The sequence below is a fragment of the Saccharicrinis sp. 156 genome (assembly GCF_050589685.1).
Classification (GTDB): Bacteria; Bacteroidota; Bacteroidia; order Bacteroidales; family Marinilabiliaceae; genus Saccharicrinis.
Window position 1 is genome coordinate 1 of sequence record NZ_JBNGOS010000021.1, and the last position, 115,343, is coordinate 115,343.

91 protein-coding genes and 1 tRNA gene are annotated in these 115,343 nt (G+C 39.0%); 30 read left to right on the forward strand and 62 right to left on the reverse strand.

Features of this window, described 5'->3' with window-relative positions; genetic code table 11:
- Positions 1-105: 105 nt before the first annotated feature.
- From ACRD64_RS13965 to ACRD64_RS13985, 5 genes are all read left to right on the forward strand, one after another.
- Complete coding sequence (locus ACRD64_RS13965) at positions 106-1,380, forward strand: AAA family ATPase (protein WP_430934021.1); 1,275 nt, start codon at positions 106-108, stop codon at positions 1,378-1,380.
- A 4-nt stretch (positions 1,381-1,384) separates the two neighbouring features.
- On the forward strand, positions 1,385-1,993 hold the full coding sequence (locus tag ACRD64_RS13970; RefSeq protein ID WP_430934022.1) for an RloB domain-containing protein: 609 nt from the start codon (positions 1,385-1,387) through the stop codon (positions 1,991-1,993).
- A gap of 195 nt (positions 1,994-2,188) precedes the next feature.
- The gene (locus ACRD64_RS13975; protein ID WP_430934024.1) at positions 2,189-2,332 is read left to right on the forward strand and encodes a hypothetical protein; all 144 of its coding nucleotides are present in this window, start codon (positions 2,189-2,191) and stop codon (positions 2,330-2,332) included.
- Positions 2,333-2,762: 430 nt separating this feature from the next.
- The gene (locus ACRD64_RS13980) at positions 2,763-3,218 is read left to right on the forward strand and encodes a hypothetical protein (protein WP_430934025.1); all 456 of its coding nucleotides are present in this window, start codon (positions 2,763-2,765) and stop codon (positions 3,216-3,218) included.
- Positions 3,219-3,509: 291 nt separating this feature from the next.
- Positions 3,510-4,253, forward strand: a complete 744-nt coding sequence (locus ACRD64_RS13985; RefSeq protein ID WP_430934026.1) for a DUF6794 domain-containing protein — start codon at positions 3,510-3,512, stop codon at positions 4,251-4,253.
- 446 nt (positions 4,254-4,699) lie between these two features.
- On the opposite strand, the gene ACRD64_RS13990 is transcribed toward ACRD64_RS13985, so the two are convergent.
- The 5 genes from ACRD64_RS13990 to ACRD64_RS14010 form a co-directional block, all read right to left on the reverse strand.
- Positions 4,700-5,035 (reverse strand): MGMT family protein, encoded by a 336-nt coding sequence (locus tag ACRD64_RS13990; protein WP_430934027.1) that lies wholly within the window; start codon positions 5,033-5,035, stop codon positions 4,700-4,702.
- Between the two features lie 22 nt (positions 5,036-5,057).
- On the reverse strand, positions 5,058-5,816 hold the full coding sequence (gene trmB / locus ACRD64_RS13995) for a tRNA (guanosine(46)-N7)-methyltransferase TrmB (RefSeq protein ID WP_430934028.1): 759 nt from the start codon (positions 5,814-5,816) through the stop codon (positions 5,058-5,060).
- A gap of 91 nt (positions 5,817-5,907) precedes the next feature.
- Positions 5,908-6,390: a gliding motility lipoprotein GldH gene (locus ACRD64_RS14000; protein ID WP_430934030.1), complete on the reverse strand. Its 483-nt coding sequence runs from the start codon at positions 6,388-6,390 to the stop codon at positions 5,908-5,910.
- Positions 6,377-7,516, reverse strand: coding sequence for a PSP1 domain-containing protein (locus ACRD64_RS14005; protein ID WP_430934031.1), 1,140 nt, complete (start codon positions 7,514-7,516; stop codon positions 6,377-6,379). Before ACRD64_RS14005 ends, ACRD64_RS14000 begins: the two co-directional genes overlap by 14 nt.
- Before the next feature lie 119 nt (positions 7,517-7,635).
- Positions 7,636-8,772 (reverse strand): ATP-binding protein, encoded by a 1,137-nt coding sequence (locus tag ACRD64_RS14010; protein ID WP_430934032.1) that lies wholly within the window; start codon positions 8,770-8,772, stop codon positions 7,636-7,638.
- A 319-nt stretch (positions 8,773-9,091) separates the two neighbouring features.
- Here ACRD64_RS14010 and ACRD64_RS14015 point away from each other — a divergent pair, with 319 nt between their 5' ends.
- The 4 genes from ACRD64_RS14015 to ACRD64_RS14030 all read left to right on the forward strand — a co-directional run bounded on the left by ACRD64_RS14015 (position 9,092) and on the right by ACRD64_RS14030 (position 12,980).
- Positions 9,092-9,871: a radical SAM protein gene (locus ACRD64_RS14015; RefSeq protein ID WP_430934033.1), complete on the forward strand. Its 780-nt coding sequence runs from the start codon at positions 9,092-9,094 to the stop codon at positions 9,869-9,871.
- A gap of 63 nt (positions 9,872-9,934) precedes the next feature.
- Positions 9,935-10,894, forward strand: coding sequence for a glycosyltransferase (locus ACRD64_RS14020; protein WP_430934034.1), 960 nt, complete (start codon positions 9,935-9,937; stop codon positions 10,892-10,894).
- Positions 10,895-11,041: 147 nt separating this feature from the next.
- Entirely contained in the window at positions 11,042-11,509 is a 468-nt protein-coding gene (locus ACRD64_RS14025) for a hypothetical protein (protein WP_430934035.1), read from the forward strand.
- Between the two features lie 538 nt (positions 11,510-12,047).
- Positions 12,048-12,980: a lysostaphin resistance A-like protein gene (locus ACRD64_RS14030; RefSeq protein WP_430934036.1), complete on the forward strand. Its 933-nt coding sequence runs from the start codon at positions 12,048-12,050 to the stop codon at positions 12,978-12,980.
- Here ACRD64_RS14030 and ACRD64_RS14035 read toward each other — a convergent pair.
- The 4 genes from ACRD64_RS14035 to ACRD64_RS14050 all read right to left on the reverse strand — a co-directional run bounded on the left by ACRD64_RS14035 (position 12,972) and on the right by ACRD64_RS14050 (position 17,377).
- Positions 12,972-13,673 carry a hypothetical protein gene (locus ACRD64_RS14035; protein ID WP_430934037.1) on the reverse strand — a complete coding sequence of 234 codons (702 nt, stop codon included), beginning with the start codon at positions 13,671-13,673 and terminating at the stop codon, positions 12,972-12,974. The genes ACRD64_RS14030 and ACRD64_RS14035 overlap by 9 nt on opposite strands.
- A gap of 272 nt (positions 13,674-13,945) precedes the next feature.
- Entirely contained in the window at positions 13,946-14,701 is a 756-nt protein-coding gene (locus tag ACRD64_RS14040; protein WP_430934038.1) for a succinate dehydrogenase/fumarate reductase iron-sulfur subunit, read from the reverse strand.
- A 42-nt stretch (positions 14,702-14,743) separates the two neighbouring features.
- Positions 14,744-16,681 (reverse strand): fumarate reductase/succinate dehydrogenase flavoprotein subunit, encoded by a 1,938-nt coding sequence (locus ACRD64_RS14045; RefSeq protein WP_430934039.1) that lies wholly within the window; start codon positions 16,679-16,681, stop codon positions 14,744-14,746.
- A gap of 18 nt (positions 16,682-16,699) precedes the next feature.
- Complete coding sequence (locus tag ACRD64_RS14050) at positions 16,700-17,377, reverse strand: succinate dehydrogenase cytochrome b subunit (protein ID WP_430934041.1); 678 nt, start codon at positions 17,375-17,377, stop codon at positions 16,700-16,702.
- A 375-nt stretch (positions 17,378-17,752) separates the two neighbouring features.
- Here ACRD64_RS14050 and ACRD64_RS14055 point away from each other — a divergent pair, with 375 nt between their 5' ends.
- Positions 17,753-18,493 (forward strand): glycosyltransferase family 2 protein, encoded by a 741-nt coding sequence (locus ACRD64_RS14055; protein ID WP_430934042.1) that lies wholly within the window; start codon positions 17,753-17,755, stop codon positions 18,491-18,493.
- 1,450 nt (positions 18,494-19,943) lie between these two features.
- The gene (gene frr, locus ACRD64_RS14060; protein ID WP_430934043.1) at positions 19,944-20,507 is read left to right on the forward strand and encodes a ribosome recycling factor; all 564 of its coding nucleotides are present in this window, start codon (positions 19,944-19,946) and stop codon (positions 20,505-20,507) included.
- A gap of 53 nt (positions 20,508-20,560) precedes the next feature.
- On the opposite strand, the gene ACRD64_RS14065 is transcribed toward frr, so the two are convergent.
- The 3 genes from ACRD64_RS14065 to ACRD64_RS14075 all read right to left on the reverse strand — a co-directional run bounded on the left by ACRD64_RS14065 (position 20,561) and on the right by ACRD64_RS14075 (position 24,657).
- Positions 20,561-22,381: a hybrid sensor histidine kinase/response regulator gene (locus ACRD64_RS14065; protein ID WP_430934044.1), complete on the reverse strand. Its 1,821-nt coding sequence runs from the start codon at positions 22,379-22,381 to the stop codon at positions 20,561-20,563.
- Positions 22,382-22,625: 244 nt separating this feature from the next.
- The gene (locus tag ACRD64_RS14070; protein ID WP_430934045.1) at positions 22,626-23,549 is read right to left on the reverse strand and encodes a radical SAM/SPASM domain-containing protein; all 924 of its coding nucleotides are present in this window, start codon (positions 23,547-23,549) and stop codon (positions 22,626-22,628) included.
- A gap of 94 nt (positions 23,550-23,643) precedes the next feature.
- The gene (locus tag ACRD64_RS14075; RefSeq protein ID WP_430934047.1) at positions 23,644-24,657 is read right to left on the reverse strand and encodes an OmpA family protein; all 1,014 of its coding nucleotides are present in this window, start codon (positions 24,655-24,657) and stop codon (positions 23,644-23,646) included.
- 303 nt (positions 24,658-24,960) lie between these two features.
- Here ACRD64_RS14075 and dxs point away from each other — a divergent pair, with 303 nt between their 5' ends.
- The 4 genes from dxs (at position 24,961) to ACRD64_RS14095 (ending at position 32,508) form a co-directional block, all read left to right on the forward strand.
- Positions 24,961-26,862, forward strand: a complete 1,902-nt coding sequence (gene dxs / locus ACRD64_RS14080) for a 1-deoxy-D-xylulose-5-phosphate synthase (protein ID WP_430934048.1) — start codon at positions 24,961-24,963, stop codon at positions 26,860-26,862.
- Positions 26,863-26,975: 113 nt separating this feature from the next.
- The gene (locus tag ACRD64_RS14085) at positions 26,976-29,285 is read left to right on the forward strand and encodes a TonB-dependent receptor plug domain-containing protein (RefSeq protein WP_430934049.1); all 2,310 of its coding nucleotides are present in this window, start codon (positions 26,976-26,978) and stop codon (positions 29,283-29,285) included.
- A 134-nt stretch (positions 29,286-29,419) separates the two neighbouring features.
- Positions 29,420-30,832 (forward strand): aminopeptidase C, encoded by a 1,413-nt coding sequence (locus ACRD64_RS14090; protein ID WP_430934050.1) that lies wholly within the window; start codon positions 29,420-29,422, stop codon positions 30,830-30,832.
- A 1,049-nt stretch (positions 30,833-31,881) separates the two neighbouring features.
- Entirely contained in the window at positions 31,882-32,508 is a 627-nt protein-coding gene (locus ACRD64_RS14095) for a hypothetical protein (RefSeq protein WP_430934051.1), read from the forward strand.
- 461 nt (positions 32,509-32,969) lie between these two features.
- Here the strand turns inward: ACRD64_RS14095 and ACRD64_RS14100 are convergent, their stop codons facing one another.
- Complete coding sequence (locus ACRD64_RS14100; protein WP_430934052.1) at positions 32,970-36,416, reverse strand: PAS domain S-box protein; 3,447 nt, start codon at positions 36,414-36,416, stop codon at positions 32,970-32,972.
- A gap of 176 nt (positions 36,417-36,592) precedes the next feature.
- Positions 36,593-39,664, reverse strand: coding sequence for a cytochrome c biogenesis protein CcsA (ccsA, locus tag ACRD64_RS14105; protein WP_430934053.1), 3,072 nt, complete (start codon positions 39,662-39,664; stop codon positions 36,593-36,595).
- Positions 39,665-39,963: 299 nt separating this feature from the next.
- Here ccsA and ACRD64_RS14110 point away from each other — a divergent pair, with 299 nt between their 5' ends.
- The 3 genes from ACRD64_RS14110 to ACRD64_RS14120 all read left to right on the forward strand — a co-directional run bounded on the left by ACRD64_RS14110 (position 39,964) and on the right by ACRD64_RS14120 (position 42,021).
- Positions 39,964-41,226 carry a DcaP family trimeric outer membrane transporter gene (locus ACRD64_RS14110; protein ID WP_430934054.1) on the forward strand — a complete coding sequence of 421 codons (1,263 nt, stop codon included), beginning with the start codon at positions 39,964-39,966 and terminating at the stop codon, positions 41,224-41,226.
- Positions 41,227-41,296: 70 nt separating this feature from the next.
- Positions 41,297-41,467 carry a hypothetical protein gene (locus ACRD64_RS14115; RefSeq protein ID WP_430934055.1) on the forward strand — a complete coding sequence of 57 codons (171 nt, stop codon included), beginning with the start codon at positions 41,297-41,299 and terminating at the stop codon, positions 41,465-41,467.
- Positions 41,468-41,553: 86 nt separating this feature from the next.
- Complete coding sequence (locus tag ACRD64_RS14120; protein WP_430934056.1) at positions 41,554-42,021, forward strand: DUF4268 domain-containing protein; 468 nt, start codon at positions 41,554-41,556, stop codon at positions 42,019-42,021.
- A 98-nt stretch (positions 42,022-42,119) separates the two neighbouring features.
- Here ACRD64_RS14120 and ACRD64_RS14125 read toward each other — a convergent pair whose 3' ends face one another.
- Both ACRD64_RS14125 and ACRD64_RS14130 read right to left on the reverse strand, forming a co-directional pair.
- Positions 42,120-44,690, reverse strand: coding sequence for a phosphoenolpyruvate carboxylase (locus ACRD64_RS14125; RefSeq protein WP_430934057.1), 2,571 nt, complete (start codon positions 44,688-44,690; stop codon positions 42,120-42,122).
- Positions 44,691-44,996: 306 nt separating this feature from the next.
- Positions 44,997-46,706: a glutamine--tRNA ligase/YqeY domain fusion protein gene (locus tag ACRD64_RS14130; RefSeq protein WP_430934058.1), complete on the reverse strand. Its 1,710-nt coding sequence runs from the start codon at positions 46,704-46,706 to the stop codon at positions 44,997-44,999.
- A gap of 229 nt (positions 46,707-46,935) precedes the next feature.
- Here ACRD64_RS14130 and folB point away from each other — a divergent pair, with 229 nt between their 5' ends.
- A complete protein-coding gene (gene folB, locus ACRD64_RS14135; RefSeq protein WP_430934059.1) occupies positions 46,936-47,292 on the forward strand; it encodes a dihydroneopterin aldolase in 357 nt (118 codons plus the stop codon).
- Positions 47,293-47,531: 239 nt separating this feature from the next.
- Positions 47,532-47,603, forward strand: a tRNA-Cys gene (locus tag ACRD64_RS14140).
- Between the two features lie 43 nt (positions 47,604-47,646).
- Here the strand turns inward: ACRD64_RS14140 and ACRD64_RS14145 are convergent.
- Entirely contained in the window at positions 47,647-47,931 is a 285-nt protein-coding gene (locus ACRD64_RS14145; protein WP_430934060.1) for a hypothetical protein, read from the reverse strand.
- Between the two features lie 516 nt (positions 47,932-48,447).
- Between ACRD64_RS14145 and ACRD64_RS14150 the strand changes: the two genes are divergently transcribed.
- Positions 48,448-48,642 carry a YwbE family protein gene (locus ACRD64_RS14150; RefSeq protein ID WP_430934062.1) on the forward strand — a complete coding sequence of 65 codons (195 nt, stop codon included), beginning with the start codon at positions 48,448-48,450 and terminating at the stop codon, positions 48,640-48,642.
- A 61-nt stretch (positions 48,643-48,703) separates the two neighbouring features.
- Here ACRD64_RS14150 and ACRD64_RS14155 read toward each other — a convergent pair whose 3' ends face one another.
- Positions 48,704-49,141 carry an ArsC/Spx/MgsR family protein gene (locus ACRD64_RS14155; protein WP_430934063.1) on the reverse strand — a complete coding sequence of 146 codons (438 nt, stop codon included), beginning with the start codon at positions 49,139-49,141 and terminating at the stop codon, positions 48,704-48,706.
- A 433-nt stretch (positions 49,142-49,574) separates the two neighbouring features.
- On the opposite strand from ACRD64_RS14155, the gene ACRD64_RS14160 reads away from it, so the two are divergent.
- The 3 genes from ACRD64_RS14160 to ACRD64_RS14170 are packed head-to-tail and all read left to right on the forward strand — an operon-like array spanning position 49,575 to position 52,279.
- A complete protein-coding gene (locus ACRD64_RS14160; RefSeq protein ID WP_430934064.1) occupies positions 49,575-50,579 on the forward strand; it encodes a hypothetical protein in 1,005 nt (334 codons plus the stop codon).
- A 16-nt stretch (positions 50,580-50,595) separates the two neighbouring features.
- The gene (locus tag ACRD64_RS14165; RefSeq protein WP_430934065.1) at positions 50,596-51,273 is read left to right on the forward strand and encodes a CPBP family intramembrane glutamic endopeptidase; all 678 of its coding nucleotides are present in this window, start codon (positions 50,596-50,598) and stop codon (positions 51,271-51,273) included.
- A gap of 10 nt (positions 51,274-51,283) precedes the next feature.
- The gene (locus ACRD64_RS14170) at positions 51,284-52,279 is read left to right on the forward strand and encodes an NAD-dependent epimerase/dehydratase family protein (RefSeq protein WP_430934066.1); all 996 of its coding nucleotides are present in this window, start codon (positions 51,284-51,286) and stop codon (positions 52,277-52,279) included.
- Here ACRD64_RS14170 and ACRD64_RS14175 read toward each other — a convergent pair.
- The 18 genes from ACRD64_RS14175 to ACRD64_RS14260 form a co-directional block, all read right to left on the reverse strand.
- On the reverse strand, positions 52,276-53,082 hold the full coding sequence (locus ACRD64_RS14175; protein WP_430934068.1) for an SDR family NAD(P)-dependent oxidoreductase: 807 nt from the start codon (positions 53,080-53,082) through the stop codon (positions 52,276-52,278). The two genes, ACRD64_RS14170 and ACRD64_RS14175, sit on opposite strands and share 4 nt — an antisense overlap.
- Positions 53,083-53,097: 15 nt before the next feature.
- Positions 53,098-53,907, reverse strand: a complete 810-nt coding sequence (locus ACRD64_RS14180) for an SDR family NAD(P)-dependent oxidoreductase (protein ID WP_430934070.1) — start codon at positions 53,905-53,907, stop codon at positions 53,098-53,100.
- A gap of 11 nt (positions 53,908-53,918) precedes the next feature.
- Complete coding sequence (locus ACRD64_RS14185; RefSeq protein WP_430934071.1) at positions 53,919-54,572, reverse strand: hypothetical protein; 654 nt, start codon at positions 54,570-54,572, stop codon at positions 53,919-53,921.
- Between the two features lie 646 nt (positions 54,573-55,218).
- A complete protein-coding gene (selD, locus tag ACRD64_RS14190) occupies positions 55,219-56,256 on the reverse strand; it encodes a selenide, water dikinase SelD (protein WP_430934148.1) in 1,038 nt (345 codons plus the stop codon).
- A 76-nt stretch (positions 56,257-56,332) separates the two neighbouring features.
- Positions 56,333-57,355, reverse strand: a complete 1,023-nt coding sequence (gene mnmH / locus ACRD64_RS14195; protein ID WP_430934072.1) for a tRNA 2-selenouridine(34) synthase MnmH — start codon at positions 57,353-57,355, stop codon at positions 56,333-56,335.
- A 1,001-nt stretch (positions 57,356-58,356) separates the two neighbouring features.
- Positions 58,357-59,643 (reverse strand): efflux RND transporter periplasmic adaptor subunit, encoded by a 1,287-nt coding sequence (locus tag ACRD64_RS14200; protein ID WP_430934073.1) that lies wholly within the window; start codon positions 59,641-59,643, stop codon positions 58,357-58,359.
- A 240-nt stretch (positions 59,644-59,883) separates the two neighbouring features.
- Positions 59,884-61,221: a TolC family protein gene (locus tag ACRD64_RS14205; RefSeq protein ID WP_430934075.1), complete on the reverse strand. Its 1,338-nt coding sequence runs from the start codon at positions 61,219-61,221 to the stop codon at positions 59,884-59,886.
- Positions 61,222-61,288: 67 nt separating this feature from the next.
- Positions 61,289-62,371: an efflux RND transporter periplasmic adaptor subunit gene (locus ACRD64_RS14210; protein WP_430934076.1), complete on the reverse strand. Its 1,083-nt coding sequence runs from the start codon at positions 62,369-62,371 to the stop codon at positions 61,289-61,291.
- Between the two features lie 32 nt (positions 62,372-62,403).
- Positions 62,404-63,669 (reverse strand): ABC transporter permease, encoded by a 1,266-nt coding sequence (locus ACRD64_RS14215; RefSeq protein ID WP_430934077.1) that lies wholly within the window; start codon positions 63,667-63,669, stop codon positions 62,404-62,406.
- An 11-nt stretch (positions 63,670-63,680) separates the two neighbouring features.
- Positions 63,681-64,904: an ABC transporter permease gene (locus ACRD64_RS14220; protein WP_430934078.1), complete on the reverse strand. Its 1,224-nt coding sequence runs from the start codon at positions 64,902-64,904 to the stop codon at positions 63,681-63,683.
- Entirely contained in the window at positions 64,897-65,601 is a 705-nt protein-coding gene (locus tag ACRD64_RS14225) for an ABC transporter ATP-binding protein (RefSeq protein WP_430934079.1), read from the reverse strand. Before ACRD64_RS14225 ends, ACRD64_RS14220 begins: the two co-directional genes overlap by 8 nt.
- 443 nt (positions 65,602-66,044) lie before the next feature.
- Entirely contained in the window at positions 66,045-66,278 is a 234-nt protein-coding gene (locus ACRD64_RS14230) for a hypothetical protein (protein WP_430934080.1), read from the reverse strand.
- 366 nt (positions 66,279-66,644) lie between these two features.
- Positions 66,645-67,805 carry a hypothetical protein gene (locus tag ACRD64_RS14235; protein ID WP_430934081.1) on the reverse strand — a complete coding sequence of 387 codons (1,161 nt, stop codon included), beginning with the start codon at positions 67,803-67,805 and terminating at the stop codon, positions 66,645-66,647.
- Positions 67,789-68,475: an ABC transporter ATP-binding protein gene (locus ACRD64_RS14240; RefSeq protein WP_430934082.1), complete on the reverse strand. Its 687-nt coding sequence runs from the start codon at positions 68,473-68,475 to the stop codon at positions 67,789-67,791. The genes ACRD64_RS14235 and ACRD64_RS14240 overlap by 17 nt, the downstream gene beginning before the upstream one ends.
- 16 nt (positions 68,476-68,491) lie before the next feature.
- The gene (locus ACRD64_RS14245) at positions 68,492-69,709 is read right to left on the reverse strand and encodes an ABC transporter permease (RefSeq protein WP_430934083.1); all 1,218 of its coding nucleotides are present in this window, start codon (positions 69,707-69,709) and stop codon (positions 68,492-68,494) included.
- 3 nt (positions 69,710-69,712) lie between these two features.
- The gene (locus tag ACRD64_RS14250; RefSeq protein WP_430934084.1) at positions 69,713-70,930 is read right to left on the reverse strand and encodes an ABC transporter permease; all 1,218 of its coding nucleotides are present in this window, start codon (positions 70,928-70,930) and stop codon (positions 69,713-69,715) included.
- A gap of 46 nt (positions 70,931-70,976) precedes the next feature.
- Positions 70,977-71,744, reverse strand: coding sequence for an outer membrane lipoprotein-sorting protein (locus ACRD64_RS14255; RefSeq protein WP_430934085.1), 768 nt, complete (start codon positions 71,742-71,744; stop codon positions 70,977-70,979).
- A gap of 154 nt (positions 71,745-71,898) precedes the next feature.
- The gene (locus ACRD64_RS14260) at positions 71,899-72,480 is read right to left on the reverse strand and encodes a TetR/AcrR family transcriptional regulator (protein WP_430934086.1); all 582 of its coding nucleotides are present in this window, start codon (positions 72,478-72,480) and stop codon (positions 71,899-71,901) included.
- A gap of 303 nt (positions 72,481-72,783) precedes the next feature.
- Between ACRD64_RS14260 and rsgA the strand changes: the two genes are divergently transcribed.
- The 6 genes from rsgA to ACRD64_RS14290 all read left to right on the forward strand — a co-directional run bounded on the left by rsgA (position 72,784) and on the right by ACRD64_RS14290 (position 80,088).
- Positions 72,784-73,710 carry a ribosome small subunit-dependent GTPase A gene (gene rsgA, locus ACRD64_RS14265; protein WP_430934087.1) on the forward strand — a complete coding sequence of 309 codons (927 nt, stop codon included), beginning with the start codon at positions 72,784-72,786 and terminating at the stop codon, positions 73,708-73,710.
- 51 nt (positions 73,711-73,761) lie between these two features.
- Entirely contained in the window at positions 73,762-76,548 is a 2,787-nt protein-coding gene (locus tag ACRD64_RS14270) for a response regulator (protein WP_430934088.1), read from the forward strand.
- A gap of 159 nt (positions 76,549-76,707) precedes the next feature.
- Positions 76,708-77,847: a sensor histidine kinase gene (locus tag ACRD64_RS14275; RefSeq protein WP_430934089.1), complete on the forward strand. Its 1,140-nt coding sequence runs from the start codon at positions 76,708-76,710 to the stop codon at positions 77,845-77,847.
- A 159-nt stretch (positions 77,848-78,006) separates the two neighbouring features.
- The gene (locus ACRD64_RS14280) at positions 78,007-78,549 is read left to right on the forward strand and encodes a YceD family protein (protein WP_430934091.1); all 543 of its coding nucleotides are present in this window, start codon (positions 78,007-78,009) and stop codon (positions 78,547-78,549) included.
- A 12-nt stretch (positions 78,550-78,561) separates the two neighbouring features.
- A complete protein-coding gene (gene rpmF, locus ACRD64_RS14285; RefSeq protein ID WP_081736061.1) occupies positions 78,562-78,747 on the forward strand; it encodes a 50S ribosomal protein L32 in 186 nt (61 codons plus the stop codon).
- Between the two features lie 339 nt (positions 78,748-79,086).
- The gene (locus ACRD64_RS14290; RefSeq protein ID WP_430934092.1) at positions 79,087-80,088 is read left to right on the forward strand and encodes a beta-ketoacyl-ACP synthase III; all 1,002 of its coding nucleotides are present in this window, start codon (positions 79,087-79,089) and stop codon (positions 80,086-80,088) included.
- Positions 80,089-80,349: 261 nt separating this feature from the next.
- Here the strand turns inward: ACRD64_RS14290 and gltX are convergent, their stop codons facing one another.
- The 26 genes from gltX to ileS all read right to left on the reverse strand — a co-directional run bounded on the left by gltX (position 80,350) and on the right by ileS (position 115,200).
- Positions 80,350-81,885, reverse strand: coding sequence for a glutamate--tRNA ligase (gltX, locus tag ACRD64_RS14295; RefSeq protein WP_430934094.1), 1,536 nt, complete (start codon positions 81,883-81,885; stop codon positions 80,350-80,352).
- A gap of 159 nt (positions 81,886-82,044) precedes the next feature.
- Positions 82,045-84,603, reverse strand: coding sequence for an adenosylcobalamin-dependent ribonucleoside-diphosphate reductase (locus tag ACRD64_RS14300; RefSeq protein ID WP_430934095.1), 2,559 nt, complete (start codon positions 84,601-84,603; stop codon positions 82,045-82,047).
- Between the two features lie 432 nt (positions 84,604-85,035).
- A complete protein-coding gene (locus tag ACRD64_RS14305) occupies positions 85,036-86,262 on the reverse strand; it encodes a 3-deoxy-D-manno-octulosonic acid transferase (RefSeq protein ID WP_430934096.1) in 1,227 nt (408 codons plus the stop codon).
- A gap of 152 nt (positions 86,263-86,414) precedes the next feature.
- Entirely contained in the window at positions 86,415-87,590 is a 1,176-nt protein-coding gene (locus ACRD64_RS14310) for a phosphoglycerate kinase (RefSeq protein ID WP_430934098.1), read from the reverse strand.
- Between the two features lie 391 nt (positions 87,591-87,981).
- Entirely contained in the window at positions 87,982-88,836 is an 855-nt protein-coding gene (gene cysQ, locus ACRD64_RS14315; protein WP_430934100.1) for a 3'(2'),5'-bisphosphate nucleotidase CysQ, read from the reverse strand.
- Complete coding sequence (locus ACRD64_RS14320) at positions 88,836-89,399, reverse strand: hypothetical protein (RefSeq protein ID WP_430934102.1); 564 nt, start codon at positions 89,397-89,399, stop codon at positions 88,836-88,838. Before ACRD64_RS14320 ends, cysQ begins: the two co-directional genes overlap by 1 nt.
- Complete coding sequence (locus ACRD64_RS14325) at positions 89,396-90,232, reverse strand: DUF4296 domain-containing protein (RefSeq protein WP_430934104.1); 837 nt, start codon at positions 90,230-90,232, stop codon at positions 89,396-89,398. The genes ACRD64_RS14320 and ACRD64_RS14325 overlap by 4 nt, the downstream gene beginning before the upstream one ends.
- Before the next feature lie 34 nt (positions 90,233-90,266).
- Positions 90,267-91,661 carry a sugar transferase gene (locus tag ACRD64_RS14330; RefSeq protein ID WP_430934106.1) on the reverse strand — a complete coding sequence of 465 codons (1,395 nt, stop codon included), beginning with the start codon at positions 91,659-91,661 and terminating at the stop codon, positions 90,267-90,269.
- 118 nt (positions 91,662-91,779) lie between these two features.
- Positions 91,780-93,396: a hypothetical protein gene (locus ACRD64_RS14335; RefSeq protein ID WP_430934108.1), complete on the reverse strand. Its 1,617-nt coding sequence runs from the start codon at positions 93,394-93,396 to the stop codon at positions 91,780-91,782.
- 336 nt (positions 93,397-93,732) lie between these two features.
- Positions 93,733-94,281 (reverse strand): dTDP-4-dehydrorhamnose 3,5-epimerase, encoded by a 549-nt coding sequence (gene rfbC, locus ACRD64_RS14340; RefSeq protein ID WP_430934110.1) that lies wholly within the window; start codon positions 94,279-94,281, stop codon positions 93,733-93,735.
- A gap of 2 nt (positions 94,282-94,283) precedes the next feature.
- On the reverse strand, positions 94,284-95,159 hold the full coding sequence (rfbA, locus tag ACRD64_RS14345) for a glucose-1-phosphate thymidylyltransferase RfbA (protein WP_430934112.1): 876 nt from the start codon (positions 95,157-95,159) through the stop codon (positions 94,284-94,286).
- 18 nt (positions 95,160-95,177) lie between these two features.
- Entirely contained in the window at positions 95,178-96,269 is a 1,092-nt protein-coding gene (locus ACRD64_RS14350) for a DUF1972 domain-containing protein (protein WP_430934114.1), read from the reverse strand.
- A gap of 14 nt (positions 96,270-96,283) precedes the next feature.
- Positions 96,284-97,252 (reverse strand): capsular polysaccharide synthesis protein, encoded by a 969-nt coding sequence (locus tag ACRD64_RS14355; RefSeq protein WP_430934116.1) that lies wholly within the window; start codon positions 97,250-97,252, stop codon positions 96,284-96,286.
- 4 nt (positions 97,253-97,256) lie between these two features.
- Complete coding sequence (locus ACRD64_RS14360) at positions 97,257-97,979, reverse strand: SDR family NAD(P)-dependent oxidoreductase (protein WP_430934118.1); 723 nt, start codon at positions 97,977-97,979, stop codon at positions 97,257-97,259.
- Between the two features lie 5 nt (positions 97,980-97,984).
- The gene (locus ACRD64_RS14365) at positions 97,985-99,334 is read right to left on the reverse strand and encodes a Gfo/Idh/MocA family oxidoreductase (RefSeq protein ID WP_430934120.1); all 1,350 of its coding nucleotides are present in this window, start codon (positions 99,332-99,334) and stop codon (positions 97,985-97,987) included.
- 38 nt (positions 99,335-99,372) lie between these two features.
- Entirely contained in the window at positions 99,373-100,212 is an 840-nt protein-coding gene (locus tag ACRD64_RS14370; protein WP_430934122.1) for a LicD family protein, read from the reverse strand.
- 237 nt (positions 100,213-100,449) lie between these two features.
- Positions 100,450-101,505, reverse strand: coding sequence for an EpsG family protein (locus ACRD64_RS14375; protein WP_430934124.1), 1,056 nt, complete (start codon positions 101,503-101,505; stop codon positions 100,450-100,452).
- The gene (locus tag ACRD64_RS14380) at positions 101,505-102,290 is read right to left on the reverse strand and encodes a glycosyltransferase family 2 protein (protein WP_430934126.1); all 786 of its coding nucleotides are present in this window, start codon (positions 102,288-102,290) and stop codon (positions 101,505-101,507) included. Before ACRD64_RS14380 ends, ACRD64_RS14375 begins: the two co-directional genes overlap by 1 nt.
- A 137-nt stretch (positions 102,291-102,427) precedes the next feature.
- Positions 102,428-103,582, reverse strand: a complete 1,155-nt coding sequence (locus ACRD64_RS14385) for a polysaccharide pyruvyl transferase family protein (RefSeq protein WP_430934128.1) — start codon at positions 103,580-103,582, stop codon at positions 102,428-102,430.
- Positions 103,582-104,982: a Coenzyme F420 hydrogenase/dehydrogenase, beta subunit C-terminal domain gene (locus tag ACRD64_RS14390; RefSeq protein WP_430934130.1), complete on the reverse strand. Its 1,401-nt coding sequence runs from the start codon at positions 104,980-104,982 to the stop codon at positions 103,582-103,584. The genes ACRD64_RS14385 and ACRD64_RS14390 overlap by 1 nt, the downstream gene beginning before the upstream one ends.
- Positions 104,983-104,991: 9 nt before the next feature.
- Positions 104,992-106,458 carry a lipopolysaccharide biosynthesis protein gene (locus tag ACRD64_RS14395; RefSeq protein ID WP_430934132.1) on the reverse strand — a complete coding sequence of 489 codons (1,467 nt, stop codon included), beginning with the start codon at positions 106,456-106,458 and terminating at the stop codon, positions 104,992-104,994.
- Positions 106,459-106,739: 281 nt separating this feature from the next.
- Complete coding sequence (locus tag ACRD64_RS14400; protein ID WP_430934134.1) at positions 106,740-107,852, reverse strand: Wzz/FepE/Etk N-terminal domain-containing protein; 1,113 nt, start codon at positions 107,850-107,852, stop codon at positions 106,740-106,742.
- 26 nt (positions 107,853-107,878) lie between these two features.
- Entirely contained in the window at positions 107,879-110,275 is a 2,397-nt protein-coding gene (locus ACRD64_RS14405) for an SLBB domain-containing protein (protein WP_430934136.1), read from the reverse strand.
- Positions 110,276-110,591: 316 nt separating this feature from the next.
- Positions 110,592-111,194: a lipoprotein signal peptidase gene (locus ACRD64_RS14410; RefSeq protein WP_430934138.1), complete on the reverse strand. Its 603-nt coding sequence runs from the start codon at positions 111,192-111,194 to the stop codon at positions 110,592-110,594.
- Positions 111,195-111,358: 164 nt separating this feature from the next.
- Positions 111,359-111,736, reverse strand: a complete 378-nt coding sequence (locus tag ACRD64_RS14415) for a TraR/DksA family transcriptional regulator (RefSeq protein WP_430934140.1) — start codon at positions 111,734-111,736, stop codon at positions 111,359-111,361.
- Positions 111,737-111,753: 17 nt separating this feature from the next.
- Positions 111,754-115,200: an isoleucine--tRNA ligase gene (ileS, locus tag ACRD64_RS14420; protein ID WP_430934142.1), complete on the reverse strand. Its 3,447-nt coding sequence runs from the start codon at positions 115,198-115,200 to the stop codon at positions 111,754-111,756.
- Between the last annotated feature and the right edge of the window lie 143 nt (positions 115,201-115,343).

The following is a 115,343-nucleotide window of genomic DNA, read 5'->3' on the forward strand; positions in this document are numbered from 1 at the left end:
GTTTTTATTAATAATGCAATAATATTACATTATTGTACAATACACTTGTTTTCTATTTTTCTTTTTTTGATATTTGTAAGTAAAATGCAATAAACACAAAAAGAGATGATACAAGAGCTAAGAATAAAGAATTTCCTATCGTTTAAAGACGAGGTTCTATTCAGTTTTGAGGCTACAGCAGATAAAACTCTTGAAGATTATTACGTAGCAGAACAGGCAGATGGAACACGCCTTTTGAAAATGGCAATGATATATGGGGCAAATGCTTCCGGGAAAAGTAATTTGATTAATGCTTTTCAGTTTCTTAATGATTTTACCCATAGCATCAAGGAAGAGAAAAGCTCAGGAACACCTTTTGTTCCCTTTATGTTTGATGAAACCAGAAATGAACCTGGAGAATTTGAATTGGTTTTTTATGCCAACGACATAAAACACAAATATCAATTACTTATAAATGAAAGTGTTGTTCTTGAGGAGAAACTATCTTTTTACCCAGGTACACAACCTGCTATTCTTTTCAACAGAATCTACGATGAAGAAAAGAAGATATCGGTAATAGAATTTGGATCTAAGATTAAAATATCGGAACAAGCAGTAGAGGCTATTCAGCTTAAAACATTAAAAAACAGCTCAGCTATTGCTGCTTACCGACAAGTTAATATTTCTATTCCTGAATTAGAACTGGTTAATGATTGGCTTGAAAATCAATATCTGGATTCTATCAATCCATATACAGACTTAACTGACTTTTCTGATGATGCAGTTAAGAATGATGAAAATGTTAAAGCTCATACATTAAAGTTTTTAAAAGAAGCAGACTTTAATATTACTGATGTATTTTTTAAGGATAGATTAAGAAAGGTACCCGATATTATTTTAGAAGCATTAGATAATGCCCCATTTTCAGAAGAAGAAAAGGCTAAGATCCGCAAGGAAAAAGCTATTCATTATGACGAGACCTTGTTTACACATAGGGTAGTAAGAGGAGAAAAGGAAGAGTATTATTCCCTACCAGATTCAAGACAATCAAAAGGTACTCTAAGGTATTATGGTCTTTCTGCTCCATTTTACCATACTATCGAAAATAATGCTTTTATGCCGATAGATGAAATCGGCTCGGCTTTGCATCCATTGTTAGTAATACATTTCTTGAAAGAGTTTTTAAACCGATCAGGTAAAGCTCAATTATTATTTACAACACATAACATGTCGCTCCTAAACGAAAAAGACATATTAAGAAAGGATGCTATCTGGTTTACTGAGAAACTAGAAAATGGGTCATCGGATCTGTTCTCATTGTCAGATTTCAATTTTAGAAAAGAGCTATCCTATTTCAACGCCTACAAAATAGGCAAGTTTGGAGGAGTACCTGAATTATAATACTATGGGAAGGATTAGAAGAGAGAGACGTTTTAATTTAAAATATGCCGTTCTTGGAGAGGGCATAACGGAGCAGTGGTATTTAAGTCATTTAAAAAAACATAAAGGGTATCGCTTTAGCATTCGACCTTCGTTGTTTGCAGATATTGGAATAGAAAATGCTGAAGGGATAATAGATGAACTCCTTTCCGGAGGTTGCGACCACATTACTTTCCTTACAGATTATGACACCATAGTCAATCAAGGTAAAAAGGTAGAATTCGAAAGGTTTGTGTCTAAGTATAAAGATGTTGAAGAAGTGCTCATCTGTGATAGTATGCCAAGTATAGAATACTGGTTTTTATTACACTTCAATTACACAACAAAGGAGTTTGTTAACTGCGATGAAGTTGTTAAAGATCTAAAGACACATATAGTAGATTATTCAAAGAAGAAAACATTTCTTAAAAAAGATAAGTGGTTCAAACAGCTTATTAATGAAGAAGGTTTGAATAATGCTATTGGCAATGCTTCTAAAGGATTAAAGAAATATAACAAAGGGGGTGTTGGAGAGTATTTCCCTTTTTCTAAGATGCACCTGGCTATTGAGGAGTTTGAAAAACAAATCGAATAGCCAAAAAGCAAAATGTGTAAAGCAGAATTTGAAATGGAATCAATAGAAGAAAACGTTGGGCAAGAGACTAGAGAACGAGGTCGAGTAGGTGGGAAAAAGAATGTGTTATCTAAAGTTGCTTAACAAAAGCAGAAGTCATTTACTTAATGCAATAGAGGTAATAATGAATAAAGAGGTAATATTAAAAACTAATCAATGAAAAAAATAGATTTACACATACATACTGTTTCGACAATTAGTGATTCTTATTTTGAATTTGATATACTTAAGCTTAAAGAGTATGTACAAAAACTATCGCTTGATTGTATTGCCATTACAAATCATAACGTATTTGCCTAGAGCAATTTTTCTTAATAAAAGAAGAATTAGATATAACAGTTCTTCCCGGTGTTGAAATAAATTTAGAAGGAGGACATCTTTTACTAATTTCAGATATAGATGATGCATCGGACTTGAATAATAAGTGTACTTATCTTAGTAATCATATAAAATCGGATAAGGATTTCATTTCCATAACAACGTTTAAAGAATTATTTCCAAATTTTAAAAGGGGATATATTAGGCTTTACCTGTAAATTGATTTAATGAATAATTATTCAGTTATAAATGAATAATATACAAAAGCCATGTCGCTAAAAGATGTGGCTTTTGCTTTTTTATAGTTCATATTTAAAATTCAGGGAATGATTTTAACTCAAAAACATTCCATAACTATACTTCGAGTTGGTTCAAATATATTTTTATCTTTAATCAATTAAAACCTTTAAACATGAAGCAAATACTAACTATCCTTGTTTTTACAGTATTATTCACTCCGAAACTTTTATTTTCCCAGGATGCACCTAAAAAAGCAAATGGAATTATTGTAAAAACAGATAAATCCCATCTTGATTTATATAAGTCAACACTACCTTTTCTAGTTGACGAAGGTTATGAGTTTCAGTTGCTAGAAAAAGATGCTGGTATAATACAAACAAAACCTCATAGCATCAACGGGGGGCAGATAAAACTCATGTGCTCCATCAGACAGAAAGATTCCACAACAATAATAAAGATTACAGGACTTTGTACAATTGGCACCATATCGCTTGGAGGTATTTCCGACGACTCATGGAGCAAAGTTACTAATAGAGGAATGAAAGGTTCTTTGTTTAAAAATGCTTGGATTCATATGGAAAGCATTGCAAAAAAAATAGATGGAACTATTGAATATCAGATCAAGTAAATATTCACCTTAGTTCCACAAAACGCATATGAGAGATAACTAAATTATCTTGACGGATTGAAAGAACTATTAGTTATTTTTATAGTGTCAGACGTTTATAATCTAATGATAAATAGACTTTATACATGAAATATCGTGTGGAAATATAATAGAAATTATAAATCAGATTAAAATTCATGCATGAATACTCTGAAGATACTTTTTATATTCTTAAGCCTAACTATAACAAATTATTGTTATTCACAGGTTGTAATAATCATATGGGGATCAGACGCATTAGGACCAAACTCTATGGAACAAGCCATTAATGACCTAGATAGCGTTTATTTTCAAAAACAATTTGAAGAGCTGAACCCTGTTAGTGAAAGTGAGTTCATTGAACAACACGAATTTGAAGTAGGTAGATATATTCGAAGAAAGTGGGGAGTTCTTGGAGGGCCTTCTTTATTCGAGAAGATTCCTCAAGATTCTATCCACAGCCCCAGGTTTCTTACCCATTTAGTACTCAGTTCATTCTATCGAAATTTTTATGGTAACAAACTAGGGAGTCAAGTATCTCTACAAGAAATTGAATCAGTTCCGAGACGAAAGAAGTATCAGATGCGGTTTAAGATTAGAGACGGTATCAATGTACCAAACGCTAAATTTAGAATCACTCAAATATTTATCAAAGATCACCTCAATACTAGTTTAGGAACCTTATATCCAACAGGGAAAAAAGTTGGTGATTTGGTAGTGAAGAAACCTTTAAAAGCATATTTAGATGAGTTGTTGATTCAAAAGTTTTCAAAGACGACTAACCTAGATATCACAATCACAGTTAGAGACTTTTACTCGGAGATTGCTGCAAGAACTTGGGGCACTGAAATGGCAGTTTATTTATCTATTAACATATCGTCATCTGAGATTACAAGGAGCTACAATTTAACTGAGTTTTATGAACCCAAAGCGGTTTATACTGGTACTAACGTTAATAAAGCTTTTGAAGACTTGATTGAAAAAGCTCTAATTGAGTTTAACAAAGACCTAAGGTAAAAAAGTCTCAGCAATCGCAGAACCATGAGGGTCAAGACTTAGTTACAGTAAAAGAGAATATTTACTAATCGGAAATTTTGAACAGCGTTACCTAAGCCACCAGAGGCTTTCGGTTAGGTAAAAGAAATTTTGAACAGCGTTAATTGAAATAAGAAAGGTCGAGACTTACTTACTAAATAAGTCAACATAGAGGTAAATGCATATAAAGAATTAACGATTTAACGAATTCGTTAATTAACGAAAACAAACGCCCAATAGGAAAACAAGCAAAAGATAAGATTTTAGTCAAATTGGGTGTTTTTGTCAGTCAAAGCTTAAATATCCGATATAAATTAAAGTCCCATAAAACGCAGGTTATATAGAACTTGTGGTCCATAGAAAAGCATTTTTCTATCAGTCTTAGATAAATTGTTTACTTTTTTGTAGCAACGCCAATTGGCTGATGGCTATAATTCCTTATCCAGCTCCATCGGATCCCAAAAGTGCTTTTTAAAATCTTTGACTTTATCGTCAACTACTATTATACCTTCGCTTTCCAAAAGTTCCTGCATGACATTATCCCCGCGAAAAGCAGCTTTACCCGTTAACATACCGTTTCTGTTTAAAACCCGATGCGCGGGAATATACTCACCACTCGAACCGCAATTATTTAAAGCCCACCCCACTATTCTGCTGGCACGGGCTGTACCCAGATACCTGGCAATCGCTCCATACGAAGTTACCCTACCATGTGGGATAAGCTTAACCACTTGAAATACCTGTTGATAAAAATCCGCTTCCATGAAAATATAATTAAATCAACAATTATGATCTAGTATTTTCCGGCATTTTAGCACCCCGATTATAACTTCGGTATTCATCAAACTCAATTTCAATATCCGGTTCTATCAATTCAACATCTTGAGGAATGGTGAATTTGATATATTTGATTGGAATGCCTTGTTCGTAGAATTGTGATTCGTAATATGTTTTAATAGCTAAAACCTTATCTACCACTTGGCTATTGTATAAATCGAATGTATTTATTGCCGTGGGTAGTTTGTTTTCCTTAACCACTGCATCGGTATAGGTATATAAAAAGTTACTGTCCGTTTTTAAATGCAGAATTCCGTCCGGCTTTAATATTTTGCGATAAAAATCGAGGAAACGGGTTGATGTTAACCGTTTTCTGGTTTTTTTCATTTGTGGATCGGGAAAAGTAATCCAAACCTCATCTACTTCCCCTTCTGCAAAAAAAGATGTTATTAATTCAATCTTTGCACGAATAAAGGCTACGTTGTTCATTTCCTTTTGCAAAGCCTGGGTGGCACCCGTATAGATCCTGGCCCCTTTAATATCCATACCTATGAAATTCTTTTCGGGATACAATTCTCCCAGCCCAACGGTATATTCACCTTTACCGCAACCTAACTCCAAAACCAATGGATTCTCATTCTTGAAGAATTCTTGCTTCCACTTGCCTTTCATGTGGAAGTCTTCTCTGGTAGGCTCATCAAACGAAGCCTGAAAAACATGATGATAAGTCTCCAATTTGGCAAACTTATATAACTTATTTTTACCCACTGTTATTTATTCTACTGTCAGCAGCTCACGGTCAGCAGTTCGCTATCATTCAGCCAAAGGACCGAGGAATGCCAACTGTTGACTGCCGACTTTAATTCGCTTCTATTATTTTAATTCCAACACTAGTAATACCCGTCAGCAACGTGTCCCGCATTCCCTGAACCACATAATATTTGTATGTACCTTTTTCAGGAAATCGAATATTTAGTTTATAGGGGTGTACACTTTTGAAAGCATCACTTCCCCAATTGCTCTTACCGAACCAGTCTCCGGTATCATTTGCCAATCTGCAATCTAAAGTATCGCGTTGCACGTAACCTCCGGGAGAAACGGCATCCACAAAAAACCAAATATTATTATAACTGTATGTATCTGTATTTTCAACCTCCAATAGTAGGTGGCAGGTCTCTTCCAGGTTTGCCACCTCACTCCTGAAAACGGCTACTGTATCTTTATGCCAGCCATTTTGAGGCACCTCCACAGCACCTTTGTAAACCACAATGGGACCGCAGGCAACCAGAACAACAGCCAAGACGAAAACACAAACGATTACAAAAACTCTATTTTTTAGCATTACCTCCCGAATTACCTCTGTTTGTTGGTTTTCTTCTTCTTTTTTTCCGGTTTCTGTTTCCGCTTTGTTTTTTGGGATCATCGAAACGCGATATACTATCCTCCCCAACCACATTCTGATAATCCAGTGCTACGGCTTCATGTTTGGCAACCGCTTTTTCATCTACCAACACGGCTGCTTTTTTACCAGTACGGTTTAGTCGAATCACCTCTTTAACCCGATCCACAGACAATTCTACTAAATTTGCCGGGATATGTTTATCGGTGGAATAGGTCATAGCCCGCTTAAATATATCCGTTTTAAAATGGTAGTAAGTATTATCCTGTGTTTCAAGTGGCACATTTGTTTTCGGGAAATCTTTCTGTGCATCGATATAGGCATCCAACTCAAAATTCAAGCAGCACTTTAGCTTACCGCATTGGCCTGCCAATTTCTGCGGGTTTAGCGAAATCTCCTGATAACGAGCTGCATTTGTTGTTACGGAGACAAAGTTGGTAATCCACGAAGAACAACAAAGCTCACGGCCGCAAGGCCCGATACCGCCTATCCTTCCGGCTTCCTGACGTGCGCCAATTTGCCTCATCTCAATCCTCACCTTAAACCTATCGGCCAGCACCTTGATTAACTGACGGAAATCTACCCGTTCGTCGGCTATATAATAAAATATCGCTTTAGTTTTGTCGCCCTGATATTCAACATCACCAATTTTCATATTCAGATTCAGATCCAAAGAAATCCTGCGGCTTTCGATCATGGTTTCATGCTCCAGCTTTTTGGCCTCTTCCCATTTCTCAAAATCAATGGGTTTTGCATGTCGGTATACACGCTTAAAATCGTAATCCTTAATGTTCAAACGATTCTTCTTCATCTGCATCACGGCAATTTCACCTGTACAGGAAACTGTTCCAATATCGTGACCCGGCGATGCTTCTACCGCAACTACATCGCCTTTGGCCAATCGCAGTCCGTTGGTATTTTTAAAGTAACTTTTTCGGGTATTCTTAAATTGAATTTCAACTATATCTGAAACGTTGCAACTTTCGGGTATATCGGCCAACCAATCAAACACATCGAGTTTGCCGCACCGGTCAGAGCAACTACTGCACTTTGACTGTACTTCTTCCATTATTTACTTTTTATAAGGCCTAAGCCTTGAATATATATTAATTACCGGAAAGTTCATCATCTGTTACGACGAATCCCTTTGGTACTCTTTGCTTTGCATGCTCAAAAATAGAACATCACCTAATTTCCTTCTTTTATAGAAATAATCAGTTTCAATCCTAAATCGAACAACACGACTTTGCTGTTTCCGTTTTGTCCGATGTGCGAATCGGCCAAGGCAAAATCCCCGGCTATGGTCATCGCATTTTTATCGTTGATGAAAGGCGAAAACTTTTTTGACCACTCCATTTGCTTTGGCGTGAGATAAACAATATCGCCCTGTTTAAAGTTCATGATATAATTTTCGCGAATCATATTAATGGCGTAATTTAAAAAATTACGCTGCATTTCTCTTGGGTGACGGCTCATTTCTTCGACCCACTTTAATAAATCACCCACTTTTCGAGCATAGCTATGTCGCATCATCTGAATAAACCGATCAAAGAAGAACTCGTTCTCTTCACTCATCCTCACCTGCTCCTCCCCAAAAATCAGATTACCGTTGGCCACTTTAGCGGCTCCCTCGGCTTCATCCCCGCTTATGTTGAATCGTTCAATAAGATGTCCTTCGATTTCCTTTTGCGAATAGGCCGGTATTTTTAACTGCTGGGTACGAGACAAAATGGTAGATATCATTTCGTCAGGATTATTTGACACTAGTATAAACACTGTGCTTTGCGAAGGCTCCTCTAGAATCTTGAGTAATTTATTGGCCGTTGACTCGTTCATCTTCTCGGGCATCCATATGATCATCACCTTATGCTTACCTTCAAAAGTTTTAAGGCTCAGTTTTTTTATAATCTCCGAACTCTCCGATGTAAAGATAGCTCCCTGTTTATTGTCTCCTTCTTTACGTATTTGCCCCAGCCATGTTGTCAGACTAAAGTACGGCGTTTCGTTGACCAAAGCCCGCCACTCCGAAATAAAGTTATCGCTAACCGGACTGCTTGTTGTATTGCTTTTGATAACGGGAAATACAAAATGCAAATCGGGATGTACTAACTTGGCATACTTCTTACAGGAAGTACATTCGCCGCACGAGTCGCTCTCATTTGGATTTAAACAATTTAGATATTGCGCAAAGGCTATGGCCATAGCGAGCTTTCCATTTCCTTCCGGCCCGGTAAAAAGCAATGCATGACTAACACGGTTATCATTAACCATGCGCACTAACCTGGATTTAATATCCTCCTGACCTACCACTTGTTTAAACAACATGAATATTCTGCGTTAATTTTGCAATCTGCCAAAGATAACAATTTCGGGAAAAGAATTGAAGCGAAGCCTCAAAGAACTAAGAACGCAACCACCAAATAGTTTTCTCCCTGAATGATGGTTTCAGGTAAATTGCCCTCAAAACATAAATGTCATCAAAACAGGAATAGCTGGTCAATTAAATCCGTGCAGAACTTAAAACAATTACTGTGAACCGGTTTTTATTGGCAATGTTAGAATCCATCGACCCAATTATGCGATGTGTTACTCTGATTTTTATTCTTTTTTCAAGTACATTTGTAACCTAAAACAAAACAATTAAATGGGAACATTTCTTTTCGATAAAATAATATTCGGCCCTGTTCAAAGCCGACGACTCGGCATTTCGTTAGGTATTAACCTACTCCCGGTAAATAAAAAAATTTGCACTTTCGACTGCATTTATTGCGAGTGTGGTTTTAACGGTGACAATGCATCGGCGACAACCCAAATGCCATCGCGCTTACAGGTAAAAACCGAGCTTGAAACAGTACTGAAACAAATGCAAAGCAAAGGGCAGGCTCCCCATGTAATTACATTTGCAGGAAACGGTGAACCAACCATTCACAAGGATTTTGAAGGTATTATTAATGACACCATTGTACTACGCAATGCTTATTTTCCTGAAGCCAGAATTGCCGTTTTATCCAATGCTACATTAATTCATAAAACCAGTGTTTATGATGCGCTAATAAAAGTTGACGATAATATACTCAAGCTTGATTCCGGGCTGGAGGAAACTATTCAGGTATTGGATCAGCCCAACCCCGGATTTTCGTTAAACGAATTGATTGACAACCTGATGAAATTCAATGGACAACTGATCATTCAAACTATGTTTGTTAGGGGCACGTATAAAGGCAACCAAATAGACAACACCACTGATGCTGATATCGATTCATGGCTTAAACTGGTAAAAAAAGCATCACCAAAAAGTGTTATGATATATACGATTGAAAGGGATACACCAGTTGATGGCTTGGTTAAAATACCTTTGGTTGAGCTAAAGAAAATTGCCCGCAGAGTGGAAGATATGGGGATTTCAACTCAAGTTTCGGGATAATTGTGTAACCCGCCAACATATTTAGTTTGCCCTTTAAATTGGGGCCTGGGACATGCCAGTAGAATGATTCCCATTGTTCATGATTTATTGCAAAAAAGCAATAAAGTGATTCTTGGTGGAGATGGGGATGCCCTTCAACTTATTTCCGACGAATTTCCCGAGCTCGATACTATTCGGATTCCGGATATTCAGGTTCGCTTCTCCAAAAACAAAATGACCTTAAACCTGATTCGACTAATTCCTAAAATTCTTATATCATCCGTAAGAGAACATTATTTTTTAAAAAAGCTTGCGAACACCAATACAATAGATGTTATTATTTCGGACAACAGATACGGTTTGTGGAATAAGAATATTAAATCCATCTTGGTGACCCACCAACTTATGGTAAAGCTCCCTGCACCTTTTAGTTTGTTAGAGGGCATGTTACATCAAGTGATAAAATTGATCATCAACCTATTCAACGAATGCTGGATACCTGATTATGCTGATCATGGGATAGCTTTAAGCGGTGATTTGAGTCATAAGCATAACGTTACGTTCCCGTCCAAATTCATAGGGCCCTTAAGCAGGTTCAGTTGTATAAACGAGCTGGCCACTGAATATATTTACGATATAGTGGCAGTGCTTTCCGGCCCGGAACCAACGCGTACACAACTTGAGGAAGAATTAAAAAAAATACTTCTTGCAACTGAACGTGCTGCAATTATCATCCAGGGGAAACCCAGGGAAGAAGCAATTTTAAAGCAACACAAAAATTTACATGTTATCCCCCACCTACGGGCATCGCAATTAAAATACGTCTTGTTAAAATCCAAGCTATGCCTTTGCAGGTCGGGCTATAGCTCCATAATGGACATCGCATACCTAAACCTGAATGCCATTTTAATTCCAACACCAGGCCAAACCGAGCAGGAATATCTGGCCCATCATCTAAAAGACCGTTTCAAGGTTGTTCCTCAAAAAAAAATCGGCTCCCATCTGCTTGGTATGATTGGCAAATCGTTTGGTGCAAACAAATAACAAATGTTAAACCAGCTTTAACTGTAACTTTTCAATCGTTAGTTTCGTTTCAGATGATGTTAGTCAATAATAAATAACATTTAACCACCAAACTGGTACAAGCAATCAGTTGAGACCGGAGAGGACATTTAATTCAATACTAAAGAAATGATTTATATAGTTATCGCATTGGTAATCGTAATTGCTAGCACGATTGTACTAACCCAAAAATCTATAATAAGGGTGATCGCCGAGAAAAGAGCTCTTCCTATAATTGAAGACATTTTATTTCCGCAGGGCGAACAAAATAAAGCACAAATTATCCAAGATATTCACCAGCTAACCAACAATAGGCTTAGCGACGAATTAGTAATGGATTACTTTTACAAGATTAAGGGATTGCAGGTTTTAAATATAAACCGCCCTATGAATTTTTGGGTAAAGATGTATTTAACAACACCTACAAAGGTAAAATTAAATTATTTTGAGCAAGTAAAGTTTTACGAAACATTTTTAAACTACCCAAAGATCCATAGCGACATAGGCAGCGATAATCGTGTAAATCCAGGGAATCAAATTGAGAAGAAAATAAAAGCCCAACTTGTTGGTAAGCTTATCCCACAAAAATTCGCATAATTCTAGAACTAAATACATACACAATTAAGGACCTAACCAGAGATTTCTGGTTGGGTTTTTATTTATCCCAGGTTTATATCTGCTGCCTTTCAACCCGCAATATGCATTAGAAATTCTATTACACCTTGAAATTACTTTAAAACAAGACACTTCGTTGCATCACTTCAACTCACCAGAACGATGCTCCCGAAAGTAATCGGGACAAGTGATGCCACGTTTCAGTAATGCCTTGTTTTATTGCACTTGCAATGCTCATGACGAACCCCCAATACATAATCCGGGTTCAACTAACTATATCGGAATAACAAAATAAAAAAAAGATCCCCCAATTTCGGACAATACCCTAATGTCGAAAAATGCGAAAAGGCAAAATATAGCAGTGAGGCAAAAACGATACTCTGTGAACAATAACAGATTCCGTAAATCTTTTTTGATCCTAAATGCTTCAGCATCTCTAAATGCAAGCGAAAACCAATGCATATTCTGTTTGATACATTAAAAATTGACGTTATATTGCCGGCATAAATCTAGATTTAACGTGAAACAGTTATTTAAGCATACGCCACCGGTACAACAACTTCTTTTATTGGTTATTGTAACGTTTTCTTGCTGGTTTGTGATATCTTTTGCCGGCACAATTGTTGCCATGCTTTTTTGGGGACATGAAGCCATTACAAATACGAGTGAATTACTCAACAACATAGCTTTTCTAAAGTACTTTCAGGTAGTTCAAAGTATTGGGCTATTTATTATTCCCCCAATATTGTTCGAATTTCTTACATGCGGCAATATAGCACTTAATCACTTCCGCAAAATCAGGATTTCATACACGCTCTTGGCTTTGGCCATTCTTGCCGTTATTGCAGCGCAACCTTTCATCAGCCTATTAGGTGTATTTAATAATGGAATTGAATTTCCAGACTTTTTTGTGCATATTGAAGAGTGGATGCGAGACAAAGAAGCAGATGCCCAAAGAGCGACAGAAGTATTTCTTTCTGCTTCGGACTGGCCCCATACCCTATTAAACGCAATAATTATAGCCGTCATTCCTGCTATCGGGGAAGAATTAATGTTTAGAGGTTCTCTTCAACGTGTTTTTCAAACCATATTTAAAAACAAACATCTGGCAGTAATCATTACCGCCGTGCTATTCAGCGCTATTCATGTTCAGTTTTTTGGATTTCTGCCCCGTTTTGTGCTTGGAGTTATTTTTGGTTACCTGATGGTATACGGAAAAAATATCTGGCTTCCTATAATTGCACATTTCACCAATAATTTTATGGCTTTTATTATATATCAGAGTTATACAAACGATAACATAACCAAATCCAACCCGCTTGATGCAGGACATGAATATCCTGATATAATTTGGGTAATATTCAGCCTATTGGGAACAATAGCGATTCTATACCTGTGCCATTGGATAGTTGAAAAAAAACACACCAGCAACAGCTCTGCCAACTTATTCTGAGGTAGATTTTTCGTCCTTGCGGTGCATATAAACCACCCCGTATTCAGCACAAGCGCTCCGTTTCTCGTCACCTGGCAAATGCTGATAGTTTTCCTCAATCCCATTCCATATGTTTACTATCAGGCTATCTATCCTATCTCGCATCTCAAGTACCTTCCGGTGCATTTTATGTGTAGTGTTTTGCAGGTTTTTATGGGTATTATAATACTCCAAATATTTTTCGAACTTGATTTTTACCATGGCGATGGATGGATTGTATATCCTTGATCCTCCTGTCATCATTCTTCGCTCCTCGCCTTCCAAGACTTTCTTGCCCCATTTTATTAAAAGCTGCTCGGTACCGAGGTCAGGAACTGATTTGTCATCCACATCCAACCCGAAAAGCTTCCTGGCGTCCGGTTTAATCTCCTTGCGTATGATACAAAAATTCAACACCTGAATAAAATGTGAAACATAAATTCGGGCTTCCTTAAATTGGTCGGTCAATAGCTTGCCATATTTTGCCTGACGATCCTTACTAAAACTGTACTGGGAAACCGCTTGTTCAAATTGAGGCAAAACACCCTGAATATTGTGATATAATTGTTGGGAATATGCCAAATCGTAGGGATAGTTTTGCCTGCCTTTTTCTAAAGCAGCTTTTAATGCACGTAACCGAGCCTGGTCAGTATTGGGCAATCGTCTGTAGGGCATCAATAAAAGTTTTTTGGTGAAGCATTCGCATCTAAATTAAAAAAAATTATAAGTAACTACAAACCAACTGTTAACATTCTTTCAGTATATCCAATGATTTTATTTTCAATCCATTCACTATCTTTTATTATACAACTGACTTTGTGATGTTTACAGGTTGAAAATAATGAAATTATTTTATACTTTTTTTTTACGCAAAGACGAATTTTTCAAAAAAGAAACGGCCACCCTGAATAACAAGGCAGCCGTTTTAAACATTATCTTTTTAGGCCTTAGTCCTGTAGTTTAGCACATAGGAACTCACGGTTTAAACGGGCAATATTCGAAATTGAGATTCCTTTAGGGCACTCAACCTCACAAGCACCTGTGTTGGTACAGTTACCAAAACCTAGCTCATCCATTTTACCAACCATTGCTTTGGCACGACGAGCCGCCTCAACTTTACCTTGCGGCAACAATGCCAGGTGACTAACTTTTGCAGAAACGAATAACATCGCCGATCCGTTTTTACATGTAGCCACACAAGCCCCACAGCCAATACAAGAAGCGGCATCCATGGCTTCGTCTGCATCGGGCTTAGGAATTGGAATTGCGTTAGCATCAGGCACACCGCCGGTACTAACAGAAGTATAACCTCCTGCTGCAATAATCTGATCAAAAGCGGAACGGTTTACAATTAAATCTTTGATCACTGGGAATCCAGCAGAACGCCAAGGCTCAATAGTGATTGTTTCACCATTTTTGAACTTACGCATATGTAGCTGACAAGTTGTAACATCATCGTCAGGTCCATGTGGACGTCCATTGATGTACAATGAACACATCCCGCAAATACCTTCCCGACAATCGTGATCAAATGCCACTGGCTCTTTTCCTTCCCCGATCAACTGTTCATTCAAAATGTCCATCATTTCAAGGAATGAGCTATCGGTAGATACTGCCTCTAGTTTGTATGTTTCAAAACGACCCTTGTCTTTTGCATCGTTCTGACGCCAAACTTTTAGAGTCAAACTTATATTATTTTCCATCTTTCTCTGTTTAACTATTGAACATTAAATTAACCTACCTGATTATTTGTAGTTACGTTGTGCCACTTTAACCACTTCGAACGTAAGGTCTTCTTTATGCATTACTGGTGCTTTATCTTCACCTTGATACTCCCAACAAGCCGCATAAGCAAACTTGTCATCCTGACGAAGCGCTTCCCCTTCTTCTGTTTGGTACTCTTCGCGGAAATGACCACCACACGATTCTTCACGGCTCAGGGCATCACGTGCCATTAAATCTCCCGTTGTAATAAAGTCAGCTAAACGAGAAGCTTTTTCAAGTTCTACGTTCATTCCCTTATCCGATCCAGGAATTTTAACGTTAGTCCAGAATTCTTTTTTGATAGCCGCGATTTTCTCGATGGCTTCTTCAAGACCTTTCTTGTTACGTGCCATTCCTACGAAATCCCACATTACCAAACCAAGTTCTTTGTGCAAACTATCTACAGAACGCTCACCTTTGATGGCCAATAATTTTTCGAATTTCGCTTTAGCTGCTTTTTCTGCTTCCACAAATTCTTTTTCTTCACCCGTCATACGCGGTGTCCGAATATCATCAGCCAAATAATTCTGAATCGTATAAGGAAGAACAAAATACCCATCGGCCAGTCCTTGCATCAAAGCAGAAGCTCCAAGACGGTTAGCACCGTGATCGGAAAAATTAGCTTCACCTGCCGCAAATAAACCAGGAACTGTAGTTTGCAATTCGTAATCAACCCAAATACCACCCATTGTATAGTGAATAGCCGGATAAATCATCATTGGTTCTTGATATGGATTGTCATCTACAATCTTTTCATACATCTGGAATAGGTTTCCGTAACGGGCACGGATCGTATCTTCGCCTAAACGCTCTATTGACGTTTTAAAATCAAGATAAACAGCTAAACCAGTAGCGCCAACACCAAAACCTGCATCACATCTTTCTTTAGCAGCACGTGAAGCAACGTCACGAGGCACCAGGTTACCAAAAGCAGGATACCTTCTTTCTAAGTAATAATCGCGTTCGTCTTCCGAAAGATCTGTTGCTTTCTTTTTACCTGCACGAATAGCCTCAGCATCTTCTTTCTTTTTAGGAACCCAAATACGTCCATCGTTACGTAACGACTCCGACATCAAAGTAAGTTTTGACTGGAACTCACCATGCACCGGAATACAGGTTGGGTGAATCTGAGCATAACAAGGGTTAGCAAAAGCAGCTCCCTTTTCGTATGCCTTAATTGCAGCAGAACCATTAGATCCCATTGCATTTGTTGACAGGAAGAATGTGTTTCCATAACCTCCTGTAGCCATTACAACAGCATGACCGAAGTGACGGGAGAACTCACCGGTTACAAGGTCCCGGGCAATAACACCACGGGCTTTACCATCAACAATCACATAATCAACAATCTCTGTACGCGTGTACATATCAACAGTACCCGCATTTACCTGACGCATTAACGCCTGGTAAGCACCAATTAATAACTGCTGACCTGTTTGTCCTTTGGCATAAAAAGTACGACTAACCTGCGCACCACCAAAAGAACGATTATCTAATAAACCACCATACTCACGCGCAAAAGGTACACCTTGAGCAACGCACTGGTCGATAATATCATTACTTACAGAAGCTAAACGATAAACGTTAGCCTCACGAGCACGGTAATCACCGCCTTTTACTGTATCATAAAATAAACGATGAACTGAATCACCATCGTTTGGATAGTTTTTTGCAGCATTAATACCTCCCTGAGCCGCAATAGAGTGCGCACGACGTGGAGAATCTTGAATAGTAAAGTTTTTCACTTTAAAACCCATTTCACCAAAAGAAGCGGCAGCAGAAGCGCCGGCTAATCCGGTACCAATAACAATAATATCCAGGTTTCTTTTATTTGCAGGGTTAACCAACTTTTGGCCAGCTTTATAATTGTCCCATTTCTGAGCCAATGGCCCTTCAGGTATCTTTGAATCTAACTTCATTTCTTAAGAATTAAAAGATTAAGAAAATAACATAAAATAAACTGCGATCACAATAAAACCAAGGTTTATTACCCAAGCAAACACAGTTCCAATAACAGTCCAACGTTTACGCCAGATTGTGTTGCTGGCACCTAAAGTTTGAAATGCCGACCAGAAACCATGCGTTAAGTGCAACGCCAATCCTAAAGAACCGATAATGTAAAGAATTGCTTTAACAGGATTCTGCAAATTTGCTTTCACCAAAGCATAGGTGTCGTGCATCTCTACACCTCCAATTGTTACCGATTCTGCACCGTGAGTAATTTGAAGAGGCACCCAGTAATCGATGATGTGTACTGTTAAAAAAGCAAGGATTGTAAGACCTAAAATCCACATATTTTTAGATGCCCACATTACTTCTTTGGTATTGTTACCTGAAGCATACTTGCCGCTTCCACGAGCTTTGTTGTTTTGTGCAGTTAACAAACCTCCATAAAAGATGTGCACAATAAATCCCAACGCTAAAACAGGTTGAAGACCAAATTTAATTAGCGGTAAAGCCATAAAATTTGCCGCAAGGTTAAAAGTATCACCAGTATCATCTACCAATAAAGTTAAATTAATGGCGAGATGGACTATCAGGAAGATAATCAAGAAAAGCCCTGACAAACTCATCAAAAGCTTTTTTCCAATTGAGGAACAAAATAAATTACTCATACAGTTAAAATATTAAAATCTCTAAATTATATTATAATTCTTGTATTTGCGAGTGCAAAGGTAGTTTGTTGGCACTTTATATCAATGGAAATAAAGAAATAAATCTTTATTTAAAATCTGTCTAAGCACTTATTATAAATATACTATTTATTAAGCAGTTAGCCACCTACAGCGCCCAGCAAAGCCGATTAAAACACAATGCGGTAACATTATTTAACATCTGGTCTGGTCTGTATTATGCCACGCAGCTCTTCTCAATCATTCTATCCCTCAAAGAAAGAAACTCATCCATTAAACTAATTATTTACGCTTCTAAATTAATTTTGAAATGCTATTTTTAGCGTCTTGTAAAACCTGTGGCAAATTAAATTATTTATGATCAAAAACAAGATTGTTACTGTTGTTCTTCCCGCTTACAATGCAGAAAGCACCCTGGAACAAACCTATAACGAAATTCCATTTAACATTGTTGACAATGTTATTTTAGTTGACGATCACAGCACGGACAAAACTATTCAAGTAGCTAAAAAATTAGGTATCAAGTTTATTGTCGAACATGATACAAACAAAGGCTATGGAGGAAATCAAAAATCATGTTACCAACAAGCTTTGGAATTAAATTCTGACATAATCGTCATGTTACATCCTGACTACCAGTACACTCCAAAACTCATGGACTCCATGTGTTATTTAATTGCCAATAATTTGTACCATGTGGTTCTTGGATCTCGCATACTGGGCCGAGGAGCACTAAAGGGGGGAATGCCGACATATAAATATATAGCCAATCGTATACTAACCTTGTCTCAAAACATTCTGATGAATCAAAAATTATCTGAATACCATACAGGATACAGAGCCTTCTCATCGGAAGTTTTGAAGAACATTAATTTCATGGTGAATTCTGACGATTTTGTTTTTGACAATCAAATGCTGGCCCAAATATGCCATAAAGGATACGATATAGCAGAAATAACTTGCCCCACCAAATACTTCAAAGAAGCTTCTTCCATTAATTTTAAAAGAAGTTGTATATATGGCCTTGGCGTGCTGCATACATCATTCCTTTACTTTTTTTCAAAAACGTTTAATATTAATTCTAAGATATTTAACTAATGAATAAACACAAAACCAGCATTTCCCTATTGCTCATAATCTTTGTTAATTTCGTTTTTGGTTATAAATATCTCTCCAGAATAACGGATTTTGCTCTTACGATAACGATTTTAGTTTGTGCAGTTCAATACTTATCTTTCTATTTTATACCCAAGTTAAATCTGCATCTGACATACATTAAGCTACTAACCTTTTCACTCATAACCTTTATATTTTTATTGAATGCAATAGCTATCTTTAATATTCCGGTTACATCGCTAAATGTGGATAGGTGGAGTATCATTTCGTCTTTTTTAACAGAGCTATTTAAAGGTAATTATCCATACCTTGCTGAATCAAACGTAGGAAATCCTCCAGGACCTATGCCTATATATTTTCTAATAGCATTGCCGTTTTATTTGGTTGGGGAACTGAGTCTATTAAGCTCTTTGGGTTACTTAATACTAACATTCATCATTTTAAAACAACTTAAAAACAATAAAACCGACCTGAGTTATTTCCCTGTTATTTATCTTGTTTCCTTTTTTATGATTTGGGAAATAACTACCCGTAGCAATATTTTTTCATATAGCATACTTGCACTGCTAGCTCTTTACCATTATCAAACAGTTGACAGAAACAAAGCCGTGCAATTTTATTTATCCGCAGTGATAACCGGACTTGCTTTATCCACAAGGAGTGTTTACGTTCTAGCGTATATCATCTTTTTTCTGCCCGATTTAATTAGTAAGCAAAACAGTACCAAACAATTAATTACTTTTTTAAGTGTAGCAGGGCTTGCCTTTATTTCAACCTTTATTCCTTTATTAATTGCCTTTAGCGAAGAGTTCTGGATAATGAATCCCTTTATAGTACAATCTTCATTTCTTGTTCCTACCCATTATATCATGATTTTCATATCCTTTTCCTTGGGCTGTTCCTTACTCGTAAAAAACACAAACGACAAATACTTTTTCAGCGGCATAAGTCTCTTCTTCGCAATTTTAACATATTCCATCTACCACATTTTCAAATATGGCTTTATCGAATCATACATTAACAGTAAAATAGATATTTCATATTTCATTTTCTGTTTACCTTTTTTCACCTTCTATTTATTAAAAAACTCAATTTTAAACAACAAGCAGACACATCAGACAATTTGAGCTTTGGCGCAGACAGCATCAAGTCGAGCACACAACACAGGCTTGTGTCTAAAAGTTTGAAAATTATTCTAAGCGTTTTGCTACTTCAATACAGCTCAATTGCATTATAAATTTTGAACACATAGATTACAAATCATATTGAGCCCTAAAAAGAACGAATAGATGGGTTAAGGCATGAATATCGTAAAAAGCACTTTTTAAATTCACCCAAAGTTTTATATTTTTGCATGAGCAAGTGAGCATTATCCGCAAACTTTGTTGATATTGCATAACGGAAACTTTTATACGGTAAATTATTTTAGGCTATGACAGAAGAAATTGAAATATTGATGGAAATGGCCAAGGACAAGATGGACAAAGCCATCTCCCACCTTGAGCACGAACTTGTAAAAATTAGAGCGGGTAAAGCCAGCCCTGGCATGCTAGAAGGAATCATGGTAAATTATTACGGATCGATGACACCACTTCAACAAGTGGCCAACGTGAACACACCCGATCCAAGAACCATAGCCGTGCAGCCCTGGGAAAAATCGATGATCGAACCTATTGAAAAGGCTATTATGTTGGCCAACTTAGGTTTGAACCCTGAAAACAATGGAGAAATGATTCGCATCAATGTTCCTGCCTTAACGGAAGAGCGTCGTAGAGACCTGGTAAAACAAGTGAAAAAAGAAGCCGAGGATGCAAAAATAAGCTTAAGAAACGTAAGAAAAGAATGTAACGACGAACTTAAAAAGATGCAAAAGGACGGTCTTTCCGAAGATATGGAAAAAGATGCAGAGGCTGATGTTCAAAAGCTGACCGATCAGTATTCAAAGGTAATAGATCAACATATAGACAAGAAGGAAAAGGATATACTTACGATATAACCTCCTTTTATAAAATATCTACAAAGGGTCGGTTATCACTAGCTGACCTTTTTCTACTCATCACTTCCCGGAACATATTTGTTTATCGTACTCAATAAATCCTCGTAACCTATCGGCTTAGCAATATAATCATCGCATCCCGCCACGATAGACTTTTCACGCTCCTCTGACATAGCATAGGCCGTTTGGGCAATAACAGGCACATTAGGGTTTTGCTTCTTGATTGCACGCGTAGCGTCATAACCATCCATTTCCGGCATTTTAATATCCATCAACACCAAATCGATATTATCGATTCGCTTAAAGATATCAACAGCTTCGACTCCCGTACGTGCCCATATTAAACTGGCATTGGAAATGGACAAGGCCACTTCGAGATATCTAAAATTATCTTCCTCATCTTCGGCAATCAAGAAGGTTTTTCCTTCCCAATTGAATATATTGGTATTCTTTTGAGCCTTGTATTTTGCGTTAGCATTATTCACCTTGTGGTACGGTATGGTAAAGTAAAACGTGGTTCCTACTTTCGGTTCCGATTCAATCCATATTTTACCGCCCATTAAGTCAAGCAAGTCTTTTACCAGCGACAAGCCGATACCTGTCCCCCCGTACAACATTTGTCGTCCTGCGGAGAATTTATAAAAACGTTCAAATATTCTATCTTCCTTACCTACAGGCAAACCTATCCCGGTATCCTTTACGTAAAACTGAAGCACTTCCTCATGTTTAAGTTCATACCCGAATTCCACAAAACCACGGTCGGTAAACTTAATACCATTCCCCACCAGATTTGCGAGCACTTGCTTTAGCCTTGCCCCATCGGTTAATATCATCGTATTTTTATCGGAGATACCCTCTTTCAAATACAATTTAATATTCATTTGCCCCCTACGCTGAATATCATTCGAAAAATTATTGTAAACATCCTCTAATACATCGTGCAAACAGATGGTGGTGTTACGTATTTGCAGCTGGCCGCTGTCTATTTTGGAAATATCAATTAGGTCCTCTACAATAGTTAACAGGTTTTTTACATTTAGGTTAATCAGATTTACAAACTCTTCTTTCTCAGGATTGCTTATTTCTTTGTGTGATAACAGATTACTGAAGCCAAGTATGGCGTTCATGGGTGTGCGTATTTCATGCGACATGTTGGATAAAAAAGAATTTTTCAGCACATCCGACTCTTCTGCTTTAACAATAGCACGCATCAACTTTTCACGTTCCTTACTTAAGATGTTCTGATACCTAAGTTCCTTCTCAAAACTAAAGCTCATTCCATTGATAAACGAAACCAAAGGGAATAGAGTAGCGATATTCACAAAAACAAACAGAACACACAAATTAGCATAAATTGCAAGGCTAATCTGTTGCAACAGTTTAACCTCAAAAATATTTGCATAATGCACAAATCCTGCAGCCAAAAACAATGCACAATTAAGAAATATAGAATTGATAGCCCCCTTTCTCCCAAGCATCATGCCTGCCAACATAGAGTACGAAAGCAACAACACAAGACCCAATGAAGCAGGACCGTTTTCAACAAACAAAAATCCTCCCAAGAGATAGACTGATGCCGATATCCAGATCACCCTAATGCGAAAAGGGATCGTTCGCACCACGGCTGCAAAAAGCGAACTTAAGAAAATAACAGTACTGAAAATTGCTGAGGGATAGTTACCGTTTTGCAAAAACGAAACAGTGTAGTATAAATATGCAATTAGCCCTATGGCTATCAGCGCCAGGGTAAAATAGTGGAACACTCTCTCTCTCCAATAGTGAAAACCTCCCCCTGAAGGAACAGTTGTTGGACCCAACTTCCTTTTAACCCAAACATTTATCCGTCGTATGGTTTTACTTCTTTCTTTAGTCATAAAAAAAAAGCAGGGTGTTTAAAACATAACCTGCGCTCTAAAATCTTTCCTCCCCAAATTGAGCTATAAAGGTAGAACTTTCAACTTTATATCAAATTTATATTCATCAAAAATAATCATTTATTTGTACAAAAAAATAACGCTATTAAACTTAACCTTGATCTATATTCAATTGCCCGCCAAACGAATTGAACGATCCTTTGCTACAATTATTCTAAACAATTGATATTCAATACCGAGAATGTCATTTTCGACTTAACGGACAATTATTGCAAATATCAATATTATGCTGATTACTAATCACTTTTTGCCTAAACTCGTTATAACCGTGCGCCTTCCACAGCTCCCCAATGGTTTTCTCTTGTATATTGCCCATTATGTACGTGGCATCCTTATCGAAACAGCATGGCACAAGATCCCCCTCCCAGGTAGCTACAGCAGAACTCCAATGTTTCCAACACTTATTCTTAAATTTTCCTTTAATATCAACAGATCCGTCATTGTTTATCCGGTATCGTGACAAACCCGTTTCCGTTGGTAACATATGTTTCTTCCTTTGCACATTATAAAACTGGGCTTTTTTCACCTCAACCATATCCGCTCCTAACGCCCAAGCCATTCCCTCAAACTCTTTTATTTGATGTTGGTTGTGCCTAAATGCCAGAAATTGCGCCCGAATAATTGGTTTGTCTGATCCCACCTCTTTTTTCGCTTTTACTAAATTTATTATTCCATTTGTAACTTTTGACAATTCGCCGCCTATCCGATATTTTTCATATGCGCTTTGCGTTATGCCATCAAACGAAACCACTAAAACATCCAGGCCACTTTGCACTGTTCTTAACGCTTTTGGGTATGATAAAAACTGCCCGTTCGTGGATGTTTCAACAATCAGTCTCGCTTTTTTAGCCTGTTCCACCAAGGTAAAGAAATCAGGATGCATATACGGCTCCCCTTGAAAGTACAGATTTATATGCCACACCGCTTTCCCCAAATTCCCCAGCATCGTTCGGTATGTACCTACGGTCAGCATACCTTTATGTCTGCTGAGCATCCTCATTCCCGTTGGGCATTCGGGACATTGCAGGTTGCAAATATTAAGCGGCTCTATACTTACAGCCCAAGCTGTACCCCAAATATAAGCCCGTTTTAGTATGGCACTATACACATACGACAATTTCAGTTTAGCTAGGTTTATTAGCCGAACCAAACTCATTGTTCGCAGGTACAGCCATGCCAGGGTGCATGCTACCTTTAGTTTTTTAATTTGTTTCGAGGAGATCAAATACTTGATTAAGGTTAGGTGATAATATTATTTCCGTTCTTCGGTTTTTCCTCCGTGCCTCCGACGTCTTTGCCGAATCAACAGGCACAAACTCACTTCTGCCGGCTGCCGTTATCCGTGATGACTGAATATTTGCGTTTTCGAGCAGTATCCGGGTAACCGAAGTGGCTCTTTTTACACTTAAGTCCCAATTATCCAACAACACGGCACTTTTATAAGGTACATCATCGGTATGTCCTTCCACCAGCACATTTATGTCCGGTTTCTGTTCCAACACGCCCGTAATCTTCTTCAAGGCATCTATTCCTATTGAACTTACCTGGTAACTTCCCGAACCAAACAATAGCTTTTCCTCCATAGAAACGTATACCTTACCGTTTTTGATGTGCACCTCAAGTTCATCGCTACCAAAATCAGTTAAAGCATTGGCCACAGTATTTTTCAAAGCATTCATCATTGAATCTTTTTCGGTAAGGGCGCGCTCCAGTTTAAAAAGACGCTTATTTCTCAACTCCAGTTCCCCTTCCATCGAATTTAATTCAGACGAGGCAGCTTCCAGGTTATGTTGTTTCTCGGCCAATTCTTTTTCTGCATCCAATAAAGCATCTTCTCTTTTTTGCAGTTGCTCATGTAAGGATTGTAAATGCGACAACAGTTCTGCTGATTCAGTTGAGGCATTCTTCATAGATGAATTCTCCAAAAATTCGTTGTATCGTACCAGCAACTCTTTATTCCGATTTTTTAAAGACCAATTTTGTTTAGCCAGTCGTATGGTATCTTTTTCTAACATAGCAACAACCTTTTCCTTTCGCTTCATATCCGCAATAAGCTCGTTGTTATCTACTTCCAAATCCTGAAACGCAGCCTCAAGTCGCCTAAGTTCTTCCTTGTTGTCCATTTCGCTTTGTTGCAACTCTTGAAATTGCTTTAGCGGAACACAAGAAGACAGCCCTAACATGGCTATAATCAGTACTATAAAGTTGATTTTCATGCGCGTTTTATTTTTGCCTTATTTCTTTGGTTCAAATATGACCATAATTTTTGAAAGATTAAAAATCCTTGATTGATGAGCGCATCGAAATCTATTAATAAAGGTTCATGCAAAATGCAAGCATTCGACATGTATTAATTCACCCCAAAGTATTATATTTGTGGCCAACAAATTTTTACCCAATAACAGAGATTGAAACCGGCATGGCCGCCTGTTTACCAAAAGCAGGGAGCAAATAATCACGCAGCATAAACACGCAATAAAACGTTGAGCCGATTATCTGGATATTACAAATAGATGCGAATGAAAAAAGGGAACAGCAAGCTTCAGCAGATTAATACCCCTGATGATTTGAAGAAATTCAGCGAAAAAGATCTCGGCCAAATCTGTGTTGAGTTAAGGGATTATATTATTGATGCTGTCTCTTGTAACCCGGGTCACTTTGGTGCCAGCCTGGGGGTGGTCGAACTGACGGTTGCGTTACATTACGTTTTTAATACACCTTTTGATAAAATAATATGGGATGTTGGTCATCAAGCATATGGGCACAAAATTCTCACTGCTCGCAAAGACCGTTTTCATACCAATAGAAAATACAAAGGCTTAAGTGGATTTCCGAACATTACAGAGAGCGAATACGATGCTTTTGGGGTTGGCCACTCTTCTACATCTATATCCGCGGCTCTTGGGATGGCCATTGCTGCACAAAGAAACAACGAAAAAGACAAACAAGTAGTAGCTGTTATTGGCGACGGCAGTATGACCGCAGGTCAGGCCTTTGAAGGCCTGAACAACTTAAGCAGTTTTAAGTCAAACATGTTGATTATTTTGAATGATAACAACATGGCTATTGACCCGAACACGGGAGGCTTAAGTGATTATTTAGTGGATATTTCCACCTCTCACACCTACAATAAAATAAGGCAGGAAGTAATCAGGGGGCTCGAAAAGCTGAAGATTACCGGTCCAAATTCCAGGGATAAAATTGTTGCCATCAATAATAGTATTAAATCTTTATTGACCAAGCAAACCAATATTTTCGAAGGCTTAAATATTCGGTATTTCGGTCCTGTTGACGGGCATGACATCAACCATCTGGTAAAAGTTTTACAGGATCTAAAAAACATTCCGGGCCCCAAGGTTTTGCATTGCAAGACAATAAAAGGAAAAGGTTTTAAACTAGCTGAAGAAAACCAAACAGCATGGCATGCAACAGGTGCCAAGTTTGATAAAAATACCGGTGCAAGATTAGACAGCGCTCCTACAAAGCCCAAGCCTCCCAGATACCAGGAAGTTTTTGGGCATACGATTGTGGAGTTGGCCGAAAAAAACGAAAAAATCGTGGGTATCACTCCCGCTATGCCCTCCGGATGTTCTTTAAACATCATGATGAAGAAAATGCCCGACAGAGCTTTTGACGTGGGTATTGCAGAGCAACATGCGGTCACTTTTTCTGCCGGCCTTGCTATAGAAGGAATGGTTCCGTTTTGCAACATATATTCGTCGTTTATGCAAAGGGCCTACGACCAGGTGATACACGACGTTGCCCTGCAAAACCTAAATGTGGTTTTTTGTCTGGATAGAGGGGGACTTGTTGGCGCCGATGGGGCAACCCATCACGGTGTGTACGACCTGGCCTTTTTCCGACCCGTTCCTAACCTGGTTATTTCTTCCCCCCGAAACGAAGAAGAATTGCGTAACCTCATGTTCACAGCCCAATTGCCCGATATGGGACCATTTGCCATCCGTTACCCCAGAGGCATTGGCACAACTACCGAATGGGAAACTCCCTTTAAAAAGATTGAGATTGGTACAGGCGAAAAATTAAAAGACGGCGAAGATGTGGCCTTCCTCACCATTGGACCATTGGCCAATAAAGCATTGCAGGCTTGCTTGAAGCTGGATACGGAAGGTATTTCCGCCGGATTATACGACCTTAGATTTGCCAAACCTTTGGACGAGGATCTCCTGCACGAAGTGTTTAATAAATTTAAAAAAGTAATAACTGTTGAAGATGGAACGATTATTGGAGGTATAGGTAGCGCTGTAATTGACTTCATGGTTGAAAACGGATATTCGGCACAAGTTAAAAAACTAGGTGTTCCCGATAGGTTTGTTGAGCATGGAACACAAACAGAATTACAGCATGAATGCGGTTTTGACAAACAAGGAATGATAGAAACCGCAAAAAGCATGTTTCAATAACTGTAATTTCAACAATGTACCAACTATATAAACACGGCTTACTGCTTATCTCAATATTCATATTCACCACTTCTTTTTCCCAAAAAATAAAAGTATTTGATTCGGAAACACACATGCCGATTCCAAATGTTATTGTTTTTGACGAATCGGAAAGCATCATTGCCGGAACCAACGATAACGGCCTAGTCAATATCTCCATTTTCGAAGAAGATGCCGCCCTCTGGTTCAAACACCCTGCTTACGAACTGTTTTTTCTTTCCAGAAAGAACCCACTGCCCCAAGCCATATCACTCTGTCCCAAAGTGTTTACACTGGACGAATTTGTTGTTTCCGCATCGCGAACGCGAGAAAACAAAAAAAATATACCCTATTTTTTAGAGACGATCAAACCGCGCTCTATCGAATTTAATAACGCACCAACAGGAGCCGATATTTTAACCGGAAGTGGTTATGTTGCGGTTCAGAAAAGCCAGGGCGGCGGTGGCAGCCCTATTTTGCGCGGGTTTGAAGCCAACCGCGTATTGTTGGTGATGGATGGCGTTAGGATGAACAATGCCATTTACAGAAGCGGCCACCTACAGAACAGCATCACGATAGATCCGAATATACTTGACAAAACGGAAATACTTTTTGGGCCTTCGTCGGTGATGTACGGTAGCGATGCCCTGGGGGGTGTTGTCAGTTACTTTAGCAAAGATCCTGTTCTTTCAAATGATTCCATGGCAGTTATGGCTATTGAGTCTTCGATTCAAAGCATGAGCGCCTCCAGTTCCAACAAGGTAAACATTAACGTAAATGCCGGATTTAAACATTGGGCCTCACTTACCAGTTTTACCTACAGCGACTTCGGCAATATAAAAATGGGAGAAAACCGGGCAAGTAATGTTCCGGAAGATTGGGGTAAAGTTTTTCATTATGCAAAAAGAATAAATGGAAAGGATAGCATGATGGTGAATGCTGATCCTTACACACAACCCAATACCGGATATCAACAATACGACTTGTTGCAGAAATTTAAGTTTACCCCATCGCACAAGCACTCATTGCTATTTAACTTTCAGTATTCAACAACATCAAACATAAACCGTTTCGATGCGCTAAACGATTATAAGGATGATTTGCTCAAGTATGCGCAGTATTATTATGGTCCGCAAGAAAGACTATTTGCTTCGGTCAACAGCCGTTACAAAAAAGAAACCAAGTTGTTTTCATCCGTAAATACTATTGTAGCCTACCAAAACATAAAAGAATCGAGATTTAGTAGAAAGTTCAACAGCGATAATAAACTATCTCAAGAAGAATATTTGGATATTTACAGCTTAAATTTGGATTTGGCCAAAGAATTCAACCCATCATCCAAAATTAACTATGGAATAGAAATCCTTTATAATGACATGGCTTCTCACGGAAAATATACAAACATAGAAACCAGAGAATTATCAACTGCTACAAGCAGGTATCCCAATGGCGGAAGTTTTTTTCAGGCTTATTCCGCATACTTTAATTACCATACAAAGTTTAACAAAAGGTTCAGCGCAAACTTCGGGGCGCGTTTTGGATATTTCCGTTTTAACTCAAAGTTTATGGAGGATGAATTGTTTAAACCAATCGTAACCGACTTGATTATGAGCAACAAAGCCCCATCGGCTAGCGTTGGTCTCGTATACATACCTGCAGATACCTGGAAGTTTTCAAGCGTTTTATCTTCAGGCTACCGTGTCCCCAACGTAGATGACTACGGAAAGATCAGGGCTAAAAATGATGAGATCAGTATGCCTAATCCTTTCCTGAAACCCGAATATGCATTTAACGCTGAATTATCAGCCACAAAAAGCTTTTACAACGAAAACCTACTTATCAATATTACCCTGTACAATACTTGGTTGCACGATGCCATTGTCCGCGAATATTATACCTATCAAGGAAGTGATTCCATAGAATATGATGGCGATACGTACCGCATGTACATAAACAGCAATCAGCAAAAAGCAATCGTAAAAGGGCTCTCTGCCGGAATGCATGCCCAACCGTTTCATAACTTATCCGTTAATGCCACTATCAATTACACGCACGGGCAGGTGAGCTATACCAATGAACCCATGGGGCACATTACGCCCGTATTTGGTAAAGCAGCCGTCAATTACAGACACAAAGAATTCAGAGTGGAGTTTTATATGAATTATCAGGGCGAAAAAAAATATGAAGATATGTCGCCGTATGGAGAAGATAACGAAGACGAGGGAACAGAAGATGGCTTTCCCGCCTGGCAAACCTACAATATGGCTATACAATATCAGTTATTTAACACCCTTACCCTTCAGGCTTCGGTTGAAAACATCCTGGACAGACACTACAAGACTTTTGCTTCAGGCATTAGTGCTCCCGGCAGAAACTTGATCCTGTCGTTGACGGGAAGGTTTTAAAACAGCCAGCAGTTCCCCGTTGACAGTAGCAAAGCCATATAAATTGACCATCGGTTTTTGCGGGTTAAAACTGACCTTTATCTTAGAATAACTCCTTTTCTCTTTATATTTTAGCATCCTAAAACAACTTTTACATGAAGAAAACAATCATATCCGTTCTTTTATTGTCGGTCTGGGGTCTGAAAGCCCAGAACATCACTACCGATATGTTGCGGTCCTTTGACCAGGAAGTAGGACATACTGCTACAGACAAAGCTTTAATTAATGCCATTACAGGTTCCGACCTAAAAACCCTGGCTTTAAACCGAAATAATATTGCCACCAACGACCATGCCTTTAAATATAAAGTGGATGTGAATGGTATTACCAACCAAAAAAGCTCGGGCCGCTGCTGGATGTTTACCAGCTTAAACATTTTACGCCCTAAAGTAATGGAGAAATATAATTTGTCGAGCTTTGAGTTTTCGACCAACTACCTTTATTTCTATGATTTATTGGAAAAATCGAATTTGTTTTACGAGCAGGTTATATTGACTCGCAAAATAAAAATGAACGAGGACATTGGTCCTTATGTAGCTAAAATGGGTAAAAAGGAAAGTGGTCAAACGGTTACTTACCTTTTCAAGAACCCGATTGGTGACGGTGGCGTATGGAACAGCTTTGTAAACCTGGCCGAAAAATATGGCGTAGTGCCCAAAAAAGTCATGCCCGAAACTTTCCATAGCGAAAAAACATCGGATTTGAACAAACTTTTGCGCAGAAAGCTCAGAGAAGATGGCTTGAGGCTACGCGAGGCTGATAACGACAAAGCTGCCAGAGAGTTAAAACAGGACATGCTAAAAAACATCTATCGAATCCTCACGCTTACATTGGGTCAGCCGCCTAAATCATTCGATTGGCGCTATACCGATAAAGAAGGCAATCTTAGTGAGAATAAGAATTACACGCCCGTTGAATTTTACAACGAAGTTGTAGGTGTTGAGCTCGACGATTATATCATGCTAATGAACGACCCTTCCCGCCCTTATTATATCCATTACGAAATTTCGTACGACCGTAATGTAATGGAAGGAAGAAACTGGAAATACGTCAACCTCCCGGCAGAAGAGGTAAAGAAGATTGCCCTGGCATCCATAAAAGCCAATGAAGCCTTATATGCTTCCTGCGATGTGGGCAAGCAACTCAACAACAAAGAAGGACTTTGCGCTCTGGACAATTATCAATACGGACAATTATTAGGTGTTACATTTGGGATGGACAAAAAAGAACGTATCATGACTGGCGAAAGTGGCTCGTCGCACGGTATGGCCTTAATAGCGGTTGATGTTGATAAAAACGAAGAAACCACCATGTGGCAATTCGAAAACAGCTGGGGAACAGAAGCCGGACATAACGGTTACCTGACCTTTACTGATGATTGGTTTACAGAATACATGTTCAGGGTTGTTCCGCATAAAAAGTTTATTAGTGAGGATATCTTAAAAATATTAGATACCGAAGCAACTTTATTGCCACCTTGGGATCCAATGTTTCAAATGGATGAATAATTTCACCGTCGTATTATAACGCTCAGCACTCGCTTTATTAAGGTCACAGAATACATCGAATTGGCTTTAGCTATGATTACCTTAGGCTAAAATAGTCTGTACTTTTCAAATCATGGCTAAAGCCCAATCTCATATTCCCTCAACAGGCCGTATCAAAAGCATTTTACTTTAAAGAAAACTTACAAATCGTAAGCTATCAACTTATTCACCTCCATCTCCATTTTTTTGACATTGAACTCTACTCCAACTGCTCCAAAGCTTATGGGATTACTTGTTCACACAACTGAGGAAAGCTATTGCCTCGGGATGAAAGGCCTGTCCGCCGGGCAGATAGTGTAGACCCCTTAGCCCTAATTCCTACGAACCGTTATTTGATTTAAACCCGCAATATACATTAGAAATCCTTTTACGCAATTAAACTACTCAAAGCAAGGTGTTTCACTGAGTTGCTTCAATTCACCAGAGCGGTGCTCCCGAAAGTAATCGTGACAAGTTATGCTTCGTTTCAGCAACCCCTTGTTTTATGGTATTTTTAATGCTGATTACATACCTTTAATAAATAATCCGGGTTTAATTATTTTTTCAACAAAAAAGAAATCCCTTTTACCGAAGTATTCGGCATAATTAATCCATCGTTGGTATCTCCGGACAAAATATTGAATTTGTTCATTATGTTTATTACCTATAAAAAAAGAGCTACTACTCTGAAATATTGTTGTTTATCAGCAAATACGTCTGGTTTCGTCTCTAACACTCCTTAACAAACGATAAAAACTTCCTGTGTTTTTTAACATAGGGGTGGACAAATATTGACAAATTGTTAAAACAAAGGCTTAATGTTAACTACTGTTTGTAATGTTAACACAATGTTATCCGAATCTTTATTTTTCGTTAGATACCCCCTTTTTTAGAACCATCTCTTAAATATATTTAAAATGAAACGTTCAACACCCCCTATTTTTGCAATCACCTCAAAAGAAGTACATACTTTTACAATGTCAACAAGAAACAACATTGACACATGTATTAATTAATTAAAACCAAAAAGTATGAAAACAACAAAAATGATGAAAAGATGGGTATTGGGAGTGATGCTTGTCTTTGTAACCACAGCAACATTTGCAGGAGAAGGCGGTAAAGCTGCCGGAAACGTATCGATCCTTCCTTATTTGGATACAGACTATTCGATTGTTTCGTTATCGAACCAAGCCGACAAAGCTGCCATTTTTAGTATTAAAGATGCAGAAGGTGAAACAGTATACAAAGAGTGGGTAAACAAAGCAGGCTTTGCTCAAAAGATTCTTGATTTTTCTAACCTGGAAGATGGCAAGTACACCGCGATATTAAAAGCCAGAGGTTCAGAAGAAATTTCCGAGACTTTTTCTATAGAAAACCACAAATTGGTAAGCCAAAAAGAGGAAATAGTTTCGGAAGAAGAGCTAAGAGCTTTCTTTAACCTGGTTGACAACACGCTTTTCGTAAGTCACATTTCTTTTGGAAGCAACACATTTGGTATCTCGATTTCAGATGCTCTTGGTGACGAAGTTTTTGAAAAGGGATTTGACGGAAATTCAACTTATTCCGGTAAGTTTGATATTTCAGCATTACCAAATGGTGAGTATAAAGTAAGTATTAACTCAGGGAATAAAGAGTACAGTTATGCTTTCAGAAAATAGTGACCAGAACGACCCAGGCGAACTTGTACTTTCGCCGAGCACCTCATTTTATAAATGTGTATCTCAAATGTTTTAGAGATACACATTTTTTTTTGTCTGAGATTTTTAGGCCAAACTCCACCTAATATGTTTAACCCGCAATATGCATTAGAAATTCTATTACACATTGAAATTACTTTAAAACAAGACCCTTCGTTGCATCACTTCAACTCACCAGAACGATGCTCCCGAAAGTAATCGGGACAAGTGATGCCTCGTTTCAGTAATGCCTTGTTTTATTGTACTTGCAATGCTCATGACGAACCCCCAATACATAATCCGGGTTTAACTATTGCATCCCTAACAATTTGGCGCCGCTCAATATTTAGCACGAAAAAAACATGGCCACGTTTCGAAGTATATTTTATGTACCTGGAAGTTTTCCTTTTAATGACTAATGAACTCCGGCTGATGCTCAAGATCTACCCCTGTGCCTCTACCAAAAACTGATCCATCAGGGCAAGTAGCTCATCTTTTTCGGCAGGTTTGGCAATACAGGCGTCAAAACCGCTCTCTGACACATGTAAATCCTGACCATTAATCGCATCTGAAGTATGTGCGATTACAGGTATATTTTTATTCAGGCGCTTGATAATTTTAACCAATTCATATCCATCTGAATCGGGGAAAGACATATCCATTAATACCAGATGAATATCGGTACGGTTCATTAACAATTTACTTGCTCCGGCAGCCGTCCTTGCAGACACTAAAGTAATTCCAGTTTTTTCGATATACTTGCGCATTTGCAAATGAGCACTGCTGTTCTGATCCACCAGCAGCATCATTTTATTCGTCCAGCTATAATTTTTTCGCAATATCGGGCTCAGTATATGCTTGGTCAATGTGGCTTTAGTTTTATCCGCTATATCAAAACCCATTGGATGCGTAAAATAAAATTCGGAACCTTTTGCTTTCTCAGAAATCAAACCTATTTCTCCGCCAAGCGCGCTGATCAGTTTCTCACAAATGGCCAATCCAATGCCTGTTCCACGATACAATCTATCCGCATCTTCCTCATGTCCTTTACGGAAAGGCTGGAAGATAATTTTTTGTTTTGCCTCAGATATTCCGATACCGGTATCTTTTACATAAATCCTAACCCTATTGTTTTCAATGGCAAACCCAAACTCAATAAAACCTTTTATGGTGAATTTCATGGCATTGCCTAACAAATTTACCAGTATTTGCCGCAAACGTATAGAGTCCGTCATTATTTTTACCCTGGCCTCTTCCGGTTTAGAGTAGTATAATTTCACCCGCCCCTTATGCTCTACTTCAACCCTCGGCACAAAGTCATCATAGATACTTTGCAACAAATCATCGAGTATTACATTATCTTTAACAACGGAGATTTTACCCCTTTCGATTTTGGCCACATCAATAATATTGTTGATCAGGTTCATTAAGCTATCCGAGTTTTTATGGATCACATCCACATACTCATCTACTTCATTGGGTTTTATGTGACTTCCTCGCAACAAAGAGGAAAACCCTACAATGGCATTTAGAGGAGTACGCAACTCATGACTAATATTGGCCAGAAATTCCGATTTGAGCTTATCCGACTCTTCGGCCTTTTCCTTGGCCAAGACCAGCTGTTTCTCTGTATTTTTATGGGTGGCCAGGTTACGACCAACGGCCAAAACCGTTTCTATTGTTCCGTTTTCATTCGTCTCCGGGGTGAGTCTCCAATCTACATATAACTCCTTCACCGCATGGCCAAAGCCGTGTTCCAAAGACACAGTTTCGCCAACTGCAAACACATCTTTGATCTTGGCGAGCCACGCCTCCATAACCACCTCATCAAGCACCTCGAGGTTTTGCAGAGTATTGCCTAAAACATTATCGGCATTCGAAACATTAAACCTATTGATGAATGCCTGGTTGAAGAATTTAATTTCGCCGGCTTCGTTCAAACGCAGTATAATATCCGGCGAATTTTGGGCCAGCGTGCGGAATTTTCTCTCACTATCGCTTAGTGCCTTTTCATTTTTCTTTCGGTTTGATATATCATGAACCGTAAAATAACAATACGATTGATTATCCATATAAATTAAAGTGCCCGCCAACTCCACCTCAACCTCAGCTCCGGCCTTTGTGCACATGACCAGATCGCCTTTATATCCCTCGCCAACACCAATCGCATGAACGGCCTCCTCAAAGGCTTTTAAAGACTTTTTATGAACAATATCGCTAGCGGACAATAAGGCCAACTCATCAAAATCCCGCTCTACAATAGAACAAGTAGCTTTGTTCACATAGCGGATAGCGTGGTTGACATCAATAATCAGTGCCCCGTCAAATGAAGACTCCGTTATTGTTTTGTATCGCTCATTACTGGTTTTTATTTTTTCCTGCTCTTGATAAGCCTCTGTAATATCCTGTGCATATATGAGGTAACTTTCCTCATTTCCGTCCACACCTTTGAAACCATAGATGCTAAAGCGTTTTTTATCTCCGTTTTTACAAGGTAGCTCAATCTCATCCTTTTTATATCCTGCGCTATTGATACCTTGATAAAAACCTTTTATTTTATCTTCAAGCTCACGACTACTTCCATAAAACTCCGTGGTATTTCTACCTACAATCTCTCGCTCCGAATATCCTGACAACTCGGTAACCTGCTTGTTAACAAACTTAATTTTACCTTTCTCAACAATCAATACAGCCAATGGGGAATCATCAAGCACTTTCTCCAAAAGAATTTCCTTGATAACAAGGTCACGGTTTTGTTCCAACAATTCAGAATAACGATCATTATGCTCCAGCTCTCTATTGGTATTACCCATAATATCGGATAAGGTAATTGCAATTGAGTCCCAAAACTGAATCAATTCTTGCGAAATATAGTGGGTATAATTGGTAAATTCTCCAATTAGCCAACCTCCAAATTCACTTTGCAAAACAACCCTGTTGATTAATAAAAACGAAGTCCCCTGTACCAGGTCAATCCCTGCAGATTTTATGGTTTTAGCATCAAAATATCGACCTGTGTTTTCCTCGCAATTTAAATCCAGCTTTTCAAGATCCTGATTTGAGAGCAGCTCTTCCTCGTGCTCTGCCGTTTGGGTCCACGACAGTTCGTGCCCATTTGAAAAACTTGATTTGTCCACAAAGTAAACACTTCTCAGACCTAACTCGATACCAATTGTTTTTAAAGCTTCGTTAAGGGATTTCTTCGTACGCTTGCCTCTCTTAATCTTATGTAGAATCTGATTTCGGAGCGTGTTTAAATACCAAAGCCTGGCAGCATTGCTTTTATGCCATAAAGCATCGATCCGGGCAGCCATCAACGAAACTTCCCGTTCTATCTCCTTCACTTCAAAATGGTACCACTCCCTTTTAAAAGCACATGATTCCATTACCAGCATCGCTTTTTTATACTGCGAAAAATTAACCGGAACAATCAGTAGCGACTGAACCCCGAATATTTCAAACTTATCGGTAAGCGACCTGCTTATTTCATCTTTAAATTCGGAACTGGCAAAGCAATTCCCTATGTTGGTGTTGGTAAGAGGATTTTCTTCCGAGGCAATGGTTAAGTCAGCGGGGTGGTACTCTTGCACACTGCTATTAACCCATTGTTTTTGCGCCACATAAGCGTCCTGCCCTTCGTTGTAAGCAAAAACAGAAACACGATCAACACTGTAGTTGTTGCCCAGGACTCGTAGACACGATGACATAGCGATATCAAAATCACTTGCATCAGTAAGTATTTTTTCAATTTGATTTGAAACCAACGACGCAACATCCTCACTTCCCTCCTTTTTGGAGGACACATACCTATTAAGCATACTTTTCAGATGCCTGTTCTCCGCCTCTAACGACTGAAGCCCGGATGTATTCTCCAAACTATCGCTTGCCATTCTTTTTCACTACCAATTTTAAATAATGACTATACCTGGTATCTTTCACAAATAATATGCTATGCACGAGATACATCTTCCCCGATTTCAAAAATACATATATATGTTTTTAGGAAAAATGTTTTAAACTTAATATTATCAACATATCATAAACACACCATTACCAAAATTGGAAATTATGTATTAAACTTTTTCAACCTATTGGAATTATAGACGGCATACACAGCCACAACAAACACAGTCACAACGGTATAATACACAAAATCAGGCACCGGAACCGGGTCTCCTTTAGCATAGGAATGCATTCCTGCCAGATAGTAATTAACACCTAAATAAGTCATTATTACAGAAAAGAACCCAATAACAGACACTACGTTAAAGGCCACCACACTTTTTAACCCTGGAATAAAACGCATATGTAAAATAAAAGCGTAAATCATAACCGTAACCAGCGACCATGTTTCTTTGGGGTCCCACCCCCAATATCTACCCCAAGACTCATTCGCCCATACGCCACCTAAGAAGGCTCCAATGGTTATCATGTACAAGCCAATAGTTAGCGACATTTCCATTATACTGCTTAACTCAACAATAGAGAGGTCTAATTTCTTTTCGTTGGAATCCTTTTTAAGTCCAATCAATATTAAATTAAAAAAGCCCATCAATGCACTTAAACCCAAAAAGCCATAACTGGCCACGATAACTGCAACATGAATGGTTAACCAATACGATTTAAGCACGGGCACCAAATTGGTAATTTCAGGATTCATCCAGCTCAAGTGAGCCACCATCAATACAATTCCGGCAAATACCCCGGCTACGGAAAGGGCTATAGGCGACTTTTTGCTAAAAACAAGTCCGGCCAAGTGGATAGACCAACCAATAAACAACATAGATTCGTAACCGTTACTCCAGGGGGCATGGCCTGAAATATACCAACGCAAAGCCATCCCTGCCGTATAAACCACGAAAAACAAACCCAACAAAGCCACACCTCCGCGATTCACATATTTGGGTGATTTTTTGGGTAAAAACAAATAGACAAACTGAAAGATAAGCAGTAAAAAACCCAACACAAACAAAACGGGAGCCATCAATAAAAATATATTTGTGTTGTTATACATAATCTCTAATTTACGAACTCCATCGGAAGGTAATATTTCGTTACCGAACTTAGCCTGAAACTTAGAAACAGCATCCAGATATGTACCGGCTTGCTCGTAATTCCCTTCTTTTAACGCTTGCAGATATACCGAAAACACATTCTTAACGAATAGACTATCGCCTTCGTTTAAGGAAGACACATTTTCCCCCGGCCTTAACCACGTGGCATTTACATCTCCCGGTATGGGAAACATCTTTAACAATTGCCCCGATTGCACCAGGTAGAAAACATTTACTTGTTCATCCACCTTAATTACTTCGTTTTGGAATTTAGTGCGATAGGCCGGCTTTGTCCGGTAGGCTTCTTCTACCTGATTATGCAATTTATAATTTCCCGTCGCCCCGAAAAAATCGGAAAAAGAAGCTTTCTTTCCTGTATTGCCCACAATCCCTTTCATGGGTTGCTTTTTTACGGTAATGAGAGGAACATTTTTCCATGCTTCGGTATTGCTTAAAATACTCAACACCACTCTATCGGCAGAATACCCTTTAAAACTGTTATGCTTTACCAGTTTTCTTAATACTTCGCCATTCATAGAGTTCATTGGCTTAATGCGTCCACCATTATCCTGCACCCAGAGTTTCCCAAATTGCTCCGCCTGCTGTTGCGTAACATTAATATATGCATCAATATCCTGCGCTTGCATCCCGGTCGAAAGTCCAACAACTAAAGCAAATGACAAGGCCTTTTTCTGCTTTCCTATCTCAGCAATCTGCCTGCCCAATTGACGGAATCTGCTTTTTGAAGTTATCAGGGATAAGATCATAGAAAGGGTCATCAGAAAATACCCCAAATAGGTGATCAGCGTCCCCCACAAATCATTATTTACCGACAGCACCGTACCTAACTCATCGGTATCGTAAGATGACTGATAAAAACGATATCCCTTATAATTTAGAATGTTGTTCATGAAGATCCGGAAATCTTTCACCACTCCATTCCTTTGGTCTTCCAACGTTACCTCACTTGCAAACGAAGAAGGACTTTCCGATCCCGGATATCTTTCCAATTGAAAATCGTTTAGCTTTATTTTAAATGGCGCGGTTAATATCTTCGATCCGTACCTGAGAGTTATTGTAACATCCCCTATTTCAACCGTTTTATCTTCCCCCACTAAATCGCCACGTCCTTGCAAGGTCACCTCCTTTTGCCATCCGTCCGCATCGACGCGTACGACTACAGCTTCCAAACCACTGCCTTGCTCTCCTTCTTTGGCAGGTACGGCGTTCAACACTGCACTGTCCATGTAGTTGGTCTGAACCATAAAAAAACTCCCCGTTCCATATAACACATTGGAATAAAACGGTTTCGGCTCCGACAAATCCACTTCTGTTTTCTCTTGAGTCCCCATATTGGTGATAAACACATTATGTTTGGCCGTAAAATACAACTGATCATCGCTTGGGTAGATATTAAAATCACACCCCACTTCGGTATCAAAACCTATGGAATACTGCCCCACTTGTATATGTTCGCCTTTAAATAGGGTTAGGTTATTTCTTCCCCCCCCCGCCGAAACCACCATAGACAGCATGGGTCTGCCATTGGGATCCTCTACAGGAACCAGATTCGTGTTTTTTATGAACGAAACACTTTGTAGCTTTACTCGACTCCCGTCTATACTCACCGTTTCCTTAAAATAATCTTCACTTTTTTCCGACATCAACACAGCCTGTTCAAAGCTGACTTCATTTCCTCCCTTTTCTACTGTTCCTGAAATATAGTTTTTCGACGATCGAAATTGGTTGGTAGCCTGTCCTTCTCGAATATGCATCATCCCTTCATAACCGATATACCGGGTGAGTGCGGCCCCAATAACGATTATCAGAAACGACATATGAAATAAGAGAATCGGCAGCTTCCCCTTTGTCCATAAAAATGGCTTGGCCAGATTTAACAACATATTAATACCCAACAATACAAATATCCCTTCAAACCACCAGGCATCATAATACAGGGCTTTAGCGGCATTGGTTCCAAAGTCATTTTCAACAAATGTAGCTACCCCCATGGAGGCTGCCAATACTAAAAACAAGGTACCCATTAAATACGGCGCGGACAAAAACGCAACTATCTTCTTCATAATATGTTCGTTACACAAAAACCAATACAACTTGGCTTTCCCAATTATATTTAAATATTAAATTATGTGAATGTAATAATTATTTACTATGTTTTCGAAACTATCATTTATATTTGCGCCCGAATAAAAAAGCAAAACGAATTTTATCCACCACTGCAATCACAAATCTTTTTCATATTGGGTTAATGCGGTTACACGACTACATAACCCAGTGGAATTACTTGCGTATACAACATATATAATTAAATATTGTTTTTTAGCAACAAAAACACAGCAAAAACAGAAATCCTATAATCACGATGAAGAAATTAATTTTAAGCCTTTTGGCCTTTGGCTCATTATTGACCAACGCCCAGGAAACCGAAAAAAAAATCACCGTAAAAACATATGGCTTTATTGGCTTTGACGCCTTTGTTGACTCGCGTGCCAGCCTAAACGTGCGAGGGTCGGGTTTGATTTACCCTTTGGGCCCCGAAATGGACGACAATGGTAATGATATTAACAACCGGTCGAAATTCGATTTTACCGCAAGTATTACCCGTATTGGCTTTGCCATAAAAGGCCCGGATGCTTTTGGCGCTGCAACCTCCGCAAAAATCGAAGCCGACTTTGCAGGAACCTCTGGTAATAACAGGGATTTCGCAGTACGCCTTAGACAAGCATTTTTCAATTTAGATTGGGGAAAATCATCTCTGTTGGCCGGACAAACCTGGCATCCTATGTTCATTCCGGAAAACTTCCCGGCTACGGTAAACTTTGTGGTAGGCGTTCCTTTTCACCCGTTAAGCCGTGCTCCTCAGTTGCGATATACAGTTAAACCCGCAGATAATTTTTCGATTGCGTTATTTGCCCTATCCCAAGGTGATTTTATCAACAAAGGTATCATGGAACAAGTTGAAATGTCGGACTTTCCGGAACTTACTGCTCAATTAAAATACGGTTCCACAAAGGATTTCTGGATAGGGGCTACATTAGGCATCAAACAGGTTCAGCCAACCCCATTAAATGACAATATGGTAGTTACCAAGAACAAACTCACCTCCATGCATGGTAACCTCTCATTAAGATACACCACTTCCGCGGTAACTTTTAAGGCAGAGGGGGTGTATGGTGGTAACATGACCAACATGGTTATGATAGGTGGACTGGCACGAAAAACCAGGAATGGGAATCCGGTTAATGCGGAATATGAGGCTATCAGGACATCCTCCATTTGGACCGACATCCATACCAACGGCAAGAATGTTCAGTTCGGGGTATTCGCGGCAATTTCCAACAACCATGGAACGGAAGGCGAATCCGTAATCTACAAGGCTGACACTGATCCCTCAACTCCCGGATATGAAATTGACGAATCAATTTACACATTGGGTGGCAATATTGAAAAACTTTACATTATTTCCCCAAGAATTACCTTTACTTCCGGTCCGTTAAAACTAGGACTGGAAATCAACCGTACAGTAGCATCTTACGGCAGCGGATACAATGAAAAATCAAAGCCTATCAACACAAAAGATTATGGCAACACACGTTTGGTGCTAGGTTTTAGGTACTATTTTTAAAAGCTCGACAAAAAATATAATTTTGAAGCCTGTAAGAAAATCTTGCGGGCTTTTTATTTATACACAAATCATGAAAAAAACATTTGGCATTACAGCTGCGCTATTTATCGTACTTGGATTTGGAATGATTCATGGCTCGTATAAAAATGCGGAGATATTTGGAGGCAGTTTAATTGGGCTGGGAAGTCTGACACTAATGTATCTATTATACGCTTCGGGCAAGAATAAAAATAAGGGTTAATACCGATCAGCATATACTTAAACCTCAAACATTACATAAAGCAAATTTTTAATGTTTGAGAATTTAAGATTTTAAATCTTATCAGAATGTATTCAAAAGAGGAAGAGAAAGAGCTTAAATTAGCGTTTTGGAGCAAACTTGGAAACCGCACCAGAAAAATCCCGGGCCAACGAGGGAAAGTGAAAACATGGATTGGCGACCGAACCAACATTAAAGGTGTAGACCTCAGGTTTGATGTGGGCAGAAAGAAGATTGCTGTTGCCTTGGAAATAAATGTAAAGTACGAAACCAGAAGGTTGGCTTTGTACGAAAAACTGGAGGCCACAAAAAAAATTTTCGAAAATGAATTCGGCGAAGAACTTATTTGGGATTTTGCCTACGAAAAAGAATATGGAGAAGAGGTATGCCGGGTTTACAAAGAAATGGATGGGGATTACCTGGCGCAGGAGCAATGGCCTGCCATCTTTAGTTTTATGATAGACAAAATGCTCAGAATGGAAAAAGCTTTTCTGGAAGTAAAGGATTTTTTAAAGTATGATGAACTGGGACAGTGATTCAGTTTTCAGGCTTCAGTACAATGGTTTCAGTCAGCAGTCTCCGGCCATCGGCCTATTTTCTTGGCTGGAGACCACGGACTGCCGACTGTTAACTGTTACGCTGAATTCCTGCTGGCATTGATATTACCGAACATGGCACGTATGACCATTTTTTCATATACCTCAACCGGAACGTTTCCGTTTCCCGCCTTGGCATCCTGAATTTTCATCAAGGCATATTGCTGAATCAACAACAAGGGCAACACAACTCGCTCCCTTAGCCTAATGCTCATTTTGCTTCGTGGATTATCGGTAAGAAGCTCAGGTAAACCGGAAACTTTCAACAACATTTCCTTAGTCAGCTCATACTCTTTATACAACATCTTCCAGAACTCGCCAAAACGCTCATTCTTTTCGAGATAACGGGTCAGTTCAAAGTTGGTTTTGCTCATACTCTGCATACTATTGGACAGCAAAGTCTTAAAAAAGATAGAATCATTATATAAATCTATACAGGCCTGCAGGTTTCCTTTTTCTTCTTGTTCCTTTAAGGCAGTGCCCAAACCAAAAAATCCGGGAACGTTTTGTTTTAGCTGGCTCCAGGCACCTACAAAAGGAATGGCTCGTAAATCTTCGAAATTGATTTTATCCCCGCCTCCTCGCTTGCTCGGTCGACTTCCAATATTGGCTTTGCCATAATATTTTAAAGTACTAATTTCTTCCAAATAAGGAACAAACAAAGGATGCTCTTTTAACGACAAGTACTTTTGATAACTGCTTTCCGCCATTTCTTCAATAAAATCGTGTTGCGTTTCCTGCAATTGGTTTTGTGGCTTGCTAAACAACTTATTGGACAGGCCTGCCGACAACAGGTATCCCATATTATGAACAGCAGCTTCTTCTATACCATAGTGCGAACTAATGGTTTGTCCTTGCACAGTCATCTGAATCTGACGGCTATCGATATTTTTACCCATGGCAGCATAAAAACGGTGTGCGTTTCCACCCCCTCGTGCCGGTGGTCCTCCACGGCCATCAAAGAATACCACTTCCACATCGCTCTCGCGCGATTTGAGCGTGATGTTTTCCTTCGCCGAAAAAATAGCCCAGTTGGCCATTAAGTAACCACCGTCCTTGGTTCCATCCGAAAAACCAAGCATCACGGTTTGTCGGTCTGCCCTGTTTTTAAGATGTTTCCGGTAAGTCGGGTTCGAATATAATGTTCGCATGGCCTCACCTGCCAATTTAAGGTCGTCGATGGTTTCAAACAACGGCACTATATCCACCGTAAGCTCATCATATCCCCAACCACAAATCCTAAACATGGCCAACACCCTGGCCACATCAATGGGGCCACGGCAATTGCTGATAATGTAACGGTGTGCACCCCGCTCCCCATTCATTCGCTGAATATCTTTGATAACCCCAAAGGAAGCGACGGTATCCTTCACAACATCATCTTCAAAAATATTCGCATCGGCTGCGCCTCTGGCATTCATCAACAACTGCATCTGCTCCTTCTCTTCCATGTCAAAAATATTCGCCGGAAGAATTTCGGGATACGCCTTTATTACTTCCTTTAATGCCTTTGCAATCACCCTGCTATCCTGACGGATATCGATTGATGCCAGGTAGAATCCGAATAGCTGAACCTTACGTTTCAACGACTGCAATTTCTCAACAAACAAGCCCTGGTGCTCATCAATAATCAAAGTCTCTATATCGTCGATGCGTGCTAAAAACTCTTTTAAATCAACATTTGATTTTCCCGAAGCATTTCCAAGCTCAGCTTTCAGCAATGCCTCCAACTCCACCACCTTATCATGAACACCTGCAAAGGTGATTCTGCGCTTTAACACTCTAACGTCTCTATAGTAACAATTGGTTACTGTATTCCGAAGCCGGGCCGCCACCTCTTTGGTTGTATCTACCGTTACAAATGGGTTTCCATCGCGGTCGCCCCCGGGCCAAAAGCCCAGTGAGATAAACTGGTTGTTTTGCTCCAAGGCATCTTTGTAATCCTCTGCAGTCTTATCCAGCAGTTGACCGATAGCGGGATAAAAAGTGTCGCGCAAATAAAAAGTAAGGCGGTTGGCCTCATCTAATGGTGTAGGCTTAATTTTTTGGAAGAACGGGGTTTTGCCTAATTGCTGCAGCAGGTCTCTAACCCGGGCTACCTCCCCGTTTTTGATGGCCATCATTAAATCGGTAATTATCGCCAATACAGGCCCGGGATAAAACTGGGTTGGGTGAGCTGTGAGTACTACGCGCACGCCAAACTCTTTTACCGCTTCGGCCATTTTATCTTTCAGGTTGGCCTTTTGCACCCTGTCGCTCATCGAAGCATACGAGTTCTCTCCTTTTACACGGTGTATTTTATTATAGGCAGCATCTTCCAAGGCGTCGATCAGCACTATCTGACGTTCGATATACTGAATCACTTTAAACAGAAAATCGTTCTGATCTTCGGGCGAGAGTTCCGATTTATGGTTCTTAAAAAACTTTTGAAGAATGGTAATCGGATCCTTACCGTTTTCCAGGCCGGTGTTACAAGCCTCGTATAACAAAGGAATCAGGTTACCTGCCTTTTCTACCGCTTCGAGCTGCAACGATAAAAACAGACTGTTGTACAATTGGTATTTTAGTTCAATCTCCTCCTGGTATGATTTTACAATTTGACTATCCATGGTGTTTTTCTATTATAGACTTTTACAATTTAGATAAGTGAATCAATGCCCTGTACTTTAACCCCAATTATTAACCAATAAATACTGCTTTCAGCAGCAGCTAGGAGGCACATCCCCTTTTGACAACCCCCAATTGGGTTTCTCTAATTCGGGTTAATTTATATTTTGGGAAATATATGAATTATGCAGGTTAAGATACAAATTAAAACAACTAAATTCCGAATCTGTTCTCTGCTAAGAGAAAATATATATGACAAAGGGCACTATTAAAAGCGCCCTTCGATCATTTTTTTTGCAATCTATTTATTACTTTTTCTTTGTCCAGCTATCTTTCAAGGCAACAGTGCGGTTAAAGATTAGTTTGTTGTCGGTTGTATCTTTATCAACACAGAAATAACCTACACGCTGAAATTGGAACTTATCCAATGCCTTCGCATCTTTTAGCGATGGTTCCACCTTAGCTACAACCACTTTTAGCGATTCAGGGTTGATATAATCAAGATGATCTTTATCCTTTTGAGCCGCCGGTGCTTCGTGATTGTACAATCTATCGTACATTCTTACCTCTGCGTCCAGTGCATTATTGGCTTCTACCCAATGCAGTATTCCCTTTATTTTACGCGTTACCGTTGTGGCACCACTTTTGGTTTCCGGATCGTACGTACAGTATATCTCCTCAATTTCCCCGGCCTCATTCTTTTTATAATCCGTACAAGTTACCGCATAAGCTCCTTTCAGACGGACCTCGCGTCCGGGCCCCAATCGGAAAAATTTCTTAGGAGGTTCTTCCATAAAGTCATTTCGTTCGATATATACCTCCCGGGCAAATGGCATTTGACGGCTACCCATTGCCTCATCCTCAGGGTTATTGATGACCTCAACCATCTCCTGTTGTTCTTCGGGATAATTGGTGATGATTAATTTAATGGGATCCACAACAGCGTTTACGCGAGCCACACGTTTGTTCAAATCATCACGGACACAACTCTCAAGCAATGCCACATCGATCACACCATCTCGCCTGGCCACTCCCACCCTATCTGCAAAGGCACGGATAGACTCCGGCGTATATCCTCTCCTGCGCAATGCCGAAACGGTGGGCATACGCGGATCGTCCCATCCCGAAACGATACCTTTTTGCACTAGCTCTAATAATTTTCGCTTGCTCATTACGGTATAATTCAGGTTCAAACGTGCAAATTCAATCTGTCGCGGACGAACGTTCTTTTGCACTTTAGTATCCACAGCCATTATCTGATCTAAGAACCAATCATATAACGGACGGTGTACTTCAAATTCCAGCGTACAAATGGAGTGCGTAACCCCTTCAATAAAATCTTCCTGCCCATGCGCAAAGTCGTACATGGGGTAAATACACCATTTGTCGCCTGTACGGTGATGCGATTGGTGAATAATACGATACATCAAGGGGTCGCGCATATGCATATTGGGCGAAGCCATATCGATTTTTGCCCGCAGTACTTTTTCGCCCGCTGCAAATTCGCCCTTCTTCATTCTCTCGAACAGATCCAGGTTTTCTTCTGCCGAGCGGTTTCTAAATGGACTTTCTGTTCCCGGCTCGGTTGGCGTCCCTTTTTGCTTAGCAATCTCCTCGGCACTTTGATCATCGACATATGCCTTGCCATTTTTAATGAGCTTGACGGCCCATTCGTATAATTGCCCAAAATAATCGGAGGCATATTTCACATCACCTTCCCAATCAAAACCCAACCACTTAACATCTTCCTGAATACTGTCGACATACTCCACATCTTCCTTCACAGGATTGGTATCATCGAAACGCAGGTTACAACCGCCACCATACTTTTGGGCCAGGCTAAAATTTAAACAGATGGATTTGGCATGACCAATATGTAAGTAACCGTTTGGTTCCGGAGGGAAACGTGTTAAGACAGCTCCCCCGTTTTTATTTTCGGCTAAATCTCTGTCAATCTCCAGATGGATAAAATTTGATTTTACTTCCTCTGCAGTATTTTCTTTATTGTTTTTGTTCATAGGTGCTTTCTAAACAATTAGATCGTACATAAGAGACACCTACTTTCCGAACTTGATTCGGGAGATAATACCTCTACGTACATTTCGATTTGAAACCCACAAAAATAAAGGTTTTGTGTTAACCGAACCACTTTTTCAGTTCTAATCTGAACATTTAAACAAAAACTTTTTCCTTTTGTCTTATTTCTTTTGTCTAAACCTTAAATTTACGCACTTTAATTATACAAATATGCAAAAAGGAATTATTGAGCTGGAAGAAATGGAGTTTTATGCCTACCATGGTTGCTTTAAAGAGGAGCAAGTGGTGGGAAATAGATTTATGGTCAGCATTGCCATTCAGGTGGATGTGGAAAAACCCAGCCAATCAGACAATATTAATGATGCCTTAAATTATGTAAGCGTTTATGAACTTACCCGGCAGGAGATTCAACAGAACGCTCACCTAGTTGAACATTTGACGGAACGAATTCTGCATGCCATCCACCAGAAATTTAACTACGTGGATTGGGTAAAAGTTAAGGTATCAAAAATGAATCCCCCTATGGGTGGACAAATGAAGGCCGTAAGCGTGACGATGAAACGGTAAATTAGTCAGCAGTTATCGGTCAATATCCATCTTACAAATGGCGAATGACTTCCCGTCGTAATAAAACGGTAGGGATCGGGATTTTGCTTTGTGCAAAACAACCCATGACCCGTAATTGATAAATAAATTTACTAATCGGGCAAGGCTTACATCTCTCACGATTAAAAAATCACATTTAATGCCTATTTTTTTTTGCGAGTGAGAGAATTATTTGCTTATTTTGCATCCCGAAACAGAAAGGTTCCTTGGCCGAGTGGCTTAGGCACTGGTCTGCAAAACCAGGTACGGCGGTTCGAATCCGCCAGGAACCTCTCAGAACAAAACTCAAGCGAGTGATTTTTAAGACCTTAAGAATCATTCGCTTTTCTTTTTAATCTCCCCGGCTTTTCTCAACGAATATTTGGTCATAACAGGACCCAGTAGTTCATTAATTATCGTTGTCCCCATACCTATACCCAACAGCAGTTCGGCTATATCCCCAAAAGCCTCCATCTTATAAACATTGAGCACCAAACCAATGACTATACCGGCCTGAGGAATTAAACCTCCGTCCATATGTTTTACAATCGAGCTATCAGCCTTTGCTATTTTTGCCCCCCAATAAGCGCCCAGGTATTTACCTGCAATCCTGAATAACACAAACAATATAATGAACGGAAGGGCCTGTGGTATTGTAGATACATTCAAATGCAGTCCGCTGAGCAGAAAAAAGAACAGGAACGCCAGATCTTCCGTATATCGTTCTATAATCTTAAATATCTTCCTATGGTAAGCAACAAACCCAGCTCTAACAATATATTCATTTGCACAAGTGACTAACTATTGCACAGTTCCTCTTATACAAATTATGGAATTTAGTTAAATCTATATCCATATTTTAATTTATTTTTTTTCAATACCCTCTGGCAAAGCAACATGCAACCATCCATAAAATACGTTTGGAAGTTTTAACACATTTGTTAAATAAGTATTAAATCAAAATTATTTTTGTATTTTATCCGCTATTACAATATATTTGTAGCCCATTTTCGTAAAAAAAGAGGTTAACCAAAAGATTACTGACGAAATTTGAGTATTATTTTCAGCCACATCAAAACCCTATCTTGATCATCTAATATTTTAACACGGAACGATGTATTATATAAGTGATAAGTAATGGACGGAAGAGAAAGAAAACACATTAAAAAGGGAACAAAAGTTGCAATTTTGCAAAAACAAGACGAACGTTCGGGGCATTTAACGCATGGCGTAGTTCAGGATGTTGTTGACGAAGTTTCATTTCACCTGAAAGGTATCGAGTGCAAACTAAAAAGCGGTCAGGTTGGAAGAGTAAAATTGATAAAGCTTTAAGGTTCTTTTATTGTAAGAGATTGAACTCCCGATTTTCATTTGAAAGTCGGGAGTTTTTTGTTTATTCGCACTGTGTATTTGTTGCTTTTTGCGGGCAGTCATTTAAGTTTTCGTTGAGCAAAGTGAGCATCTTGGGATTTGATGCAGGGTTTAACCCAATCCTTTCCTCCAGGTAAGCTTTATCAAAACCAACAATTTTATCCTCATCTATCACTAACAAGGGTCGACGAATTAATAAATGATCGTGCAACATCAGCTCAATGGCCTCTTCTGCATTATACATCTCCGGTTTAACCTCACCTGTTTGAACCGATGGCGCATTTTTATTAAACCAGTCTTTAACAGGTAAACCGTCAAAAAAACTTAGCAACTCTAATTTAGTCCAATCATGATGAACTATATGAACGGGGTTAACCGCATGTCCGGCCAATTCCAGAATTTCCTTTTGTTTGGTATTGTTGATACAACCTGTTTTTTCGTAGAATGTTATTGATGCCATTTGATTTAAAATTTCGTTTCTCTTTTCATATCAAAAATAATTCCTAAAATACAATAGCCCTATAAATGTGATCGTTACAGAATTTTACACAGCCCAAAACATTACATTTCTGTATTTACAGACAGAAAAAACAGACTTACAAGTCATACTACCAACCATAAAAACATCAAAAAAAACTTTTTGGGGGAGTTCGAATTTCAGAATATGGTCATGACTGTATTCTCACAGGATGGACAATAAACAAGTGATCGCTCAACACCGTTTCCTTCACTTTTTCAATCATTGTGTTTGGTTTGTGTAATCGACCCAACCCGTTTCTCTATAAAACTCATTTGATATTTTCCGCGCCCGGGTTTACTTCCTATTGTAGTATGCTTGTTTTACGATCAAAAAAAACGTTGATTATGGAATTGAATTGACGTAACTTTATAGAATGGGAGTTTTCAAGCATATACAGGACGATTTTTTTGAAAAAATTAAAGATAAGCTAGAACCTAACCTATCTCTCGTCCATGAAATATCTGAAGCTCTCCAGATTAGTTACGACAGTTCCTACAGAAGACTTAGGGGGGAAAAACAAATAAGCTTAGAAGAAGCTATTATCCTTAGCAAACAATTCGACATTTCCCTGGATGCGTTATGTCAAATCGACAAAGACTATGTTACGTTTAAATGCTACCATGTTGAGCCGGGGAAATTTTGCGGGAGCACATGGCTGGACATGATACTGTCGAACCTAAATCATTATAATAACTCAAACCTACAAGAGTTAGTGTATGCAGCCAAAGATCCTCCAATATTTAATTATTTTCAATTTCCCGAAATCGCGGCGTTTAAATTCTTCTTCTGGGAAAAAACCTTATTCAAAGCGAGCGACCTTGAAGAAAAGAAATTTGACATACATAATCTCAATCCGGAAATCGTTGACAAATGCAAAAAAATAGCCGCCATTTCGCTAAAAATACCGACCACCGAAATATGGAACGAAGACACCTTTAAAATACTAATCAGGCAAGTTGAGCATTATTGGGTTTCCGGTTACTTCAGCTCGCCGGAAGACTTAAAACTACTTTTCGAAAAAATAGAACAGTGGCTCAACCACAATCAAAAAGAAGCGGAATATGGTATGCGTTTTTTATCCGGCCACCCACCCAAAGGCATTGAAGGGTCCTACAAACTTTATGAAAATGAAATTGTATTAAACGACAATTCAATCGTCATTAAAGAAAAGGATCGGAAAATAGCATTTTTAACATACAATGTGCTTGGTTTGTTGGCTTCTACAAATAAAATCTTTTGCGATGAGATAACAGAACTCCATCAGGCCATCATGTCCAAATCCAATTTAATCAGTCAGGTTGGCGAAAAGGAAAGAAATAGATTTTTTAATAAGCTACACGAGGCGATCAATAAGTTTAAAACTTCCTATTCAATTTGAACCCAACACTTCTATCATGAATGTCTCAGCAGAATTATCCGCATTATATACCATCATCGTATCCATCCTATTGTTTTGCACCTACTTACTAGTCATGCACCTAACAAGGGGAAAAATTCAGAACCCCGTTCAACGCATCGTATCCCAGCGGCTGGGAGGTTTGTTATTATTGGGAGTTATACCTTTAGGGATAATATGGCCCACCAACGAACGGTTAATACAACTCACATTTAAATCCCCTGACACTATTAATTTGCTTTTTACCATCCTCATCGCATTGCCCGTTATACTTCTGACCAACTACAAACTTTCTAAAAACACAAGCCATCGTGAGCAATATCCAGAAATCAGGGTCGGGAACTGGAAAACAAGCCTATACATCATCAACTCCTTATCATGGGCAGCCTATTTACTGGGGTATGAATTTTTATTTCGGGGCATCTTACTCCATTCTTGCATTGAAGCCTGGGGGACATTTGTTGCCATATTCATTAACACATTGCTTTATGCGCTGGCACACTTGCACAAAGGTAGGTTCGAAACCTTAGGCTCCATTCCCTTAGGGATTCTGTTTTGTGGGATATCCATATGGACGCACAGTTTTACAACCGTTTTTGTACTTCACTGTTTAATAGCGCTGTCCAACGATTTTTTTTGCATCAAAAGCAGTACCGACTTACTCCCGAACCATTAATATTACCAAAATGAAACATGTTGCCATAACAGGATCAACCGGATTTGTAGGCTCAGCACTTGCCATAAAACTTGCTCAAATCGGATATCAGGTTCACGCTTTATATCGCAGCAGCGCCAAGGCCAGGATATTGAACCATGCCAATATTCGTCTTTTCCATGGCGACCTTAACGACGCCAGCAGCCTGGAAAACGCGATGGAAGGCTGCGAAGGCCTCTTCCACACGGCTGCCTACGTAAGAATATGGTCAAAACAACCTTCCAATTATCATGAGATAAATATTCAGGGTACCCAAAACGTGCTCATGGCTGCCAAAAAATGCGGCATTACAAGAGCGGTTTTTACATCGACGGCCGGTATTTTTGGTCCTTCCAAAGGGATTCCCACCGACGAAAACCAATCCAACACGGTCCTTCTGAATTTATACGAAGAGACAAAACAAAGGGCCAACGAATTGATTCTCGAAAACAATAACACTGCTTTTGAAACAGTAATCGTATACCCTACGCGCATTTTCGGACCGGGTGTATTGGGAACAAGCAATAGCATCACCGGAATGGTGGACCAGTATCTCAAAGGCCAATGGCACTTTATCCCCAGCAACGGAAAATCCCTGGGTAACTATGTTTTTATCGATGATGTTGTTAATGGTCATATCCTGGCTTACGAAAAAGGCAGGGCTGGCGAAAAATATATTTTATCGGGCGCCAACCTTTCCTATAGAGACTTTTTCGAAATCGTTAGAAAGATTACAAACACCAAACACAAACTAGTCAAGGTTCCTGCCTTTTTACTGCAAGTTGTGGCCCAACTCATGCTATTAAGGGCCAATCTAACTGGAAAACCACCTCTTATCACAAAAGCCTTTGTCACAAAGATTTTAAACAACTGGGAGGTCAGTTGCCATAAAGCGGCCATCGAACTGGGTTACCACCCAAAACCTTTTGCTGAAGCTATGGAAGACACCATTCATTGGTTAGCCTCTTTAAACAGCAAAACCATCTAGGCCACCTGCCCGACCATATCGATCTCGTTTTTCACTGCTCTGGAGACCATAAATATGCTCAACGATTGAGGAACTAACTTCAGCAACACCCAATTAATTTTATTGATCCATCCCGGAATGATCACCTTCTTATGGTGCAACATTTTATGAATGGCTATGGCAGCCAACTGCTGCGGTGTCTGCAACCCGGCCTTAACCCACCATCCTTGCTTCTCGATTCGTTGTGCTACCTCAGAATTGGTTTTGATAGGCCCTGGCAGCAAAACAGATACCCGCACACCATGAGGCCTTAACTCATGAGCCAGACTTTTTGAAAAAGAATATACAAACGCCTTTGAAGCGGGATAAACGGTTTTATAGGCAATAGGGCAACAAGATGCCATACTAGCCACATTTAAAATAAAGGATTCCGTATGCTCCTTTAACTTTGGGATTAAAAGGTGGGTAATCATGGCCACCATCCTCACATTTACCTGCACAATGGTATCGATATACGCAAGGTTGGATTGTTCGAAAAACATGGATCCGCCAACACCCGCATTATTAACAAGCACCTTTATTTCATACTTTCCTAACATTGCCTTAATTTGGCTGAGTGCATCAGGCCATAAAAAGTCTATCTCCAAACATTCTGCTCTTACATTAAAAATCTGATGCAATTCCTTACAGAACAATGGCAATCCCTCTCCCTTTTGGGCAAGAAGCAATAAATTATATCCGTTCATCGCAAGTTCCCGTGCAATAGATTTACCCAGTCCTTTGCCCGCTCCGGTTACCATCGCGTAGTTACAATAATCATCCATGATTTTTTATATTAGTTATATGACACAAACCTCTTCACTAGTTTTACGCTTTGTTGCTTTAGCTGCAACCCAATAACAAAACTCTTTTGGCACAACATTGGAAAGCCTGTATATCCAACGGTTCACCCTTCCCGGAATACATATTACGCTACTTTTTCCCAATGATTTTAAGCTATATCTCACCACTTCATCCGGATCCATCCAAAGCAATTTATCCTTGAAATAACCCATATCTTCTGATAGCCCAATCCTCGCATGAAACTTGGTACGAATAAATCCGGGACACAACGCCTGTACCTTTATATTATCTTCTGCCAAGTCTATATGCAAACACTCTGAAAAAGAAACCAGGAACGATTTGGACGAGCAATAAAAATAATTTAATGCGGCAGGCAAAAAGGCCGATAAGGAGGCCACATTAATGATCGTGCCCCCATTACCTTGAATCATTTTTGGCACCACTGCATGCACAATATGGGCAGCAGCATCAACATGAACATTCAACATGGCTTTCTGCGATTCATAGGAGCCCTCAAAAAAACCACCCCGGCAACCATATCCCGCATTGTTGATCAACATATCAATGGCAGGGTACGATTCAATTTTAACCAGCAGTTGCTTAAACTGAACCTCATCGTTAAAATCCGCTACCACCGTATCCACCTTAATGCGATTTACTCGTTGCAGGGTATCCTTGAGGTCTGTTAAAACACTGCCTCTCCTTCCTGTCAATAATAAATTCCAGCCCAAGCGAGCCAACAGTTGGGCATATGATTTACCCAGTCCGCTTGTAGCTCCCGTAATGATGGCCAACTTCCCGTTCATGGTTAAATGTTTTAGATGTTATGCTTAGCTCTACCAGATAGTTGATCTTTTAATCTTTTAAGGTTCCCATAAAAGATCCTTTTTAGCACAGGTTCCTGTATCCATTGAGGAAATATAGGTGGCTCACTTGAAAAGGTTGTAAAAACCACTTTGGTTCTATTGGAACTTATGCGCTGCACATTCCAGCTGGCCCTGTAGTTGCTTATTCTTACCAATCTGGAATTGGGCGCTTGGACATTCCTTTCACTTTCGACCTTTACAACACTGTTTTCTTTATCTAATTTATAAAGAGAATACCTGGCAAACAAGTCTCTGTCGATAAAAGGCCAAGGTAATTTGATTACCATGTAGATTAATTTTCTATCCTCATCTTGTAATTCAATGGATTTCAAGCCCTTCATCCATTGTTTCACCGTTGAATAATCTGCCAAATAACTCACCGCTTCCTGCATGCTGCATTCAACAATCATTTCCCCCTTCCGTTCCCGAACTTTAAGCGTGTCGTTTACCCTCACCCACCGCTCAAGCAATTTTATGCCGTCCATATCCTTTACACATACCCAATCAGAAAACCCCCAATGGGCATTAATCAATGCTTCACCTTTAACCGTTGCGGGACTACCGCCTAAAAGCATTCTTAACAAAATATAAGCTAAAATTATCATCTGCCCAGATTTTTAGCCCCCACAAACATTCATGACTTTACCCTGATGCGAAATGGAGGTATGATTCAACTTCTTTCAAAGTAAAATTACGACAAGACCCAAGCGTTTCCGAACGGATGCATACAAACCACAGTTGACCAATTGGTTGTTTTTACCAATTGGTCAACCGTCAATTAAACTAATTTGCAGAAAATACTAATTCGGTGCAGAAATGAAATTCTATAGCGACATTCACAAATTTAAACTGTCCTTTAAAATTTTTTTTGTTGAGATTATTATATTTTTATCCAAATATAGAATACAGCCTGGTTAATTTATCCCCAAACTGCCATTAGACTTCATCTAAATGCCCATTCGATGAACAAAATCTAAACCTTGCTTAGACACACCCATATAAGATTTTCTATCCCGACAGAAATAGGCACAACAGATACCAGCTGTCATATGGAATTTTTTGTGATGAGAATGCAAAATGCACGGAGAAAAAGTAAAGCGGAAATTTTTAGCTCGAAATAATAATGCACTATTTCGAGAACTATAAATTGCGCATTTGTTTTTCTTTACACTAGAATGTGTTTTTAGTAGAATAATTTATTATTAGATCAGTCCAGGGGACAGTCCGGGATATCTGTCAAATTATCCATAGTTACGATTTTACGATTATCAACTTATCGTCTTTCTCTTTAAGTTCGCCAAAAGATTTTGCCTGTATTCCATTACTCCCGAACAATTCCTCCACTTGCCCAATTGCCGATGGTTCCACTGCAACCAGGAGTCCTCCGCTGGTTTGAGGATCGCAAAGCAGGTTTTTATATTCCGGGTTATTCATTTCAATTTTATCTCCAAAGCTGTCCCAGTTTCTATGGGTGCCTCCCGGAACACAGTCCTGTGCTAAATATTCGTCTAGCATTGCAAAACGAGGGACTTCTGCATAGTTTATATGGGCGCTTACATTACTGCCTTCGCACATCTCGCGAAGATGACCCAGCAAGCCAAACCCTGTAACATCGGTCATGGCTTTAACGCCTGGTATGCCGGCCAGGCTTTGTCCCAAACTATTCAATTGGCTCATGGAGTCGGGTGCCACATTTTTATGCTCATCTTTTAGCAAACCTTTCTTTTGAGCGGTGGTAAGTATACCCACACCCAACGGTTTGGTCAGATATAATTTGCAGCCTACCGTTGCGGTATTGTTTTGTTTCAAATTTACCAGGTCCACTTTTCCGGTCACGGCTAAACCAAATATGGGTTCAGGACTGTCAATGCTATGTCCTCCCGCCAATAAAATGCCTGCTTCCTTACAAGCTGCACGCCCTCCGTCCAGGACCTGCCGGGCCACTTCGGCCGGAATTTTATTGATGGGCCATCCCAAAATAGCAATCGCCATCAATGGTTTTCCGCCCATGGCATACACATCGCTGATGGCATTGGCAGCGGCAATCTTTCCAAAAGTATACGGATGGTCAACAATGGGCATAAAAAAGTCAGTGGTACTTATAATGCCTGTGCCGTCTCCCATGTCATACACGGCAGCATCATCGCGACTGTCATTACCCACCAACAACCTGTCATCCAAAACAGGGGTTATGCTACTTATCAACATTGAATCAAGCACTTTGGGCGAAATTTTGCAGCCACATCCTGCTCCGTGGCTATATTGTGTTAGTTTAATATTTTCCATAATAATTAACAGATCGTTAGATTCTTCTTACTTGTTAACAGACTGGGACATGGGACAATAATATATATGCTATCCCATATTATCCTTCAATTTTCCTTTTAATATATTTAGCGTTGAAATGAGAATCTGAATCTGCCAACTCTAAATAAACTATTTTATCGCTATCTCTTTTTAATACGCCCCGCATATATGCCTTGTCGTAATAATTAAGCGTTAATGTTGCCACCTTCAGGTAGTCTTTTTTTCCCAACGCTTCCAAAGCCTCCTTAACCACAAGTCCACCGAGCCGTTTGGCAATAGTCAAAATACCATGCTCCAATAATTCATCATCTATTCCTGCATATTCTTTAACCAATGCCAATGCTCTTTTTTCCTTAGGGATATCTAAAAAATAAACCTTGGCATTTCTAATTTTGACAAAAAGGTCCATTGGAAGCTTCACCCTACCGATATTATGACTTTCATCTTCGAGATACACGGGCTGATTAAAATCCAGCTTTCTCCATAGGTCAAACAGGTTATTTTCGAACTGTTCAACTGTAGGCTGACTATTCTCCCCGATGGCACCAAACGCAGAGCCTTTGTGGCATGCCAACGCTTCCAGATCGATTACCTGACACCCCAGCTCATTTAAACGGGTCAAAATGTGCGTTTTCCCGCTTCCTGTATAACCACCTATTATTTTTAAATCAACTTCTTTTTTAAAACTATCGAGCACAAAATTCCTATATGCCTTATAACCTTTCTGTATGACCCTTACATCTTCAAATCCATTCTCCTCTAAATGATCGGCAAAAGCATGACTCCTCATCCCACCCCGCCAACAGTGAACAACTACTTTTTTGTTTGGCGCCCATTTGGCCGATTCTTCTACAAACCAGGATAATTTAGGAGTAACATACTCCAGGCCTAAATCCATGGCAATCTCCTGTCCTTGCTGTTTATAAACAGTTCCTACATGCGCACGCTCGGCATTTGTAAAAAGCGGGATATTATGTGCTCCAACAATATGCCCTTTGCTAAATTCCCCGGGTGATCTGACATCGATAATTGGATAGGAATTATATATGTTGAAATATTCTTCGATTAGTATTTCGGTCATTTTGCAAAAGTAGTACTTTAAAATGAACTATGCATAAACCGGTATAAATATGAATACCGTTCGATATACCCCGCTTCCATATCACCTTATTTTCCAATTAAAATACGGTTTTTTCTGCAATCAAAAAGTATTCAATATCATTTAACTAATCCGCATTTCCATAAAATAAAACTACCGCCTGTAAATTAATATCACATCCCATTTTTCGATAAAATGTAAGAAAGCCACCCAGAATCAAGCTCCTTCTTCGGGTTACATTTTAACTCTTGTTTTTATCAATACTTTCCAATGTGATTGCCAACCAATTGCACTGATGCAAATTACATTCGCATGAACTTCTTTGGCTTTAACCCGCAATATGCATTAGAAATTCTGTTACACATTGAAATTACTTTAAAACAAGACACTTCGTTGCATCACTTCAACTCACCAGAACGATGCTCCCGAAAGTAATCGGGACAAGTGATGCCTCGTTTCAGTAATGCCTTGTTTTATTGTACTTGCAATGCTCATGACGAACCTCCAATACATAATCCGGGTTTAACTGAACATTTTCATACACCCATCAACCAACAAGAACATTTTCAGTACGTTGCACAATAACATATACAACAAAAACAAAATGCGGCCACTGACGCCGATTCCGCCAAAAAAGTTTAATATTATTATATTTAATTGAGGCTGATTGCACCCATACATTAGCACATGCACCTTTCAGTTATCTGAATGGTATTAAATTGAAATCGAACGAGGATGACATAGAATATGCCGAGCAAGCATTTGACTGAAGCCATTACTTATTGATGACGCCTTATACCAAAAAAGATGTGGAAAGAAAGGCGGCCTCCAGATTTATTATCTGAAGGATAAAAAACAGCCCAACGCTCGACTTTTTTTTTGGGCAGAACAGTAAAATAAATTCTTTAACAAAAAAATTAGTTCACCCACGTACATTCACCATAGCAACACTTAAACAACACGATCACACCGTCCCAAGAATCCTATTTGTCTGGACTATTTTTTTCCTTTTCTTCGAACAACTTGTCTACCACCTCTACCAGGTCCTCATGCTTTAGCTTTTTGGAGATGGCACTATACGGGGCGCTCACCACTTGTTCGCCCACTTGGAGCCCTTCTGTTATTTCAATGAATTTGGTATCCTGAATGCCCGGTTTTACTTTGCGCTGTTCTATTTTCCCGTCTGCCACCACAAATACCACCTCTATTTTTTCTTCCTCCTTCTTTAAATCCTCCTCTTGCTCCTCCACTTCGGTTGTGTCTTTGCGCGTGGTCACTGATTGTATCGGAATGGTTAAAACATCTACCTTAGTATTCGTTTGAATATCCACCGTAGCCGACATACCCGGGCGGAAAGGATAGAATCCTTCACCTTTTTCCTCCATCAGTTCCCTGTAAGACTCTGGGAGGATAAGTACTTTAACTTCAAAATTGGTTATCTGGTCGGCGCTGGTCCCTTCCGTTTTTGCCGAGTTAGCAATTTCGGTCACCAAGCCCTTAAACTTGGTTTTCAAATAGGCGTCCACCTCAATGATTGCAGTATCCATCATAGATACACGGATAATATCGTTTTCGTTCACATCCACCACCACTTCCATATTATTTAAATTGGCAATGGTCATCATATCCGTTCCTTCAAACTGGGCCGTTCCCACCACCCGCTCACCTTTTTCAACATTTAACCGGGAAACGGTACCGTCCATCGGAGCATAAATAGTGGTTTTGGTCAGGTTATCTTTTGCTTCGTTCAGCGAGGCTTTGGCATTAATCAACGATGCATTTGCTGCCTCAACACTGGCTTTTGCTACATTGTAATCAGCCAGGACTTGCTCGTATTCCGATTCTGATATTGTTTGCTGCTCCCACAGTGTTTTGTTACGATTATAAGCCAGCTGTTTTTGCTGAAACTGAGCCTCCGACTGCGACAAGTTGGCCTCCGAACTACGCACGGACGCTTGCATCTTTTCGAGGTTACGCTGATAAATATCTGGCTGTACCCTGGCCAATATCTGACCTTTTTGTACCTCATCTCCATCTTTGACAGTCAGCTCCAGGATTTCTCCCGACACATCGGAAGACACCTTTACCTCAACCTCGGGTTTTATCTTTCCGTTGGCAGTGATAATTTCTGTAAGCGTGCGGGTTTCAGCTTTCTTCACCTCAACCTTGTGTCGAAAATCGCCACCGATCCAACCTTGCCCTTTGGCAATAACAAGTCCTACAATAATTACAATTAATATAATTAGTGGATAAAGTAATTTTTTTTTCATTTTCAAAGTATGAACACTAGGCACTCCCCGTGCTGCTAAAGCTTTCTCCGACGGTCATAACCTTTGGCGAACTTAGCATAGGAGCAAAGACCTGTAATTGTTATTATAATAGATTTGTGATCTCTAATATCGCTAAGTTACATTTTTTTATCTATTCGTTATTATGAAAAAGCACCTATCTCAAAAAACAGACAGGTGCTACATTATTAAACCCAACACAACAAGGAAATCCTATCCCAACTACAAAACGATAGGAATCCCCTTGTAAAAATCAAGAATTTTATTTCGCAAAATATACTCGTATTTCGATTGCAATAGATCGGACTGGGCACGGGTATAATCCGTTTTAGCCACATTATAATCAACCGAGTTTACCAGTCCAACACTGAATTTTTGCTCCGTATAACGGAACGACTCCTTGTACGACTCAACCGCTTCGCGACTCGAAAGGTAATTGTTGTATGCTGCCAATGCGTCGGCATAGGCTTGCTGTATCTCTTTTCGTAAAGCCAATTTTTCCTGCCCCAAAGAATATTGGGCATCCAGCACCCTGATTCTGGCATTTTTAACATTCGTACGGGTTTGCAGCTTGTTAAAAATCGGAATATTCAAAGACGCCCCGACATAGGTATTTTTTGTGGAATTGATTTGATCGCTTAAGGAGCGGTTTATTCCGTTAGGATCGTCCATTAACCAGTTGGCACTAGCTCCCCACTGCCCAACCAAGCGCAAGCTGGGATAATAACCACTTTTGGCAATATCCACCTCTACCTCTGAACTTTCCAACTCATATTTAGCCCCTTTTATTTGAGGCATAATGCCCAATGCGGCAGAATAAACCGCAGCGGGTCTGTCTATTTTCAAGTTCTCTATTTCAGGTATAACAGGGGATATCACGTCAAAATCGTCCACATTTTCCAAATCGAGCAATTGCGCTAAATCCAACAAGGATAGTACTAAATTATTTTGTTGCTGTGTAACGGTCAGTGCCTCCTTTGCAGCCTGAGATTTTATTTCCAAATAACTTCCCTTAGCCTGACTGCCTGCATCCACCAGTTTCCGTGTTCTTATAACTTGTTGATTTGTTACTTCGTATTGTTCTTCTGCAACAGCCAGCAACTCTTTATCAAACAAAATTTGCAAATATTGACCGGTAATTTGCAAGGCGATATCATTTCTGATTTCTTCGTTTAAAGCGAGCGAAGCCATTAGATCAATTTTATTTCGTTTAACGGTATTTCTGGCATTAAGCCCACTGAACACATCTACCGAAGCACCGATTCCCAGGCCAAAAGAACGGTTGTTTACATCGATATTTTCGGCTTCCTGTTGAACCCAGGTATAACCGTAACTGTGTCCGTAAGACGACTGTGCATTCAGGCTTGGCAACCTGTTTAACGCACTTTGTCGCAACTCGTTTTGCTGAAAATCCGTATTTAACGATTGTCTTTTTATAACGATATTATTTTCAAAAGCATAACTGATGCACCGTTCAAGTGTCCATGCCTCCTGTGCTCTTATCGGTGCTGCGCTTAAAAAAAATAGTCCGACAAGTAATGGTAATGATGTTTTTGTCATTTTTAGCTTGCTTAAAATTGTACATTTCGAGAAAATAAGATAAACAAAATATATGAATGGTTCAATGTTAAGATTTTGGAACCTTAATTTTATCATCTTTGCTCACACCTGCTTTCACCTCAATCTGGATTCCATCCGAGATCCCGGTTTCAATTTGTTTTTTCTCAAATTGCTGTTCGGCCACTTCCACTTCAACATAAGCGGTGTCGTTTTCAAATTGCAACAGTCTTTCGTTGATAGCCAATACACTATCCCTCCTGTCTAAAACTATATCGGCATTGGCACTATACCCGGCCCGTATAAACTGGCCTTCTTTTAGGTTTACGTCTGCTTTGATCTCAAACTGAATCGCTCCGTTATCTTCCACCCCTTTAGGTGAAATATACTCAAGCTTCGCGTCAAAAGTCTCGTCCTCGATAGCGCCAATTGAGAGCACCAGATCCATACCTTCCTTAATTTTGCCCACTTCCGTTTCATCTACCTTTCCTTCAAATACCATTTCACCCATATCGGCCAGAATAGCGACCGTTGTCCCATCATTAAAAGTATTGCTCTTGATTACGGAATTCCCTACCTCAACGGGCACATCCAGCACCATTCCCTCAATTGTTGCCTTAATAATGGTATTGGTTTGCGCGCCCATTTTTTTGGTGACACCTTCCTTTATCAATTGCAGGTTGTTGTCGGCCGCATTCACATCTTCCTTGGCATTTTCGTACGCCATCAGTTGGTCCAGGTATTCCGACTCGGCAATTACCCCTGTATCGAACAGTTCTTGCTTTCTTTGGTATTCGATTTCCGCATTCCTGAATTTAATCTTCGCTTTGTTCAGCTGCGACTCGGCGTTGTTCACCTGAACCATTTCCGGTATAATTTGAATCTTGGCGATCAGATCGTTCTTTTTCAGGATGTCCCCCGGTTCCACATAGATTTCGGTAATAATACCCGATTCCTGTGGTTTAATCTCAATCTCTTGCCTTGGGACCACAGATCCGGTAGCCACCGTTTTTTTAACGATATCGGCATATTCGGCCGACTCTGTTTCAAAAACAACTTCTTTCTCTCTTGACTTATCGTATAAGTAATAGAACCCTCCTACAAAAACGACAGAGAATATCGCTATAAATAAAATGTTTCTTACTCGTTTCATGGTTTACTGTATATATTGGTTCGTGTATTTGTTTAAATTTCGGATCGAATAGCCTCGATGGGCTTGATGGAAACAGCGCGCCGGGATGGAATGATCCCCGCCAAGACACCTGATGCGATCAGGATGCAGAGCGCCCAAATGGCCACCTGAAAATCCACCTGGGGATTTACAAATCCGGAACTTTCGGACGGTGAAGAACCTATGGCTTGGCTCACCAGCTCTATAATAGATATACCTATAAACATTCCAATGGTTCCAGCCACCGAGGTTAAAAAAACAGATTCGGTTATTACCGCTGATATAATATTGGAGGGCGTAGCTCCTATGGCCCGCTTAATGCCAATTTCCTGTGTTCGTTCCTTTATGATGATCAGCATGATGTTACTGATTCCGATAATTCCGGCAAGCAGTGTCCCGATGCCCACAACCCATACCAGTATGTCAATCCCCAGGAACAGGCCTTTCATTTTTTTAAACTCTTCCCCCACGTTATTGGAACCAAAAGCCCCATGGTCTTCAGGGTGGATATTGTGCCGCTCTGCCAATAGCGTTTTCACATGCTTTTCCACCTCCACCATATCGTATTCGGGCTCGGCCGTTATTGAAAAATGCCCCACGACATTGTTGTAGTTATAAACAATCTGGCAAGTTGAAAAAGGTATCAGTACCGAAGCATTTTGGTTTTCGCCCCAGCGCCCCGAATGCTTTGACTCAAAAGTGCCGATGACCTGAAAATACAACTCGCCGATTTTCACATATTGATTCACCGGGTCTTCATCCTCCTGAAACAGATCTTCTCTGACCTTCTTTCCCAGAACCACGACTTTTCGTCTGGTATCCAAATCTATTTGATTGATATATCGTCCGCCTTTTAAAGTCACCGGATCAATTTCAAATTCCTGTGGTACGATACCGCCCACTTCGTACGCACCCTCTTGCGAACCGCGGGTAATAGCAGTTGCATTCTGATACCCTCCACCGTTCATTCGGGGCGCAACAATATCGATACCTGCTATTTTATTTTCCAAGGCGTACTTATCTTCATACCTAAAATAGAAACGCCTGTTTCGGGGAAACCCTTTGTAAGGTTTTGAAGTAGGGCGGGTCCATATAAACATGCTGTTGGTGGCAAAGTCGCCCATATTGGCATAAACACCGTTTTCGAGTCCCTTGCCGGCACCCATCATGATCATCAACATAAAGATACCCCAAAACACCCCAAACCCGGTCAGTGCAGTCCTCAGCTTGTTTTTTTTGAGCGTATAAAATATTTCTTGCCATTTATCAATATCAAACATGACTTTAAGGATTATTCATCGCGCAAAGCGACAATCGGTTTTATGCGTGCGGCTCTTCGGGCAGGGATATATCCGGCCAAGGCACCCGCCAACACAATGAGCAAGGCCGCTCCAATAGCCAAATCAAAATCAACACCGGGGTTGCGGAAAAAATCGGAGGCAGGCATATGGCCCGAAACGAGTTCGAGAATTCCGACGCCCACCAGCAGGCCCAAAAATCCGGCCACCGCTGTTATTATTATAGACTCCTGTAAAATCAGGCTTACTACCGATGCGGGGGAGGCCCCAATGGCCTTCCGTATCCCTATTTCCTTGGTACGCTCCTTCACCACGATTATCATGATATTACTCACCCCCACGATTCCCGCGATGATGGTAAAAATACCGATGATGCCGACAAAGATGCTGATACCTGTAAAAATCGCTTTGGTTTGCTGATAATCCTCCAGTCCATTATAATCTCCCAAGGCACGTTTGTCATCTTGTTTAAACCTATGTTTTTTAGCCAGCACATTGCGGATATTGCTAATGATTGAAGCACTTTCTTGAATATTATCGGTTCCTGTGGTAAACGCTATATTGCCCACATTTTTTTTAGCCCCAAAAATTTTCTGTCCCACTGTCAGTGGTATGTAAAACCTTTCCGTTTCGCCATCGTGCACATCGTCAAAAATACCGACTATCTTATGCGGGATACCCTTTATTTTCATATACTCTCCCACAGGGCTATCATCGTTGCACAACTGTTCTTTTGCCCTCCTGCCAATCAAAGCCACCTTTCGGGCTTTTTCAATATCTGTTTGGTTTAGCTTTCGGCCCTCGATCATTTTAATGGCCTCGATATGCTGGTATCCTTCGAGAATAGCCATTACCTGAAACGTTCCGTACTCTTGCTTGTAATTAATCAGGCTGCTCCACATACCATAACGACCCGTTAGGTGCTCTATTTGGGGGACCGACCGTTGTATCAACTCCAAATCTTCGTCTTTGAGATCAATCCTTCTGCCCACATTTAAACCATCAAAAGCTACCGAGGTTTGTCCACCCCACATAAAAACACTGTTTCGCGCATCACTAAAGTTATGCATCACCCCCCGTTCGAGTCCTTTGCCGGCACCCAGAAGTATTACGAGAATAAATATCCCCCAGAAAACACTAAAACCGGTTAAGAAAGATCTCAACTTGTTTTTCTGCATGGTGCTGATAATTTCCTGCCAATTACTTAAATCAAGCATAGCTGAAATTTTTATGCGTTTGTTCACTTTCAATTATTCCATCTTTCAAATGAATCACACGATGGGTCATATCAGCAATGTCGTGCTCGTGGGTTACTATCAGGACGGTAATCCCCGAATCATTGACCTCCTTTAATATTTCCATCATTTCGTACGATGTTTGCGTATCCAGGGCGCCTGTTGGTTCATCGGCCAAAATCACTTTAGGTTGTGAGATTAGGGCCCTTGCAATTGCAATCCGCTGTTTTTGACCTCCGGAAAGTTCGCTTGGCATATAGTAGGCCCAATCCTTCAGTCCTAATCTATCCAAATATTTTATGGCAATCTCGTTCCTTTTTTTCCTGCTCACCTTTTGATAATACAGAGGCAAGGCTACGTTTTCCATCGCATTTTTAAACGAGATAAGATTAAAGGACTGGAAAACAAATCCAATGTATTTATTCCTGAATTCCGCTGCTTTTTTCTCATTCATTTTTTGGATAAGGATATTATCCAGGTAATAATCACCTTTATCGTAATTATCCAGGATTCCTAAAATATTTAGCAGCGTTGATTTTCCCGAACCGGATGAACCCATAATAGAAACCATCTCCCCCTCAGCTATATCCATATCGATTCCTTTAAGAACATGCAGGGAATTGGCTCCGGTAATGTAAGACTTATGTAACGAGTTTACTTTAATTACACTTTTACCCACCTGATTTACTTTTAATTAATAAACTGTTGTCGCAAGAAAACGAGGCGTTTTCTTGCACCTCCTAATTTACAACCTTTATTCCAAAACCGTTATCGGGTTGTTAATGTGACTTTTATCACTTAATCACTAATGAGTAGCGAAGGCAAAAGTGTACAGTTACGAAACATCGCTGTACGAATCCGAACAAAAAAAAGGAAGGTATGGGCTGAATTGCCACGATAGATGAAAGTAGTTGAATACTGTCCGTTTTTAATACATCGACTTTCCCAGACGCCTAAATCCAATCTATTAACTAAATAAACCTAAAATACTCGAAAGCTCGCCATCCGGGTCTTAGACAGCTTAACGGCCTATAGCATGCCATTTAAAAAAACATAAAAATCCGATATCCTTTGACAGGCTTTTTAAGAAGCACTTTTGAAATACCGGATTTTTTACATCTTTTAGTCAGTTAATTTTGACATATGCCAAAAGCCGGTTCCAAATGACAACAGACCTGTAAAAACAAGGCTGATAAAAAATGATAACACAGTGATGTTAGAATCCGATTTCGGAAGGGAATAGTGCTCCAACAACAGAGAATAAATCTTAGTTATTGCAAAGTCAATAATAAACGTTGCCACAATCAACAAGATGGCAAATAGCAAAAAACGGATACCTATTTTAATATAATTCATAACAAAGATTTTATATTTGGTTAATCTTCGAAAGCTAAATTACATGGTTATATTCAATTACACCTAATTTAAAGCGTGACAAATGCGTGACAGGAGTGTGACAAATGCGTGACCATACAAATGGCAAGCGTGACAAAAACGTGACAGAACACAAATGCCAGTATGTCTGCTACTTACAATATATCATATTTTCAGGACACCTCCATGAGCACCAGCAGATTTTTTTTTATTTCATCCCAAAATTTCCATTCGACTTCATCTAATTGCCAACTCCTCCACGAAAAACTGTATATTGCCATAAACCCGCAATATGCATTAGAAATCCTGTTACGCAAATAAACTACTTCAAAACAAGGGGTCTCACGGTTAAAATACTTTTTTCAAGCGAACAAATGACGAAATATTTAATACATTATCGATTCCCCGGTTGTGAGAATAAACTTGAAATACTCCGGAAAGGAATAGGTTTTCGTTTAATGAGTATTCTATGGTAGGGGAAACATAAAAACTTTCCAGTACCGGAAACGAAAATCCGACAAAAGCCAAAGAAACGTTTAACAACGGATTAACAGTATATCCTGCACTTATCATATAAGAATGATCCGAAACACTTAACTTTTTAATGGATGATGCAGAAAAAGCAAGACTCCCAAAATCCTGGAACGTACTGTTTAGATTACTTGAATATAAATATTCACCGGTCAAAGCCAACGAATTCCTGAAAGTGTAGTTTGAACCAACAGAAAGCAAGTAAATATCATCACTTTTGCCATCCATTGGCGATAAAAAAGAAAACTCTCCGTAAAACCCCGCATTCATGACATTCCCGCTCCACCCCGTCCCCAATATATAATCGTCCTGGTTTACCTCCCCTACAATCAACTGAAAATCGTAGCCTGCCCTGTTAAAACCGTACAACAATGCACTCGTCACTTTTTTGTTTCCATCTACTTTTAATACCGCTTCCAGTCTTTCGGAGGCACCTGTGTAATATTGCAAGCGCAAACCATCCATTCCCGGCCGTTCGGGGTAATCAAAATCGAAATAAGAATATGAATTAAATATATCGTTGGGATTCCAAACAAAACTCTGACTCCAATTCACTCTTTGCCTTCCTATTCGCAGCTGGAATTTCCCCCATATACGCTCATAGGTCAACCTATCAATTACAGTGTTGACCACATAGCTATTTGTGGTGCCCCAGTTAAAACTCATATCCACCCATCCCGGGTCGTTGTTCAAATAAAACTTGTACAATGGTGTATTACGTACAGTCTCGCCTAAAAAAAATCGATTTCGGACCTCTAACCTAATGTTTAGGTTGTCGTTCCTTGAATAGTTTAACTTAATACGGTTGTGAACGAGGTTATCCCAGAGGTTTTCTGACCCTTTTTGCCAGGTATAAGAAGGCATTTCGGACACATACCCGGAAACCTCAATAGGCGACTGCCCACAAACATCCCCAAAACCTATAAATGCAGCGAGGGAAACAATGGCCAGAACAAACTTTTTACGCTTTGCTATCATCTTTAATTACTTTACCATCCTCAAAAGTTATTACCCTGCGGGCTTTCTTCACAACCCTTTCGTCGTGCGTAGCAAATATAAAGGTTACATTCTCCTTTTGGTTCATTTTTAACATGATGTCCAGTAAATTTTCTGTTGACTTTGAATCCAGGTTGGCCGTAGGCTCATCCGCCAAAATAAACTTGGGTTTTGATGCCAATGCCCTTGCCACCGCTACCCTTTGCTGCTGCCCGCCCGACATTTTATTGGGCCGTACATTCGCCTTATCCGCTATTCCCACGGCCTCCAACAATTCGGTGCTTCTTTTTCTTCTCAGCTCTTTTCGCACGCCTTGCAACTCCATTATAAACTCTATATTTTCTGTGGCAGTCAGCACCGGAATCAGGTTGTAAGCTTGAAACACGAAACCGATATTGTGCAAACGAAACAGTGTGCGTTGCGAGGATGACAGCAAATCCATTCTTTCCCCTCCGATTTCGATGGAGCCCGATGTTGGGGAATCAAGTCCTCCCAACATATTTAAAAATGTGGTTTTGCCAGCACCGGAAGGCGCCACCAAAGCTGTAAACTCCCCCTCTTCAAAAGTAAGGTCGATACCGTTTATGGCATGAACAGGAATCTGCTTTTGGTTATATATTTTTGTGAGATTATGAATGCATATTATAGACATAGCCTTATTTTTTCGGTTAAACAGATTGTAATGCCTGCGAAGGGTTTAGTTTAAGTGCCTTGTAGGAAGGATACACAGCTGCCACAACGCCTGTAAGGATAACCAGTATTGACACAGTCGCTACTATTTTAAAATCATACTCAGGATAAATAATGCTGGCAAATCCCATTTCGGACAAAGCCTCATCCCACATGGAAAGATTAATGCCATGAACCGACGTAATTTTTGTGGTTAAAACGCCAAGAAAGATTCCGATAAAACCTCCCAGACCCGACAGCATTATCGTTTCTGCCATAATCATAATAAAAACCCTCTCTTTCTTCATGCCAACGGCCATAAGCATACCCAGTTCATGTACCCGTTCCAGCACCACCATAAGCATGGTATTAACAATACCAAAGCCCAGAGCCATTAGTATTATAATAACGAAAATATACATGTATACACTCATCATCTCTGTCAGGTAACCTAACTCCGGAGAAATCTCTCTCCAATTTTCCACTTTGTTGCCCCCAGCAATTGCAGAAACCTTGGAACAAACCGCATCCACTAAAGTAGGATCGGAACATCGGATAACCATTTCGTGGGCAACCCCTTGGGGCAGCACACTAATCCGTCGCAAATCACTTTTATTGACAAACAAGTGCGTTTCGTCAAAAGCGGTGTTGATGGTTTTGTATATTCCGGTTACACGAAAAGCTCCACCGGTGAAATCGCCATTATAATCCTGAAACCGGACAATAATTTTAGAACGTATTTTCAATTTAAGTTTATCCGCCAGTTTTTTCCCGATCACTATGGGATTTTGTTTTATTCCTTTCAACCAAGCCCCCTCGATCAGTTGCTTACTCACATTAACCACTAAGGTGTCTTTTTCGCTATCCACGCCAATAACCATGCCACCCTGCGCAGTTTGAGCTGAAGCCACCATGCCGGAAATCACTATTCGCGACGAGGCAACGGCAACCCCTTCAATACTTTCAACATTATCAAGCAGTACTTCCTCATCTTCAAAATAATGATTTACATCTTCGGCCATTTCAAAGCCCGGCTTATGAATTTGAATATGCGCAGTCTCCGTTTCAATACCTGCCCGCAATCGCTGCATCATCCAACCATTCATAAAGGTAGTGGAAAACACGCCCGCATACATACCAATGGTAAGCGCCATTATCACCACCCCGCTCCTTACAGGATTACGCCAAATATTTCGCCAAGCAATTTTTAATACCATGGTTTATCCTTTTAGGGCTTTTATTTCCGAGAGCCTCACAATTCTTACAAACGGAAATATTGAAATAAAACAGGTCATGATCATAATAGCCAACATCTGGTACATAAAAACCGATGGCTCCCATGCAAAAAACATATATGGCTCAAAACCCAGATCCGCCATCCATTCAGCACCCTGTCCGCTCAAAGGAATCGGGTTGTAAAAGAAATAGGCTACAACGGGCATACTCCCTAAAAAACCGGCCACTACTCCAAGTAAGCCTATCCAAAGTGTTTCGATAAAAACAGTTATGGCCAACTTAAATCTTTGCATTCCCAAGGCCATCATCACACCAAACTCTTTTTTCCGCTCCGATATCATCATCATCACGGTACCAAAAATTCCGAACATGATCACAATGTACAAAATCAGTTTCATGACAAAGGCCGATGATCGATCGCTTTCGATTTGTTGTAAAATGGTTGGAAACATCTCCTCCCAACTCATCACCCGATAAGGCGAATTAATTTTTTCCCTTATTTTTGGCAACACTTTTTTCATGATGTCGTTATTCTTCACTTCCAAAATCAGAGAGGTTAATATGTCCTCAGCGGCATAAAAAGATTGGGCACTTTGTATTTCCATATATACCAACTGCCGGTTCAAATTGGGATTAGACTGTTTAAACAAGCCACGTACAGGAAATTTTCCGGCTGCTGTAACGCCATGGTACCCTTGCCCAAACAAAACCACGGTATCTCCTGCCGACAACTTCAATTTGGCTGCCAGTTCATAGCCAATCAAAACACCATCGTCCCCATTCTTCAAATATTTTCCCTCGATTATTTTGGCATCGACGGAGGTCATTCCCGCCTCTCGTTCTGGGTCGATCCCCATGACCATGGCTCCTTTAGTGTTGGCTCCCGACGAAGCCAGGGCAAAGCTCTCGAGCCTGGGAATAATGCCAGTAATTTCTTCGAATTGGCCGAGTTGCACCTGTAAGGCCGAATCCAAGATAAAACTATGGTTAATACTTTTATCCTCCCAGTAATCCTCATTCTGAACCTGAATAAAACCGGCGTAAAAGTTCACCACATTTTTAATCATATTGGTGTACGACCCCTCCTGCATAGAACTCATCAAGGACGATAAGATAACACCAAAGAAAATGGATGATACCGTAATTAAAGTTCGCCTTTTGTTACGCCATAAATTTCGCCACGACATTACCAAAATTTTCATAAGTCCATCGTTTACATTATCCAGCCTGATCTATTCACAAATGAGACTAACGAACCCTTTTCATATTCTGAATAGAGAAGAAATCGTCTTTGATGGGCACGTTAAACCGTACCTGTGAAAATTCCATTGTAGTTTTTTGCCCCTCTTTTTCCACAGGAATAATCTCAAAAAAGGTGGGCATCACCCGGTCGCCCACATCCTTAATCTTCGACAGGATTTCCTTGTTCACCAAAAAACCTTCCTCATCGTAATATTCATTCCTCAAAGTCATAAAGCCTTTTTTGCTTATTTTACTGATTATCTTTCCCCAAACCACGGTGGCATCCTCATGGGGAATCAGTTCAATCACCCAGCAATCATATCCATCTACCTTTTCTTCACCAATTATTTTATGCGAATAATCCTCCACTATCGATGCGCCTTTTACCAAATCATCGTTGGTCAGGTCGCTCCCCATCCACGATTGCATCATCATGCTTGGCGGAATCTTCATCATTCTCTCGATATTTGGCATATAATTCCACATATCCTTTTGTCGTTTTAAAAATACCTGACCTTTTTCTTTGGCAGGATGAGTCACATAAATTAGCGAATATTCAATTCCCTTGGACCAGGACTTAAACTTTAGCGTCCTACTCCATTTGGGACGGGTAATGGTCATTTCCATTTCGGAGATACTGGTAGTACCGCGCATCAATTCATTGGCATGGTCAACAATTTCTTTGGCGGTTGCCGATGTATTATATTGGGCACCAACCTTGATTGGCAACATCACCAGAACCCAAAAACCCAAAACGTAAAATACAACTTTCATCTTCACCATTTAATACGTTAAAAATTGATAATTAGTGCCGTAAGAGTATGCAAAACTTTAAAATTTAGATCATACGATTTATCAGTTCAGCAATATTTCACTCCTCCATACCTCCTTCCGAACCAGGTTCGGCAGAAAGGTGGCCCTACCGGATTCATATATTCACAATTTGATCAATAATTTTGTTTTCAATTTCCTTAAGCGGATAGGAATCCGGGTCCATTATGTAGTTCATATACACACCGTCCAATACTGAAACAAAGTACCTGGTTTCAAGCATTGGATTGTCACAACCTGCCAGTTCAAAATATCGGGATATGGATACAAAAAAAGGTTGAGCCAGAGCCATCAGTTCATCATGAAACATATTTATAATGTTAGGCTGCAGTAAAAGTCCGAAATAAATTTTCGAGAACCTACTATTTTCTTTTACCCATTCAATATTATCTCTAATCATTTGTACGAATTCATACTTAGTTGGATTGCCAGATAGTGCGTTAATGCTTACTTCAAACATATTCTCAATTGTTTCGAAGAGCAGTGATCGAAGCAAATCCTCCTTGCTGTCAAAATAGGTATATATCAAGCCCTTTGATATGCCCGCCTCTGCTGCGATATTAGATATACTGGAAGCCTGATACCCTTGCTCCGAAAACACCTTTAAACTTGCAGAAATAATTAAGTTGCGCTTTTCTGCTTTAATTGCACTGAGTTGCGCTTTTGATCTTGGAGACATAAAACCACATCTTTTGACTGAACGTTCGGTCAAAGTTAAATCAATTTTTACATCAATTCAATTTTACCGCCATATTTAACATCATCCAAATCAGTCATTCGACATATTCGGAAAGCCAATACCAATGAGAAAATTTAAAAATTGCATTCATTATTATAAATTCTGCTTGCGCAACTTATCCCGAACATACCCAAAAGTGTGCTTATATATTCAATAGTTTATGAATAGTTCAGGTTAAATTTCCCTTTTAATAAACGAATAAGTATTTTTGCTTCCCACAACACACTAATAAGTATCTATATTTTGAAAAAAGGAATAGTTTTTAAATCGACAGGTAGCAGATATTTGGTTAAGTCCGACGAAGGAGAATTTGTTAAATGCAGCATTAAGGGCAAATTCAGGATGGAGGATATCAAGAACACCAATCCCATTGCCGTTGGCGACCACGTTACTTTTACAATTGACGAGGATAGCGACATGGGAGTGATTTCGGAGATTAAAGAAAGAAAGAACTATATTATCCGCAAGTCTTCTAAACTCTCGAAACAATCGCATATAATCGCCTCGAATATTGACCAGGCATTGTTATTGGTCACCATCAACTACCCTATTACCACCACCGTTTTTATCGATCGGTTTTTAGCATCGGCCGAAGCCTATCGCATCCCGGTTAAAATAGTTTTCAACAAAATGGATAGGTACGACGAAGAGCACCTGAGCAGTGTTGATGACCTAATAAATGTATACCGGGCAATTGGTTACGAAACTTACACGATTTCGGCTAAAACCCAGGATGACCTGGGTGTGATGGTTGAACTATTAAAAGATAAAGTCAGCGTAATCTCCGGCCACTCCGGAGTGGGCAAATCAACTTTAATCAACAGAATACAACCAGGACTAAACCTTAAAGTAGCCGAGATATCAGATATTCATCAAAGCGGAAAACACACCACAACCTTTGCCGAAATGCATGAGCTTGATTTTGGAGGGGCCATTATCGACACACCGGGAATTAGAGGATATGGATTAATTGATATCGAAAAGGAAGAACTGCACCATTACTTTAAAGATATATTTGAGCACTCCCACGATTGCCAATTCGGGAACTGCACGCATATACACGAACCCGGGTGCGCAGTAAAAAAAGCAGTTAAGGATGAAAAATTGGCACACAGCAGGTATCAAAGCTATATTAATATTTTTCAGTCCAACCAAGAGAAGTATCGATAATACGTTTTATATTTACTTACTACAAAGCATGTTTTCAACAGATACCCATACATGAAACGTACCCTGATTTTTGTTATATGTAGCATCGTTTTTCTTGTGGTGTCTAACATTTATTACTATCGCGACACGTATAACTGGCAAATTGCGACCCACCACAAAGTACTGGAAAAAGATTTATCCACCTGTTCCGAAATTCTTTCGAATTATTTTTCGGAAGCAACAACCAATGTAATGCTGATGCTTAACGAAGAGGAACTCGGCGGCCTTTTTAATTTTAAGCTACAAAACCAGGAAGTTCAAAAACGAATAGAACTGCTGTTTAACAGGTACAGCAAAGTTCTGAACAAGCTAGAGGTATATGACACAAATGGACACTTTTATTCGCTGACCAAAGACCCCAACAAAAACCTGATAACAACCTTTGGAGAAGATCACATAAAAGAAGAATTTAAGCCTTCGATATTGCCCAACAAAGAAAACATCATATTTGTCCAACCCTTATACAGCGAAACACACATTTTTGGCTATGTCGTATTTACGTATAACCTTCAGGAGTTTTATGCCGACATATTCCGCAATTTCCATGTTGAGGACCACGAGTTCCAATGGATAATTGCATCAGACACCAATATCATATATTCTTCTTTACCAAATATAAAACTTGTTGCCCCAACTAATTTTCCGCCAAAAGAAGATTCCAAACTACACACCCATTTTCTAGAACGTAAAGGCAGAAAGTTTAAGGTGATATCTGTAAGTCAAAATGTTCAAACCAGCAAAACGAAACTGACATTGGTATTTTCCATGCCCATTCAACCTATCACGCATTCCATTGTGCGTAACTCGTTTTTGGTTGCGATGATTTCATTTGCGGTAATCTTGCTTATCGTGCTGGCTTTTTACCAACACATTTCGAAAAACCGAATGTCGATGATTAGGTCATCCCAATCGGAAGATGCACTAAGTAAGATTTTACATTATTTACCACTAGGGGTTGTGTTAACCGATAGCAACAACAAAATAAAATTGGTTAACAAGGTTGCTCTAAAAATATTTGAGCACGAAGACGAAGATATTTTAATAGATCAGGAAGCAACGGACAAAACCATGTTCGAAAAGAAAAAACTTGTTCAAATTGTTGAAGTATCGCCAACTTCCAATAAGTATATTTTTAAAGGGAGAGGCGGCAAAAAGGAACAAGTGATTGTCAGTGAAAAGAAAACCCTCTTCAACCAGGATATTAAAAATAACATTCAGTTTTTTATTGAAATATTCGGCGATCAAACCGCCCGATCAAACGGCAGTGCCGAAAAGGCAAAAACCACTTTCATTGCGAACATAAGTCACGAACTCAGAACTCCATTAAATGGTATTATAGGAATGACAGATCTGGTTCTTTCATCTGATGAAATTCAAAGTGCGGAGAGAGAGATGATGAAAGTGGTTAAACGATCGGCCGATACGCTCCTGGCTTTAATCAATGACATATTGGATTTCTCAAAAATCGAGGCCGGAAAACTTGAGGTCGAGTCCATCCCAATGAATTTAGCAAATGAAATTAAGGAAACCATAGAGTCCTTCAACCCCATCGCCAAAGAAAGAAATATCGTATTAAAAACGGAGCAAGAGGAATCGCTACCTAAGGATTTTATGTGCGATCCATTAAGGTTCAGGCAAGTACTAAATAACTTAATAGGGAATGCCATCAAATTTACTCCGGTCGGAGAAGTACGCTTATCGGTGTCGCGCTCAACTGCTTTCAATGGAAATCCTGCATTAAAGTTTTGCATTAGCGATACTGGAATTGGAATAAAAAAAGAAAAACTTAAAACCATTTTCAATCCCTTTGCGCAGGAAGACGAAAGCACAACGCGCAAGTTTGGCGGTACAGGGCTCGGAACTTCTATCTCCAAAAACCTGGTTGGACTTATGGGGGGCGAAATTTGGGCCAACAGCCCTTCGAACATATCAACCAATACCAGATACCCCGGATCCGAGTTTTGCTTTACCTTACCGTTTGTCACCAAACACACACGCAAGGAACTTGATTTTTCGTATATATTATCCTGGGGACAGATCAATACGCTCATCATCACCGACGAAACACTTCAGGTACAAAATATTATCAAAAACCTAATGGCTTTGGGCATCAACCACAAGGTAATGGCCCCTTCGCAGGAAACCATCGTAATTCTTAAAAACAAACCAAACATACAACTGCTGGTTATTGATCAGCGCCCCGATTTTAACGGCATCGACTTTCTTCAGCAAATTTACAGCAACAATCTGCACAATAACTTTATTATTCTGCTCCAAAGCTCCGACTACGAAACCATGAACACCAATATCGGCAAAAAACTAGGAGCCGACATATTCCTCAGAAAACCAGTTAAGCTAAGCAACTTGAGGCAGTTTGTCCTGAGACATTTCCAAAGCATAAAGTCGCAAGATAGTCTTGTCGGAAAAATTGTTCCTGATAATATTAAGATACTTGTTGCAGAAGACAATAAGTTTAATCAACAGGTAGCCCTTAACTTATTCCGCAAGATTGGCTACGAAATAGACCTTGCAAATAACGGTAGAGAGGCTGTGGATAAATTCAAATTAAATAAATACAACATTATTTTTATGGATTTGATAATGCCCGGAATAGACGGATTTGATGCTACCAAAGAACTTAAATGCTACGACGAAAGCTGTCCGATAATAGCCATGACCGCAAACAATGACGACAAACAACGCGAGCTGGCATTTAAGTCGGGCATAGACGATTTCATAGTAAAACCAGCGCAGAAAGAGGAAATAACCCGAATGCTTATCAAGTGGTGTTCGCACTAATTACAGCCAGAAAGTGCAATAAACCGTGCTCTCTTTCGTTTAAACAGCAATTATATTTTAGTCCGGAACCGCACAAATTCGGGGTGGCCAGACAAAACAAATCTAAGCCACAAACAGCTTTAGAGCGCGGAACCGTTAGCAAGCTTAGGCTATATAAATATGAAACATTATACACGAAAAAAGAGATTTAAGCTTTGGGTGCTACTCGGAGCTGTTTTTATTGGCTCGCTGTCAACAATCTACACCAACTATTTGGTGGACGAACTTAAACTTGAAGAAAAGAAAAAGATTGAACTATGGGCAGAGGCCACGCGGCAGCTTGTTCAGCCTGGCAATGAGGACGGATCCCTTAACCTTACTTTGGAAGTACTCAAAAACAACACCACTGTACCTTTGGTTATCACCGACGACAACGATTCTATATTATATCACCGAAACTTAAACATCCCCACCTCTGCTGCCGAAAAATATTGGGATCGACAATTGGTGAAGATGAAAAGATCTGGCAAAAACATTGAAATTGACCTGGGCGATGGCGAAAAACAGTTTTTATATTATCGCACTTCTACGCTATTGACCAAACTTCAATGGTTCCCTATCATACAGCTGCTAATTGTTACCATATTTGTACTTGTGGCATATTTGGCGTTCAGCAACTCACGCAAAGCCGAACAAAACCAAGTTTGGGTGGGCATGGCCAAAGAAACGGCACACCAGCTGGGAACCCCAATCACTTCACTGTATGGATGGATAGAGCTAATGGCATTAAAGAATCCGGATACCGACGGCATTGCCGAAGTAAAGAAAGACATCAACCGTTTGCAAAATATCGCTGACAGGTTTTCAAAGATTGGTTCCAAACCCAACTTAAAAGACATCAGCATTAACAACGTAGTTGAGCAAAGCATTCACTATTTAAAGAGTCGATCATCGAACAAAGTTGATTTTCATTTACAATTAGATAAGGATATAACGGTAAAGGGCAACATGATATTAATGGAATGGGTTTTTGAAAACCTGATAAAAAATGCTATTGATGCCGTAAAAGGCGAGGGAAAAATTACTGTAACTACCAAAAAACTTGAGGATAAAGTTGCTATTGACATTATAGACAACGGAAAGGGCATTTCAAAATCAAATTTTAAAACCATTTTTGAACCTGGATACACAACAAAAGAAAGAGGTTGGGGATTAGGACTTACACTCACAAAACGCATTATAGAAGAATATCACAAGGGGAAAATAATGGTTAAAGAGTCGGAAGCTGGTAAAAGAACGGTATTCAGAATAATATTATAATCAATATCACTCCTCATCACAAAATTCCATATCCTACTATTTATCAGCCCATTCAGACACATTAAAATAATCGAAGCAAAAAATAGAAATAAAATTGAATTAATATTTCTGTACTCGTATTAATTTTTATACTTTTGCAAAGTTTTTATTTAAGGTGAAATGGATAAGCTAAGGGATTATAACATAGCCTTCAAGGGCTTAAAAGACGGGAAGCACCAATTTCACTACTCAATTGATCAATCCTTTTTTGATGCAATTGAGGAGTCTGCCATAAAAAATGGCGACTTTGAAGTGGATGTGACAATGAACAAAAATTCGCAGATGCTTCAGTTAGATTTTAACATCGATGGAAACGTCCAATCGGTATGCGACAATTGCCTGGGCGAAGTTACTGTTCCGATTCAATATACAGGCACAATGTATATTAAGTTTGGTTTAGTTTACGACGAGCCTAGCGAGGAAATCATCGTTCTTCCGTACGAAGAAAATGACTTTAACGTGGCTCAGTTAATATATGAATTAATTACGGTAAGCATGCCTCTGCGATCTGTCCATGAAGATTACGAAAAATGCGACCCGGAAATGACTGCTAAGCTGGAAGAGTTTTCGGCCGGGCACCACGAGGCAAACGATAATACAGAAGAAGCTATTGACCCAAGGTGGGCAGCTTTAAAAAAATTAAAAGATAATAATAATAAGTAAAGAGTTTATAAAATGGCACATCCTAAGAGAAAGATTTCTAAAACGAGAAGAGACAAGAGAAGGACGCATTACAAAGCTACCACTCCTGCATTGGGAGTATGCTCTAACTGCGGATCAACAGTAAAGATGCACACAGTATGTGGTGATTGCGGATATTACAGAGGAAAACTTGCTGTTGAGAAAGAAATTACAGCATAACTTTTTATTTCTAAAAGTACTTTATAAATTTGCTTCGCTTTGCGAGGCAAATTTTGCATTAGCCCGGTTTATTCATGAGAAATCATGAATAACGACGAAAACCGAAGGTTTTGTCAGGGGTATACCCTGATTTTATAAAACATCAGCCTTTGGCTTGAAAAATTTAAAGATTTTTCAGGTTAAGGTACTTTATCTTCGAAAAGGGTAAAGCCTGGTTCTCCAGAATAAAAGGTAGTTTAGCTTCTCCTTAGCGCACAAAACAAATTGCAGGAGTATAAGCTCTGGCTATTTCTAACTTTTGGTTGCAAGTTTAATGCGACCGGAAATATTACTTTTAACATGAAAAAGATTAATGCAGTAATCACCGGCATTGGTGTCAACCTACCCGAATATGTTTTAACCAATGACGAGTTAAGCACCATGGTGGACACTTCCGACGAATGGATAATGACCCGCGTCGGAATCAAGGAAAGACGAATTTTAAAAGGTGAGGGGAAAGGCGCTTCAGAAATGGGTGCCGAGGCAGTTAAACAACTGTTGGAAAAAACAGGCACCAAACCTGAAGAAGTTGACTTGGTGATTTGCACTACGGTAACTCCCGACCATATATTCCCGGGAACTTCCGCCATTATTTGTGATAAGGTTGGCATCCGCAACATTCAAAGCTTTGATATAAACGCCGCTTGTTCCGGTTTTCTTTACGGCCTGGATACGGCTACCAAATACGTACAATCGGGAAGTCACAAAAAAGTAATATTGGTGAGCGCCGAAAAAATGTCGTCTATCACAGATTACACCGACCGAACCACTTGTGTATTGTTTGGGGATGCAGCGACGGCTGTCATGCTCGAACCTACGGAGGAAGAAGTTGGAATACAGGATACCATCCTAAGAAGTAACGGCATAGGCAGACACCATTTATTGATGAAAGCCGGAGGATCGGTAAAACCGCCATCACACGAAACCATAGATGCCAAGGAGCACACCGTTTATCAGGAAGGCCAAGCTGTATTTAAACATGCGGTTTCGAATATGGCCGATGTCTCCGTTGAGATTATGGAAAAAAACGGACTTGCTTCGGAAGATATCGCCTGGTTAGTTCCACATCAGGCAAACCTAAGAATTATTGATGCTACAGCCAGGAGAATGGGCATTAATAAAGAGCAGGTTATGATCAATATCGAAAGATACGGAAACACCACCTCCGCAACTATTCCATTGTGTTTGTGGGAATGGGAAAAACAACTCAAAAAAGGAGACAACATTGTACTTGCCGCCTTTGGAGCAGGATTTACCTGGGGATCTATTTACCTTAAATGGGGATACGACGGCAAGCAATAAGCAGCCAACAGCAGAAAGCGAAGAACCGGAATCCCTAAGCCCGGAGCGATCTGAGATAAGGTTTGAGTTTGAGTTTGACTTTAAGAATTATAAGATACAACAAAGGGTGGTTTCAATTGAAACCACCCTTTTCATTTTTTTAACAAACACCTTTTCCAAAGTTTGTACCTTTGGAAAAGGTGAAATTTCATTCCGGATTTGTCATTCGAAAATGATAAACTTGCCCGAAGGCTGCCGAAAACCATGGCAAAAAACACTTTGTCAGCCCTTATCCTGTGCCAAAACCTCCACTGCTTTTCTTACTCTGGCCATTGCTTCTTCTTTTCCGATTAACTCGGCAATTGTCATTAAATCGGGGCCAAAACCGCCACCTACCAAAGCCAGGCGAAAGGCATTCATCACCAAACCAAAACCCAATTCTTTTTCTTCTATTTTGGCCGATATCGTTTCTTTTATTGCATCCGCTTTCCAATCCGAAACAGCCTCCAATGCACCGGGCAGTCCGGCCATAAAAGCAGGCACATCACCTTTCCAACGTTTCTTAACCACTTTGGGATCATATTCTGTTGGCGCTTCAAAAAAGAAGAAAACCTGCTCCCATAGTTCCGAAACAAAATTGATACGCTCTTTCACAAGTGCCACAACCCGGGTAACCAAAGCCATATCAGCTTGAATTCCCTTTTCCTTTAATACTGGCATGAATTGTTGTGCCAGATCTTCATCACCCATATTCACCAAATATTGATGGTTAAACCATTTGGCTTTTTCCGGATCGAAGCGGGCTCCGGCCTTATTCACGCGTTCAATCGAGAATGCCCCAACCAACTGCTCCATACTGAAAATTTCCTGCTCCGTACCGGGATTCCATCCCAACAAGGCCAATAAATTAACCACCGCCCCCGGAAGATAACCGGATTCGCGGTACCCGGAAGCTATTTCGCCATCGCCCAATTCCCATTCCAACGGAAACACAGGGAATCCCGCTTTGTCGCCGTCGCGCTTACTTAACTTACCCTTACCCGTAGGTTTAAGGATCAGTGGCAAGTGGGCAAACTCGGGTCGTTCATTTTCCCATCCCAAAGCTCTATAAAGCATAATATGCAGGGGCAATGAAGGCAACCATTCTTCACCGCGGATCACATGAGATATCTTCATCAGGTAATCGTCCACCACGTTAGCCAAATGGTAGGTAGGTAAACCATCCGATTTAAAAATCACCTTATCATCAAGTATAGCGGTGTTAAACCTAACCTCGCCACGTATCATATCAACCGCCGATACTTCCTCGTTCTCCGGCATCTTAAAACGCACCACATAAGGAACACCATCCATCTTTAATTTTTCAACTTCCTGGGCAGTTAAGGACAAAGAGTTTTTAAGACCCATTCGCGTGTTTAAATCATATGAGAACTTTGTTTTTTCGGCTTCGGCCGCTTCCCTTTTAGCATTCAGATCTTCAGCAGTGTCAAAGGCATAGTAGGCCCATCCGTCATCGATCAGCTTATCCGCATACTGCAAATAGATATCTTTTCGCTCGGATTGTTTATACGGTCCATAATCGCCCCCCTGCATAACACCTTCGTCAATCTTCATCCCAAGCCACTCTAGCGACTCGTTGATGTAACCTTCAGCCCCCTCAACAAAACGGGTTTGATCGGTATCTTCGATACGTAAAATAAAATCGCCACCGTGTTTTTTGGCGAACAAATAATTAAAAAGAGCGGTTCTTACCCCGCCTATATGTAACGGTCCCGTTGGACTTGGCGCAAATCGCACCCTTACTTTTCTATCTACCATTATATTTATTTTTTTTGCAAAGATAGGTATTAGTTAATAAGTTGAAAGTTGAAAGTTAACGAGTAATGATAAAAAAAAGCGAAATGGTCAACTGACCATCCCGCTTTTGAAGTAAAAAAGTTATAATAGGCAAACTTTTACAATTTCAGGTTTGTGGAATTAACCACATTTTGAGGAACCGCAATCCTGACAGATCAGGCATCCCTCTTGATAGGTCAGACTATCCGACCCACAGCTCTCACATTTCCCTTTGTTGGCTTTGGTTCCGTTAGGGATATATTTTTTGAGTGCCCTTTCAACACCGTTTTTCCAGGTGTTAATCGATTCGTTATCCAACTGTAATCCCGATACCAAATCAATAGCATCCGCGATTTCCATTCCGTGACGCAGCACGCCCGAAATCAATTTCGCATAATTCCAGAATTCTTTATCGAACTTATGGCTCAAGCCCTCGATGGTAGTTTTATACCCACGCTTGTTCTCAAACTGGAAATCGTAACGCGAAACGCCATTTGTATCGCGGTTCTTGATGATCAATCCTTTTTGAACCGACTTAGGCAACAAGATTCCGTCTTCATCATCCGCCAGTCCAGTAAATATCTCGTATGGGCGACCATCCATCAATCCAACAAACGCGATCCACTTCTCTTTGTTATTCTGGAAACGAACCACATCCGCCTCCAATATCTCAGGGCGTTTTTTCGAAAAAAGAACCTTATTTTCCTCTTCCTCTTTTTTGGTATCGGCCAGCAAGACTCCCGCACGGGAACCGTCGCGATAAACTGTCACGCCCTTACATCCACTTTTCCAGGCCTCAATATATAGCTCGCCCACCAATTCCTCTGACACATCGGCCGGAAGGTTTATGGTGACACTGATCGAGTGGTCGACCCATTTTTGCACACCACCCTGCATACGAACCTTGTTTAACCAATCCACATCGTTTGATGTAGCTTTATAATATGGCGAAGTTTCTACTAATTTATCCAGTTCCTTCTGTGTATAATTTTTTGTGGTTGAATGGTTATTTGCTTCCATCCAAGTCACAAATTTATGGTGAAACACGGTATACTCTTCCCAGCTATCACCCACTTCATCCACAAAATCAACCCGTGTTTCAGGATCGTTCGGATTAACTTTTCTTCTTCGTTTGTAAACCGGCATAAACACGGGCTCAATACCTGAGGATGTTTGCGTCATCAAACTTGTTGTTCCGGTAGGAGCAATGGTCAACAAGGCAATATTCCTTCTACCATGCGCCTTCATATCCTCGGCCAATTTCGGATCGGCCTTAAACAACCTGTTGATAAATGGGTTTTTCTCCTCTTTGGCATAGTCATAAATCGGGAAAGCACCCCGGTCTATAGCCATGTCAACCGATGAGCGATATGCCGCCAAAGCCAGGGCTTTGTGTACTTCTATTGAAAAATCGGTTGCATTGGCAGTTCCATATCTTAAATTTAATGCAGCCAACATATCACCTTCGGCAGTAATTCCAACACCTGTCCTACGTCCTTCTTTCGCCTTGCTTTGGATATTTGTCCAAAGATTTTTCTCCACCAGCTTCACTTCGTCACATTCTGGATCCTGATTTATCTTTTCGATGATACCATCAATTTTCTCTAGCTCAAGATCTATAATATCGTCCATGATACGCTGCGCATAACCTACATGTTTTTTAAACAAGTCGAAGTTAAATTTAGCTTTAGCAGTAAATGGATTCTCTACAAACGAATATAGATTAACAGCAATCAAACGGCAGCTATCGTAAGGACACAAAGGTATTTCCCCGCATGGATTCGTGGATACGGTTCTATATCCCAGATCCGCGTATGAATCGGGCACCGACTCACGGATGATGGTGTCCCAAAACAAAATTCCCGGCTCTGCCGACTTCCAGGCATTATGAACCACTTTGCCCCACAAGCCAGATGCATCAATTTCATTTACATGAGACGGATTATTTGAATCGATAGGGTACTGCTGACGATAAGGAACACCATCCACAACCGACCTCATAAAATCATCGTCAATTTTTACCGACACATTGGCGCCCGTAATTTTACCCTGCTCTAGTTTTGCGTCAATAAACGATTCCGAATCCGGATGTTTTACGGAAACGCTCAACATCAAGGCACCTCTACGACCATCTTGCGCTACCTCGCGGGTTGAATTGGAATAACGCTCCATAAAAGGAACGATACCCGTAGACGTTAAAGCCGAATTTTTAACGGGAGACCCCTTGGGGCGAATGTGTGAAAGGTCATGCCCTACACCACCTCTTCGCTTCATTAACTGTACTTGTTCCTGATCGATTTTCATGATTCCCCCGTAAGAATCCGAATTACCCTCATTACCTATCACAAAGCAGTTGGATAATGACGCGATCTGGAATGCATTTCCGATCCCGGCCATCGGGCCACCCTGAGGCACTATATATTTGAAATCTTTAAATAGCTCATACAACTCATCCTCGCTCAACGGATTCGGGTACTTCTTCTCTATACGGGCAATCTCTCTGGCTAAACGCCGATGCATTTGGTCAGGGTTTTCCTCATACAACACTCCGTCAGAATCCTTCAGCGCATATTTATTTACCCATACCCGCGCTGCCAACTCATCTCCATTAAAATATTTCAATGCCGATTCGTAGGCTTCATCATTGGTGAAAGTTTTTTTAAATTTCTCAGTTTTTTGGTCGATTTCTGTTACTGCCATGGTGACTTTATTTGTTTAAATATCTTTATTTGTTTAAGTTAGAATTTTATTTTCGGCTCTTATTGCTGAATGTAAAATTAAGAAAGAGTTACTTTTTAGGCAAGAAATACTTTTAAACAACTACAAATGTTGTCCAAAACAAAATGCTTACACATTCACTTACTGATGTTTACGTTTTTAAAAAAAGTGAAAAGTTGTCCAAAAAGAATTTTTTATTAACAAATTTAAAAAATACACGTCCATCAATTGGAAAGCTTATAAAGAAGTCGTATAGTAGATATTTGCAAAAATATTAAACTCCGACGGGACATTTTCCATTTTTCAGAAAACAAAATCTAATTTTAGGAATTTATCGGGCCATTTTTCAAGCAGCTCATCTATTTTCTCCCCAAAACACGTTTAACACAACTAAAAGGGGGTTACACCGAATCCTTAACCCATCAATTCCTTTACAATAATTTCGGTGGCTCCTCGCATTTTATTCACATAATTCACAGAAGCCTCAGATGAGTTTAACAGATGTTTTTTATCGTTGAAAAGCCGATCCATTACTTTAACAAATTCGGAACTGCCGGAAACAGCAAATCCAGCACCCAAATGAATCAAATCACATGCCTCTTTGTATTTTTTATAGTTAGGTCCAAACACAACAGGCAATCCAAATGTTGAAGCTTCAATCGTATTGTGGATACCACTTCCAAACCCTCCACCAATATAGGCCACATCACCATATCGATACATCGAAGACAGCATACCCATGGTATTTATTATTATTATGCGAAGCTTGTGGATATCCTCCCCGGCAAGCTCGGTATACCGGGCACATTTATATTCCGAAAACAAATCCTCAATCTGAGAAATATGTTCTTCGTGAATCTCATGCGGCGCCAACAAAAGCTTAAAGTCAGGATTGTGTTTTAAATAATCGGCAATCAGTTTTTCGCCTGCCGGCCAGCTGCTTCCCCCTACCAATACCGCCGAACCTGTTGCAAACTTTTCCAGTTCGGGGTATTCTTTTGAGTTTTGAGCAATTTCATATACCCTATCGAACCTTGTATCTCCGGCCACCTGGTAGTTACTAATTCCTATCTTTGACAACAGCAGACCCGATTCCTCATCCTGTACGTACAGTTTGGTGAAGAAATGCAACATCTTTCGGTACCATCCGCCATACCATCTAAAAAAAGCATGCTGCGGCCGGAATATCGCAGAAACAATATAGGTTCTAATTCCTGATTTGTTCAGGTGATTTAGAAAATGGAACCAGAACTCATACTTCACAAAAATCACTTCTTTGGGATTTATCGCACTTACAAACCTTCTTACGTTCGAAGGCCTATCTGAAGGCAAATACAACACCTCGTCTGCCAGCGCATAGTTCTTTTGCACCTCGTATCCCGAAGGAGAAAAGAAGGTTAAAACAACTTTTTGTCGCGGGTTCCTGTTTTTAATAGCCTCAATAACAGGCCTCCCCTGTTCAAACTCACCCAGTGAAGCACAATGAACCCAAACTGTCTTTTCCGTAAAATCCAGGGACCCAACCCTATTCATTGTTTCCTTTCTTCCATCCACAAGCACTCTTGCCTTGTTGTTAAACAGGGCCAACACTCTCAATACTGCACTAAAAAAAAGGATTCCCAAATTATAGAATAATGACATCTCCGGCTCTTTTAAAATTTGTGCAAAGATAATTTTTTAGACTCTTACATAAGAGATAATGGATAAGAGATTTCCCTCGAATTTAAAATTCGGACACAAAAAAAACCCGCAAGACAGTTCCTGCAGGTTTTGATATATGAGTTTTAACCGAACTACTCAGTTACAGCTTGTACTCCTGGCAATACTTTACCTTCCAAATACTCAAGCGAAGCACCCCCTCCAGTAGAGATATGGCTCATTTTGTCGGCCAATCCGCTTTTGTTGACAGCAGAAACCGAATCACCACCTCCAATGATAGAAATAGAATCCGAAGCAGCTACCGCTTCACATACGCCAAAAGTTCCTTTTGAGAAGTTAGGCATCTCGAAACATCCCATAGGGCCGTTCCATACCACTGTTTTGGCTTTTGCGATTTCAGCAGCGTATGCCTCAACCGTCTTAGGACCTACGTCAAGTGCCATTCTTCCCTCTGGTATTTCAACCCCTACCACTTCAATATCCGCATCATCAGCAAATTTGTCGGCAGCCAGGTTATCCACAGGCAACATGAAGTTTACCCCCTTAGCTTTTGCATCCGCTAAGATTTGTTTTGCCGTATCAATCAAATCATCCTCAACCAAAGAACCGCCGATACCGTGACCCTGAGCCTTAAGGAAAGTATAAGCCATTCCGCCGCCTATAAGAATAGTGTCAACCTTTTCAAGTAATGACTTCAATACTTCTAACTTACCGGAAACCTTGGCGCCGCCAACAATAGCAACAAATGGTTTCTCAGGGTTAGCAACAGTTTCACCCAGGAATTTAATTTCTTTATCCAATAAGTACCCGGCCATTTTTTCCTCGAAAAACTGAGCGATAATAGTTGTTGAAGCATGTGCACGGTGAGCCGTACCAAAAGCATCGTTTACATATACATCAGCCAATTCAGCCAATTGCTTAGAAAACTCTACATCACCTTTCGTTTCTTCGTTGTGGAATCGAAGGTTCTCAAGCAACATAACCTCGCCCATTTTTAGGTCGTCAGCCATTGCTTTCACTTCTGGCCCCACACAGTCGGGAGCCATTATTACGTCTAACCCAAGTTTAGCCGACAAGTGGGCTACAACGTGCTTTAACGAGAACTTATCCTGAACCTCACCCTTAGGACGACCCAAGTGAGACATAAGGATGACAGCTCCGCCATCGGCCAACACTTTTTTAATGGTTGGAAGGGCAGCTACAATACGGGTATCGTCTGTAATTTCGAACTTGTCGTTTAAAGGCACGTTAAAATCCACGCGGATAATCGCCTTTTTTCCTGAGAAATTGTAAGTATCAATTGCAGGCATGTCAAAAATATTATATGGTTTTTAAAAAAATACATCTTGAATATGTACCCTATTTTTTATTGTCAAGAAGAATAAAATCATCATTTATGGGCACAATAACATTCCTTATTAAATGAGTAGACAAAGATAAAAAATTTATTGAGGATAGTACAGCACAAAATGCTTGTTGTAAAACAGTTTGACATTTACCCTTTTGCTCATGGATAAATACTGCCTTCAGCAGCGATCAAAAGCCACAACCAATGATGATATCCCTGAATTGGGCTTCCTGAATATACCTTTGGGACTACCTCCCGAAATCCTTTGGTACAGGTCGTTCCGAATTTATTCAGGGAGACAAGCCACAATAACATTAACCCTAACTTCATTCATTTCCAGGGTGAGTCAATGATCAAAGCGATTGAATTTCGAATTCGGATATCAATCCTACTATTTCCGATGCGGAAAACCGTGCACCCGAAACCACAAACCAGTCATTTAGCAACTCTTTTCGATTATAACCGAACCGACTTTTTGACTTCCAATTAAAAAAACTTGCTCCCGCTGCTTCGGCCACCGCCTGACCTGCAGCCGTATCCCACTCCATGGTGGGACCCAGACGGGGATAGAAATCCGCCGTTCCTTCTGCCACCTTGCATATCTTGATGGAACTCCCTACCGACACAAAATCGCTTTCCCCGTATTTGTTTTCCAGCAGCTCCGCAAACTTCTCCGTCTCCCTTGAAAGGTGGCTCACACTGGCAACAACCTGCAGTTTGTTATTCTTTGATATAAGCGGCAATTTCTCCGCTTTATCCAGACTAATATTACTTTGGCTCGACCAATCGCTATCAAGCTTAACCTTATACGCCCCTTTATCTGCACTTGCAAAATATAAAATATCCAAAGCCGGCAGCAGAACAACGCCCATAGTCGGGAAATTATGCTTAATCAAAGCAATGTTCACCGTAAACTCTCCTGTTTTTTTAACAAATTCCTTGGTTCCGTCCAGGGGATCCACAACCCACAGCTGTTCCCACTTCCTTCGGACAGAATAATCATCATGGTTTCCCTCTTCGCTTAAAATGGGAATATCTGTTGCCGTCAGGTGCTTTTCAATGATATGATGAGCAGCTTGATCTGCCAGTGTTAAAGGAGAATTGTCAGACTTAAGCTCAACACCAAAATCACCCGACTTATAAATTTCCATAATTGCCTTCCCGGCTTCCATCGCCGCATCAATAGCTGCTTTTAACAAATGCTCCATTAAATGATAATTTTCAATTTACTTTTATGGTTGATATTAAAAGTTTCGTAACTCAGGTTAGATATGGCCAAAATACCTGGCTTTTTCCCTACTTCTATAGAACCATACCTATTGTCAATGCCTAAAACTTTTGCATTACCAATTGTTAGCTTCTTCAATTGTTGTATTGAATCATTCGCATTTTGAATCTTTTCGAAACCAACCCAATCTTCCACAGGAAATTTAAATTGTTCTAGTTTAAACACTTTTAAATTTCCTGAACTTAAACCATTTACGTTTTTATAAATATCATTTGGGACGCCCAAAACTTGAACTCCGGATATTATTAATCTATTTAAATACTTTTTAATTTGCGAGGGTTGCACAACGGATGCAGGAAACGAGTAAAACTCAATTAATCCGGGAACCAGAAAACCATTCACCAACTCAAGCGAAGCTTCTTCCCGAAAGGTATCTCTTTCCCTTATTTCCGCAATCTGATTGTCTTCATTAAAAGTTACAATGGGAAATTTACCAATAGAACCATCGGGGCGCAACCAATAATGGGCGGCTATTTTTCTCATTCTATTTTGGGTAATTCAGTATTGAATGATTCGAAGTTAACAGAGTCCATTTCTAACGAGTCGACTTTTGGTTGAAACACAAATTCTATATCCTTGATACGGGCGCGAATCTCTTCCATAGTGTCATGCTTCACCAGGTAACCTTCTATCCTCAGGATTTTAAGATCCTTGTTTAAACCAATCATCAACTCCGCTTTTGTGCTAATGTGCGTATTATGCAGTTTATAGGTCAAGGTATCCAAAGTACTGTCTTCGTAAAACGCCATTACCTCAAGCGTAGGTTTCTCGACTCTGCTCCCCTTCAGAAACTGATAAAAAGCACTGACACGATAACTTTCCGCCTCTATCGTATCCACATTTAGTTCGAATGGTATTCTACGGTCAAACGTATCTTTTAAACTGATGAAGTAGTTTTTTTTATCCTTCCAGACATTGCGGGCTTCCTTTTCTTTTCTCTTCCTTTCCATCTCGTCCTCAATACCTTTCACTTCTCGTTGCCACTCCGCTTGTTTTTCCGACAGCATGGCGATGGATTCATCGTATACATCCTGGTATATCTCCGGATGGGCCAAATACCAGTTAACAATGGTATCAAACTTTTCCTGGGTAAGGTTGAATTTTGCAAGCACATGGTGATAGTAGTTATTGGCCGTAGAATCTATACCTCTGTTTTTGATGCGCATTTGGTTTATGATGGCCTCTGTTAAATGAACCTCAGACAGGATTTCCGCAAACTCATCCTTATCAGGAAAACCGTTGGGCAACCTGTCCTGCTTACAGCTTGCCAACAAAGCAGCAACTACTAATACAATCCCTATCGTTCTAGTTTTCATTTATTTCATATTAGATACCATCATTAAATAATAATCAATGCCCATCTGCCAATATCATGGTTCGGATGGTCTTTAAAAAAATGACAAAGTCCAGCTTCAACGACCAGTTATCGATATAATCCAAATCCATTTTCATCCATTCTTCAAATGGGATATCGTTTCTACCTGACACCTGCCAGGTACATGTAATTCCGGGTTTCATGGATAACCTGCGGAGTTGCCAGCGCTCATATTCCTTTACCTCCTGAGGAACGGGTGGTCTTGGCCCTACTATAGACATATCGCCCATTAAAACATTAAAAAACTGAGGCAATTCATCCAGGCTTGTTTTCCGAAGAAAGCGACCTATTTTAGTAATTCGGGGATCCTTTTTCATTTTAAATACGGGACCATCCATTTCGTTGTCTTCCATCAACTTGGACTTAAGTTCTTCCGCATTTGTCACCATGGTCCGGAACTTAAAAGCATAGAACTTTCTTCCTCTTAAACCAACCCTTTTTTGTTTAAAAAACACCGGGCCTCTGTCCGTTAGCACTATTAAAATTGAGATAAGCACAAACACCGGTGAGGCGAGAACAATAAGAACCAAGGAAAAAACAAAATCGAAAATAGCCTTTACACGCATGGCCAAATAGTCGGTTGGCGTATTAGCTATGGTGAGCAAGGGCATCGTATTATAATGGTGTATATGGGCTTTACTTTTAAGTTTATTGAAGAAGGGGGAATACATTCTAAAAATAACCCCCACCTCGGAACAAGCATGCGTAATGTCCTCCACTTCTTCCACACTCATCTTATCCTTGATAAACACCACCTCATCAATCGTTTTATCCTCCAACAGTTTTGCCACATCCGTATCCGGAGATAAAACAGGTATTATATCACCGTACATTTGACTTAAATCTCCGTTACCTATTATTGAAACTATCTTGTATCCCCACTCTTTATATTTGAGTATCTGTTCAATAAAAGATGTGGCTGTATAGTCACCAATAATAACAATTGCCCTTGTGTTTCTGCCATGCACCCTGGCCCTTTTAAAAGATGCAAATACCATTATTTTAAAAGCAAACATTAGGGTCAAATTGATAAAACCAAAATAGATTAAGGGGTCGAAACCTACGTAATACAAATCAAAAACCAAAACTGCAAGTCCTAAAAGAGATGTACCTGACAGCACCAAGGCCACACAGTTAAACAGGATGGCAGAATACGGTCTGGAACGGTGCAATTGGGCTAACCTAAAATATTTTCCCAGGGCAAACCAAACAAATGCAATGATTAAATGAAGTATAATGGAATCTTTGTACCTAAGGAACGAAAAATGCCCAAAGTACAGAAACAATGACAGATTAAAGGAAATCCAGGCAATAGCTACCTCAACGAACGCCAGGAAATTATTCACGACACTCTCTTTTTCTCTTATCATGCAGCGGTGTTTTGTGTTTACAGTTTTGTGCAAAGATATAAAAACAGATGGTTAAATAACCATGTTTTATGTCAATCAAAATACGTGCCTGGCCCAACTAATCTATGAGTTTTACGGGTTAAAAGTTTAACTCCGGGCTGTATTTTATACCCAACATACAACCAAAGGCATCGTATAGTTCTCCCGAATCGATGGATACGGAACCTTGCAAGGTTATATTTCTCCAGTTTCTGTTTTTATAGGTGAGTCCCAAATAAGAGTAGACTTGTTTTTTTCCTCCTTCATAAAAAAAGTCGGGTTCCTCTTCCCAGCTGTACCTGTCAACATACTGTTCTCCATAAGCTCCTTTATTAAGAGTATAGGTCGACTTGAATATATAAGACAAACCATCCGTTATTACGCCTTCTATACCGAAGTGAAAACCTTTAATTCGATTATTCATAAATACCACTTTGTTATTTGGTTTCCAATCCGGAGCATATGCTTGAGCCTGCCAATAGGTATGGTACAGCGGAGTTCCCATAGGCATTTGATGATAAGTCCAGCCGTTATAATAGGATCCATTGTTATTATAATCGTCCCTGCTCCCGTATTTTTGTCCGTGATTTTGAACTTTCTCCAAATATCGCATCAGGTGCCATGATGTATATCCTTCAGTCACCTCACCAAAGGTATCCCTCATAAAAGCGTCATAATCTTCAATGTCATCTACAAAAATTATACTATAAGTACCCGGATAAACTGGATCAGGTATTCCAGAACCCGACTGGTAATCCGTCTTTAGGAGTTCTACCGAAACCCTTTGAATTAACCTGGTTTTTTTTAACCTGGCGTAAATGCCAATTTTATAGTCCCTGTTTCGTTCCTTGGTAATTTTTAATCCGGTTCCATCGGCAAACGGTTTATGCACGTAAAACTGAAAATAACCCATTTCTGTTTCATAGTTTATACCCAGGTCCCAAAAACCGTCATGCGCCCCGGCCACATTAGTCGCTTCTCCGCCTCCGATTTTCTCAGACCCGCGAGCCCAGAAAGTTGCCCAAAAATCAGTGGTAATCTCCGTCCCATTGGGTCTGGTTCCTCCATACAAGGCACCGTGAAATAAACCGACATAAGGCTTGACTTTAAGTTTGCCTCCACGAATATATGCCCATTTTTCGTGAACCAAGAGATCGTCAGCACTGTTACCTCTGCCCGTTGTTGTTCTATCGTCATTCAATACCCCATGCGAAATACCTCCTTTCACCTCAATCACATCACCTAAGAAACTTACCGGCCAGTAATCGAAAATGCCGATCATCGCCCGGGGCACAGGCCGGGCGTTACTGTTCATCATAAATCCGCCCGACGTTAAATTATCGTCGATGGATATGGAGGTATACGCCTGCTTGCCTATGCTGAAATCAATGACATTGATGAACTGCCCTTTTAAATAGGCTTCGTGCAAGAAGCTATCCCCGGCTTTATTTTTTACAACGCCCGAAACACCCAGTTGTAAACGTATATTGCTTTTTTGCAACAGGTTATATTTTGCACCTGCCAATACCAATGCTTGTGTTTGCTCAAATGGAGATACAATGCCCCACTGGTTTGAATATTGATACAAGGGTAGTAGGTTGTCCTTGGAAGATATTAAAACTTTAGATTCAATATCTACTTCAATATTGTTTTGTGCAAGTAACTTTCCTGTAAAGAAAAGTGATATAATAAGAATGATGGATATTGTCCGTTGCATTGTGTCATATATTTTAGCCAAAAGTACATGTTTACTTTACGTAAACAAAAAAGGTTTGCCCTGAACAGAACAAACCTTGAATACAAGTTAATTAAATATTAAATACTATTTACTATAACGTTTCTAAAATTTGCATCGCCAAAATACTAAAATAAAACAAGCCCACCCTATTAATTAGGTAAGCTTGTTTTTAATCGCTTTTATGCATTTTAGGAATTTTACAAGTTGTACATATGCTCAATCCCTTCTTCAATATCAATTTTATGATGCCAGCCTAGTTCGTGGATCTTGCCTGGATCTGTTAACTTACGCATGGTACCGTCTGGTTTATCAGAGTTAAAATGGAATTTCTGTCTCACATAGTTTCTTTAATCCTTTATCTTTCTCTGACAATAATATGGAGTCATGAGGTATTTGCCAATCAATTCCTAACTCGAGATCATTCCAAGCAATTCCTGCGTCATGTTCAGGAGCATACCAATTATCTACTTTATATTGAAAAATAGCTGATTTACTCAATACAACAAATCCATGAGCAAATCCCCGTGGAACAAAAAATTGTCTTTTGTTTTGGTCAGAAAGCTCAACAGAAACGTGTTTCCCAAAAGTTGGTGAGTTCTTTCTAATATCAACCGCAACATCCAAAACTTTACCTTCGATGCACCTTACCAACTTAGCTTGATCAAAAGGTGGTTTCTGAAAGTGCAAACCTCTTAACACCCCATAACTTGATCTTGATTCATTATCCTGAACAAATTCGATTTCCCTTACATTTTCGGCAAATCTTTTATAATTAAAAGATTCGAAAAAGTATCCTCGTGAATCTCCAAAAACTTTGGGTTCTATTATCACTAATCCTTCTATTTCTGTTTTAATAAATTGCATCTCTATCTATTTGCTATTGACAATAAATATTGTCCGTATTGATTCTTCTTCAGTTTTTCAGCAAGTTCAACTAATTGTTCGTTTGATATCCAGTTACTAGAGTAGGCAATTTCCTCTGGGCAGGCAACCTTTAACCCAATCCTCTTTTCTAAAGTTTCAATAAAGTGACTAGCTTCAAGCAAAGATTCATGTGTACCCGTGTCCAACCATGCAAATCCACGTCCCATTAATTCAACCTTAAGTCGTTGATTATCCAGATACATTTGATTAACTGTAGTTATCTCTAACTCCCCTCTGGAACTAGGTTTTGTTTCCTTTGCAATTTTTATCACATCATTCGGGTAAAAATACAATCCAACCACAGCATAATTCGATTTTGGCTTTTCCGGTTTTTCTTCAATGGTTGTAACCGTACCTTCGTTATCAAAGGTACAGACCCCATATCTTTCCGGGTCGTTCACCCAATAGCCAAAAACTGCGGCTTTATTCTCTTCTGATATAGTTTTAACAGCGTTGCCCAGAAGTTCCACGAATCCATGACCGTAAAAAATATTATCGCCCAGAACTAGGCACACATCATCATTTCCAATGAATTCCTCTCCCAAAATAAACGCCTGAGCTAAACCATCGGGTGAAGGTTGTACTACATATGACAAGGTAATTCCCCATTGGCTCCCATCTCCCAACAGGCGGATAAATCCGGCTTGATCTTCAGGTGTTGTAATGATAAGAATCTCTTTGATACCAGCCAGCATAAGTACTGATAATGGATAGTAAATCATGGGCTTATCAAAGACTGGCAGCAGTTGTTTTGAAGTAGCTAATGTGATTGGGTGTAAACGGGTACCGGAGCCTCCGGCTAGAATGATGCCTTTCATAGAATCGACTTCTAGTTATTATTTATTGTAAACCTCATGAAACAAATCTTCATATTGAGTTACTATCTTATCCCAACTATATATGGTTTTAATCTTAGCAAAGTTATTCTTTATAATTCTAGCTCTACTTTCTAAGACGTTGGTATTCAAACATATCGAAACATCCTCTTTGGAATTAAAATACAATGCATCGTCACCTAATATCGAACGATTAAACACATTGTCATTTGCACATATTAAAGCTCCTGACCCCATCGCCTCCAACAAGCTTGGATTTGTACCACCGACAGTGTGACCATGAAAATAAAGTTTTGCGTAATATCGCAAATCATTAAGCTTTTCAATGTCATATATCCCTCCAAGGAAACGAATATTCTTATTTGATTTATACTTTTCTTTTATAAAAGTCCCGTATCTTGTTAGATGATTACCCACTACGATGAAATCGGAATCATCAGAATTATCCGCAACCCCATCAAGTATTATTTCTATACTATTTTCTGGCTCCAACCGTGCAATTAACATGGAGTACTTATAAGGCTCTAAAGCGTATTCGTCTAGCAGTTTTGCACAGAAATTATCAACGACATGGGAACCATAAGGAATATATCTAGAATTCAGCGAATATTTCTCGTATAGATATTTCTGAATGCCAATTGAATCAGCAACAAGTGCATCACTAAATTTGACACCCAATTTTTCTGCATACAGTAAAAACTTCTGGACTGTTTTTGAATATTTTGTTCTCTTCCATTCCAAACCATCCATGTTAGTTACCACTTTCGCATTTTTAGGAAGTAACCTTCCCCAAATACTAGAACTCGTATATCCCAACTGTAGAATAATATCAAAATTTCTTTTTCTTGAATCAAGTATGCAATTTAGATCATAAATAAACTGTCCTGCTGTTCCTATTTTATCTTCTGGATCATATTTGTGAAGAATATCAATACCGTTCCACTCTTTTTCCTGATATGGATGGCTATAACTGTTGTATACAGTCACAGAATGCCCTCTTTTAACTAAATATTGAGCTAAATATTCAGCAAACTGCTCAAATCCTCCATAATAGTTTGGAATTCCTCGGGTTCCAATTATGGCTATTTTCATTTTTCCGATTATCATTAATTATCTATCTTCCACTTACCTTGATTTACAATTATATCATAATAAGTATTTGTTTTTTTAATATCCTCTTCTGAATGTTTATAGCTTAATTTATGAAAGCAAGACATTTCCTGAATATATCCATACTTTATTTTATCATACTGTTTAAAAATATCTAGAAGCAGAATATGTGGAGTTGAATTACATACCTTTATAACCTTATTTCGCTCCTCAGGATAATAATCCAAAACAATTTCCATAAATGTATGTAAAAGGAAATAGTCTATTAAAAAATTGTTCTTCTTCCAATATTCATAAAGTAGATCTCTTGTAATTAACAAAACTTTACTGTTTGATTTTGAAGATATTAACCAACTAGATAAACCTATAGAATGACCATCACGACCTGGCTTTAAAATTTGATAGAAAAAAAGGTCTGAATTTAAGATGTACTCGGGAATATTATTCCCTGTACATAGAACTGTTGAATCCACCCATAGTCCTCCATGCTTTATTAATATTTCTAATCTTAATAGATCAGAAAAATGAGTATTTGTAATGATTCCCTTTTTCCACTTTTCTATAATAAAAAGCGGAAATTCAACATACTTATTTAAGTTTTCAGATGTAACTACTATTATTTCTTTATTAATAAGATTTTCTTGTATTGAACTATAACAGCGCTGCACAAGCAAAGGAGCATTATCCATTCCTTGTAACCAACAAACCCACACTTTATCTGATTGATTTTTTACAAGTAAGTCATAACTATTTTTCTTGCTATCTTGAAGTATATAATTATATCGTTTTTTCAGCTTAAGCTGTGTCTTATATTGTATCGCTAACCTTAATATCTCAAGACCTTTTTTTGAGAATCCTAATAATGCAGCCATGGAAAGTGTATTAAAAAAGATACCAGCTTTTATCCATTGTTTTATTAACAAATGGCCTCCAAACTTGCCATAAACCTTAAGTAACTTATTCATAAATTTATCTTAATCTTTCACTCATTTTTTTATATTCATAGCTTTCTAATCCAAATTTACGAAAATCCTTATTGTACCGATCCAAAACACCCTTAAACACTTCTTGGTATTGAGGTATAAACAAGTCGTTCCTTGCGTACATATTCTCAATAATATCCAAAGCTAAAGGAGTTGTTAGATCTATGTTGGTTTCTTCTTTATAAAAACTAGTGCCTTTTATTGATCCTGGCGAAACATTAAGAATTCTATTAACACTACCTCCTTTTTCTAATTCTACATTTACACTTTCAACAAATTTACAAACTGCAGCCTTAGTCGCTCCATAAACAGAGAAGAATGGCGAGGATAAAAGTCCAGAAATACTTCCCATAATCGCACAGAAAAAGTCCTGTTTTGAGTTTATACGTTCATAAAATTGCTTAATGATACGTATTACAGCTATAGTGTTTATATAAAAAAGATCCTCAATTTCACTGTCGCCAACATCTTCGAATAAGGCAAGTCTACCAATTCCTGAAGTGATTATTAAACTATCCACATCGTTATACTTTTTAAAGATCGAATAGTCTTGAGTTCTAAGATCAAACCTTTCATAACTAATATTGTCTGACAGTTGCACATCAGGCACTTGTCTGTCTACAATATAGATCTTATCGTATCCTTGAAGGTTTTTCACTATCGATAACCCAATACCGTTACTCCCGCCAATTACAAGCGCTTTTCTCATTTTATTTATTGAATTAGTGTTATTCTGTTGCCTTTACGATAAGATTCAATAATATCGGCAATAACTGCAGATTCTCTGCGACCTAACTTAAATGAGCTAGGCCTATGATTCGAAATACATGAAATAAACTCCTGTAATTCATATCTTAATCCCTCTCCTTCATATGAATAGAAGTATTTCTTGTTTTTATTCTGATCTTCAAATCGTAATTCAAAGTAGTCCGTTTTCCACCATGGAGCAGGCACATATGCATATCCCTTAGTCCCAGAAACAACAAGGTTACCTTCTGTTTTAACACCTAAGCCAAGCTTTATTGTTGCAACTGCGTTATCGTAAACAATAACCCCTTTTGTATAAATATCCACTCCTTTCTTTAGTCTCGAGTAAAATTGAACATCTTTATATTCCTTGCCCAATATTTTTACAACAGACAACAATGGTAATGAAGCCAATTCTGTAATACTTCCTCCGGCTTGGACAATATCTAGTTCTCTTAGACTTTCATCAAATGTCAACTTTGACAATGAAGAATCTATATCAACAACATCACCTATAACTCCACTCTTAATTAATGTAACGAGGTGATTAAAAGCTGGACAGAATGCAGTTTTACTAGCTTCCATAAGAACCAATCCATTCTTATACGCTAAATCATACAATTCACGAGCCCTTCCTCCAGATAGTACGAATGGTATCTCACACAATACATGTTTTCCATTTTGCAAACACTTTTTTGTATAATTATAATGAGTTAAATGAGGTGAGGCAATATATACTGCATCAACTTCTTTAATAAAAGTTTCAAAAGTATTATAACTTCTAGGTATGCCATGAATATCAGCAAATTGATTAGCTTCCTCCAAGTCTGGATTAAACGCTGCATAAACTTGAACTCCCTGAACAAAAATTGTCTCTGGAACAAATCGACTGGCAATACGCCCCGTACCTATAATCCCAACTTTATAGTTTACTTGAGATTCATTTCTTAGCATTGTACTAGACACTCCTTCCGTTCTTGGCAAATACGTTACCTCGCAAAATTCTTTCAGGTAATCAAATTTCCCTTCCCAATCTGAACCAATTGCAAATACATCAATTCCATACCGCTGTATGTTGTCAATCTTTTGCCCCACATACTCTTCTATAATAATCTTATCGGCTAAACCTGTTTTCCGTACAGATTCAATTCTATCCAACACATTATTACGCACATTTAGTTTCCCCCTTTCTCGATCGAAAGAGTCTGAAGTGACTCCTACCATTAGATAATCACCTAAATCTTTAGCTCGCTTTAACAGATTAATATGCCCTTGATGTAGGAGATCATATGTCCCATATGTGATTACTTTTTTCATTTTAAAAAATTATAATGCAAAAAGAACATTCCGTTATGTTATGAATCAATCTTCTCCCCATTTATTTCTACAATCTTAAAGTGAGTTTTTCTGGCACTTTCAGGAGGTAATACCATATAATTGCCATATATAATTTGTAGAAAATCATGAGCATACTCAGGACCATGAAGTTTAATATCTTCGAAATCATAACATTTCCCTTTTCCATATATTTTGCGAGGCACCATTTCTCCAACTCGATAGGCTCCCATTAAGCAGCCGATAATATCACTTTCTGCAACCGGATATTTACGCATTTCTTTATCAATCAAACTCTTAATTTTTGTCGGGTTAAAAAGTTTTTCAGTTGGAATTCTCATCATAATAGATAAGAATATTCGTTCAAGAAATCCTCTTCTTCTTGCATGATCAATACTATCTTTATATGATAAAGACATCAATGCTCTTAATGTCATTATCTTTAAATAATAAAATTTTCTAAGATATTTATTATTTGGAGTTCCATCTAAAGGAAAAATGTCAATTGAAGCATTAGTATACTTTGTGTCATTACCTATCCTTGTTTCTATAACCTTGGTACTTTTATTCCTTACTCTCGTAATATAATACTGATATGAAGAATCAGTTTTATAATTAACAATATCCAAGTGTGAACTAAGTTTTGAAGTTGCTACTTCTAAAAACTTTTCGTAATCATCCCTAGGCATTCCTAGATCGATATCATCATCCCAAGGAATAAAACCCTTATGCCTTATTGCCCCAAGTAGAGTTCCACCTATCATATAGTATTTCAGGTTATTTTCCTTACAAATGGAAACAACTTCCTTAACTATTTCAAGGTCTATCTTTTGAAGTTTCCCTATATTACTACCCTTCATATAAATTAATTAAATTTCATTTGACCTTTTTATATTAGCAAACATATCGTCCAAGTCAACGCGTTCAAAAACTTCTAACATCCCTCCTCTAGTAGCATTGAATATTTTTACACCATTTTTATCTGCATACTTTTTGTTCGAATGTACATGAATCATTATTTATCTATTATCTACCACTTGTTCATTAATAAATCCTGATTTAGTCGGAATAATTAAATTCCTGATTTACTAATCCTCTTACATAAAAATGGTCTTATAGGGAATAATTTCATTCGCATTCCCAAGTATCTGTTGTCTATAAAAATAAATTGAAAACAAACCAAACAAAACTATTGCCATAACTATTTTTTGTTTAAATCGAGTATTTTTAATCATAAACGGACAAATAAAACAGTAAAATGGGTAAAACATATAAACTAACCTATATGCTCCAGGTATACCATCAGCAAAAATTGCAACACCTACATTTATTAGTGATAGATTATAATACAGATTTGAATTTTCATTCTCTTTTTTAACGAGAAATTTGAATAAAATAAATACTATGGTCGATATAAGAATGAACATCCTAGATGAAGCCCCTTCTTGAGCCGCAAAATAAAACTCCATCGGCAAACCAGTTTTTTCAATAAAGCTAACTATTAAAATATTTAAACCCGACTTAAGAACAACAAACGAAACCAATACTAAAATATAGATCCTATCCAGTTTGATCTTGTTAAGAAAATATAGTGATAAATAAATTATAGCACTAGTATGCCAGAGAGTTGCAAAAACTATTAACAGAAAAAAAACTTTTTTTTTATTTCTCAGATATTTTAATGCATAAAAACATATAGAAAAGGCTGCCATTTGCCTCATGGCATTTAGAGAAATAAAAAATATGGTGGTTACAAAGAAAAAAAGAAACACATAAAACATTGACTCTTCGAAATGTTTTATAGCCAATGCGAAAGGCACAGTAATCAACAATGCAATGATTAGGTAAAAAAACTGCATCGAGTCAAATAGCCCATAAGAAAGCTTGGTGAACAATATATAAAACAACTCATATTTAACAATAGCTTCATTAAACGACAAACTTAACATGTCATTAGCCTGCCAAATATATGCTGTATAATCAGTTCCTACCTCATATCTAATTGAAGCAACTAATATTAACAACGCAGAGACAAAAAACAACACAATACGATAAATAACCGTGTTATTTCCAAGTGATTTATTATTCCTTGAGATATCTCCAAATAAAGCTAGCAATAACACTATGGTAAATAAATAATAATAAAAAACCATTAAAAGAATCTCTTTTTAAACGACTTTAGATTTCTGAGAAGAAATGTAAATATGGTTAAACCGGTTAAATATAATCGATAAGAAAAAGATAAATTAAGAATCTTAACAGACTTTATTTCAACAACCATGCGTTGGAATAAAGAGGAGACATCTCGTTTGTAAAAATGCTCTACATACCTGTAATTATATATTTCACGATCAATGGTCCTAACAGCTTTAAGATCCTGGCAAAGACGTATATTCATAATATAATCTTCACCCAGCACTACAGTTGTAGGTATTTCATATACAAAATTATTAAATAATTCCTTTTTTATAATACGCGCACATGGCCCACCATGAATTTTATTTGTCATTAGTTGCTTCAAATAAGCAAATCGAGAATACTTCGCATTTTCTGCTATAAAAGGCCAAACATACGCAGCAGGACACAACTTTGTATGGCCAATAACAATATCACAATCGTCTGATACTTTAAACAAAAGGCTCAATGCATCAGAAGTTAGGGCATCATCACTATCAAGAAACATAATCCATTCGCCCTTAGCCGCTATTACACCATTAAGCCTTGCTTTAGTTACTCCGGAATTTATTTGATTTAGGACTACAAATCTGGAATCCATTTTTACGTAGTTTTCACAGATTTCTTTACTGTTATCTGTTGAACCATCGTTCACCAAAATACATTCAAAATCAGCAAAATCTTGCAATAATATGCTTTTTAAACATTCGTCTAAATATTGCTCAACATTGTATACTGGTACAACAATAGAAACTTTAGGCATTACGATTCACTCCCTTAATAAACATTACTTCAACTCTTTTAATTTATTAAATACCTTCCATCAAAAAGGAAAAAATGTTAGAAATATCTAGTTTTGGCACCAGATACATTACTTACCTCCAATTATAAGTAAACTAACTACATTAATGAGTTAGTAATATATTCAAACGACTTGCTTCTTAATTTGTCCAATTTTTCATTGATCGTATCATAATCTACTTTCTCATCAATCAATTCGTTTGTTACTTCTCCCTTCTCATCTATTAATCTTTCTCGTAGATTTAATTTCCCTAGTAAAGAATAAAACCTGTTGCTACCCCTTCCACTATTAGCCAAAGAAATAAAGGGTTTGTTAAAAATTATAGAGAACACAGTGCCGTGAAAAGAATCCGTAACAACAAAATCAGCTTCGCTAAAACCATTAATCCATTCTTCAACAGGTGCATATTTGCATTTCTCAATATCATCGCTAGAGAAATTGGACAATGTTTTTTCCGGCATAAGCAAAGTTACTGAAAGGCCGAGTTCATTTGAAACCTGGTCAATAATTTTCCTTTTATGGTCGTTCATGTCTAAAACATAGACCATAAGACTCTTATATTGCTTTTGTTTGCCCAGTCCCTTTTCCTTTATTAAATCGAGGTAATCTTTTTTTGCTAAAAGTAAGGTTGGATCGAGTACATGTAAAGCATCGACTTCGAGATGTTCTTTACAAAGAACAACACCGGAGTCTTCTCTTACGGAGACTGCATCGAAATTTTGAACCAATCTTTTACAAGCTCTGGTTTGCCCTTTGCTATATTCCCAATAATCAACCCCGAAGGAAGCCGCATAAGAAATACGTTTTGCCTTACTTTCCTCAGATAAAAAATCCAGAAAAAACGTTGTTAAGTTTGGCGAATATCTAGGTCGCCAAACCTGATCACTACCCACGACAAAACCATCAAACTCTCGTAAAAAATCTTCTTTTTTAAGTCTTTTGATAACTAATGGTTTAGTAGTCTTGATGTTTTGCTTTGCAAAACTTTTCATATTTTCGCTAATCACCTCTAAATCACTATCCTTTGGCACAAAAGGGACTACCGATACTATATTCTTTAGCAAAAAATACTTCTTAAAAATATTGGAAAATAAACTTCGCAAGAACTGATAATATCGATTTCTTACAGGAAATGAAACAGACAGCGTTGATACATCATGGCCTAAATCCTTTAGCACCTTTTGTAAAGCATAATTTTGAATTAGGCCACCATAATTATTTCGAAGTGGCTGTGTTAATATTCCTATCTTCATTATATAAACTTCTTAATTTTATTTACTATCCTTAAATATAGTGGTTTCCGGTACAATTTCTGATAAGTGTTAACATCATCCTTCAAATAGTCAATAAAATATTTAAAATCATTCTTAGAAATTGCTTGAAGCATTGCTTCAAGACTCTTCTCCCTTATTTTTGTTCTAAGATTTTGAATTGCTTTTTGCTTATTGTTTAAATTGTGACATTCACCAAACCTTTTTTTAGGAAACCATAAATCTTGTTTTGCTAACAAACTAATCCGATAAGCTAATCCTTCTCTTCTGTGACGAAAACCACCTTCTTGCGATTTTATAACATCAATTGCTGCTATATCCTCCATAAATATTCGCCCTATACCAGATGCATTTTTCATCAGGTCATGGATTACAAAATTTCGAATGACAATAACACTTGTTCCCTTGCTATCTTTGACATAACGTGGAAGCCACGCATCTCCAATAGTAATATCAGCGGTTTCAGCTACCACATCATCACAACAATCACATGCTTTAAGTTTAAATAAACCCCACCCCCAATTAGCACCAAACATACGATTAAGTGGTGGACTTACCTTAGTAATTTCTTTTCCATCAATATCCCCTCTCACTGAAACACCGTACTCATTTGCACCATAACCATCCAGCTTTGTCCGGAAATCAATATTTTTTATATTTTTAGGATGTATACCCAATTGCCATCCCCACATATTCGCAAAATGAGCACTTTTTAAATGTCCGCAGACAAGTCCTATCGTATATTTAACTCTTTCTTTTATGATAGAATTCTGCTCTCCTAACAATCTTATGGCTTTAATAAAGCAAGGAACTCCTACAATAGCAAATTTTTTATCGCTATTCTTAACAACTTCCAGTACACCGGATAATTCAATTGGATAGTACTTTGTTTTTGCTCCTTCTTTTATTTCTTCAAGTGTGTTGGAAATTTGATAATTAAAAAGAACTGGACTTTTTCCTGATTTTTTGTTCTCTTTTATATGTAATACTGCATCGACTAAACCTTTATCAAATAATTCGGATAATAACCAAGTAGTAAGTCCTCCAGAACTTCCTTTCTCTCGAAATTCTTTCTCTGTTACATAACCTGCATGTGTACTAATGAAATATCCTAATTTATCGTTATGATAGGGGGCTTTATTAAAAAATCTTCTTCCTAGTTCCATTTCATCGAGAGCTTCGTTTGAGAAAGGACAAACCTTACTTGCTTCTTCATCCGAAACGAAATTGACATTTGCAGCAATTTCGGGAGTATATACACCTAAATTATTATCAAATTTCAGAGAGTAATTGGAATCTTTTACTACACAACAAACCCCACATCCAATGCAATATCCATTGTCTATAACTGTGCTTTTAAGGGTCATCTTCTCTTCTTGCATACCTTTTAACTAAAACTTAATGTACAACTTTTTTATTATTCCAGTAATTCCTTGGATAATAAAAAATCGTTCTTTTTTATCTAAACCCAATACAAAAACAGAGCCCCCTACCATAACAAAAGACATAATCGTTGTAAACATAAGTCTAACTATTGACGGTTCTACGTAAGTTGTTAGGAAGTACGGAATAATAGCCCCTAGTATTGAAACAAAAATAGATTTAAATATAACATCAAATATAAATACACGTTTTTTTAGCTCTACAAGATTACCAATGATATACAAACGTAATATTAATGCTAAGACAGAAATTCCAATACCTACCCCAAACGCAGCTTCAGGGGCCATACCCAACTTAAACACCAAATATGTAAGCGGAAGGTTGAGTATCAACAATCCACCAACCACAGATTGATACACTTTTATTTTGCCAGTCGCTTGGGCAGCGGTCATAAGCGTACCAGAATAACTGTCTATTAAAACATTTACAAGCATCAAACGGGTAAATATAATAGTATGATCTGGCACTGAATCGAGCCATAAACGTAATATTACTTTTGTCTCTAATAATATCGGAAGCGAGAGCAAAAAAACTAAATAAAAAGAAAACTTAGCACCTTGGAGAATCAATTGATGGACATAGCTCAAATCTTTAGCCGCATATGATTTAATAATTTGCGGATTCATTGCCATCTGGAAATTTGTCACAAACTGCTGTACCGCCCCCCGTATTTGATAAGTAATTCCTCTAGCTGCATTAACCACCGGGCCGAAGAATATATTTAGCAGTATGTTTATTCCTTGCCCCATTATTACACTCGCTATGTTACCCCACAAATTCCAACACAAGTAACTAATCAGAGTTTTGAACAAAGTATGATCCCAAATCATATTGAATTTACTTTCCTCAAACGAGTGAATACAATACCCTCCGTAAACCAATCGAACTAATACTGTTACTAAAAAAACCAATGCAGCATAAAGAATCAATTTATCCATGTTGAAAAACACGAGTAAAATTACAATTAGTAATTTCAAACTCACCTCTAATATACTTACCCAAGCAAATACCCCCATTCTTTCATGGGCAATAATCAAAGCGCTATAAGGCACGCTTATCATGTTCGCTATTAAAGTAATAACCGAAAAATGATAAACCCACAATGCCGCACCCATCCTTTCGGTCGGAATAGTAAGCTTATTGCTAACAAACCATAAACCAATAGTTTCAGAGATAATAAGAATTATTAGAGCAATCAATAAATGAATATTAACACTCATTGTAAAAATATTGCTCAATTTCAAGAAATCTTTCTTTCCTAACTCAAACGAAAAAAAGCGTTGTGAAGCAGAAGCCATTGCGTTATTAAGAAAGCCCAGCATGAGCACGAACCCCCCAACAACATTGTAAATGCCAAAATCAATTACTCCTAAGTTTTTTAGAATAATGCGGGACGTATACAACGTTACTGCCATTATTAACAACATCCTTACATATAATAAGGATGTGTTTTTTGCGATTTTGTTTGATGCTGTTGGCGACACTTACTCCAAAAGTTTTTAGGGGGATTTCCAAATAAAGGTGTGAAATCCATGCGTAATGAACTACTCACTTAATAGGTGGGTGAACAAATTGGTAATTTAATTTTTCTAGTATATTTAATTTTTAAATCAATATACTATTAAAGTCGTATTCTTTGTCTGAATATAGTCTTTCTTATAAATCTTTTACTCTTAATAAATTCTCAGAAATAATATTACCATTTGTTCTTCACATTATCCCATGCCAATCGTCCCAAAATTATTCCTGAACCAATAATCCCCCCTAAAAAAGCACTCAAAACTAATATCATCATCCTCCTTGGTGAACTTTTTTCATAAGGCACTATAGCAGGTTCTAAAACTGTAAAAACTGGTGTTTCTTCTTTAACGGCAATTTTAGCTTGTTCTAACTGTTGGGATATATTTTTATATACAGTGGATGCAATATCATAAGCGTCATTTAACCTCTGAAATTCTGGATCAATTCGTTCTGATATCACATTTCGGTGGGCGTCTTTATAATCGAAAAATGCCAATTGAGTTTGCTCATATTCTAATTTTTTTTCAATATACCTTTCTGTAACAAACTCTACATTCTCACGCACTTGCTGTGTCTTATAATTGATTATATATTTTTGCAATAGTTCTACTCCCGTTTGAACATACTGCGCTGCCAATACTCTTTCGTTAACCTTGGTTTTTATTCTAACTAAACCTGTTTCTTCATCAACTGATATTGAAAAAATACTTAATCCATACTCCCAAGCTTTTTGCTCTTCCTCAGACATGTTCAAAACTCCATAATCAACATATCTTTTTTCTTTCGTAGTTGAAAAAACAGCATCTTTTAAGGTCCATGGTAATCTAACTGTGTATTTAACAATGAGACTTCCTAATGAAGGAATAGTATCCGCTACTACATAATCATAAATTGAAATTGGTTCAGCATAGTCTTCAAAATGAAATTTTTCGTGAATAAACTCATTTAAAAAAGGATAACTATTAACCACTTGTGGATATATTTCTGCAGGAATACCTGATGATTGCCCCATCATAGACGACAGGTTAATGCCAGCCATACCAGCTAATGAACTTAATCCTCCCAAATTCGAAGCTTTTTTTTCGGAAGAAGGTAATAATGTTGCTGATGCGGTATACTTAGCTGGACTCAAAAACGCAATCAACAATCCAATAAAAACGCAAACTCCTACTGTGTAATATATTGTTTTTCGTCCTTCCCAAATAGTTTTAATCAGGGCTATTAAATCTATTTCATCGTCTTTAATTATCTGATGTTTTCTTATTTCTTGTATTTCTTGTTTAGACATTAGATGAACACGAATAATGATGATAATTAAAAATTAATATTAGAGATGACCACTGCAACAGATGCCATGGCACTGGCCATCGCGATCCATGCAGATGCAGGAAGAGGATCTTTATATGGTTTTGCTGGAACAACAATTTCGGAACCTGCTGTTACTTTAGGATAATTACGGAAAAAGAAAAATCTTTTGGTTCCGGAAGCCGATCCATTGGGATACACCACATATACTTTTCCCCGTTTAGCACTTAGGCCGAAACCTCCACCTTCCCATATATAGGACTTTAAGGGTTTCCCCTTAATAAAGTTGGATGAAATTGGATTCAACACTTCGCCTGATATTTTTACAGTTTGAATTTCGCGCGGAATATAAATCTCATCCCCATCTTTTAGGAAAACATCATCCCTGCTTCCTGGATATTGCAAAGCTTTCGTCAAACTTACACCTACCACCTCAAAATCCAGGTCTGTAAATTCCAGTGTGCTGTCACGCTCTAATAATTCCAGTCGAAGACGTTTTTGTTTCTCGCTTATTTTCACTCTTCTTGTAACCATAGCACCTTCCGTGTATGCGTCCTTAGTGATACCTCCTGCCCTTTCTAATAAATCAGAAATCCTTTCTGTTTTCGAAGACAACGCATATTCTCCTGCATAAGCTACTTCCCCAGTGATTTTAACAACTGCAGACTCTTCATATCCCGGCAACTCCCGTATAAATACAAAATCGAAAGGTTGCAGTTTAAAGGATGCTTCAGTGTTTTCCAACTCAAGGTTTCGCGGCACCTTCATTTTAAACACATGTACCATATTATCTGTCACTTCCGAACCTTCATCCACTGTTAATTTCCGGGCTACCTCAATGTAAGCGTCAGATGCGGACTCAAGGAACCCCCCGGCCTCAAAGATTAAATCTTCAATAGTCATACCTTCTTTAAAATCGTATTTATCAGGTCTCTGAATCTCTCCATAAATTTGTACAGTCCGATATTCTCTAAGATCATGGATGGATGATATCCTGATAACATCTTCCCTTTTCATCGCCACGTCTGAATTTCCGTTGACTACGTCGGACACGTTAAAGGCGATGCTTTGCAGGCTAAAATCATCTTTCACCCTTGTTATAATACCTCGTTCCATACTGGCATCCTCCCTCAGTCCATCCGCTCTTTTAATCAGTTCCGATAAATTAAGCCCTTGGGTTAACTCATAGTCACCCGGACGATACACTGCACCATTGATAGTTACCCTATTTTGAAGACGCTCGATAATCTTTCCCACAAAAATACTATCACCATTGGATATTTTTGTGTTTCCCAAATCCTTATTTAAAACATCCTTAAACAATCTGTCTCTACCGGTTTTTCTATACAACTGAAGACGATGCGTGTATGCATCATCCGTAAAACCTCCGGCATATAGCACCATATCTCCTACTGTCTCGTCTTGTTTGGCTTCAAAAATACCAGCCCGTTTTAGCTCCCCTTCCAAAACAACCCTATTCAGGTACGGAGAAACCAAAATCACATCACCTTCTCTTAAATTAATATTAACATTTGAGTTTCCATTAATCAGGTAGTCGTACACATCCAGTATGGCTTTTTCCTTTCCGTCCCTAATTAATTTTATTTCCCTAAACGAACCCGAAGGGTTTGGCCCACCTGCAAGATAAAGTGCGTTAAAAACTGTAGATGCACCTGAAATAGTATACGTGCCCGGAACAAACACCTCGCCAATAACATTCACTTTAATACTTCTTATTTGACCCAGGTTGATACTGGCAAAAGTCCTTGGAGTTTGAGATGCGAGATCTCTGTATATCAATACTAACTTGCTTCTTATCTTTTGGGATGCGTTTTCAAGGGTTAGTCCTCCAATAGAGATAGGACCAATATTTGGGATATTTATATTTCCGTTCCTGTCAACCATCAATAAATAACTCTGCTGTGAAGCTCCCCATACATCAATAGAAATCTCATCACCGCTTCCTAACATATAGGACGGAGATACCGCGCTATTTACGCTGGGCTCAAAAGATAAGTTCTCGTTATTGAAAAAAGAGAATCCAAATATGCGGGAATCTACTTTTGTAAAATCCAATTCAGCTTTAGCACTTAATACATCTTCATTTAAATACATCGCATCATCCGAAGAATATACTTCATTGGCTTGTCCGCCACCCATCTTGACTTCAGCTATTCTTTGCTTCAGCAGACTAATTTGGGATTCTGACATACCCCTAGCTCTTGCCAGAACAATAGCTTCGGATTCGGACATGCCCCTTTTGTTCATCTCTGATATCAGTTGTTGTATTTCAGAAGTACTTAAAGTACTCACGTTAACTGCAGAAGGGTCAACATTTTGGGCTTTAATGTCTCGTAAAAGGGGCAACAAAATAAAAATTGCCAGTAGAAACAGTTTTTCTCTCATGAAATCTCTTAATTCAAATGTGTTATATTGATATTTTACCTTCGAAATATGACTTCAATTACATTATGAAACCATAAGAATACAAATCCCTCGCTTAATAATTACAAGCTATCAAATTCTTCCATTTAATTATAGCACAACCTCTAACATGTAATATTCACAAGGAAACCCATCAAATATTAGGTGCGCTTCGCTTCCTGAGTCACATAATCTACATGTCAGTTTTATGAAATGCGAAAGTCATTCGGCTTTGATTATGTAAAAAATCGGAATGTTACACAGTAATTGTATTACATTCCGAATCAAAATATTTTTACTATTTAAAATATTTACGCTGAAAAAGAAGGATCAGTATTATCCCTATCGTTATGGCAGAATCCGCCACATTAAATACCGGACGGAAAAACACAAAATGTTCCCCGCCCCAAAACGGAAACCAATCGGGAAAATTACCTTCTAACAAAGGAAAGTAAAACATATCCACCACTTTACCATGTAAAAATGGCGCATATCCTCCTTCGGCTGGAAATAAAGAGGCCACTTGCGGATAACTGTCGTTAAAAATCAAGCCATAGACAGCGCTATCGATTATATTTCCCAATGCACCGGCCAACACCAACGATATGCTAACGATTAAGCCGGTTGGGGCTTTTTTACGGGTAAGTTGATAAAGGTAATAGCCAATAGCAATAACTGCGACTATTCGAAACACGCTAAGAATGATTTTACCGAACTTGCCGGCCAACTCCATTCCGAAAGCCATTCCGTTGTTTTCAATAAAGTGAATGATAAACCAATCTCCAAATACACTGAACTCCTCACCCAACATCATATGGGTTTTCACCCAAATTTTTAAAGCCTGATCAATCAACAACACCAAAAACACAATGGTGATCGGCTTTTTTAATATTGAAAGCATTATTTTAAAATTTATACGCCACTCCTAACCTCCCCCAGGGGAGGGACTATTTACAGCTTAATTATTTATTCTTTACCCTAAAGATAATAAGTAAATCCACCACATACCAAATATGTATCACCTCACTACCAGGTCTCTCCCTATTGGCGAGACCGGGAGGGTTTTTACTTCTGATTTCTTTTAGCATCAATGCTTAAAGTGGCATGTGGAACAGCTCTTAACCTTTCTTTGGAGATTAACTTACCGGTTTCGCGACAAACTCCATAAGTTTTATTCTCGATACGCACAAGAGCCGCTTGCAAGTGCTGAATAAACTTTAACTGACGCTGTGCTAATTTTCCGGCCTCTTCCTTAGAGAGCACAGCGGCTCCTTCTTCCAACACCTTGAAAGTTGGAGAGGTGTCTTGTGTATCATTACCATCACCATGCGTAATGGTATTTCTTAAAAGCTCATAATCTTTTTTAGCCTTGCCTAATTTAGCATTTATAATTTGCTTAAATTCTTGCAATTCCTCGTCGGAATATCGGGTCTTTTCAGCCATAACAGTTAGAATTTGAATTACAACGTGTTTTTTGTTACAAAAATGTAGGTTTCAACATCATTGTCGACCTCTACGAGTTTGGCTTCGGTTTCGTTACACTTATCAACCAAATTTATCTCCTCAGCCAATGTTTGCGACGCAATATAATCTTTATAGTTGATTACTGCCTGATTTATCGCATCATTTTTCACTATTTCCAGGTTAATCTTATCCGTCACATCAAAACCGGAATCCTTCCTTAAGTTTTGAATTCTATTGACAAATTCTCTGGCGATTCCTTCCTGTTTCAATTCCTCGGTAATGTTGATATCTAAAGCAACAGTAATTTTCCCTTCGCTAGCGACCAGCCAACCGGGAATATCTTCCGACATAATTTCCACATCTTCGATAGAAAGTTCTACCGTTTCGCCATTAATTTGCGTATTTATTTTTTCCTCTCTTTCGATCAGCGCTATTTCTTCCTGCCCCATCTGGTTGATAAATCCCGCAATTTGTTTCATCATCTTACCGTATTTAGGACCTAAAGTCTTAAAGTTAGGCTTAATCTTCTTTACCAATACCCCGGAAGTATCCGTTAAAAACTCCATCTCCTTTACGTTAACCTCAGAAAGCACCAAGTCTTTAATTTTATCCACCTGTTCATGAAACTCTACATCTAAAATAGGTATCATCACCTTTTGAAGCGGTTGACGAACTTTCAGGCTCTCTTTTCTTCTTAGTCCAAGAACCATTGAAGAAATATTCTGAGCGTAAAGCATTCGTTGTTCCAAGGCCTTATTTATTTTGCTCTCGTCATATTTAGGAAAAGCTGTCAGGTGTACTGAATCAAATTTAGCTTTTCCTGAAACGGAATGCAAGTCATTATACAATTGATCCATATAAAAAGGGGCAATCGGTGCCGACAACCTACTTATTGTTTCCAGACAAGTATATAGCGTTTGATATGCCGCAATTTTATCCTTAGAATACCCGCCACCCCAGAATCGTTTTCTGTTTAATCGGACATACCAGTTACTCAGGTTCTCGGTAACAAAGTTTTGGATCGCTCTTCCCGCTCTCGTTGGTTCATAGGACTCAAAGCTGTCTGTTACGTCTTTAATCAAGGTGTTCAATAAAGAGATGATCCACCTGTCGATTTCCTGGCGCTCTTCAACCGGAACCTCTTCTTCCTGCCCTGTGAATCCATCTACATTGGCATATAACGAAAAGAAAGAATATGTATTGTACAGCGTACCAAAGAACTTACGTCTAACTTCATCTATACCATTCTCATCGAACTTTAGGTTGTCCCAGGGTTGTGCATTGGTAATCATATACCAACGCAACGGGTCTGAACCAAACTGTTCGATTACCTCAAAAGGATCCACTGCATTACCTAGACGTTTGGACATCTTGTTGCCATTTCTGTCCAACACCAAACCATTGGAAATGATATTTTTAAAGGCAACCGAATCGAATAACATTGTACCTAAAGCATGCAAGGTAAAGAACCAACCTCTGGTTTGATCCACACCCTCTGCGATAAAATCAGCAGGAAACACCAATGATGAACCATCTTCTCCTTCCGTTTCGAAAGGATAATGCATTTGTGCATATGGCATAGCCCCGGAATCGAACCAAACATCAATCAGATCTGGTTCGCGGTACATTTTTTCTCCTTTGTCGGAAACCAATACGATATCGTCAACATATGGACGGTGCAAATCTACCTTGTCGTAGTTCTCTTTCGAAAAGTCTCCGGCTTTAAAGTCCCCATAAGGACTTTTCTCCATCACGCCTGCAGCAACCGCTTTTTTTATTTCTTCTGTCAGCTCTTCAACAGAACCAATACATTTTTCTGTTTTTCCATCTTCAGTGCGCCAGATAGGCAAAGGCGTACCCCAATAACGGGAGCGCGACAGGTTCCAATCAACCAGGTTCTCCAACCACTTACCAAATCGACCCGTCCCCGTCGATTCCGGCTTCCAGTTGATTGTATTATTTAACTCCATCATCCTTTTCTTAACGGCGGTGGTTTTTATAAACCATGAGTCAAGAGGATAATAAAGCACCGGTTTGTCAGTCCTCCAGCAATGCGGATAGTTATGCGTATGTTTCTCCACTTTAAAAGCCCGGTTCCCCTGCTTTAGCATAACCGAGATATCCACATCCAAAGTCGGATCCTTCTCCGTTAAACTATCGTCATAGTCGTTTTTCACGTAACGACCTGCGTACTCCATATAGGTGTCCAGATCCACAAAGTTTTTTACAAACGACGGATCCAAATCTTTTATTAGGAAAAATTTTCCGGTTTTATCCACCATCGGATTTCGCTTACCTTCTTTATCCACTAGGATAAGCGGAACAATACCGGCAACCTTGGCAACTCTATCATCATCGGCACCGAAAGTAGGGGCAATATGCACCATTCCGGTTCCATCCTCGGTGGTCACATAATCGCCTAAAATTACTCTGAATGCATCGCCATCAGGTTTCACCCAGGGAATCAGTTGCTCATACCTCAATCCTTCAAGTTGTTTCCCGGTATATTCTTCCAGCAATTCAAAAGGAATTTTCTTATCCCCAGGTTTGTAATCGTCTAAAGACAGCTCTGCATTTTTAACATTAAAATATGCTGAAACCAGATTTTTGGCCAATACCACCACCTCAGGTGTTCCCGTATACGGATTAAAAGTTCTCACCTTTTGGTAGACCACTTGTGGCCCAACAGCCAATGCGGTATTCGACGGCAAAGTCCAAGGGGTAGTGGTCCAGGCTAAAAAGAACAATTCTTCCTCAACACCTTCAAATAAGAAATCGGATTTTGCATCCCTTATTACTTTAAACTGTGCGGTACAGGTTGTATCTTTTACGTCACGATAGCAGCCCGGCTGATTCAGTTCATGCGTACTCAGTCCGGTTCCTGCAGCCGGGGAATAGGGTTGAATGGTAAATCCTTTGTACAGATATCCTTTATTATAAAGTTCTTTTAACAAATACCATAACGTTTCAATATACTTATTGTCATAAGTGATATATGGATGATCCATATCCACCCAATAACCCATTTTGTGGGTTAAATCTTCCCACACATCGGTATATTTCATCACATCTTTACGGCAAGAGGCATTATATTCTGCCACAGATATTTTTTTTCCAATATCTTCTTTCGTAATACCCAAAGATTTTTCCACACCAAGTTCAACAGGAAGACCATGCGTGTCCCAACCCGCTTTGCGCTTAACCTCAAATCCCTGTTGCGTTTTGTACCTGCAAACAATATCTTTTAATGAGCGTGAAATAACATGATGAATACCTGGCAGTCCGTTGGCAGAAGGAGGCCCTTCGTAAAAAACAAATGAAGGATGGCCTTTCCGGTCGGTTACACTTTTCCCGAAAGTATTGTTGTCTTCCCAACGTTTTAATACATCCTTATTTATCTGAGATAAATCTAATCCTTTATATTCTTTGAACTTAGCACCCATCTGTTCTTAATTCTCCTAATTTTAAAAAGTGTACAAATATAATAGTTCGAGCGATACTTGACAATAGAGATGGCGTTTATTTAAACGCATTTTATTCTCAACACTTTAACCCCATAATTTTAATGGCTTTACACCGGCTTTTC

Coding starts and splice junctions, on each gene's coding strand:
- ACRD64_RS13965 (WP_430934021.1), top strand. CDS start 106: ATGATACAAGAGCTAAGAATAAAGAATTTCCTATCGTTTAAAGACGAG.
- ACRD64_RS13970 (WP_430934022.1), top strand. CDS start 1,385: ATGGGAAGGATTAGAAGAGAGAGACGTTTTAATTTAAAATATGCCGTT.
- ACRD64_RS13975 (WP_430934024.1), top strand. CDS start 2,189: ATGAAAAAAATAGATTTACACATACATACTGTTTCGACAATTAGTGAT.
- ACRD64_RS13980 (WP_430934025.1), top strand. CDS start 2,763: ATGAAGCAAATACTAACTATCCTTGTTTTTACAGTATTATTCACTCCG.
- ACRD64_RS13985 (WP_430934026.1), top strand. CDS start 3,510: ATGGAACAAGCCATTAATGACCTAGATAGCGTTTATTTTCAAAAACAA.
- ACRD64_RS13990 (WP_430934027.1), bottom strand. CDS start 5,035: ATGGAAGCGGATTTTTATCAACAGGTATTTCAAGTGGTTAAGCTTATC.
- ACRD64_RS14000 (WP_430934030.1), bottom strand. CDS start 6,390: ATGCTAAAAAATAGAGTTTTTGTAATCGTTTGTGTTTTCGTCTTGGCT.
- ACRD64_RS14005 (WP_430934031.1), bottom strand. CDS start 7,516: ATGGAAGAAGTACAGTCAAAGTGCAGTAGTTGCTCTGACCGGTGCGGC.
- ACRD64_RS14010 (WP_430934032.1), bottom strand. CDS start 8,772: ATGTTGTTTAAACAAGTGGTAGGTCAGGAGGATATTAAATCCAGGTTA.
- ACRD64_RS14015 (WP_430934033.1), top strand. CDS start 9,092: ATGGGAACATTTCTTTTCGATAAAATAATATTCGGCCCTGTTCAAAGC.
- ACRD64_RS14020 (WP_430934034.1), top strand. CDS start 9,935: ATGATTCCCATTGTTCATGATTTATTGCAAAAAAGCAATAAAGTGATT.
- ACRD64_RS14025 (WP_430934035.1), top strand. CDS start 11,042: ATGATTTATATAGTTATCGCATTGGTAATCGTAATTGCTAGCACGATT.
- ACRD64_RS14035 (WP_430934037.1), bottom strand. CDS start 13,673: ATGCCCTACAGACGATTGCCCAATACTGACCAGGCTCGGTTACGTGCA.
- ACRD64_RS14040 (WP_430934038.1), bottom strand. CDS start 14,701: ATGGAAAATAATATAAGTTTGACTCTAAAAGTTTGGCGTCAGAACGAT.
- ACRD64_RS14045 (WP_430934039.1), bottom strand. CDS start 16,681: ATGAAGTTAGATTCAAAGATACCTGAAGGGCCATTGGCTCAGAAATGG.
- ACRD64_RS14050 (WP_430934041.1), bottom strand. CDS start 17,377: ATGAGTAATTTATTTTGTTCCTCAATTGGAAAAAAGCTTTTGATGAGT.
- ACRD64_RS14055 (WP_430934042.1), top strand. CDS start 17,753: ATGATCAAAAACAAGATTGTTACTGTTGTTCTTCCCGCTTACAATGCA.
- frr (WP_430934043.1), top strand. CDS start 19,944: ATGACAGAAGAAATTGAAATATTGATGGAAATGGCCAAGGACAAGATG.
- ACRD64_RS14065 (WP_430934044.1), bottom strand. CDS start 22,381: ATGACTAAAGAAAGAAGTAAAACCATACGACGGATAAATGTTTGGGTT.
- ACRD64_RS14075 (WP_430934047.1), bottom strand. CDS start 24,657: ATGAAAATCAACTTTATAGTACTGATTATAGCCATGTTAGGGCTGTCT.
- dxs (WP_430934048.1), top strand. CDS start 24,961: ATGAAAAAAGGGAACAGCAAGCTTCAGCAGATTAATACCCCTGATGAT.
- ACRD64_RS14085 (WP_430934049.1), top strand. CDS start 26,976: ATGCCGATTCCAAATGTTATTGTTTTTGACGAATCGGAAAGCATCATT.
- ACRD64_RS14090 (WP_430934050.1), top strand. CDS start 29,420: ATGAAGAAAACAATCATATCCGTTCTTTTATTGTCGGTCTGGGGTCTG.
- ACRD64_RS14095 (WP_430934051.1), top strand. CDS start 31,882: ATGAAAACAACAAAAATGATGAAAAGATGGGTATTGGGAGTGATGCTT.
- ACRD64_RS14100 (WP_430934052.1), bottom strand. CDS start 36,416: ATGGCAAGCGATAGTTTGGAGAATACATCCGGGCTTCAGTCGTTAGAG.
- ccsA (WP_430934053.1), bottom strand. CDS start 39,664: ATGAAGAAGATAGTTGCGTTTTTGTCCGCGCCGTATTTAATGGGTACC.
- ACRD64_RS14110 (WP_430934054.1), top strand. CDS start 39,964: ATGAAGAAATTAATTTTAAGCCTTTTGGCCTTTGGCTCATTATTGACC.
- ACRD64_RS14115 (WP_430934055.1), top strand. CDS start 41,297: ATGAAAAAAACATTTGGCATTACAGCTGCGCTATTTATCGTACTTGGA.
- ACRD64_RS14120 (WP_430934056.1), top strand. CDS start 41,554: ATGTATTCAAAAGAGGAAGAGAAAGAGCTTAAATTAGCGTTTTGGAGC.
- ACRD64_RS14125 (WP_430934057.1), bottom strand. CDS start 44,690: ATGGATAGTCAAATTGTAAAATCATACCAGGAGGAGATTGAACTAAAA.
- ACRD64_RS14130 (WP_430934058.1), bottom strand. CDS start 46,706: ATGAACAAAAACAATAAAGAAAATACTGCAGAGGAAGTAAAATCAAAT.
- folB (WP_430934059.1), top strand. CDS start 46,936: ATGCAAAAAGGAATTATTGAGCTGGAAGAAATGGAGTTTTATGCCTAC.
- ACRD64_RS14150 (WP_430934062.1), top strand. CDS start 48,448: ATGGACGGAAGAGAAAGAAAACACATTAAAAAGGGAACAAAAGTTGCA.
- ACRD64_RS14155 (WP_430934063.1), bottom strand. CDS start 49,141: ATGGCATCAATAACATTCTACGAAAAAACAGGTTGTATCAACAATACC.
- ACRD64_RS14160 (WP_430934064.1), top strand. CDS start 49,575: ATGGGAGTTTTCAAGCATATACAGGACGATTTTTTTGAAAAAATTAAA.
- ACRD64_RS14165 (WP_430934065.1), top strand. CDS start 50,596: ATGAATGTCTCAGCAGAATTATCCGCATTATATACCATCATCGTATCC.
- ACRD64_RS14170 (WP_430934066.1), top strand. CDS start 51,284: ATGAAACATGTTGCCATAACAGGATCAACCGGATTTGTAGGCTCAGCA.
- ACRD64_RS14175 (WP_430934068.1), bottom strand. CDS start 53,082: ATGGATGATTATTGTAACTACGCGATGGTAACCGGAGCGGGCAAAGGA.
- ACRD64_RS14180 (WP_430934070.1), bottom strand. CDS start 53,907: ATGAACGGGAAGTTGGCCATCATTACGGGAGCTACAAGCGGACTGGGT.
- ACRD64_RS14185 (WP_430934071.1), bottom strand. CDS start 54,572: ATGATAATTTTAGCTTATATTTTGTTAAGAATGCTTTTAGGCGGTAGT.
- mnmH (WP_430934072.1), bottom strand. CDS start 57,355: ATGACCGAAATACTAATCGAAGAATATTTCAACATATATAATTCCTAT.
- ACRD64_RS14200 (WP_430934073.1), bottom strand. CDS start 59,643: ATGAAAAAAAAATTACTTTATCCACTAATTATATTAATTGTAATTATT.
- ACRD64_RS14205 (WP_430934075.1), bottom strand. CDS start 61,221: ATGACAAAAACATCATTACCATTACTTGTCGGACTATTTTTTTTAAGC.
- ACRD64_RS14210 (WP_430934076.1), bottom strand. CDS start 62,371: ATGAAACGAGTAAGAAACATTTTATTTATAGCGATATTCTCTGTCGTT.
- ACRD64_RS14215 (WP_430934077.1), bottom strand. CDS start 63,669: ATGTTTGATATTGATAAATGGCAAGAAATATTTTATACGCTCAAAAAA.
- ACRD64_RS14220 (WP_430934078.1), bottom strand. CDS start 64,904: ATGCTTGATTTAAGTAATTGGCAGGAAATTATCAGCACCATGCAGAAA.
- ACRD64_RS14230 (WP_430934080.1), bottom strand. CDS start 66,278: ATGAATTATATTAAAATAGGTATCCGTTTTTTGCTATTTGCCATCTTG.
- ACRD64_RS14235 (WP_430934081.1), bottom strand. CDS start 67,805: ATGATAGCAAAGCGTAAAAAGTTTGTTCTGGCCATTGTTTCCCTCGCT.
- ACRD64_RS14240 (WP_430934082.1), bottom strand. CDS start 68,475: ATGTCTATAATATGCATTCATAATCTCACAAAAATATATAACCAAAAG.
- ACRD64_RS14245 (WP_430934083.1), bottom strand. CDS start 69,709: ATGGTATTAAAAATTGCTTGGCGAAATATTTGGCGTAATCCTGTAAGG.
- ACRD64_RS14250 (WP_430934084.1), bottom strand. CDS start 70,930: ATGAAAATTTTGGTAATGTCGTGGCGAAATTTATGGCGTAACAAAAGG.
- ACRD64_RS14255 (WP_430934085.1), bottom strand. CDS start 71,744: ATGAAAGTTGTATTTTACGTTTTGGGTTTTTGGGTTCTGGTGATGTTG.
- ACRD64_RS14260 (WP_430934086.1), bottom strand. CDS start 72,480: ATGTCTCCAAGATCAAAAGCGCAACTCAGTGCAATTAAAGCAGAAAAG.
- ACRD64_RS14270 (WP_430934088.1), top strand. CDS start 73,762: ATGAAACGTACCCTGATTTTTGTTATATGTAGCATCGTTTTTCTTGTG.
- ACRD64_RS14275 (WP_430934089.1), top strand. CDS start 76,708: ATGAAACATTATACACGAAAAAAGAGATTTAAGCTTTGGGTGCTACTC.
- ACRD64_RS14280 (WP_430934091.1), top strand. CDS start 78,007: ATGGATAAGCTAAGGGATTATAACATAGCCTTCAAGGGCTTAAAAGAC.
- rpmF (WP_081736061.1), top strand. CDS start 78,562: ATGGCACATCCTAAGAGAAAGATTTCTAAAACGAGAAGAGACAAGAGA.
- ACRD64_RS14290 (WP_430934092.1), top strand. CDS start 79,087: ATGAAAAAGATTAATGCAGTAATCACCGGCATTGGTGTCAACCTACCC.
- gltX (WP_430934094.1), bottom strand. CDS start 81,885: ATGGTAGATAGAAAAGTAAGGGTGCGATTTGCGCCAAGTCCAACGGGA.
- ACRD64_RS14300 (WP_430934095.1), bottom strand. CDS start 84,603: ATGGCAGTAACAGAAATCGACCAAAAAACTGAGAAATTTAAAAAAACT.
- ACRD64_RS14305 (WP_430934096.1), bottom strand. CDS start 86,262: ATGTCATTATTCTATAATTTGGGAATCCTTTTTTTTAGTGCAGTATTG.
- ACRD64_RS14310 (WP_430934098.1), bottom strand. CDS start 87,590: ATGCCTGCAATTGATACTTACAATTTCTCAGGAAAAAAGGCGATTATC.
- cysQ (WP_430934100.1), bottom strand. CDS start 88,836: ATGGAGCATTTGTTAAAAGCAGCTATTGATGCGGCGATGGAAGCCGGG.
- ACRD64_RS14320 (WP_430934102.1), bottom strand. CDS start 89,399: ATGAGAAAAATAGCCGCCCATTATTGGTTGCGCCCCGATGGTTCTATT.
- ACRD64_RS14325 (WP_430934104.1), bottom strand. CDS start 90,232: ATGAAAACTAGAACGATAGGGATTGTATTAGTAGTTGCTGCTTTGTTG.
- ACRD64_RS14330 (WP_430934106.1), bottom strand. CDS start 91,661: ATGATAAGAGAAAAAGAGAGTGTCGTGAATAATTTCCTGGCGTTCGTT.
- ACRD64_RS14335 (WP_430934108.1), bottom strand. CDS start 93,396: ATGCAACGGACAATATCCATCATTCTTATTATATCACTTTTCTTTACA.
- rfbC (WP_430934110.1), bottom strand. CDS start 94,281: ATGCAATTTATTAAAACAGAAATAGAAGGATTAGTGATAATAGAACCC.
- rfbA (WP_430934112.1), bottom strand. CDS start 95,159: ATGAAAGGCATCATTCTAGCCGGAGGCTCCGGTACCCGTTTACACCCA.
- ACRD64_RS14350 (WP_430934114.1), bottom strand. CDS start 96,269: ATGAAAATAGCCATAATTGGAACCCGAGGAATTCCAAACTATTATGGA.
- ACRD64_RS14355 (WP_430934116.1), bottom strand. CDS start 97,252: ATGAATAAGTTACTTAAGGTTTATGGCAAGTTTGGAGGCCATTTGTTA.
- ACRD64_RS14360 (WP_430934118.1), bottom strand. CDS start 97,979: ATGAGAAAAGCGCTTGTAATTGGCGGGAGTAACGGTATTGGGTTATCG.
- ACRD64_RS14365 (WP_430934120.1), bottom strand. CDS start 99,334: ATGAAAAAAGTAATCACATATGGGACATATGATCTCCTACATCAAGGG.
- ACRD64_RS14370 (WP_430934122.1), bottom strand. CDS start 100,212: ATGAAGGGTAGTAATATAGGGAAACTTCAAAAGATAGACCTTGAAATA.
- ACRD64_RS14375 (WP_430934124.1), bottom strand. CDS start 101,505: ATGGTTTTTTATTATTATTTATTTACCATAGTGTTATTGCTAGCTTTA.
- ACRD64_RS14380 (WP_430934126.1), bottom strand. CDS start 102,290: ATGCCTAAAGTTTCTATTGTTGTACCAGTATACAATGTTGAGCAATAT.
- ACRD64_RS14385 (WP_430934128.1), bottom strand. CDS start 103,582: ATGAAGATAGGAATATTAACACAGCCACTTCGAAATAATTATGGTGGC.
- ACRD64_RS14390 (WP_430934130.1), bottom strand. CDS start 104,982: ATGCAAGAAGAGAAGATGACCCTTAAAAGCACAGTTATAGACAATGGA.
- ACRD64_RS14395 (WP_430934132.1), bottom strand. CDS start 106,458: ATGGCAGTAACGTTGTATACGTCCCGCATTATTCTAAAAAACTTAGGA.
- ACRD64_RS14400 (WP_430934134.1), bottom strand. CDS start 107,852: ATGTCTAAACAAGAAATACAAGAAATAAGAAAACATCAGATAATTAAA.
- ACRD64_RS14405 (WP_430934136.1), bottom strand. CDS start 110,275: ATGAGAGAAAAACTGTTTCTACTGGCAATTTTTATTTTGTTGCCCCTT.
- ACRD64_RS14410 (WP_430934138.1), bottom strand. CDS start 111,194: ATGCTTTCAATATTAAAAAAGCCGATCACCATTGTGTTTTTGGTGTTG.
- ACRD64_RS14415 (WP_430934140.1), bottom strand. CDS start 111,736: ATGGCTGAAAAGACCCGATATTCCGACGAGGAATTGCAAGAATTTAAG.
- ileS (WP_430934142.1), bottom strand. CDS start 115,200: ATGGGTGCTAAGTTCAAAGAATATAAAGGATTAGATTTATCTCAGATA.